This window comes from Phyllobacterium sp. NPDC097923, assembly GCF_044760925.1.
In the GTDB taxonomy this organism is placed as follows: domain Bacteria; phylum Pseudomonadota; class Alphaproteobacteria; order Rhizobiales; family Rhizobiaceae; genus Phyllobacterium; species Phyllobacterium calauticae.
In genome coordinates, this window is the sequence record NZ_JBIWBL010000001.1 from 1,903,544 (window position 1) to 2,015,199 (window position 111,656).

General features: G+C 58.5%; 112 protein-coding genes, 1 tRNA gene and 2 pseudogenes (1 of these 115 cut by a window edge). 66 read left to right on the forward strand and 49 right to left on the reverse strand.

Annotated features, from left to right (window positions below; all coding sequences use genetic code 11):
• Nucleotides 1-4: 4 nt before the first annotated feature.
• The gene (locus ACIQWS_RS09680; RefSeq protein ID WP_403175592.1) at nucleotides 5-1,501 is read right to left on the reverse strand and encodes an ArnT family glycosyltransferase; all 1,497 of its coding nucleotides are present in this window, start codon (nucleotides 1,499-1,501) and stop codon (nucleotides 5-7) included.
• Nucleotides 1,502-2,140: 639 nt separating this feature from the next.
• Here ACIQWS_RS09680 and ACIQWS_RS09685 point away from each other — a divergent pair.
• The 3 genes from ACIQWS_RS09685 to map all read left to right on the forward strand — a co-directional run bounded on the left by ACIQWS_RS09685 (nucleotide 2,141) and on the right by map (nucleotide 3,336).
• Nucleotides 2,141-2,226, forward strand: a tRNA-Leu gene (locus tag ACIQWS_RS09685).
• A 106-nt stretch (nucleotides 2,227-2,332) separates the two neighbouring features.
• Complete coding sequence (locus ACIQWS_RS09690) at nucleotides 2,333-2,545, forward strand: ParD-like family protein (protein WP_403175596.1); 213 nt, start codon at nucleotides 2,333-2,335, stop codon at nucleotides 2,543-2,545.
• Nucleotides 2,542-3,336, forward strand: coding sequence for a type I methionyl aminopeptidase (gene map / locus ACIQWS_RS09695; RefSeq protein WP_403175601.1), 795 nt, complete (start codon nucleotides 2,542-2,544; stop codon nucleotides 3,334-3,336). The genes ACIQWS_RS09690 and map overlap by 4 nt, the downstream gene beginning before the upstream one ends.
• Before the next feature lie 5 nt (nucleotides 3,337-3,341).
• Here map and wrbA read toward each other — a convergent pair whose 3' ends face one another.
• Nucleotides 3,342-3,941, reverse strand: a complete 600-nt coding sequence (gene wrbA / locus ACIQWS_RS09700) for an NAD(P)H:quinone oxidoreductase type IV (RefSeq protein ID WP_223613104.1) — start codon at nucleotides 3,939-3,941, stop codon at nucleotides 3,342-3,344.
• Between the two features lie 174 nt (nucleotides 3,942-4,115).
• Between wrbA and ACIQWS_RS09705 the strand changes: the two genes are divergently transcribed.
• From ACIQWS_RS09705 to ACIQWS_RS09730, 6 genes are all read left to right on the forward strand, one after another.
• A complete protein-coding gene (locus tag ACIQWS_RS09705; protein WP_288193220.1) occupies nucleotides 4,116-4,865 on the forward strand; it encodes a competence/damage-inducible protein A in 750 nt (249 codons plus the stop codon).
• Between the two features lie 126 nt (nucleotides 4,866-4,991).
• A complete protein-coding gene (locus tag ACIQWS_RS09710) occupies nucleotides 4,992-5,834 on the forward strand; it encodes a universal stress protein (protein ID WP_223613102.1) in 843 nt (280 codons plus the stop codon).
• 162 nt (nucleotides 5,835-5,996) lie between these two features.
• Nucleotides 5,997-6,494 (forward strand): xanthine phosphoribosyltransferase, encoded by a 498-nt coding sequence (gene gpt, locus ACIQWS_RS09715; protein ID WP_223613101.1) that lies wholly within the window; start codon nucleotides 5,997-5,999, stop codon nucleotides 6,492-6,494.
• 360 nt (nucleotides 6,495-6,854) lie between these two features.
• Nucleotides 6,855-7,289 carry an NUDIX hydrolase gene (locus ACIQWS_RS09720; protein ID WP_403177661.1) on the forward strand — a complete coding sequence of 145 codons (435 nt, stop codon included), beginning with the start codon at nucleotides 6,855-6,857 and terminating at the stop codon, nucleotides 7,287-7,289.
• A 17-nt stretch (nucleotides 7,290-7,306) separates the two neighbouring features.
• Nucleotides 7,307-7,906 (forward strand): tetratricopeptide repeat protein, encoded by a 600-nt coding sequence (locus tag ACIQWS_RS09725; protein ID WP_403175619.1) that lies wholly within the window; start codon nucleotides 7,307-7,309, stop codon nucleotides 7,904-7,906.
• Between the two features lie 596 nt (nucleotides 7,907-8,502).
• Nucleotides 8,503-12,285, forward strand: a complete 3,783-nt coding sequence (locus tag ACIQWS_RS09730; protein WP_403175622.1) for a vitamin B12-dependent ribonucleotide reductase — start codon at nucleotides 8,503-8,505, stop codon at nucleotides 12,283-12,285.
• Nucleotides 12,286-12,521: 236 nt separating this feature from the next.
• On the opposite strand, the gene ACIQWS_RS09735 is transcribed toward ACIQWS_RS09730, so the two are convergent.
• The 3 genes from ACIQWS_RS09735 to ACIQWS_RS09745 form a co-directional block, all read right to left on the reverse strand.
• Entirely contained in the window at nucleotides 12,522-13,340 is an 819-nt protein-coding gene (locus ACIQWS_RS09735) for a class I SAM-dependent methyltransferase (protein WP_403175627.1), read from the reverse strand.
• 23 nt (nucleotides 13,341-13,363) lie between these two features.
• Nucleotides 13,364-13,546 carry a Chromate resistance protein ChrB gene (locus ACIQWS_RS09740; protein WP_403177665.1) on the reverse strand — a complete coding sequence of 61 codons (183 nt, stop codon included), beginning with the start codon at nucleotides 13,544-13,546 and terminating at the stop codon, nucleotides 13,364-13,366.
• A gap of 80 nt (nucleotides 13,547-13,626) precedes the next feature.
• Complete coding sequence (locus tag ACIQWS_RS09745) at nucleotides 13,627-14,028, reverse strand: helix-turn-helix domain-containing protein (RefSeq protein ID WP_403175630.1); 402 nt, start codon at nucleotides 14,026-14,028, stop codon at nucleotides 13,627-13,629.
• 164 nt (nucleotides 14,029-14,192) lie between these two features.
• Here ACIQWS_RS09745 and ACIQWS_RS09750 point away from each other — a divergent pair, with 164 nt between their 5' ends.
• The 9 genes from ACIQWS_RS09750 to ACIQWS_RS09790 all read left to right on the forward strand — a co-directional run bounded on the left by ACIQWS_RS09750 (nucleotide 14,193) and on the right by ACIQWS_RS09790 (nucleotide 19,773).
• Nucleotides 14,193-14,414: a GDCCVxC domain-containing (seleno)protein gene (locus ACIQWS_RS09750; protein ID WP_403175637.1), complete on the forward strand. Its 222-nt coding sequence runs from the start codon at nucleotides 14,193-14,195 to the stop codon at nucleotides 14,412-14,414.
• Nucleotides 14,415-14,601: 187 nt separating this feature from the next.
• Entirely contained in the window at nucleotides 14,602-14,946 is a 345-nt protein-coding gene (locus tag ACIQWS_RS09755; protein ID WP_346306585.1) for a DUF2282 domain-containing protein, read from the forward strand.
• A 64-nt stretch (nucleotides 14,947-15,010) separates the two neighbouring features.
• Nucleotides 15,011-15,901 (forward strand): DUF692 family multinuclear iron-containing protein, encoded by an 891-nt coding sequence (locus ACIQWS_RS09760; protein WP_403175646.1) that lies wholly within the window; start codon nucleotides 15,011-15,013, stop codon nucleotides 15,899-15,901.
• Nucleotides 15,885-16,688 (forward strand): DUF2063 domain-containing protein, encoded by an 804-nt coding sequence (locus ACIQWS_RS09765; protein ID WP_403175650.1) that lies wholly within the window; start codon nucleotides 15,885-15,887, stop codon nucleotides 16,686-16,688. Before ACIQWS_RS09760 ends, ACIQWS_RS09765 begins: the two co-directional genes overlap by 17 nt.
• 83 nt (nucleotides 16,689-16,771) lie before the next feature.
• Nucleotides 16,772-17,200, forward strand: a complete 429-nt coding sequence (locus ACIQWS_RS09770) for a DoxX family protein (RefSeq protein ID WP_403177669.1) — start codon at nucleotides 16,772-16,774, stop codon at nucleotides 17,198-17,200.
• Between the two features lie 79 nt (nucleotides 17,201-17,279).
• Nucleotides 17,280-17,942 (forward strand): sigma-70 family RNA polymerase sigma factor, encoded by a 663-nt coding sequence (locus tag ACIQWS_RS09775; RefSeq protein ID WP_403175653.1) that lies wholly within the window; start codon nucleotides 17,280-17,282, stop codon nucleotides 17,940-17,942.
• The gene (locus ACIQWS_RS09780; protein WP_403175667.1) at nucleotides 17,939-18,610 is read left to right on the forward strand and encodes an NrsF family protein; all 672 of its coding nucleotides are present in this window, start codon (nucleotides 17,939-17,941) and stop codon (nucleotides 18,608-18,610) included. Before ACIQWS_RS09775 ends, ACIQWS_RS09780 begins: the two co-directional genes overlap by 4 nt.
• Nucleotides 18,611-18,635: 25 nt before the next feature.
• Complete coding sequence (locus ACIQWS_RS09785; protein ID WP_403175672.1) at nucleotides 18,636-19,040, forward strand: thioredoxin domain-containing protein; 405 nt, start codon at nucleotides 18,636-18,638, stop codon at nucleotides 19,038-19,040.
• Between the two features lie 10 nt (nucleotides 19,041-19,050).
• Entirely contained in the window at nucleotides 19,051-19,773 is a 723-nt protein-coding gene (locus ACIQWS_RS09790) for a cytochrome c biogenesis CcdA family protein (protein ID WP_403175677.1), read from the forward strand.
• Between the two features lie 136 nt (nucleotides 19,774-19,909).
• Here ACIQWS_RS09790 and ACIQWS_RS09795 read toward each other — a convergent pair whose 3' ends face one another.
• Entirely contained in the window at nucleotides 19,910-20,347 is a 438-nt protein-coding gene (locus ACIQWS_RS09795; RefSeq protein ID WP_403175681.1) for a VOC family protein, read from the reverse strand.
• A 50-nt stretch (nucleotides 20,348-20,397) separates the two neighbouring features.
• On the opposite strand from ACIQWS_RS09795, the gene ACIQWS_RS09800 reads away from it, so the two are divergent.
• The 4 genes and pseudogenes from ACIQWS_RS09800 to ACIQWS_RS09815 all read left to right on the forward strand — a co-directional run bounded on the left by ACIQWS_RS09800 (nucleotide 20,398) and on the right by ACIQWS_RS09815 (nucleotide 22,135).
• Nucleotides 20,398-20,757, forward strand: coding sequence for a GNAT family N-acetyltransferase (locus ACIQWS_RS09800; protein ID WP_403175687.1), 360 nt, complete (start codon nucleotides 20,398-20,400; stop codon nucleotides 20,755-20,757).
• A 100-nt stretch (nucleotides 20,758-20,857) separates the two neighbouring features.
• Nucleotides 20,858-21,013 (forward strand): annotated as a pseudogene (locus tag ACIQWS_RS09805) (nucleotidyltransferase domain-containing protein); the annotation flags it as partial.
• 16 nt (nucleotides 21,014-21,029) lie between these two features.
• Nucleotides 21,030-21,170, forward strand: a pseudogene (locus tag ACIQWS_RS09810) (IS3 family transposase); the annotation flags it as partial.
• A 470-nt stretch (nucleotides 21,171-21,640) separates the two neighbouring features.
• Complete coding sequence (locus ACIQWS_RS09815; protein WP_403175691.1) at nucleotides 21,641-22,135, forward strand: hypothetical protein; 495 nt, start codon at nucleotides 21,641-21,643, stop codon at nucleotides 22,133-22,135.
• A 229-nt stretch (nucleotides 22,136-22,364) separates the two neighbouring features.
• Here the strand turns inward: ACIQWS_RS09815 and ACIQWS_RS09820 are convergent, their stop codons facing one another.
• The gene (locus tag ACIQWS_RS09820; protein WP_403175694.1) at nucleotides 22,365-23,528 is read right to left on the reverse strand and encodes a helix-turn-helix transcriptional regulator; all 1,164 of its coding nucleotides are present in this window, start codon (nucleotides 23,526-23,528) and stop codon (nucleotides 22,365-22,367) included.
• A gap of 363 nt (nucleotides 23,529-23,891) precedes the next feature.
• Between ACIQWS_RS09820 and ACIQWS_RS09825 the strand changes: the two genes are divergently transcribed.
• Together ACIQWS_RS09825 and ACIQWS_RS09830 are read left to right on the forward strand one after the other, a co-directional pair.
• A complete protein-coding gene (locus ACIQWS_RS09825) occupies nucleotides 23,892-24,689 on the forward strand; it encodes a hypothetical protein (protein WP_403175696.1) in 798 nt (265 codons plus the stop codon).
• A 3-nt stretch (nucleotides 24,690-24,692) separates the two neighbouring features.
• Nucleotides 24,693-25,415: a hypothetical protein gene (locus tag ACIQWS_RS09830; RefSeq protein ID WP_403175699.1), complete on the forward strand. Its 723-nt coding sequence runs from the start codon at nucleotides 24,693-24,695 to the stop codon at nucleotides 25,413-25,415.
• Between the two features lie 343 nt (nucleotides 25,416-25,758).
• Here the strand turns inward: ACIQWS_RS09830 and ACIQWS_RS09835 are convergent, their stop codons facing one another.
• A complete protein-coding gene (locus ACIQWS_RS09835) occupies nucleotides 25,759-26,607 on the reverse strand; it encodes a dienelactone hydrolase family protein (protein ID WP_403175703.1) in 849 nt (282 codons plus the stop codon).
• Nucleotides 26,608-26,655: 48 nt separating this feature from the next.
• Between ACIQWS_RS09835 and ACIQWS_RS09840 the strand changes: the two genes are divergently transcribed.
• Nucleotides 26,656-26,862 carry a hypothetical protein gene (locus ACIQWS_RS09840; RefSeq protein ID WP_403175707.1) on the forward strand — a complete coding sequence of 69 codons (207 nt, stop codon included), beginning with the start codon at nucleotides 26,656-26,658 and terminating at the stop codon, nucleotides 26,860-26,862.
• 39 nt (nucleotides 26,863-26,901) lie between these two features.
• Here the strand turns inward: ACIQWS_RS09840 and ACIQWS_RS09845 are convergent, their stop codons facing one another.
• The 8 genes from ACIQWS_RS09845 to ACIQWS_RS09880 all read right to left on the reverse strand — a co-directional run bounded on the left by ACIQWS_RS09845 (nucleotide 26,902) and on the right by ACIQWS_RS09880 (nucleotide 34,701).
• Nucleotides 26,902-27,174, reverse strand: coding sequence for an aspartate-semialdehyde dehydrogenase (locus tag ACIQWS_RS09845; protein ID WP_346306607.1), 273 nt, complete (start codon nucleotides 27,172-27,174; stop codon nucleotides 26,902-26,904).
• Between the two features lie 415 nt (nucleotides 27,175-27,589).
• Nucleotides 27,590-28,210, reverse strand: coding sequence for a 3'-5' exonuclease (locus ACIQWS_RS09850; RefSeq protein ID WP_346306606.1), 621 nt, complete (start codon nucleotides 28,208-28,210; stop codon nucleotides 27,590-27,592).
• 302 nt (nucleotides 28,211-28,512) lie between these two features.
• The gene (locus ACIQWS_RS09855; RefSeq protein ID WP_403175717.1) at nucleotides 28,513-29,964 is read right to left on the reverse strand and encodes an amidohydrolase family protein; all 1,452 of its coding nucleotides are present in this window, start codon (nucleotides 29,962-29,964) and stop codon (nucleotides 28,513-28,515) included.
• A gap of 185 nt (nucleotides 29,965-30,149) precedes the next feature.
• A complete protein-coding gene (chrA, locus tag ACIQWS_RS09860) occupies nucleotides 30,150-31,559 on the reverse strand; it encodes a chromate efflux transporter (RefSeq protein ID WP_403175723.1) in 1,410 nt (469 codons plus the stop codon).
• Nucleotide 31,560: 1 nt separating this feature from the next.
• Nucleotides 31,561-32,379: a chromate resistance protein ChrB domain-containing protein gene (locus ACIQWS_RS09865; RefSeq protein ID WP_403175727.1), complete on the reverse strand. Its 819-nt coding sequence runs from the start codon at nucleotides 32,377-32,379 to the stop codon at nucleotides 31,561-31,563.
• A gap of 162 nt (nucleotides 32,380-32,541) precedes the next feature.
• Nucleotides 32,542-33,861: an MFS transporter gene (locus ACIQWS_RS09870; RefSeq protein ID WP_403175731.1), complete on the reverse strand. Its 1,320-nt coding sequence runs from the start codon at nucleotides 33,859-33,861 to the stop codon at nucleotides 32,542-32,544.
• 13 nt (nucleotides 33,862-33,874) lie between these two features.
• Entirely contained in the window at nucleotides 33,875-34,153 is a 279-nt protein-coding gene (locus ACIQWS_RS09875) for a metal-sensing transcriptional repressor (protein WP_346306601.1), read from the reverse strand.
• Between the two features lie 32 nt (nucleotides 34,154-34,185).
• Nucleotides 34,186-34,701 carry a hypothetical protein gene (locus ACIQWS_RS09880; RefSeq protein ID WP_403175736.1) on the reverse strand — a complete coding sequence of 172 codons (516 nt, stop codon included), beginning with the start codon at nucleotides 34,699-34,701 and terminating at the stop codon, nucleotides 34,186-34,188.
• 134 nt (nucleotides 34,702-34,835) lie between these two features.
• On the opposite strand from ACIQWS_RS09880, the gene ACIQWS_RS09885 reads away from it, so the two are divergent.
• Entirely contained in the window at nucleotides 34,836-35,765 is a 930-nt protein-coding gene (locus tag ACIQWS_RS09885; RefSeq protein ID WP_403175741.1) for a LysR substrate-binding domain-containing protein, read from the forward strand.
• 80 nt (nucleotides 35,766-35,845) lie between these two features.
• On the opposite strand, the gene ACIQWS_RS09890 is transcribed toward ACIQWS_RS09885, so the two are convergent.
• Entirely contained in the window at nucleotides 35,846-36,583 is a 738-nt protein-coding gene (locus tag ACIQWS_RS09890) for a pentapeptide repeat-containing protein (RefSeq protein WP_403175750.1), read from the reverse strand.
• A gap of 105 nt (nucleotides 36,584-36,688) precedes the next feature.
• Between ACIQWS_RS09890 and ACIQWS_RS09895 the strand changes: the two genes are divergently transcribed.
• The gene (locus tag ACIQWS_RS09895; RefSeq protein ID WP_346306597.1) at nucleotides 36,689-37,162 is read left to right on the forward strand and encodes a VOC family protein; all 474 of its coding nucleotides are present in this window, start codon (nucleotides 36,689-36,691) and stop codon (nucleotides 37,160-37,162) included.
• Between the two features lie 317 nt (nucleotides 37,163-37,479).
• On the opposite strand, the gene ACIQWS_RS09900 is transcribed toward ACIQWS_RS09895, so the two are convergent.
• Nucleotides 37,480-38,118 carry a hypothetical protein gene (locus ACIQWS_RS09900; RefSeq protein WP_403175754.1) on the reverse strand — a complete coding sequence of 213 codons (639 nt, stop codon included), beginning with the start codon at nucleotides 38,116-38,118 and terminating at the stop codon, nucleotides 37,480-37,482.
• A 216-nt stretch (nucleotides 38,119-38,334) separates the two neighbouring features.
• Between ACIQWS_RS09900 and ACIQWS_RS09905 the strand changes: the two genes are divergently transcribed.
• From ACIQWS_RS09905 to ACIQWS_RS09925, 5 genes are all read left to right on the forward strand, one after another.
• Entirely contained in the window at nucleotides 38,335-39,060 is a 726-nt protein-coding gene (locus ACIQWS_RS09905) for a response regulator (RefSeq protein WP_403175761.1), read from the forward strand.
• Nucleotides 39,057-40,316, forward strand: coding sequence for an ATP-binding protein (locus tag ACIQWS_RS09910; RefSeq protein WP_403175766.1), 1,260 nt, complete (start codon nucleotides 39,057-39,059; stop codon nucleotides 40,314-40,316). The genes ACIQWS_RS09905 and ACIQWS_RS09910 overlap by 4 nt, the downstream gene beginning before the upstream one ends.
• Before the next feature lie 199 nt (nucleotides 40,317-40,515).
• On the forward strand, nucleotides 40,516-41,157 hold the full coding sequence (locus ACIQWS_RS09915) for an invasion associated locus B family protein (RefSeq protein WP_403175770.1): 642 nt from the start codon (nucleotides 40,516-40,518) through the stop codon (nucleotides 41,155-41,157).
• 212 nt (nucleotides 41,158-41,369) lie between these two features.
• Nucleotides 41,370-43,748: an outer membrane protein assembly factor BamA gene (gene bamA, locus ACIQWS_RS09920; RefSeq protein WP_403175777.1), complete on the forward strand. Its 2,379-nt coding sequence runs from the start codon at nucleotides 41,370-41,372 to the stop codon at nucleotides 43,746-43,748.
• 120 nt (nucleotides 43,749-43,868) lie between these two features.
• Nucleotides 43,869-44,609 (forward strand): polysaccharide deacetylase family protein, encoded by a 741-nt coding sequence (locus ACIQWS_RS09925; protein ID WP_346306590.1) that lies wholly within the window; start codon nucleotides 43,869-43,871, stop codon nucleotides 44,607-44,609.
• Here ACIQWS_RS09925 and ACIQWS_RS09930 read toward each other — a convergent pair.
• Both ACIQWS_RS09930 and ACIQWS_RS09935 read right to left on the reverse strand, forming a co-directional pair.
• The gene (locus ACIQWS_RS09930) at nucleotides 44,594-45,985 is read right to left on the reverse strand and encodes a sensor histidine kinase (protein WP_403175785.1); all 1,392 of its coding nucleotides are present in this window, start codon (nucleotides 45,983-45,985) and stop codon (nucleotides 44,594-44,596) included. The two genes, ACIQWS_RS09925 and ACIQWS_RS09930, sit on opposite strands and share 16 nt — an antisense overlap.
• Entirely contained in the window at nucleotides 45,972-46,655 is a 684-nt protein-coding gene (locus tag ACIQWS_RS09935; RefSeq protein WP_403175791.1) for a response regulator transcription factor, read from the reverse strand. Before ACIQWS_RS09935 ends, ACIQWS_RS09930 begins: the two co-directional genes overlap by 14 nt.
• 131 nt (nucleotides 46,656-46,786) lie before the next feature.
• On the opposite strand from ACIQWS_RS09935, the gene ACIQWS_RS09940 reads away from it, so the two are divergent.
• The 5 genes from ACIQWS_RS09940 (at nucleotide 46,787) to ACIQWS_RS09960 (ending at nucleotide 53,977) form a co-directional block, all read left to right on the forward strand.
• Complete coding sequence (locus ACIQWS_RS09940) at nucleotides 46,787-47,488, forward strand: response regulator transcription factor (protein WP_403175796.1); 702 nt, start codon at nucleotides 46,787-46,789, stop codon at nucleotides 47,486-47,488.
• A gap of 290 nt (nucleotides 47,489-47,778) precedes the next feature.
• Nucleotides 47,779-49,020 (forward strand): efflux RND transporter periplasmic adaptor subunit, encoded by a 1,242-nt coding sequence (locus tag ACIQWS_RS09945; protein WP_403175800.1) that lies wholly within the window; start codon nucleotides 47,779-47,781, stop codon nucleotides 49,018-49,020.
• Nucleotides 49,017-52,130, forward strand: a complete 3,114-nt coding sequence (locus ACIQWS_RS09950) for an efflux RND transporter permease subunit (RefSeq protein WP_403175806.1) — start codon at nucleotides 49,017-49,019, stop codon at nucleotides 52,128-52,130. The genes ACIQWS_RS09945 and ACIQWS_RS09950 overlap by 4 nt, the downstream gene beginning before the upstream one ends.
• 193 nt (nucleotides 52,131-52,323) lie before the next feature.
• Nucleotides 52,324-52,734, forward strand: coding sequence for a DUF2147 domain-containing protein (locus ACIQWS_RS09955; RefSeq protein WP_223613047.1), 411 nt, complete (start codon nucleotides 52,324-52,326; stop codon nucleotides 52,732-52,734).
• Nucleotides 52,735-52,834: 100 nt separating this feature from the next.
• Nucleotides 52,835-53,977, forward strand: a complete 1,143-nt coding sequence (locus ACIQWS_RS09960; protein WP_403175813.1) for a PQQ-dependent sugar dehydrogenase — start codon at nucleotides 52,835-52,837, stop codon at nucleotides 53,975-53,977.
• 39 nt (nucleotides 53,978-54,016) lie between these two features.
• On the opposite strand, the gene ACIQWS_RS09965 is transcribed toward ACIQWS_RS09960, so the two are convergent.
• The 3 genes from ACIQWS_RS09965 to ACIQWS_RS09975 form a co-directional block, all read right to left on the reverse strand.
• Nucleotides 54,017-54,865: a universal stress protein gene (locus ACIQWS_RS09965; protein ID WP_403175815.1), complete on the reverse strand. Its 849-nt coding sequence runs from the start codon at nucleotides 54,863-54,865 to the stop codon at nucleotides 54,017-54,019.
• 146 nt (nucleotides 54,866-55,011) lie between these two features.
• Nucleotides 55,012-55,854, reverse strand: coding sequence for a DUF1932 domain-containing protein (locus ACIQWS_RS09970; RefSeq protein WP_403175818.1), 843 nt, complete (start codon nucleotides 55,852-55,854; stop codon nucleotides 55,012-55,014).
• Nucleotides 55,855-55,926: 72 nt separating this feature from the next.
• Nucleotides 55,927-56,808, reverse strand: coding sequence for a LysR substrate-binding domain-containing protein (locus tag ACIQWS_RS09975; protein WP_403175823.1), 882 nt, complete (start codon nucleotides 56,806-56,808; stop codon nucleotides 55,927-55,929).
• 63 nt (nucleotides 56,809-56,871) lie between these two features.
• On the opposite strand from ACIQWS_RS09975, the gene ACIQWS_RS09980 reads away from it, so the two are divergent.
• On the forward strand, nucleotides 56,872-57,846 hold the full coding sequence (locus ACIQWS_RS09980; protein WP_403175830.1) for a DMT family transporter: 975 nt from the start codon (nucleotides 56,872-56,874) through the stop codon (nucleotides 57,844-57,846).
• Here ACIQWS_RS09980 and sugE read toward each other — a convergent pair.
• The 4 genes from sugE to ACIQWS_RS10000 all read right to left on the reverse strand — a co-directional run bounded on the left by sugE (nucleotide 57,803) and on the right by ACIQWS_RS10000 (nucleotide 60,332).
• Nucleotides 57,803-58,120, reverse strand: a complete 318-nt coding sequence (gene sugE / locus ACIQWS_RS09985; RefSeq protein ID WP_223613041.1) for a quaternary ammonium compound efflux SMR transporter SugE — start codon at nucleotides 58,118-58,120, stop codon at nucleotides 57,803-57,805. The two genes, ACIQWS_RS09980 and sugE, sit on opposite strands and share 44 nt — an antisense overlap.
• Nucleotides 58,121-58,148: 28 nt before the next feature.
• Nucleotides 58,149-58,898, reverse strand: coding sequence for a F0F1 ATP synthase subunit A (locus ACIQWS_RS09990; protein WP_403175838.1), 750 nt, complete (start codon nucleotides 58,896-58,898; stop codon nucleotides 58,149-58,151).
• A 221-nt stretch (nucleotides 58,899-59,119) separates the two neighbouring features.
• Nucleotides 59,120-59,434 (reverse strand): PepSY domain-containing protein, encoded by a 315-nt coding sequence (locus ACIQWS_RS09995; RefSeq protein WP_223613039.1) that lies wholly within the window; start codon nucleotides 59,432-59,434, stop codon nucleotides 59,120-59,122.
• Between the two features lie 73 nt (nucleotides 59,435-59,507).
• Complete coding sequence (locus ACIQWS_RS10000; protein WP_346305215.1) at nucleotides 59,508-60,332, reverse strand: mechanosensitive ion channel domain-containing protein; 825 nt, start codon at nucleotides 60,330-60,332, stop codon at nucleotides 59,508-59,510.
• Between the two features lie 307 nt (nucleotides 60,333-60,639).
• Here ACIQWS_RS10000 and ftsZ point away from each other — a divergent pair, with 307 nt between their 5' ends.
• Nucleotides 60,640-61,674: a cell division protein FtsZ gene (gene ftsZ / locus ACIQWS_RS10005; RefSeq protein WP_223613037.1), complete on the forward strand. Its 1,035-nt coding sequence runs from the start codon at nucleotides 60,640-60,642 to the stop codon at nucleotides 61,672-61,674.
• A gap of 57 nt (nucleotides 61,675-61,731) precedes the next feature.
• Here ftsZ and ACIQWS_RS10010 read toward each other — a convergent pair whose 3' ends face one another.
• Nucleotides 61,732-62,340, reverse strand: coding sequence for a PadR family transcriptional regulator (locus ACIQWS_RS10010; RefSeq protein ID WP_346305034.1), 609 nt, complete (start codon nucleotides 62,338-62,340; stop codon nucleotides 61,732-61,734).
• A 313-nt stretch (nucleotides 62,341-62,653) separates the two neighbouring features.
• Between ACIQWS_RS10010 and ACIQWS_RS10015 the strand changes: the two genes are divergently transcribed.
• Nucleotides 62,654-63,295 (forward strand): glutathione S-transferase family protein, encoded by a 642-nt coding sequence (locus tag ACIQWS_RS10015; protein WP_403175857.1) that lies wholly within the window; start codon nucleotides 62,654-62,656, stop codon nucleotides 63,293-63,295.
• Nucleotides 63,296-63,369: 74 nt separating this feature from the next.
• Here ACIQWS_RS10015 and ACIQWS_RS10020 read toward each other — a convergent pair whose 3' ends face one another.
• From ACIQWS_RS10020 to ACIQWS_RS10035, 4 genes are all read right to left on the reverse strand, one after another.
• Nucleotides 63,370-63,588: a DUF1127 domain-containing protein gene (locus tag ACIQWS_RS10020; RefSeq protein ID WP_403175863.1), complete on the reverse strand. Its 219-nt coding sequence runs from the start codon at nucleotides 63,586-63,588 to the stop codon at nucleotides 63,370-63,372.
• 10 nt (nucleotides 63,589-63,598) lie between these two features.
• Complete coding sequence (locus ACIQWS_RS10025) at nucleotides 63,599-64,228, reverse strand: TetR family transcriptional regulator C-terminal domain-containing protein (RefSeq protein WP_403175867.1); 630 nt, start codon at nucleotides 64,226-64,228, stop codon at nucleotides 63,599-63,601.
• Between the two features lie 91 nt (nucleotides 64,229-64,319).
• Entirely contained in the window at nucleotides 64,320-64,814 is a 495-nt protein-coding gene (locus ACIQWS_RS10030; protein ID WP_346305038.1) for a hypothetical protein, read from the reverse strand.
• Nucleotides 64,815-64,924: 110 nt separating this feature from the next.
• Entirely contained in the window at nucleotides 64,925-65,299 is a 375-nt protein-coding gene (locus ACIQWS_RS10035; RefSeq protein ID WP_223613031.1) for a hypothetical protein, read from the reverse strand.
• Between the two features lie 189 nt (nucleotides 65,300-65,488).
• Between ACIQWS_RS10035 and ACIQWS_RS10040 the strand changes: the two genes are divergently transcribed.
• The 5 genes from ACIQWS_RS10040 to ACIQWS_RS10060 all read left to right on the forward strand — a co-directional run bounded on the left by ACIQWS_RS10040 (nucleotide 65,489) and on the right by ACIQWS_RS10060 (nucleotide 69,675).
• A complete protein-coding gene (locus ACIQWS_RS10040) occupies nucleotides 65,489-66,136 on the forward strand; it encodes a response regulator transcription factor (protein WP_288193163.1) in 648 nt (215 codons plus the stop codon).
• Nucleotides 66,136-66,792 (forward strand): hypothetical protein, encoded by a 657-nt coding sequence (locus tag ACIQWS_RS10045; protein ID WP_346305040.1) that lies wholly within the window; start codon nucleotides 66,136-66,138, stop codon nucleotides 66,790-66,792. Before ACIQWS_RS10040 ends, ACIQWS_RS10045 begins: the two co-directional genes overlap by 1 nt.
• A 2-nt stretch (nucleotides 66,793-66,794) precedes the next feature.
• Nucleotides 66,795-68,030: a HAMP domain-containing sensor histidine kinase gene (locus tag ACIQWS_RS10050; RefSeq protein ID WP_223613028.1), complete on the forward strand. Its 1,236-nt coding sequence runs from the start codon at nucleotides 66,795-66,797 to the stop codon at nucleotides 68,028-68,030.
• A 111-nt stretch (nucleotides 68,031-68,141) separates the two neighbouring features.
• Nucleotides 68,142-68,885: a GGDEF domain-containing protein gene (locus tag ACIQWS_RS10055; RefSeq protein WP_346305041.1), complete on the forward strand. Its 744-nt coding sequence runs from the start codon at nucleotides 68,142-68,144 to the stop codon at nucleotides 68,883-68,885.
• Nucleotides 68,886-69,369: 484 nt separating this feature from the next.
• Entirely contained in the window at nucleotides 69,370-69,675 is a 306-nt protein-coding gene (locus ACIQWS_RS10060) for a hypothetical protein (RefSeq protein ID WP_403175887.1), read from the forward strand.
• Nucleotides 69,676-69,730: 55 nt separating this feature from the next.
• On the opposite strand, the gene ACIQWS_RS10065 is transcribed toward ACIQWS_RS10060, so the two are convergent.
• A complete protein-coding gene (locus ACIQWS_RS10065) occupies nucleotides 69,731-70,426 on the reverse strand; it encodes an antifreeze protein (protein WP_346307797.1) in 696 nt (231 codons plus the stop codon).
• 453 nt (nucleotides 70,427-70,879) lie between these two features.
• Here ACIQWS_RS10065 and ACIQWS_RS10070 point away from each other — a divergent pair, with 453 nt between their 5' ends.
• From ACIQWS_RS10070 to ACIQWS_RS10095, 6 genes are all read left to right on the forward strand, one after another.
• The gene (locus tag ACIQWS_RS10070) at nucleotides 70,880-71,530 is read left to right on the forward strand and encodes a hemolysin III family protein (RefSeq protein ID WP_403177672.1); all 651 of its coding nucleotides are present in this window, start codon (nucleotides 70,880-70,882) and stop codon (nucleotides 71,528-71,530) included.
• Nucleotides 71,531-71,740: 210 nt separating this feature from the next.
• The gene (locus tag ACIQWS_RS10075) at nucleotides 71,741-72,652 is read left to right on the forward strand and encodes an ABC transporter substrate-binding protein (protein WP_403175892.1); all 912 of its coding nucleotides are present in this window, start codon (nucleotides 71,741-71,743) and stop codon (nucleotides 72,650-72,652) included.
• 71 nt (nucleotides 72,653-72,723) lie between these two features.
• Nucleotides 72,724-73,881, forward strand: coding sequence for an ABC transporter permease (locus ACIQWS_RS10080; RefSeq protein WP_403175897.1), 1,158 nt, complete (start codon nucleotides 72,724-72,726; stop codon nucleotides 73,879-73,881).
• Nucleotides 73,878-74,819, forward strand: a complete 942-nt coding sequence (locus tag ACIQWS_RS10085; protein ID WP_403175904.1) for an ABC transporter ATP-binding protein — start codon at nucleotides 73,878-73,880, stop codon at nucleotides 74,817-74,819. The genes ACIQWS_RS10080 and ACIQWS_RS10085 overlap by 4 nt, the downstream gene beginning before the upstream one ends.
• The gene (locus ACIQWS_RS10090; RefSeq protein ID WP_223613021.1) at nucleotides 74,816-75,568 is read left to right on the forward strand and encodes an ABC transporter permease; all 753 of its coding nucleotides are present in this window, start codon (nucleotides 74,816-74,818) and stop codon (nucleotides 75,566-75,568) included. The genes ACIQWS_RS10085 and ACIQWS_RS10090 overlap by 4 nt, the downstream gene beginning before the upstream one ends.
• A gap of 65 nt (nucleotides 75,569-75,633) precedes the next feature.
• Nucleotides 75,634-76,956, forward strand: coding sequence for an LLM class flavin-dependent oxidoreductase (locus tag ACIQWS_RS10095; RefSeq protein ID WP_403175915.1), 1,323 nt, complete (start codon nucleotides 75,634-75,636; stop codon nucleotides 76,954-76,956).
• Here ACIQWS_RS10095 and ACIQWS_RS10100 read toward each other — a convergent pair.
• From ACIQWS_RS10100 to ACIQWS_RS10110, 3 genes are all read right to left on the reverse strand, one after another.
• Nucleotides 76,953-77,609, reverse strand: coding sequence for a methionine ABC transporter permease (locus ACIQWS_RS10100; protein ID WP_288193150.1), 657 nt, complete (start codon nucleotides 77,607-77,609; stop codon nucleotides 76,953-76,955). The genes ACIQWS_RS10095 and ACIQWS_RS10100 overlap by 4 nt on opposite strands.
• A complete protein-coding gene (locus ACIQWS_RS10105) occupies nucleotides 77,590-78,672 on the reverse strand; it encodes a methionine ABC transporter ATP-binding protein (protein WP_403175927.1) in 1,083 nt (360 codons plus the stop codon). The genes ACIQWS_RS10100 and ACIQWS_RS10105 overlap by 20 nt, the downstream gene beginning before the upstream one ends.
• A gap of 118 nt (nucleotides 78,673-78,790) precedes the next feature.
• A complete protein-coding gene (locus tag ACIQWS_RS10110; protein WP_403175931.1) occupies nucleotides 78,791-79,636 on the reverse strand; it encodes a MetQ/NlpA family lipoprotein in 846 nt (281 codons plus the stop codon).
• Nucleotides 79,637-79,940: 304 nt separating this feature from the next.
• Between ACIQWS_RS10110 and ACIQWS_RS10115 the strand changes: the two genes are divergently transcribed.
• A complete protein-coding gene (locus ACIQWS_RS10115; protein ID WP_346307805.1) occupies nucleotides 79,941-80,462 on the forward strand; it encodes a hypothetical protein in 522 nt (173 codons plus the stop codon).
• 63 nt (nucleotides 80,463-80,525) lie between these two features.
• Here ACIQWS_RS10115 and cml read toward each other — a convergent pair whose 3' ends face one another.
• A complete protein-coding gene (gene cml / locus ACIQWS_RS10120; protein ID WP_403175937.1) occupies nucleotides 80,526-81,731 on the reverse strand; it encodes a CmlA/FloR family chloramphenicol efflux MFS transporter in 1,206 nt (401 codons plus the stop codon).
• Between the two features lie 437 nt (nucleotides 81,732-82,168).
• Between cml and ACIQWS_RS10125 the strand changes: the two genes are divergently transcribed.
• Both ACIQWS_RS10125 and ACIQWS_RS10130 read left to right on the forward strand, forming a co-directional pair.
• Nucleotides 82,169-82,477: a PsiF family protein gene (locus tag ACIQWS_RS10125; protein WP_288193145.1), complete on the forward strand. Its 309-nt coding sequence runs from the start codon at nucleotides 82,169-82,171 to the stop codon at nucleotides 82,475-82,477.
• A 162-nt stretch (nucleotides 82,478-82,639) separates the two neighbouring features.
• Nucleotides 82,640-84,181 carry a malonyl-CoA synthase gene (locus ACIQWS_RS10130; protein ID WP_403175944.1) on the forward strand — a complete coding sequence of 514 codons (1,542 nt, stop codon included), beginning with the start codon at nucleotides 82,640-82,642 and terminating at the stop codon, nucleotides 84,179-84,181.
• Nucleotides 84,182-84,351: 170 nt separating this feature from the next.
• On the opposite strand, the gene ACIQWS_RS10135 is transcribed toward ACIQWS_RS10130, so the two are convergent.
• Nucleotides 84,352-85,023, reverse strand: a complete 672-nt coding sequence (locus ACIQWS_RS10135) for an HAD family hydrolase (protein ID WP_403175949.1) — start codon at nucleotides 85,021-85,023, stop codon at nucleotides 84,352-84,354.
• Between the two features lie 149 nt (nucleotides 85,024-85,172).
• Between ACIQWS_RS10135 and ACIQWS_RS10140 the strand changes: the two genes are divergently transcribed.
• From ACIQWS_RS10140 to ACIQWS_RS10150, 3 genes are read left to right on the forward strand one after another with little or no spacing between them, the layout of a single operon-like run.
• Nucleotides 85,173-85,577, forward strand: a complete 405-nt coding sequence (locus ACIQWS_RS10140; protein ID WP_403175952.1) for a VOC family protein — start codon at nucleotides 85,173-85,175, stop codon at nucleotides 85,575-85,577.
• Complete coding sequence (locus ACIQWS_RS10145; protein WP_346307810.1) at nucleotides 85,574-85,699, forward strand: hypothetical protein; 126 nt, start codon at nucleotides 85,574-85,576, stop codon at nucleotides 85,697-85,699. The genes ACIQWS_RS10140 and ACIQWS_RS10145 overlap by 4 nt, the downstream gene beginning before the upstream one ends.
• A 41-nt stretch (nucleotides 85,700-85,740) precedes the next feature.
• Nucleotides 85,741-87,033, forward strand: a complete 1,293-nt coding sequence (locus ACIQWS_RS10150; protein ID WP_403175957.1) for an MFS transporter — start codon at nucleotides 85,741-85,743, stop codon at nucleotides 87,031-87,033.
• Between the two features lie 3 nt (nucleotides 87,034-87,036).
• On the opposite strand, the gene ACIQWS_RS10155 is transcribed toward ACIQWS_RS10150, so the two are convergent.
• Nucleotides 87,037-87,711 carry a GntR family transcriptional regulator gene (locus ACIQWS_RS10155; RefSeq protein ID WP_223613010.1) on the reverse strand — a complete coding sequence of 225 codons (675 nt, stop codon included), beginning with the start codon at nucleotides 87,709-87,711 and terminating at the stop codon, nucleotides 87,037-87,039.
• A gap of 329 nt (nucleotides 87,712-88,040) precedes the next feature.
• Between ACIQWS_RS10155 and ACIQWS_RS10160 the strand changes: the two genes are divergently transcribed.
• Both ACIQWS_RS10160 and ACIQWS_RS10165 read left to right on the forward strand, forming a co-directional pair.
• Nucleotides 88,041-89,054 carry a TRAP transporter substrate-binding protein gene (locus ACIQWS_RS10160; protein ID WP_346307812.1) on the forward strand — a complete coding sequence of 338 codons (1,014 nt, stop codon included), beginning with the start codon at nucleotides 88,041-88,043 and terminating at the stop codon, nucleotides 89,052-89,054.
• An 8-nt stretch (nucleotides 89,055-89,062) separates the two neighbouring features.
• A complete protein-coding gene (locus ACIQWS_RS10165) occupies nucleotides 89,063-90,940 on the forward strand; it encodes a TRAP transporter large permease subunit (RefSeq protein ID WP_346307813.1) in 1,878 nt (625 codons plus the stop codon).
• 50 nt (nucleotides 90,941-90,990) lie between these two features.
• Here ACIQWS_RS10165 and ACIQWS_RS10170 read toward each other — a convergent pair whose 3' ends face one another.
• Nucleotides 90,991-91,923, reverse strand: coding sequence for a LysR family transcriptional regulator (locus ACIQWS_RS10170; protein WP_346307814.1), 933 nt, complete (start codon nucleotides 91,921-91,923; stop codon nucleotides 90,991-90,993).
• 245 nt (nucleotides 91,924-92,168) lie between these two features.
• Here ACIQWS_RS10170 and ACIQWS_RS10175 point away from each other — a divergent pair, with 245 nt between their 5' ends.
• Together ACIQWS_RS10175 and ACIQWS_RS10180 are read left to right on the forward strand one after the other, a co-directional pair.
• A complete protein-coding gene (locus ACIQWS_RS10175; RefSeq protein ID WP_346307815.1) occupies nucleotides 92,169-93,278 on the forward strand; it encodes an OmpA family protein in 1,110 nt (369 codons plus the stop codon).
• 140 nt (nucleotides 93,279-93,418) lie between these two features.
• Nucleotides 93,419-94,369 carry a hypothetical protein gene (locus ACIQWS_RS10180; RefSeq protein ID WP_346307816.1) on the forward strand — a complete coding sequence of 317 codons (951 nt, stop codon included), beginning with the start codon at nucleotides 93,419-93,421 and terminating at the stop codon, nucleotides 94,367-94,369.
• Between the two features lie 62 nt (nucleotides 94,370-94,431).
• Here ACIQWS_RS10180 and ACIQWS_RS10185 read toward each other — a convergent pair whose 3' ends face one another.
• Nucleotides 94,432-95,808: an aminotransferase gene (locus tag ACIQWS_RS10185; RefSeq protein ID WP_346307817.1), complete on the reverse strand. Its 1,377-nt coding sequence runs from the start codon at nucleotides 95,806-95,808 to the stop codon at nucleotides 94,432-94,434.
• A gap of 339 nt (nucleotides 95,809-96,147) precedes the next feature.
• Complete coding sequence (locus ACIQWS_RS10190) at nucleotides 96,148-97,062, reverse strand: GntR family transcriptional regulator (RefSeq protein WP_403175985.1); 915 nt, start codon at nucleotides 97,060-97,062, stop codon at nucleotides 96,148-96,150.
• Nucleotides 97,063-97,356: 294 nt separating this feature from the next.
• Between ACIQWS_RS10190 and ACIQWS_RS10195 the strand changes: the two genes are divergently transcribed.
• The 4 genes from ACIQWS_RS10195 to ACIQWS_RS10210 all read left to right on the forward strand — a co-directional run bounded on the left by ACIQWS_RS10195 (nucleotide 97,357) and on the right by ACIQWS_RS10210 (nucleotide 102,342).
• Nucleotides 97,357-97,977, forward strand: a complete 621-nt coding sequence (locus ACIQWS_RS10195) for a hypothetical protein (protein ID WP_403175990.1) — start codon at nucleotides 97,357-97,359, stop codon at nucleotides 97,975-97,977.
• 223 nt (nucleotides 97,978-98,200) lie between these two features.
• Nucleotides 98,201-98,503, forward strand: coding sequence for a hypothetical protein (locus ACIQWS_RS10200; protein WP_346307820.1), 303 nt, complete (start codon nucleotides 98,201-98,203; stop codon nucleotides 98,501-98,503).
• 98 nt (nucleotides 98,504-98,601) lie between these two features.
• On the forward strand, nucleotides 98,602-100,395 hold the full coding sequence (locus ACIQWS_RS10205; RefSeq protein ID WP_403175995.1) for a chloride channel protein: 1,794 nt from the start codon (nucleotides 98,602-98,604) through the stop codon (nucleotides 100,393-100,395).
• A 147-nt stretch (nucleotides 100,396-100,542) separates the two neighbouring features.
• Complete coding sequence (locus ACIQWS_RS10210) at nucleotides 100,543-102,342, forward strand: GGDEF domain-containing protein (protein WP_403175998.1); 1,800 nt, start codon at nucleotides 100,543-100,545, stop codon at nucleotides 102,340-102,342.
• On the opposite strand, the gene ACIQWS_RS10215 is transcribed toward ACIQWS_RS10210, so the two are convergent.
• Nucleotides 102,339-103,199, reverse strand: coding sequence for a LysR family transcriptional regulator (locus ACIQWS_RS10215; protein ID WP_403176003.1), 861 nt, complete (start codon nucleotides 103,197-103,199; stop codon nucleotides 102,339-102,341). The two genes, ACIQWS_RS10210 and ACIQWS_RS10215, sit on opposite strands and share 4 nt — an antisense overlap.
• Nucleotides 103,200-103,291: 92 nt before the next feature.
• On the opposite strand from ACIQWS_RS10215, the gene ACIQWS_RS10220 reads away from it, so the two are divergent.
• Nucleotides 103,292-104,317, forward strand: coding sequence for a bile acid:sodium symporter family protein (locus ACIQWS_RS10220; protein WP_403176007.1), 1,026 nt, complete (start codon nucleotides 103,292-103,294; stop codon nucleotides 104,315-104,317).
• On the opposite strand, the gene ACIQWS_RS10225 is transcribed toward ACIQWS_RS10220, so the two are convergent.
• From ACIQWS_RS10225 to ACIQWS_RS10250, 6 genes are all read right to left on the reverse strand, one after another.
• The gene (locus ACIQWS_RS10225; RefSeq protein WP_403176010.1) at nucleotides 104,314-105,477 is read right to left on the reverse strand and encodes a TDT family transporter; all 1,164 of its coding nucleotides are present in this window, start codon (nucleotides 105,475-105,477) and stop codon (nucleotides 104,314-104,316) included. The two genes, ACIQWS_RS10220 and ACIQWS_RS10225, sit on opposite strands and share 4 nt — an antisense overlap.
• Nucleotides 105,478-105,561: 84 nt before the next feature.
• Nucleotides 105,562-106,446 (reverse strand): LysR family transcriptional regulator, encoded by an 885-nt coding sequence (locus ACIQWS_RS10230; protein ID WP_403176012.1) that lies wholly within the window; start codon nucleotides 106,444-106,446, stop codon nucleotides 105,562-105,564.
• A gap of 145 nt (nucleotides 106,447-106,591) precedes the next feature.
• Nucleotides 106,592-107,986, reverse strand: a complete 1,395-nt coding sequence (locus tag ACIQWS_RS10235) for a virulence factor family protein (protein WP_403176014.1) — start codon at nucleotides 107,984-107,986, stop codon at nucleotides 106,592-106,594.
• The gene (gene mprF / locus ACIQWS_RS10240; protein ID WP_403176018.1) at nucleotides 107,983-110,514 is read right to left on the reverse strand and encodes a bifunctional lysylphosphatidylglycerol flippase/synthetase MprF; all 2,532 of its coding nucleotides are present in this window, start codon (nucleotides 110,512-110,514) and stop codon (nucleotides 107,983-107,985) included. Before mprF ends, ACIQWS_RS10235 begins: the two co-directional genes overlap by 4 nt.
• Nucleotides 110,515-110,811: 297 nt before the next feature.
• Nucleotides 110,812-111,294, reverse strand: coding sequence for a hypothetical protein (locus tag ACIQWS_RS10245; protein WP_223612993.1), 483 nt, complete (start codon nucleotides 111,292-111,294; stop codon nucleotides 110,812-110,814).
• A gap of 316 nt (nucleotides 111,295-111,610) precedes the next feature.
• A protein-coding gene (locus ACIQWS_RS10250) for a fumarylacetoacetate hydrolase family protein (protein WP_403176025.1) crosses the window boundary here: on the reverse strand, nucleotides 111,611-111,656 show its 3' portion. 650 nt of this gene lie beyond the right edge of the window; only the last 46 of its 696 coding nucleotides appear in the window; its start codon lies off the right edge, out of view; its stop codon occupies nucleotides 111,611-111,613.

Consider the following 111,656-nt stretch of genomic DNA (forward strand, 5'->3'; position numbering starts at 1 on the left):
CTTATCAACGCGCCGGAACAACCACGTAGCTCACAACCTTGGTCTGATCTGGATAGTATTTGTAATCGAGCGTTATGTGCTTGATGTCCGCGGGCGGGTTGGTCATGCCGGCGCCTTGCATCAGCCCCTGCACCACCGGGTTCGGGGCCTCGCCGAACCAGACAAACAGCGCGGGAAAACGGATACGGGCCGCCGCATTGGGCATTTCCCAATGGATCGGGCTCAAGGACTGATCGTAAAGACGCAGATTGCCCGGCAATTGCGGACCGTCCGAAACCACAGTCACATAATGTCCGTCGGCCCGCGTCGCCGCGTAGAGCTTGCCATAGTCGAGCTGACCGATGGACGGAGCGCCGCCCTCATAGGCATAGAGGATATTGACGGCCAGTATCGGAATGACCGCAAGTCCGCACAGCGCACCGACTATGGCGAAGCGCTTCAGCGGCAGATCCGACGCGATGTAACGGCCAAGCAGCATTGCCAGATAAAGCGGCGACAGAAACAGCACCGGTTGCAGCCAGCGATCCTTCACCTCGGCGGCACCGCTGACGAGCACGCCGACAAAGACCGCCGCCAGGGCGAAAAACAGAACACGGCCGAGAAAGGTTTCGCCGTCGCTCAAACCTGCCTTCGGCGTGACCTGCTGCGCCCGGCTCCGCCACCAGGCGACGGCAAAGAATACCAGCGCGACACCCGAGAAGAGGATGCCATTGAGGAACAGTTTCCATTCGCCATGCAACCGGCTGACAATGAACTGCCCGCCTTCATTGATCTGGAACTTGTGCGAGCGCGCCAGGAGGTTGTCCATGTGGGAGAGCGCCCAAAGGGCAGTCGGGGTGACGGCGGCAAAAAAAGCAACGAGTGTCAGAATGGACTTGGACGACAGAAGAACGGCCCGGTAGGCCGGAACGGAAAGACCGGCCAGGATCAAGCCGACGAGAAAAAAGCCCGCATTGAATTTTCCGAGGAGTCCGGCCGCGATGCCCAGCCCCAGCAAGGCGGCAGACAGCCAGGAGCGCGATTTCATGTGCCAGGCGAAGGCAAGGAATGCCCAGGCGCAACCGGTGGTCGCGCCGACGGAGTGCGTCAGGGTTCGCTGCGATTCCCACGCGATCTGCGGCAGGAGAAACACGCCTACCATGCCGGCCGCTGCAACGGCTTTGCGCATTCCCAGCAGCCGGGCGCCGGCATAAACGCTGACAAAGAGGCTCGCCAGCATGCCGAACTTCACCAGGAAGACGGTCGACATGCGGATGCCGAGGATATCCCCCGCCACACTGTTTATCCAGGTATAAAGCGGCGGCTGCGAACCGCCATAGCCCCATTGCAGCGCGCCGACATAGGCCAGCTGCTCGGCATCGTCGACACCGGCGCCGTTGGAAATAATCGTCAGGAACACCACCTGAAAGGCGAAATACAGCAGAACAAACAGCAGCCCCGGATTCTCCGACGCCAGCTGTCTGACACTGCGCAATGGAGATTGAAGCGGAATAGCGGACATTGTTCTCTCATACTTTTGGATAAGCCGCTTCTAGTCCAACTGGATGTGGAAATCCACCAATACGTGCAGTCGATGATCGGCCGCACATCCCGTCGCATGAAATGCTTTGCGCACATTTGGGCTGTCGCAACGGGCATATTGCAAAAAGGGACAGCAGCGTCCCTTTTCAAGTCAATGCAAGTGGCTAATGTCTCTAACTGTAGTTGCAATGTTCAGGGAGAGATCGAGCATAACGTCTACGATTAATGCGGTCGGCAGCCTGTGAGTGGTGAAACGACAGAGCGCTGAGTACTTGGTGCGCTTGGAATGCAAGATTGACGGCGGCATCTGAACAGCAAATCTCACACGAATATTCAAGCCTCACCAAAACAAGAACAATTCCTGGGGTGGGGTGAAGGGGCGGGATCGGTCAGTATCCCGCCCTTTCCTTTTGCGCTTTCTTGTGAAGACAATAGCGCCAAAAATTAATCTGAACTTTCAACTAAATTTCCGTGCCCTTTATCCGTCTCTGTCATGCCGGTTGCTTCCGGCTTTCGGGGCCCGGTCATTGGACCATGGGCGTGGGAACGTGATCGAGCCCCGATTTTCCGGCAAACGGCTGTTGACGGAATCGTCCGAACCGTTGAAAAGCATAGGCGCGCGGACGTGGCGAAACTGGTAGACGCAAGGGACTTAAAATCCCTCGGCCATAGGTCATGCGGGTTCGACCCCCGCCGTCCGCACCATTTCCCATCCCCGCACGTTTCATCATGCTGCTATGCAACGTTACCCTTGGCCTTTTCATATCCGTATTATATACGATCCATATATGGTTCATATATGGAGATACCCATGGGCATTGTGAGCATAGACGACGATCTGCACGATCAACTGCGCAGGGCGAGCAAAGTATCGTACCGCTCAATCAATGCGCAGGCCGCCTATTGGATTAAAATCGGCATGCTCTGCGAGACCAATCCGACGCTCAGTTTCACCGCGATCATTGAGCGCGAGCTCAGTTCCGCCGGCGTTTCCGCGCAACCGCTGGCCGCGAGTGAAGCATGATGAAGCAGCCCCAGGAACTGGCATTGCTGGCCGAATCCGGCCGGCTGCTGGCGTCTGTGTTCGGGCTGCTGGATCGAACCTCGCTGATCGGCATGTCGACACTTCAGATCAATGAAATGGCCGAGCGTTTCATCGTCCATGATCTTCAGGCCCGCCCTGCGAGCAAAGGCCAGTACGGCTATGGTTTTGTGCTGAATTCTTCGGTGAACGATGTGGTCTGCCATGGCGTCCCGTCCCAATCGGACGTGCTTCGGGACGGCGACATCGTCAATTTCGACATCACGCTTGAGAAGAACGGCTATATCGCGGATTCCAGCAAGACCTATCTCGTTGGCAACGTCAATCCGGCCGCCAGGCGGCTGGTCCACACCGCTTACGAAGCCATGTGGATGGGCATCCGCACCGTTCGCGCGGGTGCACGGCTTGGCGACATCGGCTGGGCAATTGAACGCCACGCCAAGCGCAATGGCTATTCCGTGGTGCGTGAATATTGCGGTCACGGCATCGGCCGGGAGATGCATGAGGAACCGCAGATCCTGCACTTCGGAAAGCCGGGAACCGGCCTCACCCTGCGTGAGGGCATGGTTTTCACCATCGAACCGATGCTCAATCAGGGCCGCCGGACCGTAAAAACACAAGCTGACGGCTGGACTGTCGTGACGAGGGACGGGTTACTTTCCGCACAGTTTGAACACACCGTTGCCGTTACAGCCTCCGGTGTGTCCGTGCTGACGCTGCGTCCTGACGAATTGGCGGCAGGACCGGTCAGACGGCTTGCGCCGGCTGGCTGATTCAATCAGCCGTGCAGCTTGATCGTGATCTCGGCAACGCGCTTGCCCTGGAATTTTGCGCCTTCCAGTTCCTGCGCCGAAGGCTGCCGCGAACCGTCGCCGTCGGCCGTCGTGGTCATGCCATAGGGCGCACCGCCGCGCACGACGTCATTGCCCATCTGCGCCTGATAGGCATAGGAGAGCGGTACGATGATCATGCCATGGTGCTGCATCTGCCACTGGGTTGAAACCAGCGCCAGTTCCTGGCCGCCATGCTGGGTGGCTGAAGACGCCATGACCGAGCCGACCTTGTTGATCAGCGCGCCCTTGACCCAGAGACCGCCGGTCTGGTCGAAAAAATTCTTCATCTGCGCCGACATCGAGCCAAAGCGCGAGGATACGCCGACAATGATCGCGTCATAGGTTTCGAGCTCGTCCACCGTGGCAATCTCTGCCTTCTGGTCGAGCTTGTAGTGATAGGCCTTCGCCACATCGAGCGGAACCAGTTCGGGCACGCGCCGGACAGTGACCTCAGCGCCGGCTTCCCGTGCGCCGTCCGCAGCAGCATAGGCCATCTGCTCCATATGTCCCCAGCTTGAATAATAAAGCACCAACACCTTGGCCATGATCGTCTCCATCGTTGACATCGGTTGGACGGGAAAATGCCGCCATGCCCCGTAGGTTAAGCTTTTCGCTGTTCGTTAAAACAGACATTGTCGCGACAAACTGTTCACCATTTGAAATGGCTTGCGGCGGCTGTTTGCGCCCATTACGGTCGCCCCCGCGATAGGAGAATCCAGATGACGAATGAAGTCGTGAGCGCTGCCATGCTTGCCATTGGCGACGAGTTGCTGTCCGGCCGGACCAAGGACAAGAACATTGGCCATCTCGCCGATATTCTGACGGCGGTCGGCATCGATCTGAAGGAAGTGCGGATTGTTCCGGACGAGGAAGACCGCATTGTCGATGCGTTGAATGCCCTGCGCGGCGCCTATGATTATGTCTTCACCTCAGGCGGCATCGGCCCGACCCACGACGACATTACGGCGGACGCCGTTTCAAAGGCATTTGGCGTTCCTTGCGAGCATGACGCCAAGGCCATGCAGCTGATGGGCGACAATTACGCGGCGCGCGGCATGGAGTTCACCGAAAGCCGCCAGCGCATGGCACGCATGCCGCGCGGTTCCGTGCATATCGACAATCCCGTCTCGACCGCGCCCGGGTTCAACATCGGCAATGTCTACGTGATGGCGGGTGTTCCCTCGATTTTTCAGGCGATGCTCGACAATGTGATTCCGACGCTGAGGGTCGGCAAGCAGCTGCTTTCCCGTTCGGTCAATTGCCCGTTCGGCGAAGGCACGATTGCCATACCGCTGCGCGATATCCAGGCGGCGCACCCCGATACGATCATCGGCTCCTATCCTAAGTACGAAAACAACAGGTTTTCAACGGAATTGGTTGTCCGCGCCCGTGACGAGGACAAGCTTGCCGCTGCAGAACAGGCCGTACGGGCCATGGTGGAACACCTCGCATCGGCCAAGCAAATCTGAGGAACCATAGGCCTGCGGCCAACGTTCCGGTTCGCACCTGCGATAAAATCACACGCGCCGGTCTTGCGTTCGGAGCGTATAATGCTCTGAATAGCAAGATCGACCTGTCAACCGATGGAGGCCCGCATGGCATTTCGCACGATCATCGCTTTTATCCGCAGCGAGCGCGAGGCGCCAAGGGTTATGGGCGCGGCAAAGCTGATCGCCTCTTCAAGCGAACGAACCCACATCATCGGCCTCTACACGATCCCCTCTCCCATCGTTTACGCAGATCCCACCGGTTTTGCCGACACGACCCTGTTCGAGGCGCACGAACAGCGCCACAAGGAAAATTCGGAGGCGATCTCTGCGCTGTTCAACAAGGAAATGGGCAAGGGCAGGATTTCCCACGAATTCCGCATCGTGCGCTCGGAGAGCAGCAGCCCGTCGGCCGGTGTCACCCAAAGCGCCCTGCGTGCGGATATCATCGTGGCCGGGCAACCGGACCCGGATGATCCGGACAGCGTCAACGATGTCACCGACCCGCTTGTCATGGAAAGCGGGCGTCCCGTGCTGTTTGTCCCCTACAAGATCGAACTCCCGACGAAAATCAACCGCGTGCTCGTTGCCTTTAATGGCAAGCGCGAGGCTTCGCGGGCAGCGTTCGATTCCCTGCCCTTTCTGATCAAGGCCGAGCGCACGGATGTCGTCTGGATCGATCCGAAGAAAACCACCGACCCGAACATGGATATTCCGGGCACCCCGCTCTCGGACGCCCTGCGCCGCCACGGCGTCAACGTCAATCCTTTCACGATTGAATCCAATGGCGAGGCCGCCGACAAGATCCTGCGCCGCAAGATTGCCGACGACAAGGTAGATCTGATCGTCATGGGTGCCTATAGCCAGTCGCGCCTCAAGGAATGGGTATTCGGCGGTGTGACGAGCTCGTTCATATCGGACATGCCCTGCCTGACGCTGATGTCACGCTGACGATTGAGCGGATAAAGCCGTAAATCACATGTTTCTGCCCCCTTGCAAAGGACAGGCTGCGCAAGCAGCTTGCCATGGGCAGGCATTTCCCGCTATTGCGAGACGCATTCCCTAGCGGATTATTAGCTCCGCCTGTTTCGTGTTTTCTTGATGGAGTGCGCCATGTCTCTTCCCGATAAAGCTTTTCCGGTGTCCTGGGACCAGTTCCATCGGGATGCCCGTGCCCTTGCCTGGCGTGTCGCGGGCATGCAGCGCGAATGGCGCGCCATGGTCGCCATCACCCGCGGCGGCCTCGTGCCGGCGGCGATCATCTGCCGCGAACTCGGCATCCGCATGATCGAGACCGTCTGCATCGCCTCCTACCACGACTATGAGGAACAGGGCGAACTCAAGGTGCTGAAGGACGTCGATCCGCGCCTTCTGCAAGATGGTGGCGAAGGCATTCTCGTCATCGACGACCTGACCGATACGGGAAAGACCGCTGCGGTCGTGCGCGCCATGATGCCCAAGGCGCATTTTGCCACGGTCTACGCCAAGCCGAAGGGCCGCCCGCTGATCGATACGTTCGTCACGGAAGTCTCGCAGGACACCTGGATCTATTTCCCCTGGGATATGGGCCTGACCTATCAGGAACCGATCACCAAGGGACACCGGGGCTAACCAGCCATTTCCTGCGGGGGTAGCCCGAACCGCCTCCGCCCAAACACGAATGGAACCATGACCTCGCTGGAGGCCATGGCATATCCTGATCGGCGCCGTTCATTCCGGCTGCCTCTCATTCTTCCGTAGAATGGATTCCCTGCCTTTGAAGTGATATTGCCTCTGCGGGGATCCGCTGTGGTTTTTTTGCACTGCTGTTCAAAAAATCGACACAAGTCGCATATAAGCTAGGAACAGTAGCCTGAGAGTGATTGCGATTTGCAAGAATCGGTTCACAATCATTGAAACAAATCGCAAAAAAAGAGCGGAGCATTGAACTTAAATTACGCCAACGAGATCGTGACAGAAAAGCGGATTGAAATGCCGGACGGCAGAATCCGCCAGGTTGCCGCGCTCGTTTACCGGGTCAAAAAACACCAGACAGAGATTCTTCTGATCACCAGTCGCGGCACGGGGCGATGGGTGCTGCCCAAGGGCTGGCCGCAGGTTGGCAAGACCTTCGCCCATTCGGCCAAGACCGAGGCCTATGAGGAAGCCGGTGCGCGCGGTGATATCGCCCCTTTCTCCATCGGCGTTTACCGCTATGAAAAGCACGATATGTCCGAAGGCGAATGCGGCGATTTCGTCGTCGATGTCTTTCCCATGCATTTTTCCCATCAGGAAAAGAACTGGCCCGAACGCGGCGAACGCCGCCTCGAATGGGTCAGCGTCGAAGAATGCGCCCGCCGGGTCGAAGAACCGGAACTGAAGGCCCTCATTGCGAGTTTTGATCCGGCGCTCGTCACCCCACGCTGATGTTCGGGACGAGCGATATGATCCGCCTCAATCTTTCGCTCGCCATTATCGCCATCCTTTCCAGCCCTGCCCTCGCTCTCGACAATACGCAATTGCAGAAGATCGAGCATGGCTGCATCGACGAGACCGCATCGTCATCGCCGGAAGAGCGAATCAGCAACTGCAACAACTGGATTGACAGCGCGCCGGATAAGCTGCGCGCCAAGGCCTATTATGACAGGGGCAACGCCTATCTGGATGTCCAGAAGCTCGATCTTGCGGTTGCCGATTATTCCCATGCCATCACCCTGAAGCCGGACTTCAAGGATGCCTGGTACAGCCGGGGCTACGCCAGGCACGACCAAGGCAATTACGATCAGGCGATCGAGGACTACGACACGGCGCTCAAACTGGCCCCCGAAGACATCGACAGCCTGTATGGCAAAGCCTATGCCTCTCAAAAGAAAGGCGATCTCGACGCGGCGATTGCCGGTTACACCGCCGTTATCCGCCTCAAACCGGACTATCCCACCGCCTTTTACAACCGTGCCATCGCCTACAACGCCAAGGGCGATACGGAGAATGCCACGCGCGACGCCCTCGAATATGAGCGCCTGAAGGACAAGAACCCACAATAGGTTGTGTTGGGCGCCATTGGCGCCACCTTTCCATCCGTAGCCAGCTACCGGAAAAACAAGCGAAAGTTCTCCCCGTTATCCACATATGTGACACACAAGATGTTGCGGTCACAAATATGTAAAAAACTAATTCTTGACGCTCGAGCCCGAGTCACTTTTTATAGGGCAGTCGTTGCGTTTGTGGCGTGACCGGGGAGTAATGTGACCGGTCTTTTTCCCAGTTTATGCAGTGTTTTTCACAGCTTGCACCCTATGGCGCAAGCCGGTGGTGACCTGTGTCTGCAGCCGGAAGAATACCATAGTGCACAGAGAAATATTTGTTGGGTAAATGGTGCTTTAACACAATATTTAGTGTTTACAGGTACGTTTAACACCAGATAATGTGACATTCTCATTTGGGGCGAGTCACAAAACAGGCGTCAAAAAGGGCCGCCGGGCCCAGGACTGAAGCGGTGAAAACCGCATCGAGGACAGGTCGCGGCGACAGCACCGGATTCAGGGACTGAATCCGGATAGGGCGGGTTTGTGTTCTTGATGCGCGCAGCTCTTCACATGGCGCCCAACGAACACTATATATAGAGACAAGGACGAAGCAGATGCGGATCGAACGGCGTTTTACCAAAGAGAATCAATCAGCCTATGCGGACATCGAATTCCGCGTAGCGACGAGCGAGATCAAGAATCCCGACGGCTCTGTTGTGTTCCGTCTGGAGAATATCGATGTGCCGGCCCAGTTCAGTCAGGTCGCGGCCGACATTCTCGCGCAGAAATATTTCCGCAAGGCAGGCGTACCGGCCAAGCTGAAGAAGGTTGAGGAAAATTCCGTCCCTTCATGGCTGTGGCGTTCGGTTGCCGATGAGGAAGCTTTGGCAGCGCTGCCGGCCGACGCACGCTATGGCTCGGAAATGGATGCGCGTCAGGTTTTCGATCGCCTTGCCGGTACCTGGACCTACTGGGGCTGGAAGGGCAAGTATTTTGATTCGGAAAAAGACGCCCTCGCCTTCCGCGATGAGCTCGCCTACATGCTCGCCACCCAGCGCGTCGCCCCCAATTCCCCGCAATGGTTCAACACAGGCCTGCATTGGGCCTATGGCATCGACGGCCCCGGCCAGGGCCACTATTACGTGGACCCGGATACCGGCAAGCTGACGAAGTCAAAATCGTCCTATGAACATCCGCAGCCGCATGCCTGCTTCATCCAGTCCGTCGCCGACGATCTGGTCAATGAAGGCGGCATCATGGACCTGTGGGTTCGCGAAGCCCGCCTGTTCAAGTACGGCTCCGGCACCGGCTCCAATTTCTCGTTCCTGCGCGGCGAAGGCGAAAAGCTTTCCGGCGGCGGACGCTCCTCCGGCCTGATGTCCTTCCTCAAGATCGGTGACCGCGCTGCCGGCGCCATCAAGTCAGGCGGCACGACCCGCCGCGCCGCCAAGATGGTGGTGGTTGATGTCGACCACCCCGATATCGAGGAATATATCGACTGGAAGGTGAAGGAAGAGCAGAAGGTTGCCGCTCTCGTCACCGGTTCCAAGATCGTCAAACAGCATCTGGCTGCCATCATGAAGGCCTGCGTGAATTGCGAGGCCGACAATGGCGATTGCTACGAGCCTGCCAAAAACCCGGCGCTGAAGCGCGAGATCAAGGCGGCCAAGAAGAACCAGGTTCCGGAAAACTACATTTACCGGGTTATCCAGTTCGCCAAGCAGGGCTACACGGATATCGATTTCAAGACCTACGATACCGACTGGGATTCGGAAGCCTATCTCACCGTTGCCGGCCAGAATTCCAACAATTCCGTGTCGCTCAAGGATGAATTCCTGCGCGCCGTCGAGAATGATGGCGACTGGAGCCTGACCGCCCGCAAGGACGGCAAGGTCATGAAGACCCTGAAAGCCCGCGACCTCTGGGAAAAGATCGGTTACGCCGCCTGGGCGTCCGCTGATCCGGGCCTGCATTTCAACACCACGATGAACGACTGGCACACCTGCCCGGCGGCCGGTCCGATCCGCGCCTCCAATCCGTGCTCGGAATACATGTTCCTCGACGACACGGCCTGCAACCTCGCATCGATCAACCTCCTCACCTATCGCGGCAAGGACGGCAAGTTCGACGTGACGGGTTATGAGCACACGGCCCGCCTGTGGACCATCGTCCTCGAAATCTCCGTGATGATGGCGCAGTTCCCGTCCAAGGAAATCGCCCGCCTCTCCTATGAATACCGCACGCTCGGTCTCGGCTACGCCAATATTGGCGGCCTGCTGATGACCTCGGGCATTCCCTATGACAGCGCCGAAGGCCGCGCCATCGGCGGTGCCCTCACCGCCATCATGACCGGCATTTCCTATGCGACCTCGGCCGAAATGGCCAAGGAGCTGGGTGCTTTCAACGGCTATGCTCCGAACGCCGCCAATATGCTGCGCGTCATCCGCAACCATCGCCGCGCTGCCCATGGCGAAACCCAGGGTTATGAGGGCCTCGCCGTCAACCCGGTTGCGCTGATTGCTTCCGACTGTCCGGACCAGGATCTGATCGCCCATGCCCGTTCGGCCTGGGACAAGGCGCTGGAACTCGGCGAAAAGCATGGCTACCGCAATGCGCAGGCCACCGTCATCGCGCCGACCGGCACGATCGGTCTCGTCATGGACTGCGATACCACGGGCATCGAGCCGGATTTCGCTCTGGTCAAGTTCAAGAAGCTCGCCGGTGGCGGTTACTTCAAGATCATCAACCGCGCCGTGCCGGAAGCGCTGCGCACGCTCGGTTATTCCGAAAGCCAGATTGCTGAAATCGAAGCCTATGCCGTCGGTCACGGCAATCTCAACCAGGCACCCGCCATCAATCCGGGTTCGCTGAAGGCCAAGGGCTTTACCGACGAGATCATCGCCACGCTGAACACGGCGTTGAAGTCGGCCTTCGACATCAAGTTTGCAGTCAACAAATGGACGGTCGGCGAAGATTTCGCCAAGAATGTTCTTGGTTTCACCGATGAACAGCTCAACGATTTCTCCTTCGAAATGCTGCCGGCACTCGGCTTCTCCAAGAAGGAAATCGAAGCCGCCAACATCCACATCTGCGGTGCGATGACACTGGAAGGCGCGCCCTTCCTGAAGGAAGAGCATTATCCGGTTTTCGATTGCGCCAATCCGTGCGGCAAGATCGGCAAGCGCTATCTCTCGGTCGACAGCCACATCCGCATGATGGCCGCCGCCCAGCCCTTCATCTCCGGCGCGATCTCCAAGACGATCAACATGGCCAATGAGGCGACCGTCGACGACTGCAAGTCGGCCTACATGCTGTCATGGAAACTGGCACTGAAGGCCAATGCGCTCTACCGCGATGGCTCGAAACTGTCGCAGCCGCTGAACTCCTCGCTGCTCGCCGACGTGGACGACGACGAGGATGATGCCATCGAGGCGCTGATCGAGGCGCCTGCCGCCGCCCGCGCGGTGCAGGTTACCGAGAAGATCGTCGAGCGAATCGTCGAAAAATATATCCACGACCGCGAGAAACTGCCGAACCGCCGCAAGGGGTACACCCAGAAAGCCGTCGTCGGCGGCCACAAGGTCTATCTGCGCACCGGTGAGTTCGATGATGGCCGTCTCGGCGAGATCTTCATCGACATGCACAAGGAAGGCGCTGCCTTCAGGGCGATGATGAACAACTTTGCCATCGCCATCTCGCTCGGCCTGCAATATGGCGTGCCGCTGGAAGAATATGTGGAGGCATTCACCTTCACCAAGTTCGAACCGGCCGGCATGGTTCAGGGCAATGACGCGATCAAGAACGCCACGTCGATCCTCGACTATGTGTTCCGCGAGCTGGCTGTCTCCTATCTCGACCGCCACGACCTTGCCCATGTCGATCAGTCCGACTTCTCCAACACGTCGCTTGGCCGCGGCATTTCAGAAGGCAAGACCGAGCCGGTATCCAAGGGTCTGACCCGCGGCGCCGTCCTGAAGATGGTCAGCCCCGGCGCGCCTGATCCCAAGGGTTTCGGCTCGGGTGCACCGAAGGCCGTCATGGCGTCGAACGTCACGGCCCTTGCGACCCGCTCCGCCGTTGCCATCGCGACCAAGCCGGTTATTGCCCATGCGCAGGACGAGGCCACGGGCTTCAAGCGTGACTATGAGGAACGCGCCAAGGACCAGCTGGAAGAAGACACATCCGCTGCCTCCGCCCTGTTTGGGGATGCCAGCGCCGAAGCCGCGGCGGAAGAAGCCAAGGCCGAAGCAAAGAAGGTGATGTCCGACCGCCGCATCAAGTCGATGATGCAGGGCTATACCGGCGACAGCTGCTCGGAATGCTCAAACTTCACCATGGTGCGCAACGGCACCTGCCTGAAGTGTGATACATGCGGAAGCACATCCGGCTGTAGCTAAACCAGCCCGGTTGTGGTGGGAGACCCAAAGTTCTGTATTTAGGAGCCAATGTTCCGTTCTCCTACCAACGAAGTCAAAGGCTTAGCGGAAAAACTATTTCCTGAGAAAACGGGTTTCCCAAGGGTTGGGGAACCCAAAAATGAAGTGCAGAACGTGGTCACGACCCCCGCGTTTACTTTACAACAAAGGGTGCTTCGGAAGCGGTATGGAGAGCGATCGCCGCGAGACGTGTGCGGTCACTGCGGCTTGGTGGTCCAGGCACCTATCTCGGATCGCCCGATCAGCGTGCCGCCGGTACCGACCTCCGAAAGAATACGGTCCACGAGCGTTGAGGGATCGACCTGCGACGCTGCTGCAATTCCGAGCCTCTCCATGGTCGGCAATTGTGTCTCCACGAGATCGGTAACAAGATGCACAAGGTTTAGCGCCCGTGGTCCCGACGAGATGGCCGCCTCCAACCTAAGGGTCGGCGGAGGCAAACCGGCATCCTCAAACAACGAACCAAGTCGCGCACCAAGGCGCACTTGCGCGCCCGCCGCCTCGATTGTGCGGCTGAGCCACACGCATACTTGATCATATGTGGGCGACGACGGCGACGAACGAGCGCCATCCCAGTCAAGTTCGTGGAATACGACGATACCACCCGGCCGCAAATGCCGGACGATCCCTCGAAGCGACTGTGCCGGATCGGGCATGAATTGCAGAACATAACGACCAACAATCGCATCGAATGGATCGTCAAAATTCAGGTCAGCCGGATCGCCCTGTCTGAAAGAGATTCTGCAGGAACTGGCATTCTTGACGCGTCGTTCTGCCCGCTCGACAGCGGCAAGAGCAAGGTCCGTACCCACAACTTCTCCGGCCGGTCCAACGAGCTCGCCGCAGAGAAGCGCAACATCCCCAGCCCCGCAGCCGATATCGAGGATGCGCATACCTGTTGCGATCCCGGCAGCTTCCAGAAAGCGACGTGTGATCGGATCGATCAACCGAGCCTGAGTACTGAGGCGGCGCAGTTCCGCCTCTGCATGACCCAGTGCGTAGTCGGTATCGCTCATCGAGACATCCATCGTGCCGAATTCTAGCATCGATCGCGATGTCCGCCACGCCCGCTCATTGCGCTTATGCATCGCTTCCGCCCCTTTTGGGGTTGGTAGAAGTCGAGCGCCGTTATCTTGCCAACCAAGGTGCGAAGCTTCTCAAGGTCATCGTCGTTTTCTTCAAGTTCGGCATAGGTGAACGTGTCAAATGCAGTGTAAGGCAGAGCAGATTGGGAGCAGCTGTAATAACTGCGCTCTTATTGCTTGCCAAACTTGTCCTGATAATACGCGCCATAATCGGCATCTAGTTTGTGTGATTAAGCATGTCCAAAACGGGGCAAGTCGGAGACACGCCGCCCGAACATTGATCGACCGTTCGGGCGAGGATGCTTTCCAGTCTGCGGAGATCGGAAATCTTGGCTCGCACATCATCAAGATGGGCCGAGGTCAGTGTTTTGACTGTGGCGCAGGACACCTCGCTCGGTTGCACCAGGGCAAGAAGTGCCTTGATATCTTTGATCCCGAAGCCGAGTTCACGTGCTCGTCGGATGAATGATAGCCGCCGCACATGCTCGGAACCATAGCTGCGATAGCCACCGGCCGTCCGTACAGGCTCAGGCATCAGGCCGATACGCTCGTAATAACGGACCGTTTCCAGATGGACACCTGTTGCTCGTGCGATTTTGCCGATCGTCAGATCACGCATGGCCTCTGTTTCCTCTTGAGCCTGTAGTGGCTACAGGGTTCAGAATATACCTATCTTGCAAGGAAAGCAGCCGTGACTGACGCTCACCTGCCTCAGGGAGGGAGTGAGAAGCTCGGTATGATCCAAGACTGGCGCATCCGATTACTCAAGCTAGGACAATCACCATGACACAGGTCATCTCGACCCTTACCTGCCCGCTTTGTGGACATCGAGCATCCGAGACAATGCCCGCTGATGCTTGCCAATACTTCTACGAATGCACGGGCTGCGGAACGCTGCTCAAACCTAACGAGGGCGATTGCTGCGTCTTCTGCTCCTACGGTGATGTGCCCTGCCCGCCGATTCAAGAGACACGCAGGGCACAAAACACGCCACTTCGCATATGAGGAATGCTGTTGATCGTGTTGGCATCGGCTGAGAGCGCCCGATATCGAACAGTGATAAAAAGACTGTTTGTTTGATTTGGCAGTAACCTTTTTGCCCGCCGCGCGAACTTCCTATCAGACGAGCCGCGATGACCCCGCTGGGCAAAAGCACATCGTCCACCGCCAACCCATAATCGGAGGAACAGAAATGTCCAATCGCATGCTATCCGCTCTGGTCGCCGGCGCGTTCGCTGCGGCCCTCGGTTCGTTTGCCGTCACATCTGCAAGCGCGGAGGAGATGAGGCCAATGAGCAAGGCTGACATGATGAAGATGCGTGACATGACCGCAAAAGAAGTCAAATCCGGCAAGATGGAAAAATGTTTTGGTGTGGCCCTCAAGGGTCATAATGACTGCTACGCCGGTGCTGGCACCACCTGCGCTGGAACGAGCACGATCGACTATCAAGGAAATGCTTTCAAGCTTGAGCCCAAGGGTACGTGCACAACCATGCATACACCGAAGGGCACGGGAAGTCTCACCCCGAAAGTTTGAAACAGGCTGAACCGGACGGGCATTTGCACCGCTCGTCCGGGCAATCGGTTTCGACGAGGTCACCATGTACAATCAGTTGCCGTCCGCCACTCAAGCTTTGATTCCGCCGCGTGCCGGCGTCGGGCTCAAACCCGAGCATTACCGCTTAATCGTTGAGACCGCTCCAGATATTGGCTTTTTCGAAGTCCATGCGGAAAACTATATGGGCGCAGGCGGTCCACCGCACCGCTATCTCTCGGCCATCCGCGAACGCTATCCACTGTCCCTCCACGGCGTCGGTTTGTCGATCGGGGCAGACCGGCCACTTGATCAAGATCACCTCAAACGCGTTAGGGAGCTGATTCAACGTTACCAACCCGGGCTGTTCTCTGAACATCTGGCATGGTCATCGCACGATGCAGGTTTTCTGAGCGATCTGCTGCCGGTGCCTTACACGTTCGAGGCACTCACCCGCGTTTGCGAACACATTGATGAGGTTCAAGAGAACCTTCAGCAACAAATGTTGCTGGAGAACCCGTCGACCTATCTCGCTTTCGCCGAAAGCACCTATTCCGAGATCGACTTCATTGCCGAGATTGTCCGGCGAACAGGCTGCGGTCTCCTCCTTGATGTCAACAACGTGCACGTCGCGTCGACCAATCAGGAATGGGACCCCATCGCCTATATCAATGCCTATCCCCTCGCCCATGTGCAGGAAATCCATCTGGCAGGCTATGCGAAGGAGGCTGACGACAAAGGGCGGCCGCTTCTCATCGATACCCATGACCGTCCCGTCGACGAGATCGTCTGGGGCCTTTTCGAACATACGGTGAAACGTGTCGGTCCTTTACCCACGCTGATCGAATGGGACGCGGATATTCCAGCATGGACCATGCTCAAGGCAGAGGCTGAGCGCGCCGAGGCAATCATGTTCGCCGGGCTGCCAACGGGATTTTACCATGCTGCGGCTGGCTGAACGGCAACAGGAATTCACGGCCGCGTTGCTCGATCCCGAGCGGCCAGCCCCGTTCGGCCTTGTCGGGCCAGACGGCGAGCCCAGTGCGCGGCGGTTTGCGGTCTATCGCAACAATGTCGTGGCTGGTCTGGTCGAAACGTTACAGGCAACATTCCCAGCCATTTGCCGCATCGTTGGTCAGGCATTCTTTCAGGCGATGGCGCGCACTTACGTGGTTGCCGAGCCGCCAGGCTCGCCAATCCTTCTCGACTATGGCGCCAGTTTCCCGGATTTTATAGGTGATTTTGCCCCGGCAGCGACGCTTCCCTATCTAAGCGACGTCGCCCGCATCGAGTATTTCTGGACGCAGGCATATCACGCAGCCGAAGCCTCGCCTCTCGATCCTTTGGTTCTCGCCGCAATAGCACCTGAAGCTCTTCCAGAAATCTGTCTCCTTCCCCATCCTTCGGTGCATTTGGTGCGCTCGCAATTTCCGGCCTTTACGATCTGGCGGATGAACATTGCCGGCGGGGTTCCAGCGCCTGTCAACTTTGCGCTTGGCGAGGATGTACTCATCGTTCGACCGGCGGCCGAGGTCGAAGTCCGGTTGCTGTCAAGCGGCGGCTTTGACTTCCTGCAAGCACTTGCTGATGGGATGTCGGTGCTGGCTGCGCTGAAGATCGCAATGGCTGCCGACCACGGCTTTGATCTGACGGTCAACCTGGAAGAACTTATGAGGACCGGCGTCTTTATCGGCTACAGCCCCTCGACCAATACGACATTGCAAAAATTGGCAGGACGATCATGACCGGGGTCAGCACGTCCTTCCACGGTTTCGATATCGGGCGGACCGTCCGGAATATCACCAGGCGGCTCGTCCAAGTGGCATTGATGACAGCACCGCCGATGCTTCGCATCGCGCTCGCCGTGCCCTTCTTCCGGTCCGGCCTTACCCGATGGGACGGCTTTCTTTCGCTTTCACCAAGTACGCTCTATCTCTTCGAGGAAGAGTTCCAACTTCATATTTTCGGCGGTCTCTATGGTTTTCCAGCGCCGGTCTTGATCGCACATCTGGTCGCGATCGCCGAGATCACATTCCCGATCCTGCTTGTGCTTGGCCTGGCAACGCGATTCAGCGCCCTCTGCCTCCTGATGATGACAGCCGTGATCCAACTCGTTGTACCGGATGGCTGGGCAACCTTCCATCTGCCATGGGCAGCCCTGGCGATCGCCCTCATTGCTCTTGGACCGGGCAAGATTTCGCTCGATTATCTGCTCGACAGCTTCAATCACGCAGGGAAAGTGCGAGGTGCCGGTTAATGTCTCCTCACCGCCTCCGAAGCCCCATCAACCGCATTGGTTTCACTCCAATAGCCGCGTCTTCATGCGAAGCGCAGCGATGACGGAGAAACCGCGCAGCCACTTTCAGCCATTGAAAATCGTCGCCGGACGACAGCACGATGTAGGAAACAGCGATAACGGAATACATGATTTCAGCCACGCTGAGCCGAGTATCCCTGACCTCGATTGGACGATCCTCATGGCGCGCGCCCAGGATGGTGACGCGTCTGCCTATCTTCGGCTGTTGGAGGCAATAACACCGTATCTTCGCTCACTTGCGGCCCGGCGACATCGCGATCAAAGCGACATTGAAGACGCCGTTCAGGATGTTTTGCTCACGGTGCATTCCATTCGCCACACTTATGATCCCGGACGGCCATTTGGACCGTGGCTGGTCGCGATCGCCAATCGCCGTTTTATCGATCGGCTCAGGCGTCAGGGCCGCGTAAAGGCCAACGAAGTATCTCTTACTGCAGCGCACCAAGCCTTGGCCGAGCCCCGAGCAAACATGGACGTAAGGCCGGATCGACATAAATTGGAAAGCGCAATCGGCACTCTCGCCCCAACGCAACAGCAGGCCATCCGGCTGCTCAAGCTCAAGGAAATGTCGCTGAAAGAGGCCGCGATGGTAACGGGCATGTCCATCGCTTCGTTAAAGGTCGCCACGCATCGCGCTCTGAAAAACCTGCGCAAGAAGCTGGCGGATTGGAAGAACATATGATCAAGACTCTGGATCTCATCGCGACACTTGCATCAAACATGGAGCCGGTTCGGCGACTGCGGCCGCCGGCGATCCGTGCGCTCTGCTGGCTTTTGCTCGCCGCTGTGTTGCTTGCGTTGATTGCTGTCAGTCAAGGGATTCGGCCCGATCTCGCTCAACGTCTTCGGGACCCCATCTTTGCGGTCAGTATGGCAGCTTCCCTTTTGACCGGCATATCGGCCGCCATTGCTGCCTTTGAACTGAGCCTGCCGGACCGCTCCCGGCTCTGGCTGCTCCTTCCTTTGCCGGCCGTGGTGTTGTGGCTGTCGAATATTGGATACCAGTGTCTCGTCCAGTGGATCAGCGTCAATCCCGATGGCATCAGCCTTGGGGAAGCGGCCGATTGCCTCGCGACCCTGGTCCTGACCAGTTTGCCTTTGTCGCTGACAATGCTCGTGATGCTCCGCTACGCGGCTCCGCTCCGGCCAACAATCACGACCTTGATGGGCAGCCTTGCGGTGGCTGCGATCACTGCGACAGCTTTGTCGCTGTTTCACGTTATCGATGCCACCATGATGATCCTGATGTGGAACCTGGGCACCGCGGTCCTGCTCATGGGGCTCGGCGGTCTGTTCGGTCGAAGAATGTTCCGATGGGTGGCTCCGCGCACCTTGTCACCACAGGATTGAACCCTGGAAGATGATGGAGATAATCATGAAAAGACGACTGTTTCTTGTTTCCCTGCTCACGGCGTTATTGGCGACATGGGCCGCTGGATCCGTGGCGAGCGCAGTTGATCGAAAGTCCTACGATGCGGCAAGCTTCAAAGCGGCGCAGCAAAGCGGTGCACGCATTCTCGTGGATATTTCGGCCACATGGTGCCCTACCTGCAAGGCCCAGAAGCCGATCATCGACGGGCTTGCAGAGCAGCCGGCGAACACGGACCTCGTGATTTTCGAGGTCGATTTCGACAGCCAGAAATCGGTCGTCCGCCAATTCCATGCGCAGAGCCAGAGCACCTTGATCGCGTACCGAGGAAAGGTGGAGACCGCTCGGTCGGTCGGCGATACGAATCCGGGCTCGATAGAAGCTCTCATTCAGTCAACGGCAATGAAGTGAGGATAGTGCAATGGGAATTGGCAGCTTCTTGTTTGCGTTCCTGGCCGGTATCCTCTCAACATTGTCGCCTTGCGTTCTGCCACTCTTGCCGCTTGTCATTGGCGCAGCTGTCTTCCAGCACAAGTTGGGTCCGGTCGCGCTTGCTGCAGGCCTAGCCATCTCATTCGTTGGCATTGGGCTGTTTGTCGCAACGATCGGTTTCGCAATCGGGTTGGACACCGGAGCCTTTCAGGAGCTTGCCGCCCTGCTCTTGTTGGCAGTCGGGCTGGTCCTCATGGTTCCCAAATTCCAGACTCAACTCGCCGTGTCAGGGGGCCCAATCAGCGGCTGGGCCGATCGCCGCTTTGGTGGATTTTCCGCAACCGGGTTGAAGGGGCAGTTCGCCCTTGGTCTGCTGCTCGGTGCGGTATGGACACCCTGCGTCGGTCCGACGCTTGGTGCTGCATCCGTGCTGGCGGCACAGGGCAAGGATCTCGGACAGGTGGCAAGCGTGATGACAGCCTTTGGTATCGGTGCGGCCCTGCCTTTGCTTCTTCTCGGAGTTGTCTCCCGGGATCGCATGCTCCGGTGGCGCAGCCAGCTGCTGCGCGCCGGTCAACGAGGGAAAGCCATATTGGGCGCTCTGCTCTTCGCCATCGGATTTCTTATCCTGAGTGGCTTGGACAAGAGGATCGAGACCTTGCTGGTCGACGTGTCACCTGTTTGGCTTACCCAACTTACAACCCATTTCTGACCGGCGGACATTCCACTCTGTATCTTGGCCGAAGTTGAGGTGATATCGGTGGAACGCACTCACAGCGCTCCTCAGCGCGAGAAGACCAATGTTCGTGTGATGGCATGGTTCGCGTGCACAATTGCAACGCGCTCGCTCAGTTGAGTTCTTGGGCAAGTCCGATGAGAAGTCCTTCAGGCCCGCGGATGTAGCAGAGCCGATACGCGTCTTTGTACTGGACGACTTCGCCTACAAGCTGCGCGCCGCGCTTGCGGAGCCTTTCAAGCGTGTCGTCGATATCGTCCACGGTGAACATGACGCGGAGGTAGCCTAGAGCGTTGACCGGAGCATTGCGGTGATCCGCGACGACGGGCGGCGTGATGAAGCGGGAGAGCTCAAGGCGGCTGTGGCCGTCCGGTGTACACATCATGGCAATCTCGACCCGCTGATCGCCCAGTCCGGTGACACGTCCGGCCCATTCTCCTTCAATCGTGGCCCGACCTTCGAGGTCGAGGCCAAGCTCGCGAAAGAAATCAATCGCCTCTTCGAGGTCTTCGACGACGATTCCTATGTTGTCCATTCGTTTGAGTGCCATGCACCCAATCTACTGATAACTGCACCCCTTTTGCAAGCGCACACCGGGTTATGCTGGCTCAGTGGCTCATGCGGAAACATACCTGGCTCACCCTGACGGAAGCCCGGCTGAACCTCATTCATCCGCCATCGCGCATGTCGACGTTGGCAATCGGCATCTACGACACGGCCTCTCTTGGGCGTGGATTGGGCAGCCGGGCCATAAGGCTGACACTGGGGCATGCATTTTTGACCATACGCTTGCACCGGATAGGAATTCGGGTCCCCGCCTATAACAGGCGTGCGATCCGGACATATGAAAAGTGCGGGTTTATCGTCGAGGGCCGTGAACGAGAAACTGCGCTCGTTAACGGAACGCGGCATGACGACATAATGATGGGCTTGCTGGAACATGAGTTCCAATCACAATGATCCAGTCAGAAACCTCGTCACAGAAGTTCCACATTCACGAAACGCGGTGACATATTTGGCAAAGCGGCATGAGATTTCAGCATTACTGAGGGAGCAAAACATGGGGATTGGAGTGCAAGAGCAGATCAGTCAAGCACTGGTCATTGCCAATCATGTTTTCGCCGCACGCTTTCAAGGGGCATCTTGTGCGTTTGTGGCAGGCTCCATCATGCGCGGCGAAGGCACTCCCTCTTCGGATATCGACCTCGTTGTTGTCTTTGACCATCTCGATGCGGCACGGTGTTGTGCCAAATTTTCTTCATTGCCGGCGCAGGCTTTTGAGCGAAGGAGGTGCGATGGCCGTGGATTCCGACAAGCCTGTGATCGGCAACTCGGAGATAAAGAAGCTGGAAGATCGGGTCTGGGAAACTGAAAACGCCAGATTACTATATTGTCCTGTGATTACGTCATCGCCTCTGAACAGTCTGTGCCAATTCTGCTGAATTAGGTAGCAAAGACCACCAATGGCCAATTAACCGCCCAATATAGCTAGGAATAATCCGTTCGTTATTAATTCCTGAGTCTCTTCTCAAGGGTTCGAAACCAAAGCTTTAGTTCCTTGCGGGCCGTTCCGAACGTTCCGAGTTGGTAGACCGATGCCCGCGTTCAACGTCCTTGCAGTCGATCTTCCAGCTTCGAGAAAATCGGCATTAAGAAAAACTTTGGTTACTCCAGCCGAGTTCGAGTTCTTCCGTGCCTACGTGTAGCGAACAGTTCTTCCTCCGTTGAACATCTCTCCAATGAACAAGTGGACAGGCGTAAAGCTTGCCTGTCATCACCCATCTTGGGTTCCGGATGAATAATGCTATCATATGGATTGCTCGCGCAGCTAAGGAAAGGTTGAATGAGGAAACTCAGCCCTGCCGTCGTTTTGACGATGGCGCTTGTTTCAACGTTGTCGAGTGCGCTGGCTCAAAACACTGATCCGAGCGCGCCGACGGCTGCGCCTGTCTGCAGCGACCTTATCAAGAGGCTTGAGAGCGCGATCAAGGAATATAAACGGGCGAAGTTTTCCTTGGATAGGGCAACCCAACTCATGGCATCGGCACGTTATTCCAGCAGGATCGGAAAGATGAACATCGATTTGGCAAGCAGACAGGCTGATGTCACCGTTGCCACTGCTTCTTATGTTGAATCTATCGGCCCTGCCTACAGTTCGGTGGCAGCCCTCAACGCCGATTGTGGCCAAGATGCCTTCAAGGAATCCAGTATCAGATTCACGGTAAAGCTCAATCTGGATATTACCAGATTCATCTCCGAGGGAGTCGACAAATTGGCGGATGAACAAATGGCTGACATCAAGAAGGTGTTCGGCGACATGAAGAGTAGGCAAAAATAGCACGGCCGAGCGCTTTGAATTGCGACCTCGCCTCGTAGATGCGAGGTACGGATTCTGTGAACCGAACGCTCAATTTATGTCTGCGATGCTGTCAATCAAATCAATAACTCGGTTACCTGGATCGAGCGTTCTTCACTGGTGTCGTGTGCTTTCTCACGAAGAAATATCTCCTGATCTTCTCGATCAAGGCTACTGCATGCAGGATTTCAAATCTGGTGGCTTTTGCTACCTAATTTCGCAATTCTGCAGGCCTTATCGACTGAGGATGTTTAAGCGTGGCAACCGTATATACATGCTGGTGCATGAGGCGGACCAGTTCAGCTTGGCGATGAGTATGGGTCTTTTCAAAAATCCGGGCGAGATGTGTCCGGCCGGTTGATCTCATAATTCCCAAACGGTCTGCCGCTGCCTGTATACCATGACCATCCAAAAGTTCGACAGCGAATGCGGTCTCCGCAGGGGTCAAGCCAAACTGTCTTTGTATTTTTGAACTGAACGCTTCTGCTTGACGATTCGGATCTGTAACAAAGACCACAGCTACGGCCCGTTCCGCGGCAAAGAACGGAACGTCATCAGAACGGAGCGGAATTACTAATATTGATATCGGACGTTTTCCCGATTCACATGGCAAGTAAAGTTGCCCCCCTGCACCCGCGTCACTTCCGCGAAGCACAGATCTGGTAATGATGGAGTGCAGCAACGCAGTGTCATCGGCCCGATGGGCGCAAAGTATCCCTTCCGATATCTTTAGAGGACCAGAAGACGTGCATAAACGCTCGGCCGGATAATCGGCAAAAACCACACGGGCACTCTTATTTACCAGCAGTGTTCCTCGATCGAGAGCCTCCAAAGACGCCGTACTGCACATTTGCATTTCGGCAATCTTAATGTTCAATTGCACGGCACGTTGTAAGTGCGGCACAAGAAGCCGGTAAAGCTGAACATGCTCCGGCTCAAATTGCTTCCGTCTGTGTAGGGCGATAGCCGTTTGCCGCCCTTCCTCGACTAACGCTACAGCATTTAGCACCGATCCAAGACGCTGCGGAACAAGGAAGTCATTATAAAATTCAGTCCGGATAAAGTCATTTCTGGGCATAATCATATCGTCTGTCTGCACAGTTCCTGCCTGTGAGGATGAGGTCCGAGACCAGATTGGATTGATGCGATGATAATGACGAGCGTAACTTTCATAATATGCTGAATCGCATAATGGTGCGACACTCCATGACTGTCCTGAATTTTCCCCCTGTCGCGTAAGCACAGCGGCACGAGCACCACATGTTTCCGCGATGAGTCTCAACGCATCAGGCCAACGGCCGAAATCTGCCGCAGCATCATAAATCGCGCTGATCAGCGCAGCGATGCCATTCTCTTCGATCCTGAGTTCTCCCATATGTTCCCCGAAGCGCAAACTCGATTACCGACCTGTCTGCGAGGCACTCGTGCAGCGACACGAGAACTTCAATCAAAGAACACAGATGGAAAGACAGCGTCAAATTTTATTGTTCGAGTTTTTTGGTAAAGCGGCCATATCAAGCAGGGTCTCTGATGCGACAATACCTCGGAATTATTGGCAATTATGATTGTAAAATCGCCATCTGTATAGGCCGAACGGCTGATGGATGTTGCAAATTTGGAGTTAAACTACAACTGGCACTTGAGATATGTAAAAAATACTTATCACCAGTGCAAAAAGAATTGAAAAAATGTCCATCGAGTAACGACTGATAGAATTACAGTGGTCGGAGAGTACCTCATGACGATGCAAGTTCTTGACGCCAGAGATCCCACGCAGGTCGAATCGAGTAGTTTTATTAGTGCCGATTTGGGAGTTGCAGGTAGAAACCTTCTGGTACTTTCCGGCATTGCGTTGATCGATTGGCGTTATGACAGCGATGTGCTGTGGCGTGGCGAAACTCAGGTTCGATTGGGAGTGTTTGCTTCCAACCTAGAGCAGTGGAGTTCCTTTGTCGGTTTGGCAAGTATCGGAAATGACGACTCCTCATTCGTTTTTGCCGCAGACACCGCAACGGTAAGTCTTGATAACGTCACCGGGGAATTATTGCTGCACATCAACACCGCTCTGATGGGAGAGTGGTCTTATCTTGGACGAATATCGTATCAAGTCGTAGCGACGGTCGTCCGCGTAAATCCCCATATTGGCGGCGTTATTTCCTGGCCAAAGACACTCTTCAAACCGAAATCCCTGGATTCGTCGCTTGTGGCCGGCTCTCTGATCATTATGGCCAATCGCCTGGAACACATTACGCCGTCCGGCGGCTTTGCATTCGATAAACTCACGCCGCTGACACCGGGGCAAATATTCAAACTCGAAGACAGGGGTGACTCTATTGATGCATATTATCGCATCGATAACCCGCAGATGGCTGTGCTGCTATCGGTCACCGTCGCTGTCGGCGAACTGTTTTGGCAAAATGCTGGCGGTACGGTGGTGGCCGGTCAGACAACCCAACCCAGAGAATTTACATTAACGGCGAGTGCACCCTCAATGGACAACATCGATTTTGCCGTTTCAGTTTTACGGTTAGGATAAGCAATGTCGAATGGTTGGCCAAATCCTCTCGAGCTATACGCAATAGCAGAGTACCAATATCCGCTGGTCGATGAACAGCCGGTCGTGCGCATTCCCATCGTCGGGCCTGAACCGTTCAATACCCTGGTCGTTGTTCGCGGTCAGGTTGGCATCACGAACTGGCGCTATGCCGACGGTAAGCTGCAGCGGCGCAAAATCTCCGTTGGCACCAATTTTCATCTCGTTGGCTTCGATCCACGTGTGCCTGCTCCGGCGAAGCACTCGACAAGCGCGGCTATTCAGATGCTGCAATCAAGCGACGACACATCCTTTGTCAGCGCAATAGACGCGGTTGACGATGGATTTTTCGATGAGGTAGGGCGGTGGACCGTTGTCGTCCGAGTGGCCGACCTTTGGGACAATACTGTTTCCGCGTCTATGGCATACATATCGAGCTGGGTGCTGTGCTACGAGCCTCCCCTCGATCCGCATGCCACGCATGGCGTTACGCCATTTCGGCGTTACGCATCAAATACCCTTTCCCATCTATTGGAGATCGAAGCAAAAGACCCGACTGCTGCAGGAGCGAACATTGACCACTACGTCAAGAGGAGCGCGCGAAATCGGCAACAGTTACCGAATAACGCATGTGCTACAAATAACAGGAGTAGATCGAATACATTGCTACCGATGACATCAAATACGTACCAAGCGCAGACTGATTTGATCTGTCCCCCTAAGAAATGATCCTACATGAGTTATTGGCTACAGCAAGTAACGATCTCAAAAGCCCAGGGCCTCCAAGCATTATCCAACAAGGTATTTTGTGCACGGGGACTCAGTTTAAGCCTTTTATCTGACGAAGGATTAGGCACGCTGCAGGTCAAACGCATGATCGCAGAAGTAGCTGGTGGGAAGTAGGCGTTCGTGCCGCAAGGCGACACCGTTCCACTTCAATTGCTTGCGGAAAATGAGATGGCGCGACACGGTGGGCTATACTTTGCGGGAGACAAGCGCAAGGCTCCCGCTGATGCGCGTTCTTCCACATTTCGGATTGAGACCGTTGGAGATGCAATCTTGTCCGGATGAACTAATTCCCAAAGGCTCCTCGTAAGAAGGCGTGGACGTCGTTTACGGATTGATCGGCGGCAATCGCATTGTATTCGATCCAGTGACCGTAGGCTTCAAAGCCAGTCTTGAATTCCGGAGCGTCAAACGCGTGATGCGCACCCTTATAGACGTTGAGTTGTACGGGGCTTCCCTCGCCGCTGCGTTGTTTCATCATCTTTCGGCATTGCTCCGCGGGACTCCAGTCATCGACGTCGCCGACCAGAACCAGAGTTGGAACCGCCATATCGCCATTGGCTGCCTTGCATATCGGATAATAGGCTACCGCCGCCTTGAATTTGTGCTCCATAAGCCGCTCGGCCCCGCCAAGTTGCACCGCTTCCAGTGCTGCAATCCCGCCAGCCGAGAAACCCATCACAGCAATGCGTTTGGGATCAACGAAACCGGACATTGAGAGAAACTCCAGAGCGCCATAGGCATCATATACACGGTCGACAAGGAGGCTATGACAGGTGTTCTGAATGCCGCGCGTGCTGAAGCTGTCGACAACAAGTACAACGTAGCCCCACGATGCCAGCCGCTCCGGCCAGGTTTCCTTCACACTCAGGTGTATACCCGCACATCCGTGCAGAATGACGATGGCGGGAAACGGCCCTTCCCCCTGTGGTCGTGTCAGGTACCCCTGCAGTGGCGTGCCGGGAACAGCATTCACTGCCTCGCCTCTTGCCCGGGCGTTGCGTTCCTGAAACGCAGTGGGCTTCACAGGCGCACTTTCAAACTGTACGAACTGGTCAGCATCTGCATGGGCAGTAAAAAGATGCCCTGCGAGACAAAGGCAAGCCAGACAGACAACCTTTTTGAGCAGCCTCAACGGGTCTCTCCGCCATTATTGAGGTTCTTCACCGAAGTGGAATGTAACATGGAAACGATCGAAATAACCACGCGAAGCGATTTTGCCCTTTGGGCCATCGAGCGTGCGCGGGAGATTGTCAGGGTCGAGGGATCAGCGCTGGCATTGGCTGCCCGGGATATGGATGAAGCTGGAATTAAAGAATGTGGGACCGCATTGGGCAAGGCGATTGCCGATGCGATGCTCGAAGTATTCGACGGCCTGGTGCCCGGGTAGGCGGCCAAGACCGCTTTGCCAATGAAACCGTCAGGTCACTCAGTTCAACTTGAACTCACCATCCACGTGGCGCCATTCACTGGGGCCAATAAGGCGTCGATGGCAGTAGCGAACGGAATGCAGCGGGCCATCCAGTTTTCTTTGCCAGAAGTCCAGGAATTTCCTCATCTCGGGAAATTCCGGAGCAAGATCGTAGTCCTGCCAGATATAGGTCTGCAGAACGGATTGAAAATGGGGAATGCGGTATAGAATATGAGCAGTTGTGATACCGTAGCCCTTCAGCTGGCGTTCCATTTCTGACGAAAAGTGCATCGCAATCTCCGTTGTTCTCACATTGGAGATATGATGCCGCACTTGTTCGCCGACTTCAATGAAAAATCGATGGAATACACATAATAACCATTAGAATACAATATATTAGCAGCGATCGACCGTGACTGCTAATGTCTCGAGAATGCCACCTGTGTGCCTGTCCGGGTGAATGGCAATTCACTTGTCAAATCTCCACGCCGCGGCCAGGTCTTCACCCTGCCGGGTATCAGGGAGATTGTTGCTATTCACGGTTTGCCTGCAAGGCCAAGCTCTCTTGGTGGCAGCGGCTACAGCGAGGCTCAGGTCTGGGATGCCCAACCAATCCGGTCATTGCTTGGCCGTCCATGACAGATCGCGCTCTTACCTGTCTCTATCGTGAGCTGACCCATGCGATTGGACACCAAACGGCTGACTTTCAGGACTTGCCGTGATCGAAAAAGTCCGGCTGCAATTTCCCGGATTTCAATAAATATTGGAGCGTGTATGCCACGGAAAGGGCATCGTCGAGTGCATCGTGTCCCTGCAGCGGGGGATGTTTCACATGATAGTAATCGGCGAGCCTGTTGCTGGGCGTCTTGGCCAAATCCTCAATTGGCATCCCGGCTGCAATCAGCAGCTTTACCGCATTGTCGAACCGGCCAGCCGGAATGGGCGGCTGAATGCCGGCGACATAGCAACTGATGGCAACCATGTTCAGCTCATCCTTCCCCCACGACCAGAATCGCGCACCATTGGAGAAGCGATCGACGCCCGCCAGTGCGTCCTGCAGCGGTACGCCCTCCGCTTCCATGGTTTCATCGGTGATCCCCGTCAGCTTGGTGAAAAACGGATCGAGTGCATACCTGTTGCCAAATCGGTCGACTGGCTGAACGTGAGATCGGTACGTATCCAAAAGAGGGAAATCTCCCTCCAGCCCCAGCTTCACCGCCCCGATCTGTGCAATAACCGGATCAGGATCATCAGCCGCACACCAGAATCGACGCTGGGACCCTTCGCGGCAAAGAAACTCGCAATCGAAAATGATGGCAGTCTGCATGGTTTGCGCTTCCCGGTTAAAGCAGGTGATTGACTATGATTGTCGCGTCGGCTGACTGCATCCCATTCATCTCCTTGCAGCCGCCGTGAGCATTGGCTGTGTCTTAAAACCGGTACGTCAAGCCCAGAACTGGCCCGGACAACCGCGTGTCATAGACATGGCCGCCACGCTCGCAAACGATATCAAGCACTTTGTAGCCTGCCAAGGCCTGCGGTGAGCGTCACATTGTTGGAGATGTGCCAGAAACGGCCCCTTACATTGATAAAATGGCAATGGCAAATCTGTTCAAGCCCCCTTCACGCTTACAGTGTATTCTTGTGGATGCGCCCCTCCTTCATGATGAGCTGCATCGTCCGCTCAGGATCGGCGATCAAGGCGATGTCTTTGAGCGAATCGCCGTTGACCACCAGAATATCGGCATGGGCACCGGGCTCGATCCGGCCGAGCTTTCCCGGATAGGGATTGCGCGGTCCGGAAAGACCTGCGAGCTCGGCATTGCCGCTGGTCAGAAGCCGCAACACGTCGGCGTTATCATACCACCGGGCGAACTTGGCAAGCTGCTTGCCCTGCGTGGCGGTGCCCTTCGGGTTGAACAATATGTCGGTGCCAAGCGCCATCCGTACGTTGTGCTTGCGTCCCAGTTCGATCGCCCGGGCCGTTCCGTCTGCGATCATCTGCTGCTGCGCGCGCTGTTCAGGTGAGGCGTAGGTGTTGGCATCTTCATCGGCAAGAAAAGGCTGGATGCTCCACCATGCGCCCGCATCTGCAATGCGCCTGACGGTCTCCTCGTCGGCAAGCTGACCGTGCTCGATGGATTTGACACCGCATGCGAGGGCGCGCTGAACGGCGGCGGACGTGTAAGCGTGGATGCACACATAGGTGCCCCAGTCCGTCGCCGCAGACACTGCTGCCTTCATCTCGGCTTCGGTATATTGGAGCGCATCAATCGGGTCGTAGGCAGAAGCAACGCCGCCGCCGCCCATGATCTTGATCTGGCTGGCGCCCAGCATGAGTTGCTCGCGCACCCGGCGCAGCACTTCCGCTTCTCCGTCGGCGATAGCCGAAATGCCCGCCTGCTCGGCAACGCCGAGATCGCTTTGCGCCGTTCGCGGCAGATCCGTGCGCATGCGAAAGTCGCCGTGTCCGGACGTCTGCGAGATCATGGCGCCGGAAGGATAGATACGCGGCCCCGCAATGCGCCCCTCGTCGATGGCGCGTTTCAGGGCGAATGAAGGACCGCCCACGTCGCGGACCGTGGTGAAGCCACGCAGCACCGTGCGCTCTGCCTCTTGTGCGGCGACAAGGTGGACGTAAGGGATATCGGCAGTCATTGCCGCAATCTGTGAAATGCCCGCCAGGATCGAATGCCAGTGCGCGTCGATCATGCCCGGCATCAACGTCCGTCCGCCACAGTCAACGACGTCGGCATCGGCAACCGTGTCTGCGGAGGTGACCAGGGCCTTGATGAATTTACCTTCGACCAGGACACCCTGACCTTCGACAAGTTTTCCGCTTGTCCCGTCGAAAATATTCACATTGGTGAGCAGGATCGGTTTGGCAGGACTCTGCGCGAAGCCAGGGCTGACCATTCCAAGCACAGGAGCGGCAAGGCTCGCTGCGACACCTTTCAGAACGGAGCGGCGCGACAGTCCCTTGTCGACGCGTGCAAATAGCTGCTGTGCTCGCAGGCTGTGGCAGGCGCAGCCGCCTTCATGGCTCAAGTGCTGGTATTTCTGGCCCAGCCAAAACAGCAAGCGTACACTCCCGCCAGTTCCCTGGCTCAAGCCGGTCGATGATAGATAAAGCAGTTAAGCCGATTTGACTTCCTCGAACAAGGAGACCTTTCAGTATTTGGTGGCAAAATACTTTGCTCTGCTGAATGAAAGGCGGCCATTTTGCGATTCAAGCCGACCTTCGTCTTCCATCTTCCTATCAGTACTCAAATATGACCCATGACAAAATACCACCCAATCCCCGCCGCTGACGAAATCAGAAGCGTCGGGATCATTCCAAGCTTGAAGCGGAAGATGGCAACGACGGAAGCAAGCGTTAGCAGCAACGATGGCACATTGATTGAATGCGCCACGGGAACATCCAGATTGATGCCAAATGCCTGCCAGTGGATGATTTCGCTGAACAGAAGGTGAAGCGCAAACCAGATTGCCAAGTTCATGATCACGCCAACAACTGCCGCCGTGATTGCTGACATGGCTCCCGTCAGCGCATTGTTGTTGCGCAAGCCTTCGATGAAGGGGGCTCCGAGAAATATCCAGAGAAAGCACGGAACAAAGGTCACCCAGGTCGTCAGGATCGACGCCAGTGTGGCAGCGGTCAGCGGAGACAGCGTACCCGGATCACGAAATGCGCCGATGAAACCGACAAATTGCACAACCTGTATTAAAGGCCCCGGCGTGGTTTCAGCCATACCAAGGCCGTCGAGCATTTCGCCCGGCTTGAGCCAGCCGTAATTCTGAACAGCTTCCTGTGCCACATAGGACAGCACCGCATAAGCGCCGCCGAAGGTCACCATCGCCATCTTGCTGAAAAAGATACCGATCTGGCTGAACACATTATCCGGCCCGAGGATCAGGAGAAGGGCAGCAACAGGGATGAGCCACAGGAGCAGGAATGCAGCCGATATCTTCAACGACCAGAGAAGGTTTGGACGCGCGTGGGCCGGCGTCTCCTCGCCAAGGGCGGAATCCCGATCCGCAAGTCCGGGACCTGAACGTCCATGTCCGCCCCCCACCTGGAACAATGGCGATCGCGCACGCCCGCCAAAATATCCGATGATTGCAGCGGTCAGAATGATGAGCGGGAACGGCACACGGAATGCAAATATTGCCAAGAACGCCGCGACCGCAATAAGCACCATCACCCTATTCTTGAGCGCTCGTCTGCCGATCCTTGCGACCGCCTGCAACACGACGGCAAGGACAGCTGCCTTCAGGCCGAAGAACAATCCCTCAATGACACCGACAGTGCCAAAGATGACATAGATGTAGCTTAGGGCAAGTATCGACAGGAAACCCGGCAGCACAAATAGAATGCCTGCGACAAGGCCGCCCCTGGTCTTGTGCAGAAGCCATCCGATGTAGATGGCAAGCTGATGGGCTTCAGGCCCGGGCAACAGCATGCAGTAATTGAGCGCATGCAGAAACCGGCCCTCGCCGATCCATCGTTTCTCATCGACAAGGATGCGGTGCATCACCGCTATCTGCCCGGCTGGCCCGCCAAAGCTCAATGCGGCAATACGCACCCAGACACGGACAGCTTCAGCAAAGGCAATATCGTGGTTCCCGGAGGTTGCCGAAGCAACCTCCCTTTCAGCGCCGACAATCTGGACCATCTCACGCTCCCGGCCTTCTGTTGGGCCAGTTATGTGTTTCGTCGGTGGCATCCCGGCACCATCGGTAAAACGCATCGTAGAGTATCATGCCGGCTTCAAGCTGCTCCAGATCGTCGGAATACATGCGCGACAGACCAAGTGATGCTGCCAGCAGCCCCGGTGCTTCCGGTGCAAGATCGGGACGGGCCGTATCGGCACCCCGCACAATGGCCGCCAGCCGCGACAGCGGCTCGGCGTTCAATCCGAATTCTTCGATCATGACATCGAAGGTGCACAGCGCGCCACGATGGCTCCAGAAGACATCCTCGATGTCGAAGGATGCCGCGTTGAACCGGTCGGCAACCGCTTCCACTTCCGCGGGCGTGACGAAAAGGAAAACCGCATCCGGATCAACAAAACGCCGGATTAGCCAGGGGCAGGCAATCCTGTCCACCTTCGGCCGTGCCCGTGTCACCCATACCGTCCTTCCCTTCGGGTCGAGAGCAGGCAGTTTTGCCACGGGAACCAGAGGAAGCCCGGCATTGCTCCAGGCTTCATGGCCGCCGACCAGATTTTCCGCAGCGACACCATGATACCGCAACAGGGCAGCGGTGCCCTCGCTCAGTTTCTTGCCCTGCTGGCAGATGATGATTGACCGCTTGCCCTCAAGCTCATTTGCCCAGGTGTTGACGTTCCTGTGGGATCGCCGGCGCGCGCCGGGGATCAATCGCGGGTCAAGGTCAAAGTCCTCATCGATCCGCACGTCAATGAGAACCGGGCTGCCGGGTGTTCCGATCAGCCGTGCCAGTTTATCGTGTGTAATAGTTGTGGTCGAAGACATGTCGCGTCCTTCCGTCAAATCGGGTTTATTGGACGCGATACTTGGGCTGACGCCTCGTGGGGAGATCGCAATCCCCATGCGTATTAATTTGGCACGAACCGGAATTATGTCAAGTATAACCGAGCGGACATATGTTTCGGGGATAGGCACTTTGTGGCAAGTTCAGAAGTCACGCGGCCACACATCATGATAACGGTCTATAACAAAGGCATGGGCGTGTTTGAAACCCCTTCTGCCAGTTCCCTCCTCCCAGTGCGGATGATCATGTGCAAGTCCAGCATGACTGTGCTCAACCACATCATGATCGCCTGCGGGCCAAACCAAGGCAGCTAACAGGAGAGAGAAGCCGGCGATGCCTGCCAGTACGACGAACGTGAATGACAGCCCGAATTCCGCTCCAAGCCATCCTGCCAGGGGATAAGTGATCAACCAGCAGGCGTGGGAAAGAGCAAACTGCGCTGCAAACAGTGCTGGCCTGTCCTCGGCGTGCGCGGAACGCCTGAGCAGGCGGCCCGATGGGGTCTGCGCAACCGAGTAACCAAGACCGAGCAAAAACCACAATACCAATAGTGGCACAAATGACGGCACTCCCACTCCGGCAAGCAGGCCGGCGAACAGGACGACCACTCCTGCCAGCATCGCCCTGCGATCCGGAACTGTCTCAAGCAGACGAGGCAGAAGAAGCGCGGCAAGCATGGAACCGCCGCCAAAGGCTGCAAGCGCCAGTGCAGTCGACCGCTGTGTCAGGCCAAACTCGGATTGGATGATGACAACCGTGTTGACAATGACCATCGCCCCGGCAGCAGCAACACCCAGATTAATGGCAAGCAGTCCACGCAAGCGTGGTGTCGCCATGTAAATGCGCATCCCGCGTGTTGTACGGTCATAGATGCCACGCCGTTCAGATGGTTTCGGGCTGGGCAGCGTGACGGAGACAACAAGTGCAGCCGAAAACAGAAATCCGATAACCGTGCCGGCAAACAGGCTATGGAAACTGATGACCGTCAGAAGCGCCGCCGCCAGCATCGGACTGACAAGACTTTCCATGTCATAGGCGAGCCGCGACAGCGAAAGTGCCCGTGTGTAGTCCTTCTCTTCGGGCAGAACATCGGGGATCGTTGCCTGAAATGTCGGCGTGAAGGCGGCCGATGCCGACTGAAGCACGAAAATCAGGACATAGACCTGCCAAATCTCGCTGACAAACGGCAAGGCCATCGCTACGGCGGCGCGGACCAGGTCAAGACTGACAAGCATGGCACGTCTTGGCAACCGCTCGGCAAATGCGGCAGCAATCGGCGCAACCCCCACATAGGCAATCATCTTGATGGCCAGGGCGGTACCAAGAACGGCGCCCGCGTCTTTTCCAGCAAGGTCATAAGCGAGCAGTCCGAGGGCAACCGTCGCCAGCCCCGTACCGATAAGGGCAATGACCTGTGCCGCAAACAAATGGCGGTATGTCCGGTTATAGAGAACGAAAAGCATCGTCGATCACGCCTTACAGATATTTGGTGATGGTCTTGAACTCATCAATCGAACCGCGCTGCTCAGTCGAAATCGAACTGACGGCATCTTCCAGGCAATGATCGATGTGGTCCTGAATCAGTGTTTTCTTGGCCTGACTGATGGCCTTTTCGACAGCGTGCAACTGCTGAGCGATGTCGACACAGGCTCGGCCGGTCTCGATCATCTCGATGACTTTCTTCAAATGGCCATCCGCCCGCTTCAGGCGAAGAGCTATTTCTCTGTGGTGGGAATGCTTTTGATCAATGTTCATCAGGCGTTCATATCCCCCCAGGGGGGATATGGTCAAGTGCGGGGCTCAGGATATCCGACGAGGTGGAGCGGAGAACGCATCAGCAAATACAATGCGGCGACGTGTGTGATCATCAGCAGGGGGACATAGATGATCGGAATCCAGTACGCGCCGGCCAACTGCCCTGCGAGCGCGGGAAGACCGAGCTGGATGCCGTGATAATAATCAATGAGGATGTCAGCCGCCCCCACCAGATTGAATGCAACGACAAACAGCTGGAAGAGCGGGCGCGTTCTGACGCTGAGAAGAGCCAGCATGGCCAACAGGCCGGTGGTAAAGTCGCCATAGGCGGCGACTGTCGCGAAGTCGGAGGGCAGATTGGGACCAACAACGCCCGGAATCATGAAGACGAGACCGAAGAAGCGAAAACTGTGCAGCGTGGCGATGGCACGTTGCGCCTCGGCTTGGTCCATGGACTTGAGCCTGGGCCAGACATAGGCGCCAAAGCAAAGCAGCCACGGGATGTAACCGAGAACCAGATGCACATTGAAGATGAATGCCGGGGACATTTTGGGTTCCTATCCATTCTGCCGGATGTCAGATGACATGGCGGCCATGACCGGCCGCCGCGTGATGCCCTGACTTGCATACCGGTATAGGACTGCTTCCCGCGATCGACTATTCGCGATAATGTTGACGGGTTATGAAACGCAACTTCACAGTCAGGCAGGGCGCACTCGACGGCGTCGAGGCGTTCCTGAGCGTCGCGCAGCACCGCAATTTCCGCAAGGCGGCTGCGGATCTTGCGGTGACGCCGTCTGCGATCAGCCAGGCGGTACGCACGCTTGAGTCCCGTCTTGGCGCGGCACTCTTCATCCGCACGACGCGCAGTGTCGGCTTGACCGAAGTCGGCGAACGGTTCCTTTCGCGCGCAAAACCCGCCTTCGAAGAACTTGTTGCGGCAAGCGAGATTGCACGCGATCTTGGGCGGCGACCGGCCGGACTGCTGCGGCTTGCGGCCCCCCGGGCCGTGGTGCCGATCCTGCTGGAGCCGCTGATCGCTTCCTTCTGCCAAGCCTATCCCGATGTCGAGGTGGAGATCGCCACGGGCGCGGAGCTGGTCGACATCGCTGCGGAGGGATTTGACGCCGGCATCCGGCTCGGCCAGTTCATCCAGGCCGATATGATCGCGGTGCAGCTGACGCCGTCGCTCCCGCTGGCCGTGGTCGGCAGCCCCGACTATCTGTACCGGCGGGGACGGCCGGAGCGCATCGACGATCTGCGCTATCATGCCTGCATCCGCATGCGCCGCTCGAACGGGTCGATCGCTCCCTGGTCCTTTGTCAGCGGCAACGAACCGGTGGACGTCGTGGTTTCCGGGCCTTTTATCGCCAACGACATGCCGACGGTGATTGGTGCGGCGGTGGAAGGATTGGGGCTCGCGCAGGTGCCCGGGCCCGTCGCCTCCAGCGCGGTGAAAGCGGACAAGCTCATCGGGGTGCTCGAACAGTTCGCGCCGATGATGCCGGGTGTCTATCTCTATTATCCCAGCCGCCATCAAATGCTGCCGAAACTGCGCGCTTTCATCGATCACGTGAAGAGCCGCCCGGGTGCCGGCAACAAGCCGCAGTGATAAGGACGACAAGCCCAACACGCGAGATGACAATGCGCAGACATGGGGGCCGGTTTCCCGAGGAAGCGGCAATCCCGGGGTCAGTTGAGCGTCACGATGCCAATCGACGCCAGAATATTCTCGTGCTGGTCGCGGCTCACCACCATTGCCTTATAGGAAAACATCGACGCCAGGTCGATCTCATCGAAAGTTGCATTTGCGAGAACCGCATTGTCGAGCGTGGCCCCCGACAGATCGATATTGTTGATGCTGGAACCGATAAAACTTGTTCGGGTCAGATTGCTTCCCGCGAGGGAGACATCGCGGAGATCGCAATGTTCAAACCTGCTCTCCTCGTAGTTTCCAGGGACAAAAACGGCATATTGCATTTTGCAATCGGAAAAGCGCACGCCCCCGGTCAGGATCCGTTTGCCGACCTCTCGATGGACCCCAACTTCCAATGACATACCGCTGGCTGCGCATTCCATGCACTCGAGGAGATAAGCATCACATTTATCAAGTTTGTTCAGGCTTAAATTGCTGCGTGAAAATTTGGCTTCGGTCAGATTGCAAAACGACCATTGGGATCCCGTTTGCTCGATCTCATCGTAGAATGAACAGTTTTGAAATTCGGCCTCGCGAAATGAGCAATGAACAAAACGGCAATTGATAAATTCGGACGAATGGATTTTACTCAGGTCGAAGTTGCAATTCTTGAAATGACAATTGCGGAATTGCACTTCCACGATGTGATATTCACTCACGTCATCGCCATTGAAGCTCAGATTTTCGATCAAACCGGCTGATTGCAACGCGGTCTCTAAAGCTTCATTGGTCATTTTATTCGCCCCTTGGCTCCGCGTTACGAAATCTGCTTCTGTTTTATGCGCATGGAAGGCTCAAACAAGACGGAAAACTTAGTTCCACAGCGAAAGGATCACGCAATGGCAAAGAATACGATTTGTCTCTGGTTCGATAAGGATGCCGAGGAAGCCGCCCGCTTCTACGCCGGGGTGTTTCCTGACAGCACGGTGCGTGCCGTGTTTCGTTCACCCAGCGACTACCCATCCGGCAAACAGGGCGACGTGTTGACGGTCGATTTCACGGTTGCCGGCATTCCTTGTCTCGGTCTCAACGGGGGCCCTGTGTTCAAGCATAACGAAGCTTTCTCGTTCCAGATCGCCACCGACGATCAGGAGGAGACCGACCGCTACTGGAATGCCATCGTTGGCAATGGCGGCGAGGAAAGCGCCTGTGGCTGGTGCAAAGACAAGTGGGGGATTTCCTGGCAGATTACGCCGCGCGTGCTGACCGACGCGCTGGTGGCTGGCGGCGGCGAAGCAAAGCGCGCGTTCGATGCAATGATGGGCATGAAGAAAATCGACGTCGCCGCGATCGAGGCAGCCCGGCGTGGTTGACGCTGCAACGCGACCGCCAAGGACGACCATGTCCCGGCGCCGCTTTGCCGTCATCCGCTTGTCGCCATGCCCAACAATCTACTGCACCCGACAAGACTAAAGCGTCCTGGCTTTGGCTGTCCCGGTGCCGGGCTCCGCATCCGCACGCTTGCTGCGGATGCGCAAGACACCCAGCCCCGACCGGACATAGGGCGCGCACGCCGCTTTGAGAAACACAATCGCCAGACTGCAAGCCGTTAAAACCAGATTAGCGTCCATCTGTGCCGCCTATTTGCAAACCATCCCATGAAAATCGGGCGCTGCCCCGGGAAAACGGCTCATTGCGCCCGCGGCGGCACACGATGCGGCACCCACGGGTGTTTCCGCTCGGAATCGAGAAACATCGCCTGCTGATCCGGCGTCAACACCTCAAGCAATGCCGTTCTGGCTTGCTTGAACGTTTGCGCTTTCGCACCGCGCTCTATCGCAAGGTCCGCCATGCGATCCGCCGTCAATGGTGGCCTTTCATGCGGCTTGCCGGGTTCGTCTCTTGGTTTTTCCGGCAAGGATTCAGTGCCGGGACCAGACGCCGACCGATCGACAAACGCCAGGAGCGTCGACGTATAGCGTCTCCAGGCATCCAGTTGCGCACTCTGGATGCCGACGATGGTCTCCTGGGCCGACAGCCAGCTTGCCAGGGGAAAGGCGCCATCCTTCGGCGGCCCCACATGCCGCTCGCGACTATGCTCAGGGACAGCGGACTTGTCTGCCGGCTCCCCGCCACACGCATTCTCGCCGTTGTAATCGTCATCGTCACCGAGAATGGATCGGGCGAGCTGGGTGAAGGAGATGCGGGCAACGGTTTTATCCGGGATCACATTATCCGCGCGAGCCATCGGACCCGCCCCGCTCGAGCCCGTTGAAAGGCCAAGTACCATCGCTGCGGCCAATCCCGCCGTCAGAACCGTATGTGTCATTCGTCACCTCGCATCAGGGGAAGTCTTGCTGCTGGAACATGAAACGTGCGGGCGTCGGAAATCCGTCTCAATCATTTCGGAAACTTGCTCGCGGCCTTATTTTTGTAACTGAACGTAAACGAGCGCATATCCGGCAATGTTTCGTTACAAAATTGTTCTGCCGGGCCTTTGGAAAAACCGTTAGGAACGGCGATGCGATTAGAAATGCGTTGAGCGATGCAAACTGCAGCCCATATCATGGTCGTCGATGACGATGCCGAAATCCGTTCGCTTCTCGGGCGCTATCTGAGGGAGCAGGGTTTCCGCGTCTCAGTGGCCGCCAACCGGCGCGAGTTCGATGCGCTCTTCGCCGAGCGCAACCCGGACCTGCTTGTGCTCGACGTCCTGCTGCCGGATGGGTCCGGTCTCGATATCTGCCGGGTCATGCGCAGCCAGAGGCAGCAGGTTCCGATCATCCTGCTGACCGCGCTCAAGGAAGACGTCGATCGGATCATTGGCCTCGAAATCGGTGCCGATGATTATATGAGCAAACCATTCAACCCGCGTGAGCTGACCGCCCGGATCAAGGCAGTGCTGCGCCGGTCAAACGGTGACAAGCCGGCTGCGGAAGAAATCAGCACGTTCGAATTTGCCGGCTTTGTCGTCGAGCCGCGATTGCGCCGGGTGCTCGGTCCGTCGGATAGTGCGGTCGATCTGACCGGCGCGGAATTCGACCTCTTGAAGGTTTTCCTGGAACGAGCGGGAAAGCTGCTGTCCCGCGACCAGCTGCTTGATCTGACACAGGGGCGTGACCGCGATCCGCTCGACCGGTCCATTGATGTCCTGATGAGCCGCCTGCGCAAGAAACTCGGCGACTGCGAGCAGCGTCCTTTGTTCAAAACCGTGCGCAATGGCGGTTATCAACTGACTGTTCCCGTCAAACTCATTGCTGCCGAACCATGAACTCCCTGCGCAACCGGATCGCTCTTCTGCTGTTTCTGGCGATTGTCACCGTGGTGCTTCTGGCCACGCTGACCGCCGTGACCGTGCTGCGCGGGCCTCCGCCCGAAGCCGTGCTGTCGCCGGTCATCCAGAAGATCAGTCCCGTCATCCGCATGATCGAGGCAAATCCGGCCAGCGCGGCGTCACAGGAATTTGCAATACAACCCATGCAGGCCCCCGGCTTTGACGACAGGCGGTTGTCCGGCATGTTCATGCGCGAGCTTGCGCAAACCGGACTTACCCGGACAGTCATCGTCACCCGCAATGCCGGGCAGCAGGGCCTTGCCGCTTCGGTCAGGCTGCGGACAGGCATGTGGCTGGTTGTCGACGTTCCGGATATGACACCGCGCATGTGGTGGATACTGACGGCATGGATAACCCTCATCACGCTGGGCAGCACTGCCGTATCCATCTTTGCCGCATCGAAAATCACCAAGCCGCTCCTGCTCCTGGACAATGCGGTGACGGCGGTCAGCGCTGAAGGGACCCTGCCCCATGTTCCGGAAACCGGTTCGCAGGAAGTCCGCGCCACGGCACAGACGATCAACCGGTTGTCGGAGAGGCTGAAAACCGCCACGGAAAGCCGCATGAGGCTGATTGCGGCCGCCGGTCACGACATGCGCACCCCGATGACCCGCATGCGGCTGCGCGCCGAATTCCTGCCGGATGATCCCGATCGCCAGAAATGGCTGAATGATCTGGAGGAACTCAGCAATATCGCCGACAGCGCGATCAGTCTTGTTCGCGAGGAAACAGTCCGGGATACATTCGCAAGCACGCGGCTCGATCTGACCCTGCGGGAGATAGCCGACGAACTTTCCGGTCTGGACATGAAGGTGAATGTCCAGAACCTTGCGCCACTGTCGATTGCGGCGAGCCCGCTGGCGCTGAAGCGGGCCTTGCGCAATCTCATCATCAATGGCGCGACCCATGGCAATGGTGCTGACATCGTCATGGAACAACGGCAGCAAGCGGCTGTGATCACCATCACCGACAATGGGCCCGGTATTCCGTCCGAACTCCTGGACAAGGTGTTTGAACCATTTTTCCGTGCGGACCGTTCGCGGCGCAAGACCGTGCTTGGCGCCGGTCTCGGACTGGCAATCGCCAAGGAGATCATCGAGCGTTTCGGCGGTACGGTCACCATTGCCAACCGCGAACCGTCGGGCCTTCTCCAGACCATCCTGTTCACCGTCGAAACGCGGCCGCAAGCTTAGTTTGGCCGGCGGCACGGGAAACACTGGTTAACGAAACCACGACCGCCAGAAATCTTCTGAAACCGGCGGAACGCATTCTCAACATCGTGTCCTGCAACTTTTGACCGACAGGCCACCGTTGGACCGACAGGGTCCAGCCGTTGCCCGTACAGGTTAAACGGGCCGCTCGAATGCGGCGCAAAGCGATTTGCGGAACGCCATGACGCCAGATCACCCATGCCGGAGCAGTGCGAAGTTCATGCGCGGCGCCTGCCTCGTCTTCGCCCTTGCCGGACTGTTGCCAATGTCCGCTCAAGCGGGTGTCGACAACAAACCCCTGCTTGATCAGGTGCTCAGCGAGCGCAGGCAGGCATCGGGACCCAGACAGGCCCACGCGAGCCCGCAGGATCCGCTTACCGTGAAATTGTTGTCGCCGTCGCAGGAGGAAACATTCCAGAACTGGTCGCTGCTTTGCCAGGAAATGGAGGCCGGGAATGATTGTTTCCTGTCGCAGACACTTGTGGACAATCGGGTTCCCGACGGCAAAATACTGTTGCAGATCAACGGCATTGATGAAAACGGCGTGCGCGGACATGTGATGCTGCCATCCGGCTTCCTGCTGCAGGAAGGCATTACCATCCGCATCGGCACCTCATCCCTGCAATTTCCCCTGATGTCGTGCATACCGGAGGGGTGCGTTGCCGATATCCGTTTCAATCAGCAGCAATTGGCATTGCTGCAAACCAGCACGCAGGTCGATATCGCAATCATACTCAGGTCCGGCGAAGCCATGCATTTCCCGTTCGCACTGCAGGGGTTTCAATCGGCATTCCAGAAGATGAGCGCGGCCATCCGTCCATAGGACCTTCGCTGCACCGTGCCAAAACTGTTTCCGGTGCTGCCCACCCACCAGCAACGTTCGATTACAAAACGGCCGCCTGCAGCAAAAGTTCGAGACAATACGGACTGATTTTGGACATCGCCCGCAGGGAATGTCGAGCCCAACGCGCGCATCCGGTTGCCGCAATTCTTGAGTGCCCTTCCCGGAATGACAAGACAGAGTTTGGATAGTTGATGGCGGCAAGTTCAAAATTCACTGGTGCAGCGTCGGCGCTCGCCATTTCAGCGGTTCTGATAAATTCGGCAGCGATCGTTGCGACGGTCGCAGGGACGACGGCGGCGCAGGCGGCAACCGTCAGCCGCATCGACGTGCGCGGGAATGCCCAGGTGGATGCTCAAACGGTCAAGGACAATCTCGGCATCACGCCCGACAAACCATTCTCCAGCGCCGATATCGATGCGGCAACCAAACGGCTGTTCAATACCGGCCTGTTCAGCGATGTGCGCATCACCCAGTCCGGCGGTGCGCTGATTGTGACGGTGTCTGAACACCAGATTGTCAATCAGGTCATTTTTCAGGGCAACAAGAAGATCAAGGATACGCAGCTTGCCCAGGCGGTAAAGTTGAAGCCGCGCAGCCCGTTTGATCAGCAGACGCTCGATGCCGACACCGAGGCTGTCCGCGCTGCTTATCACAATACTGGCCGTAATGACGCGACGGTTAGTTCGCGCCTCATGAATCTGGATGGCGGCCGCGTCAACGTTGTCTTCGACATCAACGAAGGCGACCGTACCAAGATCGCCAACATCGTGTTTGTCGGCAACCGCGCTTTCAACACGCGCCGGCTGCGCGATTTGATGACGACACGCCGATCCAATTTCCTGTCCTGGCTGACGCGCAATGACGTCTACAGCGAAGAGCGCATGCGGGCGGATGAAGAAATCCTGCAGCGGTTCTACTACGAGCACGGCTACGCAGATTTCCGCGTGATTTCATCGACGGCCAATCTCGATGCGGCAACCAATGAATATACGATCACCGTTACGGTCGACGAAGGCGAAAAGTACACGTTCGGCGGCGTCGATATCCAGAGTTCGGTCGACGGTGTCGATACATCGAAACTTGGCGGTTTGGTACACACAAAGGAGGGTACGACCTACAACGCCAGGGAAGTCGAAGATTCCGTCAGCAAGCTGTCGGAGCAGGTTGCCGGCCAAGGATATGCCTTTGCCAAGATCGACCCGCGCGGCGACCGCAATTTCCAGAACCATACGATTTCGGTCGTCTACAACATCGACCAGGGTCCGCGCGCCTATCTCGAACGCATTGAAATCCGCGGTAACGCGAAAACCCGGGATTACGTCATCCGCCGTGAATTCGATGTGAGCGAAGGCGACGCATTCAATCAGGTTCTGATCCAGCGCGCCAAGAAGCGCCTGGAGCGGCTCGACTTTTTCCAGAGCGTCAATATCTCGACGACACCCGGCTCACAGCCCGATCAGGTCGTGCTCATCGTCGATGTCGTCGAAAAATCATCCGGCGATTTTTCGATCGGCGGCGGCTACACCACCAGCGGGGATCAGTCCGGTCCCTCAGTCGAAGGCTCGATTACCGAGAAGAACTTTCTTGGGCGCGGTCAGTATCTGCGTCTGTCGGCTGGCACAACGCTCTTCAACAGCCAGAATTATCAGTCCTATGCCCTGTCCTTCACGGAGCCCTATTTCCTCGGCCAGCGCATTTCAGCCGGCTTTGATATCTACAAGCGGCAATCGGGCGTAACCGACAAATACCTGACGGACACGACGGGCGGATCGATCCGGTTCGGCCTGCCGATCAGCACGGATCTCACCGCCGGCGTGGCATACAACCTGTCGCAACAGAAAATAACGATTGACGATGCGGCCCTGACCGCAAGCGGCGTTCCTGACCCGACACTGGTGTCGCAGGCCTATATCGATGCCGCCAGTCAGGGAACGTGGATCAAGTCGTCGGTCAGCTGGTCACTTGTCTACAACACCATCGATGATGGAAAGAACCCGCACGACGGCCTCTACGCGAAATTCGAACAGGAGGCGGCCGGGCTTGGCGGCGATGCCAGCTTTCTCAAAACCACCTTCAAAAGCAGCTTCTACAAGACGCTGTCGGCACAGCAGGATATTGTCGGTCTCGTTCGCGTCGGCGGCGGTTACATCAAGGAGCTCGACAACAACGGGCTGAGCGTCTTTGACACGTTCCAGAGCAGCAGCGACATGATCCGCGGCTTCAGCTATGCCGGAATCGGCCCCCGCGACTCCCGCGTTACCGATGCGGATGGCAGTTTCGTCGGCGGCACGACCTACGTCAATGCAACCGCCGAAACCCAATTCCCCGTGCCTTTGATACCCGAAAGCGTTGGAATCAGGGGCGCTGTCTTTTCCGATGTCGCCACCCTGTTCGGCAGCGACAATGCCTACGCCACCAACACAGACATGCAATGGCGCGCTTCCGTTGGCGCCGGCATCATGTGGGCATCGCCATTCGGCCCCCTCCGGTTTGACTACGCCATTCCCGTGCTGAAAGTCGATGGAGACCAGGTGCAGAACTTCAGCTTCAACATGTCGAGCAAGTTCTGACGGTTGGTTTGATATGCGCCAGTGTCTCGCTTGACAGTCTCCCGCCCCGCATGAAACAAATCCGCGTACCAATTGCTGAAAGCAATCACATTGTACTTTGCTGCCGTTTCAGAGAAACCCATGCGGACCGTATTTCTGTGCCTGATCCTATGCATATTCTCGTCCGCTGCTTTCGCACAACGAACGATATACCTTACCTTCGACGATGGCCCGCTTGAGGGAACGTCGAACATCCTGGACGTCATTCAAGCGCAAAACGTTCCGGCCACGATGTTCATGGTGGGCTTGCATGCCGACGCGAGCAGCGAACGGGCAGCACTGGTGACAAAGGCCAAGTCGATACCCTTCATCACGGTGGGCAACCACAGCTACACCCATGCGAACAATCACTATCGCCTTTTCTATTCCTCCGTTGAGGAGTTGCTGGCCGACCTGGCGCGCGCCAACACGTCGCTGGGGCTGACCGGCAACCCAATCCATGCGCGTCTGCCGGGACGCAATGTCTTCCGCCTTCCCGACCTGTCATCGGACGATCTGTCGATTGGCAAGCCGGAAGACCGGCGTGAAGAACCGGACTTCGAATTTGTCGCGGCGAGCGGTTATTTTCTCTACGGTTGGGATCACGAATGGGTCCATGAGAACAGCGGCAAACCCGTCCAGACCGTCGATCATTTGCTCGGCGAGATCGATCATCTCTTCGGCTTCGGCAAACTGGCCCAGCCCAACAAGCTGATACTTCTAATGCATGACGAGATGTTTCAGGACATGTTCAACGGTGCGGACAATCTGAAAGCGCTGATCACAGGACTGAAGGCCCGGGGTTATACCTTTGGCCGGATCAAGGATTATGACGCCGGCTGAACCTGCCCTGGCGTGCGCCCCTGCTCATGGCTGTTGAACTCCAGTATCACGTTGCAGCCGGTTTTCTGCTCCCCAAGGCTCAAGTCGATGCCATGCAGGCGCGCGATCGCCGCCACGAGGCTCAAGCCAAGCCCATTGCCCGGTTCATGGCGGCTTCTTTCACCCCGGTGAAACCGCTGCAGCACCAGTTCCTTTTCCTGTGGGGGAATGCCGGGGCCCGTGTCTTCCACTGAAAGCCGCGGCCGCTTCAGATGCCCGTCCAGGCTGACTTTGACGGCGCCGCCTCGCGGCGTGAACTTGATGGCGTTGTCGACAAGATTGCCGACGGCTTCAAACAGCAGGCTAGGATCGCCGAGAATGCTGAGGGGAACCGCACCGAAATCAACGGACAGTTCGACCCCGCGCTCCTCGGCAAGCGGCTCGTACAGGTCCACCGCATCCGATACCACGGTTTTCATATCCACCGGCACAAACCCTGCCCGGCGCGCACCGTCTTCAATCTCCGAAATACGCAGGAGCGCGCTGAACGTCTTCAACATTGATTGCGTTTCCACAATCGCACCATCGACATACTCGGCATATTCATCTGCAGTCACCGCCCTGCGGCGGGCACGCTCCAGCCCCGCCAGCATGCGCGTCAGCGGGGTCCGCATATCGTGCGCGATATTGTCACAAACCCCTTTCACTTCGTGCATCAGCCGCTCGATCTCATCGAGCATCGAATTGACGACCTTCACCAGCCGGCGCACATCGCCGCTGCCGCCCAGGGCGGGCAGCCGCTGTGTCAGATCTCCGCTCATGATGTTGCGGGTCGCATCTGAAATCGTGTGGATCTGCCTGACGGAACCGGCACCGATAAACGCCGCACCGAGCAAGCCCAGGGCTGCCGTTACGGCAGCGCCCAGGATCATGGCGTTGGTGAGGACATCATTGAATTCGCGCAGCTCCCCGACATCCTGCGCAATGAGAAGCGTGTTGCCGGATGGCAATGACCTCATAACCCCGCGGAAATGCGCACGTTTGCCAGCCCTCAATGTCGCGAAATTGTGGGGATCTGGCTTGGTCTTATCCGCTGCAGGCAAAGTCATCGGGCTGCCTGCAAGAAGCACACCGTGCGGGTCGAACAAGGAAATCGGGCGTTCCTTGACGGCGTTCACGGATTCCCTCGTCGCCAATCGCGACGTGATGGCCTGATCGTCAAGCGGGGAAAAGGTAGTGACCTCCCGCAGCAGCCACTCATCCGTGCGGTCTGTCAGAAAGTCGCGGGTTTCCCATGAAAGAAAGGCAAACAGCGCCCCTGATGCGACTGCAAAGAGAACCAGAAAAGCGATAGCCAGCCGGAAACTTGTTGTGTGTACGAGTTCAATCAGGCGCATCAAGCACATATCCCGAGCCGCGGACTGTTCTGATCACCGCCGCTGCTCCGGTGGCTTCGATCTTCTTGCGAAGCTTGCTGACATGAACGTCGATGACATTCGTCGGCTCGTCATAACGATAGTGCCAGACTTCCTCAAACAGCATTGTACGGGTCACGATCTGGCCCGCATGGCGCATCATGTATTCCAGCAACCGGTACTCTCGTGGCAGGAGATCGATGAGTTTTCCGGCCCGCTTCACGGTATGGGTCAGGAGATCGGCTTCCAGATCACCGGCGCGAAGCGACGTTTCCGGCATGGCGACCGACCGCCGCCGTGCCAGCACGTCGATGCGTGCCGTCAACTCCAGGAACTCGAACGGCTTGGTCAGGTAGTCATCGCCCCCTGCCTTCAATCCCCTGACCCGCTCGTCCACGGCGGAAAGCGCACTCAGGATCAGCACCGGCGTGTGGATGCCGGCAGCTCTCAGGGTCGACAGGACGCCCAGCCCATCCAGTTCTCCCGGCAGCATGCGGTCAAGAACGATGGCATCATACTTGCCCGTCACGGCTTCGAGCAGCCCCGCTCGGCCATCGGCGGCTATTTTGACGGCACAGCCATTGTCGATCAGCGCCGCTTCGATTTCGGACGCTGTCCGGACATCATCCTCGATTACAAGAATTGTCGACACGTCACCTCCATGAAAACGCCCAATTGAGATTGAATCTGAGAGGCGGGCCTTTGCTATACACCATAATTGGTGCGACCCTGATGCGACTTCGCCAAAACATTAAATGCATTTTATAAATGGAAACGTCATCCATGCGAATATTGATCGTCGAAGATGACAAAAAGACGGCGCGCTTCCTGACGCGCGGCCTGAACGAAAGCGGCCACGTGGCCGATCATGCAGCGGGCGGCGAACTCGGGCTGACCCTCGCAATGGAGGGCATCTATGACGTGGCCATCATCGACCGCATCCTTCCGGGCCTGGACGGTCTGGCCGTCGTTGCGGAACTGCGCCGGCAGAAGATCAACCTGCCGGTGCTGATGCTCAGCGGCATCGCCACCGCCAAGGACAGGATTGAGGGATTGCGCAGCGGTTGCGATGACTATCTCGGCAAGCCCTATGCATTTTCGGAAATTCTTGCCCGTGTCCAGGCATTGCAGCGACGAAACGACCGGACGGCTGGAGCCGATATACTGAGCGTTGGAGATTTGACGCTTGACGTGAAGAAGCGTCAGGCCGCGCGCGCCGGTTCCGCCATTGACCTGCAGAACCGCGAATTTCTTCTTCTGCGCACGCTCATGCAGCATGCCAATGCGGTCGTTACCCGGTCCATGCTGCTCGAGGCGGCGTGGGATTATGATTTCGAGCCGAAGGGCAACATCGTCGACATGCATATTCACCGGTTGCGGAAGAAGCTGAACTCCGGTTTCGAAGAGTCCATTCTGCATACCATCGCCGGTGCCGGTTATCTCATCGGGCGGATGCCGGAAGACCAGGCGCTTGGCGGCGATTGACCTCACACCGTGCCCGGCGCGCACTTTCTAAAATACATTTCATGTTCGCGCGAAGTCGAGAGCATGACCAGGCATCCATTATCGGGGCAGCAGCAAAATTGATTGCCGCATTTTCTTGCCTCGGTGGTGCCAAAGATGGAATTAGACGCTGTTGTTTCTGTACAGAACCCCCGCCGGTTCTGGCCTATCGGGCACGTTGGCCGAAAACGACCCAATGGGCCGTCATGTGCTGCTCACGCGGCACGCTCGCCATCGGTTGATTGCGCCGTTGCCTATCTTGGTGCGTGCCCATGCTGAACCGCGGCCCCAATGAATTCCGTCAGGACGATGGTCATCTGAACGAGCCCGCCGAGCCGAGGCCGGGTGGCCGCAGCCGCCGCCGGTTTTTTGTGATCGGCGGCCTTGTCATGCTGGCCGCAGCCGGTTTCGCCGGACAGCACTATTGGTCGTCTCTGAACGGTCTCCCGGTAAAATCGGCTTCCGCGCCGACTGCTATCCCCGTCACCACCGGGAAAACCGACATTCGGGATCTATCGATTGAACGTTCCGCCCTCGGCACCGTGACAGCGCTGTCCACCGTGACGGTGCGAACCAAGGTCGATGGCCAGCTGCTCAATCTGGCCGTTCAGGAAGGTCAGGATGTCAAGGCCGGCGACGTCCTGGCCCGGATTGATCCGCGCCCTTATGAAGCCGAACTCGCCCGTGCCCAATCCACGCTGGCCAAGGACAGTGCCCAGCTGATTGTTGCAAAGGCCGATTATGACCGCGCGTCCAAGCTATCGAGTTCGGGCTATGGTGCAGTCCAGATCGCCGATACCGCCAAAGGTCAGGTGGCTATTCTGGAAGCAACGATTGCCGGCGATCAGGCCGCTATCGATGCCGCCAAGCTCAATCTGGAATTTGCGACGATCACTGCGCCGGTGAGCGGCCGCACCGGCCTGAAGCTGGTCGACGAAGGCTCGATGCTTCATGTATCGGACGCCGCGGGTCTCGTGACCATCACCAAGATGAAACCGATTGCAGTCCAGTTCTCGCTGCAGCAGGACGACCTTCCCGATCTCCTGGCCAGCCAGAACAGCGGCGAGCTGACGGTCGCCGTCGACAGCCGTGATGGACGGCAGCATCTTGCTGACGGCAAGATCACCGCCATTGACAGCCAGGTGGACCAGAATACCGGCATGATCAAGCTGAAGGCCACCTTTCCCAATGAAAACATGAGCCTGTGGCCCGGCGAGCTGGTGACGGCGCGGGTGGTAACACGAACGGACCGCAACGTCATCGCCGCACCCGCCTCGGCGATCCAGAACGGGCAGAGCGGACCGTACGTCTTCGTTGTGAAGCCCGATAACAAGGTGGCGACCGTTTCCGTCGAAGCGGGTGTCACTGCGGGCGGATTTACCGCCTTGAAATCCGGTCTCGGGCCGGAACAGGACATCGTCGTCAGCGGACAATCCCGCCTGAGCGACGGCGCTTTGATTTCGGCAAAGAACGCCAAACCGAATGTTGCAAGCGCTGCGGAGACAAAGCCATGAGCATCTCCGAGGTCTTCATCCGCCGCCGCGTCGGAACATGTCTGCTTGCACTGGGAATGATGCTTCTTGGCGCGGTCGCCTATTTCATGCTTCCCGTCGCCTCGCTGCCCCAGGTGGACTTTCCAACCATTCAGGTGGAAGCCACCCTTCCCGGCGCCAGTGCCAACACCATGGCAACATCGGTCGCCACGCCGCTGGAAAATCAGCTCTCCAATGTTTCCGGGGTCAATCAGATGACCTCGACCAGTTCTTCGGGCCGGACCAACATCACGATTGAATTCGATCTGTCGCGGGACATCAACGCCGCAGCGCAGGATATCCAGGCGGCCATCGGCGCGGCGGCGGGCAGCTTGCCCAAGAGCCTGCCAAGCCCTCCCACCTATCATAAATCCAACCCCGCCGAAGCCACCGTGCTGACGCTGGCCTTGACCTCCGACCGCCTTCCGCTCACCGAACTCGACCACTACGCTGAAGACATCGTTGCACAGCAGGTATCGCAGATGAACGGTGTGGGGCTCGTGGATTTTCACGGACCGCAGCGTCCCTCCGTGCGCATTCAGATCGACCCGGACAGACTGGCCGCACGCGGGCTCACTCTGGAGGATGTCCGCAGCATCGTTGGCAGCCAGACAGTGAATACACCCAAAGGCTCGATCAGCGGCGACGGCCGCACCACCGTCCTCGACGCCACGGACCAGATCGTCGATGTTCCGACCTACCGCAACACCATCATCGCCTACCGCAACGGCGCGCCGATCTACCTCAAGGATGTGGGCAAGGTTATCGCAGGGCCTGAAGACAACAAGCAGGCTGCGTGGCTGCAGACGAAACGCTCGGTCATGATCGACGTTCACAAAATGGCCGGATCGAACATTCTCGAAACAATCAGCAACATAAAGGCCAGGTTGCCCGCACTGGAAGCCGGGCTTCCAGCTGGCGTCAAACTGTCAGTCGTCGGCGACCGCACGCAGATCATCGACGCATCGGTGTTCGACGTGCAGATCACGATGCTGATCACCGTCGCGCTCGTGGTCATGGTCATCTTTTCATTTCTGCGAAACTTTTGGGCCACGCTCATTCCGAGCATAACCATCCCGCTGTCGCTGCTCGGCACGTTTTGCGTCATGTACCTTCTCGGCTACAGTCTGGATAATCTGTCGCTGATGGGACTGACGATTGCCGTCGGCTTTGTCGTGGACGATGCCATCGTCGTCATCGAGAACATTGTGCGCCACCTCGAAAACGGAAAATCCAAGCTGCAGGCCGCCATCGAAGGCGCGCGTGAAGTCAATTTCACGATCATTTCGATGACCATATCGCTTGTTGCCGTTTTCATCCCCATCCTGCTGATGGGCGGCATTGTCGGGCGCCTGTTCCGCGAATTTGCCGTTACCGTCAGCGTCGCGATCCTGATGTCCGGCCTGATATCCCTGACCGTCACGCCGATGTTGTGCGCCTGGCTGATCCGCGACGAGAAACACACATCGCACGGGCGCATCTTCAACTGGTCCGAGCGGCTGTTCAATTCGATCACGCGCGCCTATGGTCGCGGACTGGATTTCGTTCTCCGGCATCACAACATCACGCTCGTCGTCACCTGCATCACCCTCGTATTGACGGTGTGGCTCTACGTCATCGTCCCCAAGGGATTCCTGCCCGAACAGGATACGGGTTTCATCCAGGCGCAGGCACAGGCAGCAACAGATATTTCCTTCGATGCGATGTCTGTCAAAATGCAGAACCTTGGCGACATCATCATGCGGGATCCGGCCGTCGACAACGTGGCTTACTGGATCAACCCCAGCCCTTCCACCGCCGTGGGACAGGTCCAGATCAATCTGAAGCCGTTCGGCCAGCGCAGCACCGCCCAGGCGGTCATAGCGCGCCTGAAGAAAGCCGTCGCGGGCATGGAGGGACTGACCCTCGGCATGCGGATACGTCAGGATATTCAGGTCGGCGGCCGCTCATCGGCATCGCAATACCAGTACACGCTTCAGGCCCAGGATACGGACGAACTGACCAAATGGGCTGCGGTCATGTCCAAGGCCCTCAGTTCATTGCCCGAGGTCCAGGACGTGATCTCCGACAAGCAGAACGAAGCCACGAGCGCGACATTGAACATCGACCGTGCCACCGCATCGCGTCTCGGCGTGAGTGTTCAGGCCATCGATGACACGCTCTACGATGCCTTCGGACAACGTCAGGTCGCAACCCAGTTCACGCAGGTCAGTCAGAACCACATCGTGCTCGAGGTTGACCCGCGCTACAGCCTGTCCACCGATGCACTCAATCATCTGTTCGTGCGCTCGTCGACGCTGAACCAGCTCGTTCCGCTGAGCCTGCTGGCATCGGTGAAAACAACCGTCTCGCCGGTGACGATCAATCATCAGGGATCGATGCCCGCAACGACACTCTCCTTCAATCTAAAGCCCAACATAGCCCTCGGCGACGCGGTGACGGCCATCCACACCGCGGAGTTGAAGGCAGGGCTCCCGATCACCGTCACCGGCACGTTCCAGGGTACGGCACAGGCCTTCCAGAGTTCCCTGAGCACCCAGCCATGGCTCATCCTGGCGGCGGTCATAGCGGTCTACATCGTGCTCGGCGTTCTCTATGAAAGTGCCATTCATCCTCTGACGATCATATCCACCCTGCCCTCGGCCGGTCTCGGCGCCTTGCTGGCCCTGCTGCTGTTCGGCCAGGACCTGTCCATCGTCGGGATGATCGGCATCATTCTCCTGATCGGGATCGTGAAGAAGAACGCGATCATGATGATCGACTTTGCCCTGGAAGCCGAGCGCCATCAGGGTCTGGCCCCGGCCGAGGCGATCCATCAGGCCTGCCTGCTGCGCTTCCGGCCGATCATGATGACGACCATGGCCGCTCTCCTCGGCGCATTGCCCCTGGCGCTCGGCACAGGCCCCGGCGCGGAACTGCGCACGCCGCTTGGCATTGCCATCGTCGGCGGACTTGTGGTCTCGCAGATCCTCACGCTCTTTACGACGCCGGTCATATATCTGGCGCTCGGCGGTTCGGGCAAAAAGGATTATGCGCTGGACGATACAACGCCTGACATGCTTCCCAGCAAAGGAACAGTTCTAACCCATTGATACAGAATATATTTTCAGGCGTCGCTCTCGGGATGACCGGAGAGCACGCCTGATTGTTTTGTTCTCCTCGTGGCGGCGGCCGCGCGCCCTGTGTGCACAGGAATGCCATACTTGTCCTGTAAGGGTGCGCAGGATACGGTTGTTAACCGGCTTGCAAACCCAACGGCCCGTGATGGCCAGGAGATACCCATTGATGACTGTGCGAAACGCTATTTTCTCGTGTCTTTTCCTTGCGGCGCTGACTGGCCAGTCCGTCGCCGAGACACAGGATATCGCCGGAACCTATGTCAATGATACCGGTCGCACGAAGGTTCGGCTGAGTGACTGCGGCGCCGGGATTTGCGGCACGGTCGTCTGGATGAGCGCGCCCGTCAACGATGTGAAAAATCCCGATGCGTCCAAGCGCAACCGGCCTGTTGTCGGCATTCAGGCCGTAACATTGAAGCCAAACGGCGAAGGAACCTATTCCGGAACCCTCTACAACACAGAAAATGGCCAGACCTATACGGGCAAGGCAAAGGTTTCGGACCAGGGCATAGAACTGTCCGGCTGCGTCCTTGGCGGATTGATCTGCAAGGTCTCGGTCTGGCGCCGCGCCGACTGAGTCACCGCCAACCTCTATCCGCTGGCCAGCGCTTGCATGCCGCCGACAGCACACCTATGTGCAACGTGAGGCATTAACCGGCATTCACTGGAGGGCTTTCATGAGTCGTCGTGCTGCAGCTGTCGTCCTTGCAATCCTTGGCATTGCCGGTTCAAGCCCGATTGCATGGGCTGCCCCATCCGTCAATGCGGGCAGGAATGCACCGAGCACCACCACCCCTTTCACGGCAACGACCGTTGCACGTTTTGATACGCCGTGGGCCATAGCCTTCCTCCCCGACAGCCGCATGCTTGTTACGGAAAAGCCGGGCCGGCTTTTTCTCGTTACCCGCGAGGGAAGCAAGACGGAGATTGGCGGCGTTCCCAAGGTGGCCTATAGTGGCCAGAACGGCCTGCTCGACGTGGCGGTCGCGCCGGATTTTGCAAAGAAACCCGTCATTTACCTGACCTACGTGGAACCGGGGGCTGGCGGCAGCAGTCTCGCCCTCGCCCGCGCCGAACTCTCGCTGACCGGAAAGACCGCCGCATTGAAGGGGCTGGAAGTCATCTGGCGGCAGATGCCGAAGGGCAGCGGCGGCCAGCCCGGCGGAATTATCGCGTTCTCCCCTGACGGTCGGCACCTGTTCCTCACATCGGGGGATCGCATGCGGCCAGACACCGCCCAAGACCCCGATCAGGCGCTGGGAAAAGTGCTGCGGCTCAATCTCGACGGATCGACCCCTCCCGACAATCCCTGGGCCAAGCAAGGCGGCATCAGGGCACAGATCTGGACCCTCGGGCATCGCAACCCCTACGGCCTTGCCTTTGATGCCAAGGGCAGGCTCTGGCTGGATGAAATGGGTCCGAAGGGCGGCGATGAACTCAACCTCCTGAAGCCGGGACGGAATTACGGCTGGCCGATTGTCTCCAACGGCGACAATTACAATGGGACACCCATTCCGCGCCATGATACCCGTCCGGAATTCGAAGCGCCTCTTGTCTACTGGACGCCGGTCATCGCTCCCGCCGGTCTTGCATTTTACCAGGGCGACCTCTTCCCGCAATGGAAAGGCTCGGCCTTTATCGGCGGATTGGTCGAGAAGGGCTTCGTGCGGATCAGCTTCGATGCCAATGGCGGTGCCAGGGAAGCGGACCGATGGGTGCTTGGCCATCGCATCCGCGATGTCGCCGTGGCACCGGATGGCGCGCTTTGGCTGATCGAAGACGAAAGCAACGGCCGCCTGCTGCGGCTGACGCCGAAATAGGAGCATGGCATCGTCAGTGCCGTTGCTTTGACGCAATGCTCACCGCGATATGAGCATCGGCAGTTCGGTGTTGGACAACAGCGAACGCGTCACGCCGCCAAACAGGATTTCGGTGGAGCGCGGGTGACTATAGGCGCCGATGACCAGCAGATTTGCCCCTACCCCACGGGCTTCCCGCACAATCGCGTGAGCAACCGGTTCATTTGACGAAACGACGAGAACGGTCGCCGGCACATCGTGCTTAGCCAGATGGCTCAGGAGATCCGCGCCCGGCTCATGATTGCAATCGGCCGCAGCGCGACCGTTTTCGATGACCAGTATCGTGACCTGCTTTGCCGTCACGATAAACGGCATGGCATCGTAAACCGCCCGGCGCGCCTCCCGGCTGCCATTCCAGGCGATGACCACCTTGTCACCGATACTCCCTCCATCCCACTCCCGCGGAACAACCAGAACGGGAATTCCCGTTGCAAGGAGCAATTGTTCGGCCGACCAGCTCATCGGAAGATCACCCAGCGGCGGTTGTGCGGCAACGATGAGGTCCGCATTCAGGCCTCGGACCATGTTCTGGTCATCAAGCCTGTCCTGCCATGCAACACGAAACTCGGAACCGACGCCCTCGGCTTCGGTTATCCGGGCGAAGTGCCGGCCCGACCTGATCAGTTTGTTCTCGTCAGCGCTTCTTTGGCGAACGATCACCTGTCGGATTGCTTCCGACCCGCGCGCAAAATTTTCGGATGCCGAGCCGTAGGCGGCCCGCGTCAAACCGTAAACACCGACGAGATAAGCCCCATGCTTCTTGGCGAGGCGCGCCGCGTGCGCACCAACTTTCTCGCCGGGGAGAGAGGCATCCAGGAAAACGACGATATCACGCCACACGGAAAGCATCGGAATACTCCTTGAACCATGTCCTTCTCAAGATATGGTATCGGGATTTCCATTTGTCACCCATCATGGGGCGTGCGGCGTGTTAAATTGTCGATATGGTTGAAATGCTTGACCACCTGCCTGTCAGGTGTCATTCGCCTTGCGGCTTACTTCCCGGCAAGCACACCATCCAGTGTTGAAGCGAGACGTCCATCGCCGTTCTGATCACCGGCCATCCTGGTAAAAACCTCAGCCATGGCGTGGAAAAGCGCTGCGCCGGGATCGTCAGGTCCAAGGAACTCGGCAATCTCTTCCATCTCGGCAACCCATCGATAGGCCTTAGGGTACATATCGGGTATTGAGCGTTGAAAACGGGCGAGAAGCTCCGGCATGCTCTCCGCCATCTCGGCGTGCAGGCTTGCCGCGGAACCCGATCCGGCTGCGGCCAGCAGCATGGTCGTTCCAAGCCCGACCAGTCCCTTGTTGATGCCGGCATAGACCATCTTCAGGGCGGAGGCTGCACCGATCGAACCGTCGACGCGGTGGGTCCGCAAGCCGAGCGCCTTGAGACGGTTGACAATCCCCTCGTCACCGCCGCTCACATAGAATTTCGGTCCTGCATTATCGGGTTTCGGCGGCAGGCCGATAATAGCGCCATCGAGTATATCCCACCCTGTCCCGGACAGAACTGATGCGACTTCGCGCATCGAAAGCGGATTGATCGCGTTGAAATCGATGAACGTGCCTTTGGCACCCGCTGCCGACAAAACCGTTGCGAACCCGTGCGCGACGCCGACCGCTTCCGCCGGAGGAACAATGGAAAATATCAGGTCGGCCCTTGCGATATCGGCGATGGCTGCCGGTTCAATGCCCGCCGCCCGGACGCGGTCCAGTGTCCGCTGGCTTCGCCCTTCGGTAAAGGAAAGGACGCGGGCTCCGCCCTGTATCAGGCGTTGCCCGACGGCGCTGCCCATGGCCCCGGCTCCGATGATGGCGATGGTTGTCGGCATGAGTTCATCCTCAAATGATCTGAACACTCCGACCAAGCCTCGCCAAGCGCCGTTCGATTGTCAACGGCTCAATCAAGAGGCCGAAAGCCCTCGGATGCGCTCCAGCAGTGTGCGGACGGCACGCCGTTGGCTCCCCCGTTCTGTGATGGCATGGAATTTCAATTGGCTGGCTAACGGAGCGCTGGAAATCGGCACAAGGCTGCCGTTTTGGACAAATATCTCGCCATAGGGCGCGCGCAGGAGGGCCACACCGCTTCCCGCAGCCGCCGCATGCAAACCCAGATCATAGTCCGGATAGCGGCGGTCCTGCGGACGCGGGCGATACCGGTGCCCGCGCTCGGCCAGCCAGATACGCCACGCATCGGGATAAGCGTCGTGAATAAGAGGATGGCGGAGAATATCGCCCGGCTCAGGTTCATCTCCCAAGACGAGGGCCAGCTCGGGCGATGCGACGGGAAGGAGGACTTCGTCGAAAAGCGGCATGGCCACACCATCGCTCCAGTCACCGCGGCCATAGCGCATTGCCACGTCAACCTCGCCGAGCGGGGCATAGCGGCGGTCAAGCTCCAGTTCGATCCGCAGATCGGGTGGAGAGCCCTCCAGTTTGGCAAGGTTCGGCAAAATCCACAGCCGCGCGAAGGACGGCAGGACGCTGATCCTGACGGTTTCGGGCTGGCGGTTCTCCCGCCATTCAGCCGCCCCGCTATCGATCAGGTCAAGCGCCTGCTCGAACAACCGCACAAGCCGTTGCCCTTCGATCGTCAGGCGAACCCCGCGCCCGTGCCGTTCGAACAATGCCGTCCCGGCCCAGGCCTCGACAATGGCGACGCGCCGGCTGATAGCTCCATGCGTCAAATCGAGTTCATCGGCAGCGCCGGAGAACGAGCCGGTGCGATTGGACGACAGAACCGCCTGTATGGCATCGAAGGACGGGAGATCCGAGCTGTGCTTCATTCTCACAGCTCACGCCATATCAGCACTCTATGTCAAGTCTGGAACGTGTTTTACAGTCTCCGCATGACCTCATCCCGCCCCACACTTTTACCGATCCTGGCTATCTCCACGACCATTCTCGTCTGGGCGACAGCTTTTCCCGCAATCAAGCTTGCGCTCACACAACTGGAGCCCTTGCCACTCGCATCGATCCGCTATGCCATCGCCGCACTGCTGGCCGCGATATGGCTGGTCTGGAAGCGCCCTGCCCGCATGCCGCTGCCTCATTTCCTGCTCTGTGCCGGCTGTGGCATTGTGGGCGGCGCCGGTTACAGCGTTCTGCTGAATATCGGACAGCAAACCGTAGCGGCGGGCGCAGCAAGTTTCCTCATCAAGACTGAATCGCTCTGGATGGCGACATTCGCCGTCGTGCTCCTGAAGGAGCGGTTTCCGCCCATTGCCTGGGGCGGAACCCTGTTGTGTATTATCGGCATTGGCTTGATAGCCAGCGCACAGGCTGGCGGGCTGACCCTGAACTCAGGTGCCGCCGTTGTACTCGGCGCTGCCTTGTGCTCGGCAACGGGCTTCACGGTGCAGCGCCAGCTGGTTTCGCGCTATGGTGCCCTGCATGTGGCGGCCATCATGTTTATATCAGCTGCGCTCGCGCTTTCGCCATGGCTGTCGCAGGCCATAGCGCAAACCGGCAATGCATCGCTGGCCGTGCGAGGCTGGATCGGCTTCCTCGGCATTTTTCCCACCGCAATCGGCCTGGTTTGCTGGGCCTATGCGCTCGGCACGTTTGGCGTCGCCCGGGCCGGAAACTTTCTCTACCTCATTGCCCCCATCGCCATGCTGATCGCCTGGCTCATTGCCGGCGAACCACCGAAAATGAGCACGGTCCTTGGCGGCATGCTCATCCTGGCCGGGGTTGTGATCGTGAACATGCGCGGCAAGACTGTGCAGACACCGGTTGACGTCCGCACCGAAACGCCGGCGACCGATACCGCACCATTGCCTACAGCGTCGATAGTTTCAGACCAATCAGTCCCGCAACGATGAAGCCGACGCTTGCAAGCCGGAAAAGCGTGACCGCTTCACCGAGGAAGAATATGCCGACGAGGAATGCGCCAACCGCTCCGATACCCGTCCAGATGGCGTAGGCGGTGCCGAGCGGCAGGGATTTCATCGCCACGGCGAGCAAGCCAAAGCTGATGATCATCGTGACGATGGTGATCACACTCGGCACAAGCCGCGTGAAACCGTCGGACTGTTTCATTGTGGAAGCCCAAATCACCTCAAACAGGCCAGCAAGAGCAAGATAGATCCATGCCATGATCGTTCCTTTCACAGGGGTATTGGTTTCAGTGGCCGGGATGAAGCGCATCGTTCAGATACATGCATGTCAGCATGGCGAAGACGTAGGCCTGAATGAAAGACATCAGCAGTTCAAGTCCGGTCAGGGCGACGGCCATGGCCAGCGGCAGAACGGCGGCCAGAAGTCCGACGCCGCCCGCATCAACCAGATCAGCCACAAAGCCGGAAAATACTTTCAGGGTGATGTGCCCTGCCAGCATCACCGCAAACAGGCGCACCGAATGACTGAGCGGGCGTGACAGGTATGAGATGATCTCGATGGGGATAATCACCGGTGCGAGCACAACCGGCACGCCGGCCGGCATGAACAGCCGCAGGAATTTCAAGCCGTGCCGCCGGAAGCCGTAAATGGTGACCGTGAGGAAAACGAGAATTGCCAGGGCAAAGGTGACAATGATCTGGCTGGTCACCGTAAAGGCATAGGGAACCATGCCGATCAGGTTTGCCACGAGGATGAAGATGAACAGCGAGAAGACAAACGGAAAGAACCGCATCCCCTGTTCACCGGCATTTTGCCGGAGCAGGCCGGCGACGAACTCGTACAGCATCTCCGCCGTGGACTGCAGACGCCCCGGATTGAGCCTGCGTTTGCGCATGGAAATCATCAGGAACGCACTGGAAACAGCAACGGTCAGGACCATATAGGCGGACGCGTTGGTGAAGCTGATCTCATGGCCCGCGATCTCGGCCAGGCGGACGAGCGGCTTGATTTCGAATTGTTCGATAGGGCCAGCCATCACAGACCTCGCCCGGTCTGACGATGAGAGCTGGCTGGAACGGCGACAGTCAAACAGGAAAAATTCAGTGCGGTGTGGGACACCATCATCTCCTTCAATCGAGATAACGGGGCCGTCCCCATGCGCAACCATGACACAGGTCGTCCTGTGCATGGCTGTCCTAGCCGCCAATCCGCAGCAATTCAAGTCAACAAATCGTCAGATACAGATCGAAGGGCCGGCTAGTCGACGGAAATCACTTCGCCCGTGCGCCTGTCGACGCTGACGCGAACATCATTGCCGCGCCGGTCTGTCCCCTCCACGATGAAACGGGACCTCGTCCGGTCTATATTGTCCACGTTGCGCAAACCTTCGGCGCGGGCGATCCGCACTGCTTCACGCTCGCTGATATCCATGCCGCGCCGCATGGGCCGCTCGGCACCCGGTTCGACAAGACGCACACCGCCCGGCCCGATTTCGAGTGATTGAGCGAAAGACGGGGCCGCCGACAGGACTGTCACCGCCGCAATGGCTGCAATAGCAAAATGTTTAAACATGATAGCCTCCCAAAGAACATTGTTAAAATGCATGGTCACCAAGGGAAACGCCAAGCGAGGGATGTTGTTCCGTTCAAATGCCCGAGGCTTGCTGATCTGCCGGCTTCTTGTCGTAGAAGAGTTCTCCCGTTCCCATGGTCAAATCGGCTTTCACCGCAGCGAAGTCGCTGGCCGATGTCCAGTATCGCAGGGTGATGGCGATGGATTCATCCGTGAGATCCGAGGCGAAGACCTGCGGGGCCGGATCCCGCAAAATGCGCTTGTCATTGGCGGTCAGCGCCACCAGGTTCTTGCGTATCCGGTCGATATCCTCGCCATGATCGGCCCCGAGTGTAATGTCATTGCGGCGGACACCGTTGCGCGTGTAGTTTTTGACGGGCTGGGTCCAAAGGGTTGAATTGGGCGCAAGGACATAGACGCCGTCCGCAGCCCGCAAGCGCGTGGCAAACAGCCCGATTTCCTCCACCGTGCCGGAAATGCTGCCGACTTCGACATATTCCCCGATACGCAGCGGCCGCAAGGCCAGGAGCATGATGCCGGCCGCGATATTCTGCAGGGTCCCCTGCAGGGCAAGGCCAATGGCCAGGCCGACAGCGCCGATGGCGGCAATGACCGACGCGGTCTGAATGCCGAACTGGCCGAGCACCATGACCGCCACCAGTCCCAAAACCGCATAGCGGGCGATTTTTGAAAAGAAGCGGCGCAGTGTCAGGTCGAAGCCGCCGACCTTCCCCAATCCGGCATAAAGCCAGCGTTCCACCAGTCCGGCAACGATGTAGCCGATCACCAGCAGCAATATGGCGCCAAGGACCGAGAATGAATAGGTGACAACAAGCGCGCTTGCCTGATGAATACCGGTCTGTATGGCGGTGACAGCGTTTTGGGGATCAAGTTCCATAGGCCAATTCTCCTGATCAGAAACTGTGGGTGGGAAATATCAGAGTGTTGGGACGGTTCCTTCGTGAACTATTGCGTCAATCTCAAGGACATTGCATCCGCGATGTCCTTTCGCCCGTCGTTCCGGACATACTTTTGACAACCCATCCGGGCGATATGCCATTTCAGGGCTTGCGCCGAAACCCGCTGTCTGATTCTTTGCCGGACATTGGGGTACGGAGAGGCTTTGATTCTCCGAGTGAGCTCCGTCATAACATTACGTACCTGCACGCCGATACAGACCATCGGCCGGGAATAAGGATTGCACGATGTCAATTAACCTCAAGAAGCCGGAAATTTCCGAGATGAAGCCGAATATCACCGTGTTCGGTGTCGGCGGCGGCGGCGGCAATGCGGTTAACAACATGATCCGTGAAAACCTGCAGGGCACGCAGTTCATTGTGGCCAATACGGATGCCCAGGCACTGGCCATGTCCAAGGCAAGCCGGCTGATCCAGCTCGGCGCCAATGTGACGCAGGGGCTTGGCGCAGGCTCCCATCCGGAAATCGGACGGGCCGCTGCGGAAGAAAGCATCGACGAAATCATGGATCATCTTGCCGGCACACACATGTGCTTCGTGACGGCAGGCATGGGCGGCGGCACCGGCACCGGCGCAGCGCCGGTCATTGCCCGCGCAGCCCGCTCGGCCGGCATCCTGACGGTTGGCGTCGTGACAAAGCCATTCTCGTTCGAAGGCACGCGCCGCATGCGCATGGCTGAAGAAGGTCTGGAAGAACTGCGCGACAGCGCCGATACGCTGATCGTCATCCCCAACCAGAACCTTTTCCGCGTCGCCAATGCATCCACGACCTTTGCCGATGCCTTTGCCACCGCCGACCGCGTTCTCTATTCCGGTGTTGCCTGCATCACGGATCTGATGGTCCGCGAAGGCCTGATCAATCTGGATTTTGCCGACGTGCGCTCGGTCATGCGCGACATGGGCCGCGCCATGATGGGAACGGGCGAAGGCACCGGCGAAGGCCGCGCACAGGCGGCCGCCGAAGCTGCAATCGCCAATCCGCTTCTCGACGTGGAATCGATGAAGGGTGCCAAGGGCGTCCTGGTATCGATTTCCGGCGGACGCGACATGACCCTGTTCGAGGTCGATGAAGCCGCAACCCGTATCCGCGAAGAAGTCGACGATCAGGCCAACATCATTCTTGGCGCGACCTTTGACGATGCGCTGGAAGGCGTATTCCGGGTATCGGTGGTTGCAACCGGCATCGATGTTGCCCGCGCTGCCGCACTGTCTGACGCAGGCACACCCGGCTCCGTCCTGTCGATGACAAGACGCCAGGCCTGAATTCCCTTGCATGAATTCCCATACGGCGCCGCTTCCGGCGCCGTATGGGTTTAGACATCAGTCTTTTTTCTTGCCTGATTCTATATCCAGCGCCGCCTGCTCGAGGATCTTGCGAACCCGGTCCGCCTCTTCCGCATCCCAGCCGTGACTGTGCAGGTGGAGCGCGGTGCGCAGCGTGTCCATCGCGTGGGCAATGGCCTCCGGTGCGCGCTGTCCGGCCATGGAACGGGCAACCATGCCCATCCGCGTGCGGACCGCATCCACCAGGTTCTTGTTTTCGGCGAGATAGGCAAGCCCCTCCGCCGTGATGGTATAGAGCTTTTTCGAGCCTTCGCTCGCCGCTGCCGTTACCTGCCCGATTTCCTCGAGGAAAGTCAGGGACGGATAGACAGAACCGGGGCTCGGCGCATAGGCGCCGCCGAACAACTCTTCGATGTCCTTGATCAGCTCATAGCCATGGCGTGGCCGCTCGGCGACCAGGGCCAGCAGAACCAGACGCAGGTCGCCCGATGCGAACACCCTGCCTCCGCCGCCCCTGCGGCCGAAACGTCCGCCGCCGCCGGGGCCATCGTGACCGCCGCCGTGGCGGCCAAAACCGCGTCCCATGCCGTATATGACAAAACGCTCATCGCGTTCGTGCCGTTCGTGATGACAATTTCCAAACATTGCAAATTCTCCTTTCATGCATAAACGATATATCTTTTGAGTCTATCTGTAAATACAAACTTCAATATGCATCGGGTGTTTGCTCCGTTGGAAGAGCTACGTGCATGATTGTGCTGAGGAAAAAATTGCAATGCGAACCGGCAAAATGGCCCGGAAACTGCGAAAACAGGCTCGGTCGTGAATGGAGGACCGGCGCCGCCTGATGCCGCCTATGTGACGCGCCTTGCGCATATCGTGGCCGGGCGATAGCAGTATATGCGGAAATTTCGCTCCTGCGAATGAAGCACGTAAGCCAATGTAAGGACGCTCAAGCATGCTCACCGTCTATGGCGAAGGTCGTGGGTTCCGTGTCGTTTGGCTGCTCGAGGAATTGGGAGTGGCGTATCGGCTGCGCCCGGTCGATCTGCTCGCTGTCGGGAATGATCCCGATTTTCTTGCGATCAACCCCGCCGGCTTTATCCCGGCGCTACAGGACGGCGAGACGATCATGGTCGAATCGATCGCGATCCTCGAATACCTGCTCGCCCGCTATGGCCCGAGCCCGCTCGCCGTTGCCCCGGATGATCCGGCCTTTGCCGCCTATCTGCAATTCCTCCATCTGGGAGAGGCTGGGCTCGCTGAACCAATGAATGCCGTTTTCGTTGGTCGTGCGCTCGCACCCGAAGCAGAGCGAAATGCCAGGGTTACACGCTGGGCACTGGAGACCTTTCATAGCCGGCTGGGATTGGTCATCCGGCGTCTCGCAGATCATCCGTTTCTCGCCGGAGATCAATTCACCGCTGCTGACATTTCAGTGAGCTACGCTCTTTTGTTTGGTCTGCGTACCGGCAACTATACCCCGGGTTCAGTCGAGCGTGCCTATCTCGCCCGCACGACGGCACGCCCCGCATACGCCCGAGCGATGAATATCTGCCAAGCGACCAAAGCTTGGGCGGAGCGATCACCGACGTTGTAGAGCCAAGTCGTGAATCCATGGAAGGGATTCGCGCGGGCGGTGTACCGCGTGTCGATGTCGAGGCTACGGTCCAATCAGCGGCGGCGGCGATCAATTTCCCGGGCTTCCTCCCGCGTTATCCCGATATCATCGAGCAGATGATCACTGAGCTTGCTGACCCTCGGATCGCCCGCCCGTTCTCCGCGATAACGCAGATAGATGTTCCAGATTACCATCGCAGCGGTTTTGACGAATGCCGCAAACCCTCCACCGCTACGCTCTTGTAGTAGACCAGTCGTCTCTATTTGGGACATGATGAATCTCCTATGGATGGTTTGTGAGCAAGCAATCGAGCGTCATGGTCGTGAACCGCTTGAGCGGTGCGATGCTGCCTTCCGTCTTCATGCGGATCAGCGCCCCTTCATAGGCATCGATCAGAAAGGCTGCCGTCTCGTCGGGATCGAGATGCGCGGGCAATTCGCCCTGCGCGCGCGCCTGCCGCAGAACCGTCTGGAAATCGCGTTGCCACGCGGCGAAGGCCCGGTGCAGTTCCTGCCTGAGGACGTCGCTGTGGGCGGCAATCGATTGGGCGAGATTGCCGAGCAGGCAGCCGCCGATCGGATTCTCCCGGGCGAATTCCTGCTCGTAATATTCGAAATAGGCACGCAGGCGTTTAAGCGGCGTCTGGCTTTCATCGCCCAGGATCCGCGTCCGGACGATCTGGTTGCCCTCGGTGTAAAAGCCGAGGACTGCGGAGGCAAATTCCTCCTTGCTGGCAAAGAAATGGTAAAACGAGCCCTTCGGCACGCCAGCCGATTTGAGCACGGGGCCGATGCCCGCCCCTTCATAGCCATGTGAAAGCAGGGCTTTCAGCCCTTCCTCAATCAGTACGGTGCGTGTGTCGATCTTTCCCATGCTGGCAGAATAGACCAGTCGTCTAGTAAAGTCAAACACCCGGACGATTCCCGGCCGCGCGATGCGCATAAAAGCAAAAAGGCCCGCCGGACGGCAGGCCTTGTGCACTCTCTGAACGACAAGACGAAAATTATCGATGCCGGCCCGCGGCGGCCGCCCGAAGGAATCGCCGGTCGACCGGCTCGTTGTGCGTCACCATATCGGGCGAAGCATCTGCCAATCTGCGCAGGTTGCGCTCGCTTTCAAATTGCATCACCGACAATGCAATGCCGACAGATGGCTTGCAGCGCCCATGCAGGGATGCCACCAGAATTTCGCGGCAGGAGAAAAAAGTGCTTAGATCACAGTTGGCGAGATAGGCGTCGACGGCGGCACGCGCATTCAGGAACGCCGATTTCCAAACCTCCATGATCTCGCTGTGCAGGACGACCGCCAGCCGCCATCGCTCGAGACGCTCAGCCGCATTGGCGGCACTGTGGTACGAATCCAGACGCAGGCGCAACGCGTCGCAGAGCGCGGCCAGCGGGCCGATCTCCTGTTGAATGACCGCTTCCGCACCCTGGATCAGTTTTGCGGTTTCCGGATGGGCATCTATAGGTTGGGATTTATCCCAATTGCTCGGCATAGTGGTCGATTCCCTCGAAAATGGAGGCACTTGAGGAGGCGCTTTCCTATGCGATGCGAAGTCCTGTCAGGCGTGCAGGACCAGAATTTCACCGCATGTACCGGTTCGATTTACTGGCATTCCGACTGTGGTTGTGCGATCAGCCTCTGCAGGATTGAAAACAGTTCGTACTTGTCCAAACTGTCATCGTCCTCCAGCAGAAGAGAACAGATATGCTGTGCCTTCGCCGCAAATTCTTCCAGCGTTTTTGCCGGATACCTCAACATGGCAACGCGCGCACGATGTTCCGCGTCGGTTGCCGCCGCCAGGCGCCGGTCTGACGATGCGTTGTCCTGTTCGGAGTCCGCACGATCGGTGCATGTCCGGACAATCCATTGCAATTCGCGTCTGGAATGCCTGTGCCATTCAAGCACAGTTGCAATCGAAGCAACGCGTTCGGTCGGATCAACCCGGACACCATCGATGGTAATGATAGCCAAAGTCACGCCGCATACCCTCTCAATGCAACTCAATGCACCGTTTCGCGTTTCGGTCGGAACACTATGCGGTTATGTCCAGAAAAATAGGGACAACCCTGTCCCTATTTTGCGCTTTGCATAAATCGCACTACTCTGTAGACGCAACTCCTGTAATTTGAACAGAGTGGCGCGCAACTGTTGGTACGCGTGAGAGCGATGTCGGAACAAACGTCCAAGCATACACATGTGCTGGTCATTGAAGATCAACACCTCATGAGGCTGGCCCTGATCCATGAATTGCAGGCAGCATTGCCGGCATCCATTGTTCACGGCGCGGCCAATGTCACCATTGCGCTGGATCTGCTGGAGTCGCATCAGTTCGACCTTGTGGTCATTGACCCCGGCATGCCCGGCTATGACCCCAAATCGCAGGACGACCGCTTGGACGTTGTACAAGTCATCCTCGATCTTTCACCGGACGCAATCCATTTTGTCGTCACGGGTTCCGATACGGATGAAGAATGGGAGCATTGTCAGAAACTTGGCGTGGTTGGCTACCTGGCCAAGAACAATATAAGGCCAGGAGCCCTCGTCGACGTTCTGCAGGAGGTTGCAGAACGGGGCTACAGCGTGAGGTTGTCCAACGAAACAACGGCTCCACCGGAATTTTACCATTCCGGCCTCACGCCGCGTGAACAGGAAATACTCGGCTGGATGCGACAAAGACCGTCGGGGATCAGCCGCAAGGAAATATATGAACAGCTTGGGGAACGCTTTGATATAGACGCGGCATCGGCAGAAAAATACTACAAGCGAGCACGCGCAAAGCTTTTAAAAACCGGGCTCCTACCAAAGGGGTTATAATGGGGTTGGCTCTGGACATTAAAAAAACTGAAGAATCGATGGCAAAGGCAGTGTCGGAAGAACCCTTCCCTGCCGCCATCTCCAACGAAGACAAAGGCGCATCGCGCGCCTGGAAATATCTTGCATTCTTTTTCGCGGCACTGTGGATCGGTTCGCCGCTCTGGTACGGCACGGCATTCGCAAATGACGACCCTGCGGTCATTCAAATGCAGGACACGGCAGGCAAGCCTCTGGGGACCTTTACCCAGGAGCAACTGAGACAGCAGTTTCCCATGCATGATCTGGTCACGGAAACGCCTTGGACCAACGGGGCAAAGGTGCATTTTCGCGGCCCTTCCCTGCAGGAAATGATTGCGAAATACAAAATCGGCGACAAAGCCAATCTCGAAGTTGCCGCATTCGACAATTTCATTGTAAAAGTCACGATGGAAGAAGTTGTTGAATTTGCGCCCATCATCGCAATTGAGAGAGCTTGTACCGATGCCGACAAGCAAAGCGGGGCCTGTACCAAGGATCAGAATTTCAGACCGTTGTCGCTCGATGATGGCGGCCCGTTCTACATTGTCTGGCCACTCTCCAAGCTTCCGAAAGCTTACGTCCCCGCACGCAACACGATATGGGTTTGGTTTGTTACCTCGATCCGTCCGGTTGACTGAACATGAAGCTGGATAAATACCTCGATCCGCTCTTCTACATCATTCTGATCAGCGCAGCTTTGGTGTGTTGCTGGTCATTCATCCGGGCGGACACGTATCGTATCCAGTCAAACGAAATCATGAGCCAGAGCTTCGAGGTCCAGGTCCGGGCTTCGCAGGCGCGCGAAAAGATTGCCAGCATCAAGGGTTACCTGACGCTGGCAACCCGGACAGGTGAAGTCGAGCCGCGCCTGCTGTCGGAGGTCACGCTCATGAACTTCAACCTCAAATCGCTGCAGCAGTTGGACTATGCCGACCGGTTCCTCGATGCACCCGATATTGCGGCCCTGCAAAAAACGATCTCGACGGTGGATACCGTACTGGTTCCGCAGATCAAGGCGGGAAACCAGTTCGACAAGGCGCTGAAAACCATACAGACAATCGAAACGGACATTTTTCGCACTGCCGGTTCAACGCTGGCTCACAGCATCACCCTTCAGGGAACCGCGACAATTGCCGCGGATGTCGCCAGAAACAAGCTCTTGGGCGCCGCCGGCGCACTTATCCTGGTGGGATTGCTCATGCATCAGCGCAGCCTTCTGGCACGGCGCAAGGATCAGCACATCCGCTCTTTCTCCACCCTGTTTGCCCACATGACCCGGACGCGGATTGCCGCCCTGCGTCTTTTTCTCGGCTATGTCGGCAACAACGCCATTCCGTCCTCTGAAATGACCGCGGCGGCCCGCAACACCATTGCCGAGCTTGAAAGCATCAATGAGGGATTGATGATGATCGGGCACTCCAAGACGCAGTTCCGCAAGGTGCCATTGGGCGAATTGCTTGCGGACATCGTGTCGAAGAGCGCGGTCAACCTGCAGCTGGACATCGATCAGGCCGCGCGCAATTCGCTTATTCCGGCATCGCAATTCCACCTGATTATCGATGAACTTGTCCGCAATGCGATCAATGCCGTCGCCACCCGCGCCACCCCCGTCATTGCCATCAAGGCCAGTATCCACCGGCGCTTTCTGCAGCGCCCGCGGCTGATACTGGTCGTTGCCGACAACGGCATCGGCATGAGCCCGTCGACGCTTGCCAAGGCCAAGGAGCCGTTCTTTTCAACCAAGGCAGGCGTTCATCTTGGTCTCGGACTGACCAACTGCATGGAACTGGTGAAAACCATGGCCGGCAAGTTCAAGATCACCTCGACGCCCGATGTCGGAACCACCGTGCGCATCAGTTACGCCCTGGACAGTTAGGGTGCCGGCCATTTCCGAACAGAATAATTCGAATTAAACACAAGCGGGCATGGCTTTCTTCATTTGTTTCGGGCTTGAATACCGCTGCTTTCAACCGGCCCGGCAAATGAGATGAATATCTACGCTCTATGGATGACCAAATTCGGCGCGCTCTCGCCCTTGAGACAGGTCGCGATCATGGTTGGCATGGCCACCATATCGTCAGATATTCTGGCTGCTCTGGCCTTTTACGTGATTGGCCTGCAGACGCCCTATCGCGTTGTCGGCGTCACCACCGTCATCGTTGTGCTGGTCAGCCTCCCCCTGGGTGCATTCCTCATCGGCCTGAACTTCAAGCTGAAGCAGCTGGCCGCCCAGCTTGATCTGGAATCCCGCCGTGACGATCTGACCGGGCTTCTCAACCGGGCGGAATTCTATCTGCAGACGCAGCGCCTGTTTCTCGCGTCAAGGCCCATGGACAGTGCCGGGGCCCTCCTCTACATCGACGCCGATCATTTCAAGGCAATCAACGACCGGTTTGGCCATGCCACCGGCGACGAGGTCATCCATGAGATCGGCCAGGTGATCAAGGCGAACATCGGCGCACGGGATTTGGCGGCGCGGATCGGCGGCGAGGAGTTTACCGTATTTCTGACCGATGCGGATCTTGGCCGGGCCAACTGGATCTCGCATAAAATCCTCATTGCAGCCCGCACCATCGGCCGGGAACTGGAACTCGACAGAACACCAATCACCGTCAGCATCGGCATTGCCTTGCATGAACCCGGACAATCGCTCGAGGAAACCTTGGCGGTGGCCGACAAATATCTCTATTCAGCCAAGCATCAGGGCCGCAACCGCGTGGTTTACGGCTAGGGCATTTTCGTCCGGTGCAGGTTTTGGTGCGTGGTTCGTGGCCCGGCAAGCTCACCATGAGGGAGTTGGGTGGGCTGCAATGCTCATCGCAAAGGTTGCGGAATTAACGCCCTGCAATTCTCACTCTCCCCATGGTGAGCTTCCTGAGCTCGTCGAAGGGCGAACCACGCGCCAGAGGTTTTGCAGCCATCAATATACAAACTCGCGCCCTAACCCCTTCCGCCCGCAGAACTTTCCCACTATGGTCCGCGATGAGACTGGTCGAAACGGATCGGTCTTGGGGCGTAGAAACTCCTTCCAAGAGCGGTCGGTGTCGACCGCAAAGGCACCTCCTCAGCCTATGGCCGGGGGGGGCCCCGGCGTATGTCCAGAGCTTCGGCTTAAAGGCCGTGGCGGTCGTCTTGCGGCGGCTTACGAACCTCCCGGTCACCAGAGGCTAAACCTCGGGTGACCGCTTTCCTCTGGATGGACAAGGGAGTGCGGCATGAACGATTACAATTTCTGGCAGGATTTGTTCGATACGTACCAGTCGCTATCCGACTGGCTCAAAATTCTGTGGCTGATCGTCCCACCGGCCTTCGTGCTGGCGCTCGTAGCGCTGACCATGCGCTTTCGCATCGAGAGCAGGAAGGTGGAAAGACGTTTTGACGGTGAACTGGTCTATTCCATTCACCGCGATGCGGATAACCGCGTCCACATTCTCCGGCATGGTCCGGGCGTGGGGGAAAGTCCCGCACTGCTCCTGCCCGATCCGGCAGGCACGGAAAAAGCGAAAGACTTCAGCCGATAGGCTCAAAAGGAAAAAGCGGGACATTCATCCCGCTTTCTGTTTTGATTTGCCGTGATCAGCCCTTCAGGCGGGAATTGCAGAGGCTGTAATAGCCGCCGCCCTTCTGAATCCACTTGAGGCCGCCAAGCGTGTTGTTCTGCTTGTTGGCGTAATACTGCTCAAGGCACGTCTGCATACGGGCCTTGCCGGCGCTTTCGGTGGAATATTTGCTGGAAACGGCGCTCGGGAAAACAACGCCCTTTGGAGCAGCGGTCGTGGCTGCCGGCGGCTCATCCTTGTAGGTCGCCGTCTGCGGTGTCGGTGCCGTCTCATCGGCAGCAGCAGGAGCAGCGGCAGCTGTTGCACCGGCGGCACACTGGGTCTTACGGAAGTCATTCCACTTCACGTTGCCGAGTGTACCGGCTGTTTTTGCAGCCTGATACTTGGCACTGCACTCTTTCATGCTCAGGCCCGTTGCAGCCGGTGCGGCTGCAGCGGCTGGAGCAGCGGCCTTGGGTGCTGCGGCTGTCGCTTTGGCAGCGGGCTTGGTCGTGGCAGCAGGAGCCGCCGGCGCTGCTGCAGCGGCCGGTGAAGCATCGGCGCACTGGGTCTTACGGAAGTCGTTCCACTTCACGTTGCCGAGCGTACCGGCTGTTTTGGCAGCCTGATATTTGACACTGCATTCCTTCGCGGTCAGTGCATAGGCTGGCACAACCGTAAATGATGCCGCGCCAATAATTCCGGCGAGTATGAGATTCCGAGTGATGGTCATTTTTGAACTCCCTCAATTTCAACAGTGCAGATTCAGAAACTGTCACCAACTACAGGTTTCCCCAGAACCCATAGTCTTCCCATGTGATGAAATGATTATGGCTTAAATTTGAGAAGTAACCAACCAGAATCGTTCGGGGAAAATATTCACCAAACATGACAAATTATTACAAGATTTCAAATGATTACGAACGAGTTTTGTTAAAATACTACTTTATCAAACATGTCCGGCAAATAACAAGAAAATGGCGGGAGAAAAAGCAATCGGACCAGATCGAAAGAATCGCCTGCGAATAACCGTCTGCAGGTGCGCAGATCAATCTGCAGTTGCTGAATGGATCCTTGCCGCCAAGACACACTTATGCGCCATTTACGCAGCACGGTCTTTCGTTGTTATATGGGATAAACGCCTAATCTCCGGAAAAACTGTTTTATCAAGGACGCCGCATTGCCCATCTCCTCGCCCCGCCCGCTGCCGGTATTCGCCTTCCGCAACTATAGCGTGGCAGAATTGTGGGCCGATGGTGTCGTCCACATAGCGGGTGTCACGCTGGCAATCATCGGATCGATTCTGCTTCTTGCCATTGTTCCGGAGGAAACAACCGCCGGCGCCTATGCGGCAACCGCAATCTATCTGGCGACCCTCGTTCTCTCCATGGCCCTGTCGGCGATGTACAACATATGGCCGATTTCCCCGACCAAGGGGTTTCTGCGGCGCTTTGACCATTCGGCCATCTATCTGCTGATCGCCGGTACCTACACCCCCCTCATGGCCAAGAGCGGCACGTGGTGGCTCCTGTCCATCGTCTGGTCGATTGCCATAGCCGGCGTCCTGTTGAAGCTGTTGATGCCCAACAGGTTCGACAGGCTTTCCATTGTTCTCTATCTTGCCCTGGGATGGAGTGGCGTTGCCGCCTATCAGGAACTGACGATTGCCCTGTCCGCCACGGTCTTGTGGCTGATCCTCGCCGGCGGCCTCGTCTACTCCTTCGGCGTCATCTTTCATGTGCTGGAACGGCTGCCCTTTCACAATGCGATATGGCACGGCTTCGTTCTGACGGCGGCAAGCATTCACTTTGCCGCCATATGCACGGCGGTCGCCTGAGTCCGCCCGGCACACTCCTGCCATTCCGGTGATAAATGCTGACATATCAGGCTTGAGACATCGCCTGAAATAGGACAAGCTCACGGGCGAACGAAAAGCTGCAAATTTTTCGTTGCATGATCTTTTCGCGAAAATAAATGCCCGGACCGATCACTGTAATCGTGATTAAAAGGTCGCCTCAACTCGGGATATGCAAAGGGAACGAAAAGAATGTCTACCAGCAAAACCTTTCTCGGCGTGGCGCTTGCTCTGGCGCTTTCTCTCGGATCTGCCAGTGCGCAGGTCGTTGTTTCTTCCAAGATCGATACCGAAGGCGGTGTCCTCGGCAACATTATCCTGGCCGTTCTCAACGCGAATAAGATTCCAACCACCGATCGCATCCAACTGGGCGCCACCCCGATCGTGCGCAAGGCGATCGCGGCCAAGGAAATCGACATCTATCCCGAATATACCGGCAATGCCGCGTTCTTCTTCGAGAAGGCCGATGATCCCGCATGGAAAGACGCGGCCAAGGCCTATCAGACCGCCAAGAAACTCGACTACGATGCCAACAAGATCGTCTGGCTGACACCCTCGCCCGCCAACAATACCTGGGCCATTGCCCTGCGCAAGGAAGTGGCGGACGCGGAAAAGCTGGCAACCCTTTCCGACTTCGGCAAATATGTCACCAAGGGCGGAACGGTGGTGCTTGCCGCCTCCTCCGAATTCGTCAATTCGGCTGCCGCCCTGCCGGCGTTCCAGACAACCTATGGCTTCAAGCTGAAGCCCGAACAATTGATCACCCTCTCAGGCGGCGATACCGCCGCGACCATTGCCGCTGCGGCCAACAAGACCAACGGTGCCAATGCAGCCATGGTTTACGGCACCGATGGCGGCATTGCGCCGTCCGGGCTGGTGGTTCTTCAGGATGACAAGGGTGTTCAACCGGTCTACCAGCCGGCGCCGATCATTCGCGAAGCGGTTCTGAAGGAACATCCGCAGATCGAAGCCCTGCTGAAGCCGGTGTTCGAAAAGCTCGATCTCGTCACGCTGCAGGAACTCAACGGCCGCGTACAGGTTGGCGGTGAACCGGCAAAGGCCGTTGCGGAAGACTTTCTGAAGAAAAACGGCTTCCTCAAGTAAATCCGCTCTTTGCCGGAATTGGGTGCGCCAATCGGAATCTCACCCTGTTCCGGCGAAAAGGAGGCCATGCCGTGCGTCTGGACAAACTCGGTGTCGCGATTGCCCTGATCGCCGGATATGCCGTGGCGGCGGCGCCCTTCGCCACGTTCCGTGCCAACCGGATCGTCGCCGGTGAACCGCAAACGCTGTTGGCGGCCTTGCCCTCCTGGGCGGGCCCCACGCTTCTGGCGGTCATTGCAGCAGCCGTTCTCATTGGACTGTTCCGCACGCCCTCGACACTGCGGCTGGCAGCCAGCTTTGCCGCCTTGGCCGCCCTGCTGCTGCTGATCGGCACGGCGGCCGACCATCTGACACCGCCGGGCAACACCTATGCGCGCGTGTCTCCCGCATCGGGCTTCTGGCTGCTGCTCTTTGCCTTCGCCCTGCTTGCGGCGGATGCCCTGACGCGTCTGCGCCCGACACCGCCGTTCCGCATCCTCGTCCTGGTCCTGGCCGGGGCCTTCCTCGGTTTTGTCCTGTTCACCGGAAGCTGGGACAAGTTGTCGATTCTCAAGGAATACAGCGCCCGCGCCGACAGTTTCTGGGCGGAGGCCAGCAAGCACGTGACGCTGGCACTCGGCTCGCTCGCCGCTGCGGTGATCGTCGGCATACCGCTTGGCATTCTGTGTCACCGGGTGCAGAAGCTGCGCGCTGTCGTTTTGAACGTTCTCAATATCGTCCAGACGATCCCGTCCATCGCTCTGTTCGGCATTTTGATCGCCCCGCTCGGCTGGATCGCGGCACACGTGCCGGGTGCTGCGGAAATCGGCATCAAGGGCATCGGCATGGCACCCGCCTTCGTCGCGCTGTTTCTCTATTCCCTGCTGCCGGTGGTGGCCAATACGGTGGTCGGGCTTGCCGGTGTCCCGCCGCAGGCCAACGATGCCGCCCGCGGTGTCGGCATGACGGAATGGCAGCGCCTGTTCCGGGTGGAATTTCCCCTGGCCTTTCCCGTGATCCTGACCGGCGTGCGCATCGTCCTTGTGCAGAATATCGGCCTTGCCACCATCGCCGCGCTGATTGGCGGCGGCGGTTTCGGCGTCTTCGTGTTTCAGGGCATCGGCCAGACCGCCATGGACCTGGTTCTGCTGGGGGCCGTTCCCACCGTGCTTCTCGCCTTTGCCGCGGCGATCATTCTCGACGCGGCGGTCGAACTCAGCTCCCCCTTTCACTCGAGGACATCCGCATGATTGAAATCGAGAACATCACCAAGCGCTATGGTGCTGCAACCGTCGTCAACGACGTCTCGCTGGTCGTCCAGCCGCGAACGATCACCGTCATCGTCGGCACGTCGGGCTCTGGCAAGACAACGCTGATGCGCATGATCAACCGGCTGGTCGAACCGACAGCGGGCGTGATCAAGCTCGATGGCGAGGACAACCGCACCCTCCCCGGATACGAACTGCGCCGCCGCATCGGTTACGCCATTCAGGGGCATGGCCTTTTCCCGCATCGCACCGTGGCGCAGAATATCGCCGTCGTTCCCGAGCTTCTCGGCTGGGACAAGGCCAGGATCGATGCCCGCGTGCGTGAACTGCTTGCCCTGTTCCAGCTCGACCCGGAAACATTCGGCCCGCGCTATCCGCATGAACTCTCCGGCGGCCAGCAGCAGCGCATCGGCGTTGCCCGGGCGCTGGCAGCCGAACCCAATGTGCTGCTGATGGACGAACCCTTCGGCGCGCTCGATCCCGTCATACGCTCGAAGGCGCAGGAGGACCTGCTTGCCATCCAGAAACGGTTCGGCACCACGATCATTCTCGTCACGCATGACATGGAGGAAGCGATCCATCTCGGCCACAAGATCGCGGTGATGGATGGCGGCAACCTGCTGCAATATGCGACGCCGGCAGAAATTCTCGCCAATCCCGCAACCGATTTCGTCGCGACGCTGGTCGGCACCGGTGACCGGCCGTTCCGCTTCCTGTCCCTCAGTCCCGCAGGTGATGCGGTGGAACCCGGCACAGCCGAGGGCGAAGCCATTCCGGCCTCTGCCACCCAGCGCGACGCGCTGGCCGAGCTTCTCTGGTCGGGCCGCCCCGCTTTGCCTGTCGTCAACGAGGCCGGAAAAGCCATCGGCCGGGTCACCGTCGATGGCCTGGTCAAGCGGGCATCGAGGCCCGCCGCATGAAACTGCGCCTGCCCACCATTCTGCGCATCGGCATTCTGGCGCTGCTGATCGTGTTTCTCCTGCGGCCCGATTGGTTTGAACCCATCTTTCGCCCGCTGACGCAGAACAACGCTCCGGTGATCTACAATCAGGGCAGCCTGCTGACCCTGACGCTGCTCCACCTGCGCACCGTTGCCATTGCAACGGCGGGCGCGACCATTGTGGCCGTCGCGCTGGCCATTCTGGTCACGCGCCCCTTCGGCGCGGAGTTTCTGCCGCTGTCCCGCAGTCTGGTGAACATCGGCCAGACATTTCCGCCCGTGGCCGTGCTCGCCCTTGCTGTCCCTGCCGTCGGCTTTGGTGAAAAGCCCACGCTGATCGCGCTGTTTCTCTACGGATTGCTGCCGATCTTCGAAAATTCGCTGACCGGCCTGACCACCCTGCCGCCGACCGTCACCGATGCGGCGCGGGGCGTCGGCATGACCGGCTGGCAGCGGCTTGTCAAAGTCGAGCTGCCGTTGGCGATGCCGATCATTCTTGCCGGCATACGCCTCTCCGTGACGATCAATCTGGCGACGGCCACCATCGGCTCCACGGTTGCCGCCAAAACGCTGGGCGAAGTGATCATTGCCGGGCTGCAATCCAACAACCTCTCCTTTGTCCTGCAGGGTGGTCTGATCGTCGGTGTTCTCGCCGTCATGATCTATGACGGTCTGTCGGCGATGGAACGTTTCATTTCGCGGCGCATGGGCCTTCTCCAGCAAAGCTGACCACCCCATATGCAAACGAGCCACAGACTGTTTCCCATACAGCCCCCATTGTAAAAGGACATGCGATGAGCACGACACGCAAGCTGCATCTTGGCGCCTTCATGCGGCCCGTCAGCATCCATACCGGCGCATGGCGCTATCCCGGTGCCTATGCCGATGCAAACTTCAATTTCACCCACCTCAAGCGTTTCGCCCAGACCTTGGAGCGCGGCAAGTTCGATGCCTTCTTCATGGCCGACCATCTGGCCGTCTTGAACATGCCGGTGGAAGCGCTGAAGCGCAGCCACACCGTGACATCCTTCGAACCGTTCACCCTGCTTTCCGCCCTGGCCGGCGCGACGGAGCATATCGGGCTGATCGCCACCGCTTCGACGACCTTTGACGAGCCCTATCACATCGCCCGCCGCTTCGCCTCGCTCGACCATATCAGCGGCGGACGTGCGGGCTGGAATATCGTCACCACTTCCAACCCGGACGCCGCGCTCAATTTCGGGCTGGAGGATCACATGGAGCATGATGAGCGCTACCGTCGCGCCCGGGAATTCTTCGATGTGGTTACGGGGCTGTGGGACAGTTTTGCCGACGACGCCTTTATTCGCGATGCGGAGAGCGGCATCTATTTCGACCCGGAGCGCATGCATGTGCTCGACCACAAGGGCGAATTCCTCTCGGTGCGCGGCCCGCTCAACATCGTCCGTCCTGTACAGGGCTGGCCGGTCATCGTGCAGGCGGGCTCATCGGAGCCGGGTCGCCAGCTTGCGGCCGAAACCGCCGAACTGGTCTTTGCCGCGCCAGGCCGTCTTGCCGATGGTCAAAGTCTCTATGCGGATATCAGGGCCCGCATGGATAAAATCGGGCGCCCGCGCGATCATTTGAAAATTCTCCCCGCTGCCTTTGCCGTGGTGGGCGATACGGTTGAGGAAGCCAAGGCAAAGCGCGCGCATCTCGACAGCCTTGTGCATTATGCCAACGCCGTCGGCTCCCTGTCGATTGCGCTTGGCCATGATGCCTCCGGTTTCGATCCCGATGGGCCTTTGCCCGAGATCACCGACACCAATGCCAGCAAGAGCAGTCTTGAACGCGCGGTCGATCTGGCGCGGCGGGAGAACCTGACGGTGCGCCAATTGGCGCAGCGCCTCGGCGGCTATGCCGGTCTCGCCTTCGTCGGGACGCCGGAAACCATCGCCGACGAGATGCAGCAATGGCTTGAGGAGGAAGGCTCCGACGGGTTCAACGTCATGTTCCCCTATCTGCCGGAAGGCCTTGATGATTTTGTCGAAAAGGTCGTGCCGGAACTGCAGCGGCGCGGCATTTTTCGCACCGAGTATGAAGGCAGGACGTTGCGCGACAATCTGGGCCTGCAGCGCCCCACCAACCGCTTTTTCTAAATGCGGTGATCGAGCCGCTTGACCAGCCTGTCGCCCACCCACTGGATGCCGCAGACAAGGACAATCAGCACGATCACCACGGCAATCATGATCGAGGTTTCAAAGCGCTGGTAGCCATAGCGGATGGCCAGATCACCGAGCCCGCCGGCGCCGATGGCACCGGCCATGGCCGATGCGCCGATCAGGGTGACCAGCGTTACCGTGAAACCGGCAACGATGCCCGGCAGCGCTTCGGGCACCAGCACTTCGCGGATGATCGTCCAGCGGTTGCCGCCCATGGCGCGTGCCGCCTCGATCAACCCGCGATCGACTTCCCGCAGCGAGACCTCGGCAATCCGGGCATAATAGGGCGTCGCGCCGATGGACAGCGGCACAATGGCCGCCCACGTGCCGATGGATGTTCCGACAATGAGCCGCGTCACCGGGATCAGCGCCACCAGCAGGATGATGAAGGGCACGGACCGAAAGGCATTGATGACCGCACCGAGCACACTGTTGACCCATGGATTGGGCGCAATACCGCCACGGTCCGTCGCCACCAGAGCAAGGCCCAGCGGCAAACCGGCGGCCAGCGAGATCAGACCCGAGGCGCCGGTCATGACAAGCGTTTCCCAGATGGATTGAACGAGAAGATCAAGCATGACCGGTGACATAGCCGAGCACCTCCACACGGGCCGAACGGGCCTCGAGAAATTGAATGAATGTTTGGACGGCACCGGCAGGCACAGCCGGAACTGCAAGATAAAGCCGGGCGACCGCCTGGTCCTGCACATGATCGACACCGCCATGCAGCAGGCGGAACGGCCGTGGCAGCTCGGCCAGCAGGGTGCCCTGCGCCGCCGCACCGGCGAGATCGACGCCCAGCACGGCTTCGCCGCCGGGTTCCGCCGATAGGGCATTGGCGATATGCGCCGGAAGCTGCGGGCGAATACCCGCCAGCAGGCTTTTGGTAATATCCGTCTGCGGATCGGCGAACACCGACCAGACAGGTCCCTCTTCGACGATCTTTCCGGCGTCGATAACCGCCACGCGGTCCCCGATGGAGCGAACCACCTCCATCTCATGCGTAATCAGCAGAATGGTGAGGCCAAGCTTGCGGTTGATATCCTTCAGCAGCGCAAGAATCGAACGGGTTGTCTCAGGATCAAGCGCGGATGTCGCTTCGTCCGAAAGCAGCAGCGCCGGGCGCGCCGCCAGCGCCCGCGCAATGCCGACGCGCTGCTTTTGCCCGCCGGACAGGGAGGACGGATAGGCCCTTGCCTTGTCGGAAAGGCCGACAAGATCGAGCAGTTCGCGCGCGCGTTGGAGCCGTTCGGCCCTCGGACGGCCCTCGATCTTCAGCGGCAGCGCCACATTCTCTTCCACCGTCTTGGCCGACAGCAGGTTGAAGTGCTGGAAGATCATGCCGATACGGCGGCGAAAAGGTTGCAATTCCCGCTCGCTGAGCCCGGTGATCTGCCTGCCTTCGACGAAAATGGCGCCGGATTCCGGCCGTTCCAGCCCGTTGAGGCAGCGGATCAGCGTCGACTTTCCCGCGCCGCTGCGGCCGATGATGCCGAGGATTTCACCCTTGCGGACCGTCAGGGACACACCATCCAAAGCCGGCGTTTCCCCAAAATGCCGTTTGACATTCTCAAGCCGCACGACAGCGTCGGCAAGCGGCGTATCGGCTATGATTGCACCCGTCTGGCCGGGAACGGAGACATGCGAGTTCATATGTTTTCCTCTTGGAGGGATGCCGCAACGGCACCCGCCTCGACCGGGAAAGCGGCCCGCGGCATATATCGATGCTGCGAGCCGCTTTGTCGTGATTGCTTGTAAGATCAACCGGTTATCAGTAAGCGCTGATACCTGTTCCCTTGTACACCTTGTCGAATTCCGCCTTGACCTTGTCGTTCTGATAGGAGGACACGAGGGTTTTCACCCACGATTCCTTCTCCTGCCCGGCCTTCACGGCAATGAAGTTGCGGTAAGGATTGTCGGCAATCTTTTCCTGGGCGATACGGTTTGCCGGTGTCAGGCCGCTCTTCAGCGCCCAATCCGTATTGACCACGGCTGCGTCGAGATCTTCGACCGAACGGCCGACGATACCCGCGTCGAGTTCCTTGATCTTCACCTTCTTCGGGTTCTCGGCAATGTCGGCAATGGTGGCGAGAATGCCCGTGCCGGGCTTGAGCTTGATGACGCCCTGGTCTTCCAGCACGCGCAGCGCACGGCCCTCGTTCGACGGATCGTTGGGAACACCGATCACGGCGCCCTGCGGCAGTTCGGTAATCTTGCTGAACTTCTTGGAATAAAGGCCGATGGGCCAGACGCCGGTGTAGCCGACCGGAACAATGTGGTAGCCCTGCGTCTTGATCTGGTTGTCGAGATAAGGCTTGTGCTGGAATGCATTGGCGTCGAGATCGCCACGTTCCAGCGCTTCGTTCGGCTGGGTATAGTCATTGAAAACGACCGTCTGGATTTTCAGGCCGTTCTTGGCCGCTTCCGCCGTCACGACTTTCCAGACATCTTCGTCCTCACCGCTGATGATGCCGACCTTGATGGCCTTGTCAGCCGCCAGGGATGGCTGTGGCGCGGTGAAGCTGGCAATGGCGATGGCCGAAGCCACCAGCGCAAACAGGCCGGCGCGCCGCGTGATTTTCCCGTTTTTTCCGAGATTTTCTATGGTTTTTGTCATGTGCTGGCCCCCGTAGGCAGTGTGAATAGCGAAAAGAGAAACGTCTTGTTTCGTCCCGGATATTCGCGAATGCACACGGATTGAGCGAGGGATGGCTATCTTTTGTGCAGAGCAGCAGGCGAAAAACCTTTCAACAATTGCCGCAACCGGAGCTAGAATTTTCCACAATGTGGAATACAGCCGGGTTTTGCCGCGAAATGAATCTGCCAGCGGGTTTTCCATGGCGCGCCGCCGCCAGAAAATATATGCCTTTGAGCATCCTGCCCCGCTACCTCCGCAAACCTGTCACAGAGGGATATTTCCCATGAGCCGCATTTCCCCGATTGTTTATGAAGACGCAGCACCGGATGTTCGCGCCGAGCATGACCGGGAGCTGCAGTTGCGCGGCCGCATGACCAACATGAAGCGCATCATGCTGCATTCACCCGTCGCCCACCGCATCTATGCCGAATGGTTCACCTTGCGCGATCTGCTGCGCCCGGCCCTGCCGGATCGCGCCATCTGGCTTCTGTCGCTCGCCATCGCGCAGGCAAGCCATGCGGATGTGCCCGTTACCTTTTTCCGCCGCGCGCTGATCGATTCTGGCCTGCAGCCCGAGACCATCATCCCGGATGCGGATGAAACGGTGCTGATGGACTTCGGCAAGGCCATCGTTGCCGATGCCAATGCGGTACCCCAGAGGCTGTGGAACAAATTGGCCGCGCGTTATGACGAGCCGACGCTCGTCAACCTTGTCGCCTTTGCCGGTATCATGATCGCCACGGCGGTCTTCACCAATGTGGTGGAGGTGGAGCTCGATCCGGAGCTGCATTCCTACAGGGCATGAGCCGATTGCCATATCCGCGACCCCGGCCGCCATCTGGTCGGGATCGCAAATGATGCAGTGCGATTAAAGGGTTACAGGCTTTTCATCAGGTCCGCACAGGCCTGCCAGGCCAAGCGTGGCAACGGCCGCAACGGCTGCAAACACCGCAACAGGCCAAAAGCTCGCCTCGGGAAGCAGGACCACAGCCAGCGTTCCAGCAGCCCCGACAATCACACTTTGGATGAAATAGTAGATGGCTGTCGCCGTTCCCGCGATATCGCCAAAGTCGCGCAAAGCCCCGTTTGCCGCAACGGCAGATGTCAATGATATGGCGCACGCCATGATCCACATCGGCACCATGAACGTTGCAATGGAGATTGGCAGGATTATCTGCCCCGCAATTAGCAACACCGCGCCGGCCAGGAACAATGCCATGCCCCTGACCAGACATCCCTGTTGGCCCCAGCGCCTGACGAATACACCACCGAAGCGGCTGCACAAGATCATGACAAGGGCAACGGTTGCAAAGACGAGGCTGAACATGGTCGAGGACAAGCCAAGCGCCTGCATGAGAATGCGCGGCGCCGTCGAGAAATAGGTGAAGAATGTCCCCATGGCCGTGCTGAAACCCATTGTGTAGGTCCAGAACGTGACGCTGGAGAACACCCTGCCAAAACTGCCTTGGAGTGTCGCGGGATGTGTCTGTACCGGACATGTTTCGGGCCAACGCAGAAACGCATGCAGCCCGGACAAAGCAGCAAGGCCGGCAAGCAACCAGAAAACGGCCCGCCAACCGAACATATGGTCAACCAGCGCGCCGATCATGGGTGCGAAAGCCGGGACGAAGGCCAGCATGGAGCCGAACAGGCCATAGATGATGGCGCCTTCCGGCCGTGCTGCATAGACGTCGCGGACAGTGGCAAAGGTTGCCACCAGGGCCGCCGCCCCGCCCGCCGACTGGAGAACACGCAGCGCGATGAAAACGCCGGCCGAACTTGTCATGGCCAATCCGGCGGAGGCAAGCGCGAACAGGAATGCCCCGCCGAGCAGGACGGGCCTGCGCCCGATTCGGTCGGCCAGCGGGCCGAACAGCAGCTGCCCGCAACCAAGAACGATCATGTACAGGCTGAGTGTCAGCTGGATTGTTGCCGGTGTGGTTTGGAGAACCGCGGGCATGCGGACGACGACGGGCAGATAGATATCCATGCCCAGCGAAGCGAGCAGGTCAAAGGGAGCCATCAGCAGCAAGGCCGCCGGCAGCGAATAAGTCCAAATTTTGGGGTAAAGCATAACAAAAAATCCCACGCGAACAGGAAGGTTCGGCGGCGATCATTGATCCCAACGCAAGAAGCATGGTGAGAACTTTGAATGCCGCAACAACGGTTGAAAACGGTTGTTGCGGCCTAGCGGGTTGCGAGCGTGGTGGCTTTCATCGTAGGTGCAGCTCTCGGTTGAAGCGCCGATATAGAGCTGTGATGTGCGAGCGTCAAGCAACTGCAAACATGGCCGTTTCATGGAAAAAAATTAATGTGGATGCACACAAAGAAAACACGGTCGATCAATATTCTGTGACTCGAGCAATGTTGGCATGACGTATAGCGCCGCGCATCTCATTGATTTGCAAGGGCTTGGCGAAATGCAAGCAGTGCTCAGGTGCAACCGTAGCGCGAGAAAACTTCGCGTCATGACGCGCTACAAAACGGGTTTGTAACTCAAAGGAAACGACCATGAGACTAGTTGCCACCCTTACCGCCACCGCGATCCTTGCCTTTGTCGGCACAAGCGCGATGGCACAGACTGCAGCCCCCGCAACGACAGCGCCAGCGACCACAACCGCACCGGCAACCACGATGAAGCCGGCGGCCAATTCCATGGCCAAGAAACCCGCTACTGCCCCGGCTGCCACCGCAACAACCACTCCGGCCAAGACAGCCATCTCCAAGGCTTGCTCGGCTCAGGCTGATGCCAAGGGCCTGCATGGCAAGGAACGCCACAAGTTCCGCGCCGAATGCAAGAAGAACGGCGGCAAGAGCTAACGCCCGATCTGTCTGCTGGCGGGAGCGGCAAATCCGCCTCCCGCCAATTTATACCCGCCTGTCAGGCTTTCAGCCCGATATCGCTTGGGCGGTATCGTTTCTGTTCTGCTACAGTCGTTTGTACCGCGGCAAAAACAGAGCAGACGACGAGGAACTGAATTCATGAGTAACCACCTGTTTGACGCCATCCGGCATGCCATTCCAGCCGGTAACACGGTGTTCATTGAAACAGGCAACGGCCGCACATGGACCTATGGCGATATGCTGCGCTGCTCCGGCCAGATCGCGAGCACCCTTGGCGACCTGGGCGTTGTGCCCGGCGACCGTGTGGCCGTTCAGGTGGAAAAAAGCGCCGAAGCCTTGATGCTCTATCTCGCCTGCATCCGCTGCGGTGCGGTCTATCTGCCGTTGAACACCGCCTACACCCTCGCTGAACTTGACTACTTCATCGGTGATGCCGAACCGCGTCTCGTCGTGGCAACTCCGCAGGCAGCCGATGGCATCAAGGCCGTGGCATCGAAATATGGAGCATCGGTTGAGACGCTCGATGACCACGGCGGCGGCTCGCTCATGCATATCGCAAGCGGTCAACCGGCGGATTTTCCCGACAGTCCAAGAGCACCGGACGATCTCGCCGCCATCCTCTACACATCGGGCACGACAGGCCGTTCCAAAGGCGCGATGCTGACCCATGACAATCTCCTGTCGAATGCCCTGACGTTGCGGGCCTACTGGCAGTTCACAGCCAAGGATCGCCTGATCCATGCTCTGCCGATCTTTCACACCCACGGGCTTTTCGTCGCCACCAACGTCATCCTGATGTCCGGCGCATCAATGTTCCTCTTGCCGAAGTTCGACCCGGCGGAAATCCTGTCGCTGATGCCGCGCGCCACCACCATGATGGGCGTTCCCACCTTTTATGTCAGGCTTTTGCAGAATGAGGGATTGACCCGCGATGCCGTCCAGGGAATGCGGCTGTTCATCTCCGGCTCGGCGCCTCTGCTTGCCGATACGCACCGCGCATTCCAGCAGCGCACCGGCCATGCCATTCTGGAACGCTACGGCATGACGGAAACCAATATGAACACCTCCAATCCCTATGACGGCGAGCGGATTGCCGGAACGGTCGGCTTCCCGCTTCCAGGCATTGCCGTGCGTATCACCCATCCAGAAACCGGCGCGATGCTCCCGGCCGATGCAACCGGCATGATCGAGGTCAAGGGGCCGAATGTGTTCAAGGGGTACTGGCGCATGCCGGAGAAGACCAAGGCGGAGTTCCGCGATGACGGCTTCTTCATCACCGGCGATCTCGGCAAGATCGATGCGGGTGGCTATGTGCACATTGTCGGCCGCGGCAAGGATCTGGTGATATCGGGCGGCTACAACATCTATCCCAAGGAAGTGGAAACCGAAATCGACCAACTGCCGGGCGTCGTGGAAAGCGCGGTGATCGGCCTTGCCCATCCGGATTTCGGCGAGGGCGTGACCGCCGTCGTGGTCAGGCACCCCGGCGCCGATATCGATGAGAAAGCCATTCTTGACGCGCTGCAGGATCGCCTTGCGCGCTACAAGCAGCCCAAACGGATCATTTTCGTCGATGACCTGCCGCGCAACACCATGGGCAAGGTGCAGAAGAATGTGCTGCGCGAACAGTACGGCAATCTCTATGCAAGTGGTCCGATTCTGACATTTGCATCCCGTTGACACAGCCCGTTCAGGCAAATGTCAGAATCAAAGGACCACTAGCAGCGATAAGATTCTAGTGGAACTTTGAATTCGACATTCGCATGCTGCGCGTCATGTGAAATGGGATGCGAATGTCAAATTCGTTCCACTAGCCGGGCGAACGCCTGAACGCCCAGTCCCGTTTCGCCCTACCGGCTGACGATGGAGATTTTCCCGTCAGTGCCGACACTGGCGGCGATGGTGTCGTAGCTGGCGATTGTCGGGTGAGCGGTCGCAATCGCGTGCACCTGCGTCGCCGTCACCACGATGACCTCGGCACCTGCCGCCTCACCCGCTTGAATACCGGCTGGCGCGTCTTCAAAAACCAGACAATCCGCAATATCCACCCCGAGTTTTTCGGCACCGAGCAGATAGCATTCCGGATTCGGCTTGCCGACTGACACATCCTCGGCCGTCACCATCGTTTGGGGAACAGGAATACCCGCAGCTTCCAGCCGCCGCTGTGCCAATGCAAGGGGCGCTGAGGTCACGATCGCCCAGCTGTGCGGCGGCAGGGAATTCAGAAAAGCCACCGCTCCGACAATCGCGACGATACCTTCAACATCGTCGATTTCCTCCCGCTCGATCTCCGCTGCCTCCGCTTCCGGGTCCACCCCCGGCAGAGCCAGCCGGCGGATCGTGTCGACACCGCGAACGCCGTGCATGGTTGGCAGGAACGCTTCCACATCAAGGCCCCGGCGGCGTGCCCAGTTGCCCCATATGCGCTCGGCGGAAGCCAGCGAATTGAGGATCGTGCCATCCATGTCGAAAAGCAGTGCCGCAAACGGCTTGCTGAAAACGGCGGAAGTGGTTGGAGACAATTTGAATTTCCTTTCATGGGCAAAACCACCGATACACAATTGCAGCGCTTGCCCGCAACGCCCGCCGTGCTAATTTCCGGCGCAAATCCGAATCCGGCAGCGCTGTGCAGCCCCACAACCGGAGCGCAGGGCGACCAAGGGGGACATCCATGTTTTCGCATGTTTACGTCGGCACCAATGATTTCGCGCGCGCGGTCGCCTTCTACACCCCGATCATGGAGATATTGGGCAATCGGCTGCGCTTTTCCGACCCGCAGAAACCGTGGGCCGGCTGGCAGCCGCGGAATGGCGGGCGCCCGCTCTTTCTCCTCGGAACGCCTTTTGACGGGGAACCGGCCCGATCCGGCAACGGACAGATGATTGCGTTCCTGGCGCCGGACCGGGCAAGTGTCGACAGCATCCATGCCCTGGCTCTGGCCAGCGGCGGCCGTTGCGAGGGCCCGCCCGGCCTTCGGCCGCATTACCACGCGCATTATTACGGCGCCTATTTCCGCGATCCGGACGGCAACAAGATCTGTGTTTGCCACCACGACGCGCCAGCGCTGCCCGCATGAGCATCACGCGTCTGACGCAGTTCTGGATCGGTGATCCTAACAATGGCCGGATCGGGATCTTTTCTGATATCAATGAGATGATTCTGCAGGAATTGAAGAACAAGACGATCGATCTGGCCTGACAAAGAAGCGGCAGATCATGACAGTGGGTTGGGAGGCACGCATGTCACTGAACGAAACGGTAGATCCGTACCGTAAAATAAGCCTGCGCATCATTCCTTTCATGATGGTGCTCTATCTCGTCGCATTTCTCGACCGGGTGAATATCAGCTTTGCGGCCCTCACCATGAATGACGATGTCGGCCTGACACCCTATGTCTATGGATGGGGTGCGGGCATCTTCTTTCTCGGCTATTTCCTGTTTGAAGTGCCCAGCAACGTCATTCTCGAGAAGGTCGGGGCGCGGCTGTGGATCGCCCGGATCATGATCACCTGGGGGCTTGTCTCCGCCGCGATGGCCTTTGTACAGGGGCCATGGAGTTTCTTCATCCTGCGCTTTCTGCTCGGCCTTGCCGAGGCGGGTTTCCTGCCAGGGATGATCCTTTACCTCACCTACTGGTTTCCGGCGGCGCAGCGGGCGAAATTCATCGGCCTGTTCATGGCGGCGGTGCCGCTGGCCAGCGCCATCGGCGCACCGCTTTCCAGCCTGATCATCGGGATCGAGCATGCCTGGGGGCTGAAAGGCTGGCAGTGGCTGTTCATCATCGAGGGCATCCCGTCCTGCCTGCTCGGCCTTGCGGTGCTGCGCCTGCTGCCCAATGGCCCGGCGCAGGCACCCTGGCTGACACTGACCGAACGCCGCATCGTCCAGGAGAGACTGGACAAGGATCACCTCGCCCATTCCGGCCGCGCCCAGCACAGGCTCTGGCCTGCCCTGGTCGACAGGCGGGTGCTGCTCCTCGGCCTTGTCTATTTCGGCATCGTGATCGGGCTCTACGGCATCGGCCTGTGGCTGCCGCAAATGATCAAGGCGATGGGTTTTTCCAACACGCAGGTCGGCTTCATCACCGCGCTCCCCTATCTCGTCAGCGCTATCGCAATGCTGCTCTGGGGCAGGCACAGCGACAAAACCGGCGAACGGGTCTGGCATGTCGCCATTGCCGCGGCGGTCAGCGCCATCGGCTTCATCGGCAGCGTCTATCTCCAGTCCAATCTGGTGGCCCTGCTCTGTCTCGGCATCGCTTCCATCGGCATCTATGCGAGCCTCGGACCCTTCTGGGCTATGCCACCGGTCTTCCTGCAGGGAACGGCGGCGGCCGGCGGCATCGCGCTGATCAATTCTGTCGGCAATCTCGGCGGTTTCGTCGGTCCCTATCTCGTCGGCTGGATCAAACAGAGTACCGGCAGTTTCCAGATCGGTATGGGCGTGCTTGCCTGCTGCCTTGCGGCAGCAGCAGTCATGGTCCTGTTTCTCGGCCGGGAGCTGAAGTCGAGCCGGCATGATGCGATAAGCTGACCCTTATTCGAACAGATCCGGATGGTTTTTCTCGACCTCCGGCAGAGCCCGCAATATTTCGGTGAGGTGGTGGCGCATCGCCGCTTCCGCCGCTTCGGGATCGGCTGCATCGATGGCGGTGACAATTGCCTGATGCTGCTGGATGAGAAGCTGCATGGCTGCCGCATTCAGCAGGGTAAGCTGGCAGGCCCGATCCATATGGGCCTTGAGGTTGCCGACGACCGACCACGCCATGGGGCAGCCCGCGCCTTCCGCAAGCGCAATGTGGAACTGCTCGTCGAATCTCTGGAAAGCGCTGTGGTCGGTTCGCGCGGCGGCACGCGCCTGCGCTTCAAGCGCCTCATCGATCTTTTCCCGGCTTGCCGGATCAAATGCTTCACAGGCACGGCGCACAACGGCACTTTCGATGACCTCGCGCAGAAACCGTGCCTCGCGCATCTTGGCAATGGAAATCTTGACCACCATCGTGCCCCGCTGCGGTAGCACTTCGACAAACTGCTGTTTGCTGAGTGCGATCAGGGCTTCGCGCACGGGCTGGCGCGACACGCCGTAGCGCTCGGCAATCTCCTGCTCCGACAAGCGCACGCCCGGATATAATTCCAGCGAAACAATGGCCCTGAGCAGCTCCTTTTCGAGCCGGTGCGCCGTTGAGCCACCACGGCTGAGATCAATCGTCAAACCTGCTCCTCCAATCCGCTTGCATTGCATCGATTACCATATCATACTACCATACTAGTATATGCCGTGCCAGCCGCGGTCAAGCGACGGCCTGTTTGTGAATCTGAATCCGGTGCCGGATAAACATGGCACCCATGCTGTTTCGCACAGGAATCCGCCTGAACCAAGCAAAGCGTGCATAGAGCCAGCAACACGGCGGGCGGATTGAGGAGTCCGCCATCGTGTCCGAAGCCGTCCTGAGGAAGAACGGCAGCATGGGGTGACGCCGATCATGTCTGGCGTCGGGAACAATCAAGGCCACGGGGAGTGGCCGATGTGGAGGAGAGACTATGAAGGATTTTCGCCTGACACGCCGTGCATTTGGCTTTGGCCTTGCCGGTGCCGGAACATTTGCCATTCTTGGCCGCGCGACACGCGCCGAAGCCGCCCCGGTGACCCTGCGCATGTCGTCGTCCCTGCCCGCCGATCCGAACTCGGCGCACTGGTTGTGGTATGACCGCTTCCAGAGCAGCCTGAAGAACAAGGCCGGCGATGCCGTCGAGATCAAATATTTCCCCGACAATCAGCTTGGCAAGGAAGCCGACATTGTCGGCCAGGTGAAGCTCGGCATTGTCGACATGATGATTTCCGGCTCCTCCATCTGGGGCACGCTTGCGCCGGAAATCGGTGTTCTCGATCTCGGCTATCTCTTCAATTCGATGGATGCGGCCGGACCGGTGCTCGATGGCAGCGCGGGCAAGGTGCTGAACGGCATTTTTGCCGACAAGATTGGCGTCGAGGTGGTCAGCTGGGCCTATAGTCTTGGCGGACGCAATGTGACGGCGCGCCAGCCCGCCAACACGCCCGAACTGCTGAAGGGACAGAAGATTCGCGTTCTGCCGGTTGCCAATTTCGTCGCGACGCTGAAGGCGATGGGGGCTTCGCCCACGCCGATGTCGCTGGGCGAAGTCTACACCGCCCTGCAAACGGGCGTCATTGACGGGCTGGAACATGATGCACCGACTGTCCTGGCGCTGAAGTGCTACGAGGTGGCCAAGCACATTTCCCTCACCCAGCATATCTGCAATCCGCAGACCATCGTCATCGGCAGGCGCGCACTGTCCAAAATACCGGCGGAACACCTGCCCGCCTTCCGCGAGGCCGCGGCGGAAGCCTCCGCCTTCCAGCGCAGCAAGGCAAACGAGATCGAAGCCAGCGCGCTGGCAAAACTGCGCGGCAATGGCGTGACGACGCACGAGGTCGACCGTGCCGCCTTCAAGCAGCTTGTCATGCCGCTCTGGGACGAGTTCGCCAAGGCCTACCCGAGCACCAAGCCCGTGCTTGAATCCATCACCAAGGCCTGAGGTCGCCCATGTCAGTCGAGGCCGCCTTGCCCACCGCCCATGCACCAGCTGTCAGGGGGGCGCCGTTTGTCGGCGCTCTCCTGCGCATCGTCGAAATTCTTGCTGCCATCGCCCTGGCCGCCGATCTCGCGCTGGTCATCATCGCCGTCCTCTGGCGCTTTGTCTTCAACGACACCATTCTGTGGGCCGATGAAGTCGCACGCATGCTGCTTATCACCGTCGCCTTCCTGGGTGGTGCTGCAGCGGTCGCCAAGGGCAATCATGTCGGTATCCGTATCCTGCGGGACAAGCTGGCGCCGCAGCATGCATCCCGCGTGGAAGCGGCCGGTTTGTGGATCGAACTCGGTGTGACACTCGCCGTGGCGGTTTTCGCCATTGAATATTGCGAGTCTGCCTCCACGCAGGTCACCTCCACCGGCCTGCCGCAAAACCTCTTCATGTATCCGCTTATTGTCGGCGGCTTCTGCATGGCCATTTTCACCGCGGCACGGCTGCTGGCCTATCCCAGGGCGGATATCGCAATGGGCCTGGCCGGGCTTCTTGTTCTGGCAGGTGTGGTGACACTCTGGTCAACACTTCTGCCTGATCATGCGCCCAGCCCGCTGGTTCTCATGCTCGGCGGGTTTGCCATTTGCCTGTCCAGCGGCATTCCCATTGCCTTTTCACTGTGCGTCGGCGCCTTGCTCTACATTCTCGGCGATGGCTTCATTCCATTCGCGGTGTTTGCCCAGCAGGCATCCAGCGGTATCGACAATTTCGTGCTGCTTGCCGTACCGTTCTTTGTCCTGACTGGCCTTGCCATGGAAGTGAACGGCATGTCGGTGCGGCTGATTGAGTTGCTGCGCCGGGGTGTCGGCGAGCGCAAGGGCGGGCTCAACATCGTCACCATTCTCAGCATGGTGCTGTTTTCAGGCATTTCCGGCTCGAAGCTGGCGGATGTGACCGCCGTCGGTACGGTCATGATCCCGGCCATGCGGAGGTCGGGCCATGATCCCTCCGAAGGCGTGGCCCTTCTGGCGGCCAGTGCCGTCATGGCGGAAACCATCCCGCCCTGCATCAACCTCATCATTCTCGGCTATGTGGCGAACCTGTCCATCGGCGGCCTGTTTGCGGCAGGCATTTATCCGGCAATCCTGATGGCTGGAGCCCTCATCCTTGGCGTCATCATCTTCTCCAAGAAAGCGCCGCCCGCCCCGGTGGAAACATCGGGCCGTAGTCTCAACAATCTCCTATGGAGCGGTGCAGTCAGCCTTGGTGTCATCGTCATCATTTTTGGCGGCTACCGCTCCGGCTTTGCAACGGCGACTGAAATCGGTGCCTTCGCCGTGGCCTATGCGCTCCTGGTCGGGCGCCTCGTGTTCCGGGAGCTGACATGGCGCAGCACAGTACACCTGTTCATCCGCTCCGCGACGCTTGCCGGTATGATCCTGTTCGTGGTGGCGGCGTCCCAGACCGTTGCCTTCTCGCTGACCATCGACCAGGTGCCGCACATGCTGGCGGAAGCCATGATCAACCTCAGCCACGGTGCTGGCTCCTGGGCATTCATCGTCGCCTCCATCCTGATCCTCATCGTCATGGGGGCGGCACTGGAAGGCGCACCGGCCCTGATCATCTTCGGCCCGCTGCTCATTCCGGTGGCGCAGAGCTTTGGCATCCATCCCCTGCACTACGGCATTGTGCTCATCGTCGCGATGGGGCTCGGCCTGTTCGCACCGCCATTGGGGCTCGGGCTCTACACGAGTTGTGCCGTGGGCGGCGTATCCCTGGAAGCGACGGTCAAGCCAATCGCCAAATATCTGGCGATCCTGTTCATATGCCTCTTGCTGATCGCGTTCATCCCGGACATCACATTGTCGCTGCCGCGCCATATGGGCTTTGTGCACTAGCGGGGAACCACAGCAATCTCGATCCCTTGCGGGAGGGATCGAGCCCCGCGTCAGGCCGTCTTTTCCTCGATTCTGGTATCGTCCTGAATTGCTTCGTCAGGTAAACAAAAAGCAAAGCTACATGAAGCACGCCTGAACGCATCAGCCACCGCCCGGGCAGACGAGTTCAGGCTGGCATCGCCGTGCATCAGAAACAGTTTCCGGGAAAATGGCGGATCAAGCGGACGCACGACACAGCCATCGACAATAGCCGGCAGCGCCAGTTCAGGCACCATGGCCAAGCCGACATGGGACCGGACCATCGAAAACAGCGTTTCCTTTTCCCTCACGCGCACGACAACATCGATTGCAACACCGGCCTCCTCAAGCATCGCGTCGATCTGCGGTCCGCACCCCGTTGCCGATACGACAAAGCGGGCATCCTGCAATTCGGCCAGGAATACGGTCTCGTGCCCGGCCAGGACATGATCGTGCGGAACGAGGAGAAGCAGTTTGTCCTCCATGAAGTGCTCGGCATTCAGACCATCGCATATACCGGCTATGCCGATGTCGATCAGGCCATTTCTGACCCATTCATGCACTTCCTGGTCAGTTCCATCCCAGATATCGAGCCGGATATCGGGAAAATTGCGGCGCAGGTCGCGCAAAGCCGCCGGCGTAATCCGCGACGCGATGCTGGCGACAACGCCGACGCGCACCGTGCCGCAGACATTCCGGTTCTGGCCGAGTTTCCGCAGCCGCTCAATGGCCTGCAGCACGCCGCGTGCTTCTTCGGCAACTTTCTGGCCCATCGCCGTCAGCTCCATATTGCCCCGCTGCCGCTCGATCAGCGGTGCGCCTATCGCGAGTTCCAGGCCGCGGATGGCGTGGCTGACGGCAGACTGGCTTACGCCGATCCGGTCGGCGCCGCGGGAAAACCCGCCTTCTTCCACGATAGCAATCAAAGCCTTCAGCATGGTCAGGTTGATATGAATCTTGCTCATGATGCGCGTCCAGAAGTTTTCATTTTACATGTTTCGATGGCCTATCTATCAGCTCCCCTTGTTTCCGGGCAAGTCAATTTTTTGTATTATAACCCGGTAAAATGCAAAATGAGGCGGCGCCATCCCTAACAGTCTCCCAGGAATCGCGGATTGCACCCCACATCGCCAAGCCACCGATGAACACCCGGCGGCACAGGCTCATACCCTGGCGAATGCAACTCAACTGACCATTGACAGGAAAAATCATGTTCAACCACTTCACGAAATTATGTGTCCGCACCAGCCTGATCGTGGCCATGATGGCAACAGCCGCATGGGCGCAGGAAACAGCGCTGCCCAAGAAGGACATTGCGGGCGCATCGGACAGCCCGGCACTGAAGCGCTATGAAGGCTCGCTCATCCTGAGCCATCTTCACCAGAAATTCACCGACTTCACCTTTCCGCTGTCTCCGCTCGTCGACACGGGCGAGAAGACCGAACAGAGCTATATGGAGATATTCAAGCCCAAGCAGAAGCAGACGGTCGAAGGCGAGCTGACCCGGCTCATTTATCTCACCCCCGAAGGCCGCTCCACGCTCGAGGTCACGCGGAACTATCAGGATGAAATCGCAGCGAAGGGCGGCAAGGTTCTCTATTCCTGCAAGGGCGAAGAATGCGGCGGCAGCGCCGATCTGTCGGCCCGCGTCCCCACGGGCGGCAATGAAGACACCAGCCTGATGATGTACTTCATCGACGAAAGCAAGCTGCAGGCAAAATTCGATGATGCATTGGGCTGCTCGGCCCTGCCGTACAAGATCGATGACCAGCGCTTTTTTGCAGCCAGCTTTCCGCAGGGCGGCGCGGACGCCTATGCGACGGTCCATACCTATCGCATTGCCAAGAGCTTCACCGACGATTGCGCCCGTTTCACCGACCGGACGATCGCCCTCGTCAACGTGGTGGAACCGGAAAAGCGTGAACAGAAAATGGTCACCGTCAATGCCCGCGAAATGGCAACGGCCCTCGATACCAGCGGCCGCGTTGCGCTCTATGGCATTTTCTTCGACACAGACCGGACCGATATCAAGCCGGAATCCGACGCCGCATTGGCGGAGATCGCCAACATGATGAAATCGAACCAGGACCTCAATGTTCTGATCGTTGGCCACACGGATGACGTCGGCAATTTCGACTACAATGTCGACCTGTCCAAGCGCCGGGCTGCATCGGTGACCAGAACGCTGGCGGATCGCTACGGTATCGCGATCGGGCGGCTGCGCTCCTTCGGTGCGGGCATGTCTGCCCCTACTGCAAGCAATGCAACCGAGGAAAACCGCTCAAAGAACCGGCGCGTTGAACTCGTCAAAATGCGCTAACACGCACAATCCGTTGGCGGCGCAAATGCCGCCAACGCGATGTGTTTCAGAGCTTTTAATCTCCGCAGGCGGTTGAATGGCCGACATGGCAATCAGGCACGCCAGCAGGTGTACATTCTCAAAGATCAAGCAGGACACTCATGTGGAACTTCAGTATCAGCCGTTCACTCGGCCTCATGGCGCGCACGGCCCCGTTCATCGCGCTTAGAATTGCGATCTATTTCGGCATGGTCATCGCCTATGTGCTTGTCACATCAACCGGCGCCGGTATCGGATGGGGTATCGGCGGCCTCGGCGACGAAAATTTCCGAGCCAATTCCATCTTCATCGGCGGGCTGTTGGGCTTCTGTATGACCGCAGGAGCACTCTATCTCATGCGGGAATATATCCTCTACGTCGTCAAGGCAGGGCATATTGCCGTGCTGGTGGAGCTCCTCGATGGCAGGCCATTGCCGGACAATCAGGGGCAGATCCAGTACGCCAGAGGCATCGTCGCAAACCGGTTTGCCGAGGCAAGCGTCCTTTTTGCCGTTGACCAGTTGATCAAGGGTGTGCTGACGGCCATCACCGGACTGGTGCAGGGTATCGCAGCCTTTCTGCCCCTTCCCGGCCTCGACCAGCTCATGTCGCTGATCCGGGCATTCCTGCGCATCGCCGTCGGCTTCATCGACGAGGTCATGCTTGCCTACATCATCCGGACCCGCAGCCCCAATCCCTGGCAATCGGCACAGTCGGCACTGGTGCTCTACGGCCAGAATGCGGGAACGATGCTGCGCAACGCCGCGTTCCTGACCGTCATCGTCTACGGCCTGTCGATCGCCGTGTTCCTGGTGATGCTGGCGCCGGCAGCGGCCCTGCTCTACTGGATTCCAGGCGGTTGGACATCAGGCGGTTTCCTTCTCGCCCTCATCTTTGCCTGGGCCGTCAAGGCGGCCCTCATCGAACCGTTTGCCATCACATGCATGATGCAGGTGTTTTTCCGGACGATCGAAGGCCAGTCGCCCAATCCCGAATGGGAAGCCAAGCTGTCGCAACTGTCCGGCAAATTCAGAAAACTCAAGGAAAATGCCGGTCTGGCGGCAACGGCATAAACCGCCAGGACACAAGACGGCCTGCACCCGGAGAGGAATGCCCGGGAGCAGGCCGCAATATCTCACGCGTGATGCCTGCTCACATCCGCATGAACATCGTCCAGAATCTGCTTCAGGACATCCAGCAACTGCCCGATCTGGTCAAGCGTGGCAATGAATGGCGGCGCCAGAACCACGGAGGCGCCGAGCGGACGAATGATGAAGCCGAGATCGCGCGCCGCCTTGGCGATCCGGTCCCCGACGCGATACTCCCCCGCATAGGCGGTCTTGGTTTTCTTGTCCGCCACCATCTCCAGCGCACCCATCAGGCCAAGGCCGCGCGCCTCGCCAACCATGGGGTGTTCGGCCAGCGTGCGCAATCCGGCCTGGAAAACCGGGCCGACCGTGCGAATGTTGTCGAGAATGCCCTCTTCCGTGATGATGCGGATCGCTTCCAGCGAAATGGCGCATCCAACGGGATGACCGCCGGTGGTATAACCATGCGGAAACTCTTCCCAGCGTTCGCAGGCGGCGGTCGCCCGCTTGTCCATGTCGGCCGACAGCATCACGGCGCCCATCGGGAAATAACCCGCCGACATGCTCTTTGATGCCACGATGATATCCGGCCGCAGGCCGACCGCCTGCGCCCCCCACAGATGCCCCGTCCGGCCGAAGCCGCAGATCACCTCATCGGCGACGAGCGGGATGCCATAACGCTGCAGAACCGGCTGGATCATGCGGAAATACCCATCCGGCGGCACGATGACACCGCCCGCCCCCATCACGGGCTCGGCGAACATGCCGGCGATGGTCTCCGGGCCTTCCGCCAAAATCTGCTGTTCGAGCCGGGCGGCAAGCCGGGCGCAATAGTCCTCATCGCTTTCACCCGGCAGCGCAAAACGCCAGCTATGCGGACAGTCAAGGGTAACGATCTCGGCATTGGGCAGACCGAAGGCCCGCACGTAATCCTTGCCCGTCAACGCCGAGGCCATGACGGTGGCGCCATGATAGGCGTTCTTGCGTGTCAGCAGCTTGCGCCGTCTGGGCTGGCCTTCCGCCGCCCACATCATCCACAGGAGCTTGATGACGGATTCATTGGCATCCGAGCCCGAGTTTGTGAAAAAGACACGGCTCATCGGCACCGGCGCCAGTTCAAGCATGCGCTCGGCCAGAGCAACGGTGGGCTTCGAGTTCCGGCCAAAGAAGGTGTGATAACCGGGAAACTGCGCATATTGCCGGGCGGCAACGTCGGCCAGGCGCGTTTCGGAAAATCCCAGCGTCATGTTCCAAAGGCCGGAGTTGCCCTCGAAATAGCGCTTGCCTGCGGTGTCGAAGATATAGGCGCCATCGCCTTTCTCGACGATGGCCGGTCCATCCTCCCGCAGCGATGCCAGATCCGAGAATGTATGAAAGAAGCTGCCAAGTTCCCGGCGCTCCCAAGACTGTACTGTTGCGTCCATGAATCCCTCCAGAAGTAACGATGCGTTGATCGCATCTGCACTTCATGAGAATTCACATATTGCATTTTGTCAATATAAAATGCTTTTTGTTATTGCGAGTATCGCCACCTCGACGAACCAGATATCGCAACAACATCTCGCGGTTCGGCATAAACACGTCCGCTTTCCGGTGTATTCACTACGATGTTTCTTGAAATGGGGATTTAGCCCGGCATCAGGCGATACCAGTGTGAAAATTCTCTATTGCACTATACTTTAGATAAATACGGAAGCGACCCAAGCAGAACACCGGTGTCCTGTCTGCGGATCAGCACGGTGCCGCGACCGGCGGGTGACGTATCAGTCCTTTTCCAGGGAAAGATGCAAATCCCCCGCCCGGACCCGCTCAAGATCGTCCTCGATGTACTTGAATGTCTCATCCCTAGAGATTTGCAGATGCAGCCGCATCAGGGCCGCAGCCACCTGCCTCTCGCCGCGCAGCAGGGCTGCGATGATGTTGCGGTGCTCACCGAGGGAGTCGCGGATGCGGTCGAGCCGGACAAACCCGATATATTCGTTGACCCGCCGGATATTGTTCTGGCGCTCGATGGCGTCAACCAGATGCGCAGACTTGGCGCCGAGCGCGATCAGCCGGTGAAATTTGGCATCCAGATCGAAAAGCCGGCGCTGATCAACTTTTTCGATATTGGCGATTGTATTGGCATGGTCGCGGTCAATCGCCTGAAAGGCCTCGACGTCAACGAAGTAGGGATCGGCCAGAATGGTGGCCGGTTCAAGAATCTGGCGGAACTTGTATCCGCTCTCCAGGGCAGTGGCACTGACGTCGGCAAAAATCCATCCGTGACCGACGGACGGTTCGACCAGCTGGTCGCGCATCAGCCGACGCAGGGTCGACATGAGAATGCCGTGCGGAACCGTATATTTCTGCATCAGCGCCCGCTCGCTGATCACGCTGCCGAGCTGGCCGAGCGCCATGTCGCGCATCACCCTTTCATCCAGCAGCTCATTCTTCTCGGCATCCGTATCAAACACGTCGGCGCTTGCATCCGCGAGGCGAAACCCGCGGTGCTGCTCGTAGCTGACGACACCTTCATTCTGCAGCTGCCAGAGCACCTTGCGCACGGGCGTGCGCGAAATCCCCAGGGCATCGGCAATTTCCGCCTCATTCACCCGGTCGCCGACATGCAGGTCCTCGCCGAACCGTCGTTGCAATTGATCGCGAATCCGTGTCTGAAGTGGTGTGTGCTTGGTCAAGTTCCAATACCCCTTGTAATATTAATTGTACTTTTTCCCAACAAAGAACTTTTATCAATCCTTATACGGTCATTTCCAACATAAAAACGCACTTTTCTGCTTCAAATCATCACATTTGTTCGTTTGCGGACCGCAATGGGGATATCTCCAGGCTGGCGCGACGGCATTCATCCGTCCAGATCATGGCATTGGTCCATGTCCATGCCTGCATGCCCTGACGGGTTGCCGCTCGAAGAATCCTGTAGCGCTTCCATGTTAGCCGGAATAGGAATTGGCAAAAGGAAGGAATCAACCATGGCTCTACGCTTATTCGGATCACTCACCGCAATTGCCATGCTGGCTTTGACCGCCGGCACGGCGCCCGCCTGGAGCAGCGACAGCGTCCAGACGATTGCCTTTATCAGGCATGGTGAAAAGCCGGAAAAAGGCCTGGGCCAGCTCAATTGCCAGGGATTGAATCGCGCCCTCGCCCTTCCCCCGGTGATTGCCAGGACACTGGGCAAGCCCGATTATATTTTCGCACCGAACCCCTCCGATCAGAAGGAAGACGGCGGCGAGAACTATGACTACATCCGCCCTCTGGCCACGATCGAGCCGACGGCCATCTCATTCGACCTGCCGGTCAACGCAAGCATCGGCGTGTCCGAGCGCAAGGACCTTACCAAGGCCCTGAGCAAGCAAAAATTGCGCAATGCCCGCATTCTGGTCGCCTGGGAACACAAGAAAATCGACAATATCGTCAGCGACCTTCTCGAAGCCAACAATGGCGACGCCGGAGCCGTGCCGAAATGGCAGAAAGATGATTTTGACAGCATCTATGTCGTCACGATCACACGAAACGGCGAAACGTCAAAATCGACGTTCGAAATCAAGCATCAGGGCTTGAACGGACAGCCGCAGACCTGCCCGCACTGACGGGACAGGCGTCGAATTCACGCCACCGCATCAGCCCATCAACGGTCGTTGCAATGGGCTGCATGTCTCCGCGCAATTTCCAGTTGTTCTCCGCGCCTATTACCAATAGTTTGGTGACGGGCTGATTGGGTTGTGACGGCATGTTTTGCGTGCCGTTTCGGGGGTAAAAATGATTTTTTGCGATTCAGCGGGACCGGTCTACTCGCCGCAAGACCTGGCAATCATGCGAAAGGCTTATGCTGAAGCTTTCCGCATGCTGGATCTTGGCCCGCGCTCAAAGGTCTATGCGCAGGAAATCTCCCTCATCGTCCTGCAGATCTATACATCAGGCGTATCGGATGTGACGCGGCTTGCTGCGCTTTCGCTTGACCGTGCGGTCCGCAAGAATTTTGAACTGCGCCTGACGCTCGATGCTGCGCGAGCCCATCAGCTACGCCGCGAACAGGCCGAAGCGGCAGCACGCAAGGCTGCCCTGGTGAAGCCAGGGCCCAGCGCGCCGTACCGGCCCGGTTACACACGCGGCTGAAGCCAAAATCCGGTCGCTTGGCGTGCCTCTTGTTTTGACGTGGCAGCGCCTTGGGTATAAACCTGCACGGGCAACTTTCCTCGTCCCTGCAGTCTAAAATGCTCCGAAAATTCAACATTCGCCGCCTCGGTGTCCTTTCCATTCTTCTGGCACCCAGCCGGCTCCGGGCCTTTGCGCGCGGCAGCGAGCTCGGGCTTGTTCTGGCCGCTGCACTGATCGGTCTGGTTGCGGGTGTCGTGGTCACGGGCATGAGCCTGATCACCCAGGAAATGCATCAGCTCATTTTCAAGATCGAAGAAGGCGAACGCCTGAGTTCCATGAGCGCGCTGGATCAGATGATCGTTTTTTCCGCTCCGCTCGCCGGTGGCATTCTGCTCGGAATTCTGGTGCTGATCCTGGCCCGCTGGCGCAAGCGCCCCATGGTCGATCCCATCGAAGCCAACGCCTTGCATGGCGGCCGTCTTTCCCTCAACGACAGCATCATTGTCGCGGTGCAGAATGTCATATCCAATGGTTTTGGCGCATCCGTGGGATTGGAAGCCGGCTATACCCAGCTGGCATCGGGCCTGGCCTCGAAACTTGGCCTGTCGCTGCAGCTGCGCCGGGCTGAACTGCGCATTCTCGTTGGATGCGGCGCAGCGGGCGCCATTTCCGCGGCGTTCAACGCGCCGCTCACCGGATCGTTCTACGCCTTCGAGCTGATCATCGGCTCCTACACCATCACCAGCCTCGCGCCGGTTGTCGTGTCCGCCCTTGTCTCCACCATTGTCGCGCGCGCTCTTGTCGGCAGCGATTTCATGATTGACGTCGGCAGTTTCGGCACTGTCGTTACCGCCGATTATGTGCCCGCCCTGCTGCTCGGCATTCTCTGCGCCGGTGCAGGCATCCTGCTGATGAAGGGCGTCTCCTTTGTCGAGGAACTCGCCCGCAAAAGCTCGGTTCCATCATCGATCCGTCCGGCGATCGGCGGAGCTGTCGTGGGTGCGCTCGCACTGGTTTCGCCGCAGGTGCTGTCCGGCGGTCATGGTGCCCTGCACCTCAATCTCGATCATACCGCAACCATTGCCTCGCTGCTTGGCATCCTCCTGCTCAAATCGACGGCCTCGGCAGTGTCCATCGGCTCTGGCTTTCGCGGCGGTCTGTTTTTCGCGTCGCTGTTCATGGGGGCGTTGCTCGGCAAGATATTCGCTTACTCCGCGCCCTTCATTTTTGCGCATGCCACGCTGACACCGGTAATCTACGCCGTGGTCGGTATGAGTTCCCTTGCGGTCGCCGTCATTGGCGGACCACTGACCATGACCTTCCTGGCTCTGGAAATCACCGGGGATTTTCCGATCACCGCGCTGGTTCTGGCCGCCGTCATCACCGCGTCGCTGACCGTGCGCAACACCTTTGGCTATTCCTTCGCCACGTGGCGCTTTCATCTGCGTGGGGAAAGCATCCGCAGCGCCCACGATGTCGGCTGGATCCGCAATCTCACCGTCGACCGTCTGATGCGCCGGGATGTGCGCACCGCATCGACGCATATGACCATCGCCGATTTCCGCCACGATTTTCCCCTTGGCTCCACCCAGCGCGTCGTGGTTCTCGACGATGCGGGCAAATATGCCGGTATTGTTCTCGTACCCGAAGCCCATTCGGAAATTGTCGATGAATCGGCGTGTACCCAGGAAATCGGCAGCCTGATGAAATACCAGAGCGATTATCTGCACCCGCAGATGAATGCCAAGCAGGCGGTCGGCATCTTCGACAAGACGGAAAGCGAAGCGCTGGCCGTCATCGACAACCTCATCGAGCGCAACGTCGTCGGGCTTCTCACCGAAAGCCATACGCTGCGCCGCTACAGCGAAGAACTCGACCAGCGGCGGCGGGAGATTTCGGGTGAACTGTGAGGCCGGAAACGCGCTGAAACCACCACCGGCACGCCCCGGCCCGATACCTGCGGCAAACTTCATAAAACTGTCATCTGGCAGAAACGGAATATTCAAGGATAGGCGGAAATTATCCGGCTGCAATTTGCATCCATGCCGGAGTACCCCATGTCCTTCCAACCTGCCGAAATGCTGGTCCTGCGCCGTTTTGGTGACGATCAGCTCGTGACCCTCGCCAAGCTGGCCATAGAAACCGCTTTCCAGCCCATCGTCGAGGCGGCAACGGGGGCGACCTTCGGCTATGAATCGCTTATGCGCGGGTTTGACCGGCTGGGTTTCGGTTCGCCGCCCGAACTGCTCGACAAGGCGCATGATGTCGGCCAGCTGGCCGAACTGGAACAGATGATCAATGGCCGGGCCTTTGCCGGGTTTTCCGGCCTGCCCGGCTTCACCCACCGCATGCTGTTCATCAATATCGATGCACGCCTGATCAGCCTGGGCACCAATTTCATCGAGCGCCTGACCCAGCAGCTGATCAAGGCCGGCATCCGCCCCTCCTCCATTTGTTTCGAACTGTCCGAGCGCTTCGACAACACCAAGGATGCGGCGTTCACCGCACTGATCAACAAGCTGCGCCATGGCGGCTTCAAGCTTGCCATCGATGATTTCGGCGTTGGGTTCAACGGGCTGAAACTGCTTTGCGATTATCCGACAGACTATGTGAAGATCGACCGCCACTTCATCTCTGGCCTCGATGCCAGCCCGCGCAAACGCCACATCGTCAAGCAGATTGTGCAGATGGGGCATATGCTTGGTGCACGCGTCATCGCTGAAGGCGTGGAGACCGAAGCCGAATATATTGTCTGCCGCGATCTCGGCTGCGATCTCGTCCAGGGATATTACATCGCGCGCCCCACCACCAATGTCGGGGAGCTGCAGGATATTTATCCCCATCTGGAACAGGCCGGTAGCGGGCGCCGCCAAACCACGACGCTCGACAGCATTCTCATCCGGGCGCAGGTGCAGCGCCTGCCCGCCGTGCGCGAGAATGACGATCTCGACAATGTCTTCGAGCTTTTCCGCAAAAACCCGCAGCAGAGCTTTTTTCCGGTGCTCAGCGCCAATGACGAGCCGCGCGGTGTTTTGCACGAATACCACGTCAAGGCGATGATCTATCATCCGTTCGGCCGCGATCTCCTGAAGAACCGCATTTATCAGCGCGGCATCTCGCATTTCGTCACCGGCACCCCGATCGCCGATCTCGATACGCCCGCCGAGCAGATGCTCAAGATTTTCGCCGGGATCGACGGCAGCGACTGCGTGATCCTTACCGAGAACCTGCGCTATGCCGGTGTGCTCTCCGCCTCGTCCCTGCTGAAAATCATCAACGAAAAGCAGCTGAAGACGGCACAGGACCAGAACCCGCTGACCGGCCTGCCGGGCAACCGGTCCATCCGCGACTACGTGCAGGATATCATGCGGGACAGTTCGGTGACCCGCTTCTTCTGCTATTGCGACTTCGACAATTTCAAGCCGTTCAACGACCATTACGGCTTCCAGAAGGGCGATCTGGCCATTGGCCTGTTTGCCTCGCTGCTCCGCCATCATTTTGTCGGGGAAGACAAGTTCCTCGGCCATGTCGGTGGTGACGACTTCTTCATCGGCATGAGCGGCGGCAGCCGGACGGAAATCGAGGAACGGCTGACCGCGCTCTTGGGCGATTTCCAGACCAATGTGCTCGATCTCTATACGCCGGAAGACCGCGCCGCCGGTGCGATCCGCGCCCACGACCGATCCGGCGGCGAGCGCCACTTCCCGCTCATGCGCTGCAGCATCGCCGTGCTGGAGATCGCCGAAGGCCTCATGCATGCGGATGTCAATCGGGTCAGCGCATCCATCGCGGCGATCAAGGCTTCAGCCAAGGCCAATCCGTCGGGACTGGTGTTCAGCAATCTGACGGAAGTTTAACCGGCATTCTGGAAATTGCGGACATTCGACAGGATTTCCTTCGACAGCGCCGCGATCAGTTCGCCGTCGGCGCCCTTGCGTGGAACCAGCACGAATTCCACGTCCTCGAGTGTGGGCAGCCGGCCAGCGGGAAGCTCCTGCAAGCCTGCCGGAACCATGCTGCGCGGTTGCACCAGAACACCCATGCCGGCTCTCGCTGCCGCAATCAGCCCGCTGAGGCTGCCGCAGGTGCAGACGATGCGCCAGGGAATCTGGTGCTTTTCCAGCGTCTCCAGCGCAACCCGTCGGGTGATGCTCGGCGGCGGAAAGGCGATCAGCGGCAGCGCCTTCTGCTTTCCAACCAGACGCGCCGGATCGCGCGCCAGCCAGACCAGCGGCTCGCGATAAACCAGTTCGCCGCGCGGATCGCCAAGGCGGCGCTTGGCCAGGACCAGGTCGATCTCGCCCCGGTCGAGCATCTCGTAAAGGACGCCGCTCAGAGACACAGTGAGTTCCAGGTCGACGGACGGGTGCGCCCGGCCGAAATCCTCCAGCACATCAGGCAAACGGCTGGTGACGAAATCCTCGGAAACGCCAAGGCGCAGATGGCCGCGCAAGCTGTTCTCGGCGAAAAGCGCCTGCACTTCGCCATTGATCGTCAGCATGGTCCGCGCATGGGCAAGCAGCGCCTCGCCATCCGGCGTCAGGGCAAGACGATGCGTATCGCGCTGCACCAGACTGCGGCCAAGCTGCGTCTCCAACCTTTGGATGTGCTGACTGACCGTGGACTGCCCAAGCCCCAGCTTTTTCGCCGCCATGGAAAAGCTGCCCATCTGCTCCAGGGCGACGAAACTGCGCAATTGCATGAGATCAAGCATATGAAATCCTGAATCATGATAAGTGTTATTCCTTGCATCCTATATCATGATAGTGGATGCTGCCGCAAATCTATCGTACCGGAATGACCACCATGTCCCGTTTTTTGCCTGACAATTTCACCCTGATGCTTATTGCGACCGTCGTGCTGGCATCGTTTTTTCCTGTCAGCGGCGTCGCCGCCGGTTATTTCGGTCTGGCGACGAAAGTGGCCATCGGGCTTCTGTTCTTCCTGCATGGCGCACGCCTGTCGCGGGATGTGGTCATTGCCGGGTTCCTGCACTGGAAGCTGCATCTGACGATTCTCGCGGCCACCTTCGTGCTGTTCCCGATTTTCGGCCTGGCTGCCGGTGTGCTTGTGCCGACAATCCTGCCGCCTGCCTTCTATACGGGCATCCTGTTTCTGTGCGTGCTGCCTTCAACGGTGCAGTCGTCCATCGCCTTTACATCGATTGCCGGCGGCAATGTACCGGCCGCCATCTGCTCGGCATCCGCCTCGAATATTTTCGGCATGTTCCTGACGCCGCTTCTGGCGGGCGTGCTGTTTTCCGCCAGCGGTCACGCCGGGTTTTCGCTGGATGCGCTGCAATCCATTCTGCTGCAATTGCTGGCGCCCTTCATCCTCGGACAGGTGCTGCAGCCATGGATCGGCGATTTCATCCGCAGCAAGAAGAAAATCCTGATGCCGGTGGATCGCGGCTCCATTCTGATGGTGGTCTATCTCGCCTTCAGCGAGTCGGTGAATGAAGGCCTATGGAAGACCATGTCGCTGCGCGATCTCGGCGTGGTCATTGCCGTCAACATCGTGCTTCTGGCACTTGTGCTGCTCACGACCATGTATGGCAGCCGCTGGCTGGGTTTCTCCAAGGAGGACGAGATCGCCATCACCTTCTGCGGTTCGAAGAAGAGCCTTGCCAGCGGCGTGCCCATCGCCACGGTGATCTTCGCCGGACAGAACATCGGCAGCATCGTGCTGCCGCTGATGCTCTTTCACCAGATCCAGCTGATGGCATGTGCCGTCATTGCTCAGCGCTATGCGGATGCCCGCAAGAAACAGGCATCCGCGGCATTGGTCCAATCCGCCGGGGATAAAAAGGCTGCAACAAGCGCTGCCGGTTAGGTGGCGCGGGTTTCCAGGCTCGGATCGACAAAGACCTGACCGAGCCAGACACCGCGAAGCGTGCGCGCGCTGACCACGAGCCAGACCATGGCAAGGGCGATCACCAGCACTTCCGCAAACAGGCCAATGCTGGCAACCGGGAAAATATGGCTCAGACGCAGGGTCGCCACGGCATAGACGCCCAGCGGGAATGTATAGCCCCACCAGCCCATGTTGAACGGAATGCCGTCGCGGAAATACCGGATGGTGATCATCACGGCCATGGCCAGCCACCACAGGCCGTAGCCCCAGAGGATTACGCCGGCAAGCAGGCTCGCGCCGGAGACAGCACTGGCGACAGCGCCCAATCCATGGGCGGTGAGGATGTCGGGCGCATTGGCGCTGAGCACGAACATGCCGAGTGCGCCGGTCCCGATCGGTCCGAGGGCAAGCCAGATCGACGCGGCCATATTCGGCGCCGGCAGCTTGTGCAGCGCCATGCGCAGGAACAGCACAACGAGAATGCACATCGCCAGCGGCACGGACAAGGCCCAGAGCACATAGCTGGCAAGAAGGACGGAGAGCTTCGTGGATGCATCGGTAATGTGCGGCAGGAGCAGGCCGCCACTGACCGCCGCAACTTCGCAGGCAACCACCGGCAGAAGCCAGACGGACGTCATCTGTTCCATCGCGTGGGATTGCCGGGTGAACATCATGAACGGTATGGCAAGGCCGATTCCGACGGAAAGGACCACGTCCAGCCACCAGAGCGCATAGGCGATGGCAATGGCGCTCTCGCCCAGCCGGGCAATACCGAACACCAGGAAACCGTTGATGATGGTCGCAAGCCCCATGGGAATGCAGCCGAAGAACATCGACATGACGGGATGATCGAACACCCGCTTCGCCTCTTGGCGATAGCGGAGCCAACGGGTGACATAGGCCAGGCTGCAGGCGGCGAAGAGCATCATATTACCCAGCCACAGCGCCTCGCCCAGGGCGAACACCGCGGCTTGGCCGGGGAATTGCCCCAAGGCAACGGAAAGAATGCCCGTCCCCATCGTCGTTGCAAACCAGTTGGGCGTGAACTGACGGACAATACCCAGTCTTTTGGGCGCAATCGAACGGGGAACGGAGCGTGTCGAGGTGTCAAGCGTGGTCATGATGAATCTCTGCGTCATTGGCAGAGCATCCTTAGCAAGCGCCAACCCATCAATTCCAACGCATTAAACTTGTCAAACCAATCGACTAAATCGAATGATCGCCTATACCCGCTCTTCCGCAAGGGAAACAAAGGCATCCGCCGCCTTGCTGCGATAGCGCTCGCGGTGATGCAGAAGATAGAACGGCCGTGGCATGGTCGGATAGGCAACTTCCCGCAACAATCTAGCGCGAAGCTTGGATGAGGCAACACTGCGTGATATCAGCGTCGCGCCCACGCCGGCCTCGACAGCTCCGATCACCGCCTCATTGCCCGGCAGCACCATGGCGATATCAAGCATGGTCACGTCCATGTTCACTGCGCCAAGCAACTGTTCAAAAGCCGAGCGGGTGCCGGAGCCCTTTTCGCGCAGGACCCAGGCGACGTCCCGCAAATCCTTCGCATCAATGGTGCGGTGCAGTGCCCAGGGCTGACCGGCAGCAACCACGATCACCATGTCATCCGTCGCCACGACCCTGGTCGACAGCAGCGCATGCTCGACCCTGCCCTCCACCAGCCCCAGTTCCGCCTCGCCCGCTTCCACAGCCGCCGCAACCTGCCGGGTGTTGCCGATGCGGATATCGAGCGTAATGCCGGGATAACGTTTCCTGTAGGCGGCAAGCATGTCCGGCAGCCAATAGCCGGCAATCGTCTGGCTTGCCATGATCGAGAGCTCACCGCGCATCAGACCGGCCAGATCGGTCAATGCGGTTTCGGCGGCCTTGGCCCGCGCGACCACGACGACAGCTTCCTTCAGAAACACGCGCCCGGTCTGGTTGAGAACGATGGAACGTCCGATCCGGTCGAACAGGGTGACGCCATGTCTGGTCTCAAGCGCGGTGATGGCTGCACTCACCGCCGACTGCGTCATGTTGAGAGCCGCCGCCGCATGGGTGATGTGCTCGCGCTCGGCAACCGCGATGAAGATGCGCAACTGGTCCAGCGTCATAAACAGTCTCTCAGCAAGGATTCGGCAACAGCTTCGCCAGATTACACATATTGCCGAGCCGCGCGGGGCCTAAATTTCCGGTTGCAGACAAAACAAAGGGGCCGCACACCGTGCAGCCCCTGTTTCGTCCAGCCCGGCCCGCCTATTACTGCGCCGCCGGCTGTGCCTGCACCCGGGACGCAATGGCTTCCATCAGCTTGGCAGCCAGGGTGTCATATTTTTCATCGTAATGATGATCGCCCTGCAGCTGTATCTTTTGCACCGTGCTGAGCGACGGGTCGTTGCAGGCGGTGTCATCCTCCTGCGTACCATAGACGCACAGCACCTTTGCCGGCGGCAGTTTGGCAACGGCGGGTGCCACCTCGTTGTCGCCGCCAAGACCGAGCCACGCGCCGACCGAAACCTGGAACGGCGTGGTTTCCTCCGTGCCGATCAGACCGACCATGGCGATGCGCTGCTGCAGGTGCTCGGGAATGAAGGGCCAGGCGAAGGGTACCGTGTTGGCCCCGAAGGAATAGCCGAGAAGAACCACGGGCAGCTTGCCTGTCGGATCGGCTTTCTTGATGATGCGGCCGATATCCTTGGCGATGTCTTCCGGCTTGCGCACCGACCAGTAATAGCGCAGGGAATCGACGCCGACGACATGCACACCCTCCTTGGCGATGATATCGCCGACGGATTTGTCGATATCGCGCCAGCCGCCATCGCCCGAGAAGAACACGGCGAGATATTTCGCCGGGCCGTTGCTGCTCGGAATATCGACGATCGGCAGGGTATCGGCGGAGGCATCTTCCTTGGCAATTTCCACTGCCGCGTCGGCCGCCATCTGCATGCGCTCAGGCTTAGCCGCAGCCAGCTTCTCCTGCGCCTTGAAATAACCGGGGGTCGGCGGGCCGGACGGTGCCGGATCGGCCTTTTCCCGCACGATCACCGCCGGATTGGGCAGGTCAGCATCATAGGAATAGCTGTAGCCCTGTCCGGCCACCGGCTCGAAATCCGCCCCTTCACAGGATGGCAGCTTGGTGTTGAGCGCAACGGTCGGGTCGAGCGCGACAGCCCCCGCAAGGGTTGCCGCCGGTGAATTGGCGACCGAGGCATAGGACATCACGCCGCCTTCACCAATGCCGATCATCACAGGATGCATATAGGTATCAAGAGAAATCATGCGCTGAGCTTCCTTCGCAAGGCCCTCAAGATCGGAGACGAAATAGGTGCATTCGCCCGTATCCTGATTGAGTTGCTGACGCCATCTTTCCAGATCGACCGTCAGGACGAGGAAACCGCGATCAAGCAGCAGCTTGGACAGCACCTCGTCGTCAGCACGGATACCGCCGGTCTGCGACACGAGGATGGCAATACCGGTTGGTTTCATGCTCGGCTGCAGCAGCGGGACTTCGCTCAGGCGTTCGGACGTGACCAGAATGCGCCCGGATGTCCAGAAAGCAAGCCTTGGCACATAGCGATAGGTGACGGAAAGAATGATGCTGATAATCACAAGCGCAGCAACAAGATACAGATAAGGCCTGCGTAGAAATTTCATCGTTTAAAGACCTCGAAGGGGCTGCCGCTCACCAGATTCGTTGCATCGATCAGGGAACGTGGTGTGGCAAGGCCTGGGGGGCAAATCAGATAATAGGGTGTCCATTTCGGACCGAACTTATCCTTGAACGCGCGCAATCCGTCAAATCGATAAAATTCAGCACCACGCCGGTAGATGAACGAACCGATGCGGTTCCAGCGGGACGCGAGATGACTGTCGGAAAGGCCGGACAAGGGAGCCGCACCAAGATTGAACCACTCATAGCCCTCTGCCTTCGCCGCCATCAGCAGATTGGCAAACAGGCCATCCATGATCACGCTCGACGCATCCGGCCGGTGCCGCATCAGATCAACAGCAATTTCCTTCTGCCCCGCGCCGCGCCAGACATTGGCAAAGGCGACGATCGCGCCGTCCTTGCGCAGGACCGCGATGTCGAAATGCGAGAGGTAAGCCACTTCGAACGAGCCGAGCGAAAAACGCTTTTCGGAGCCTGATTTCATTTCCAGCCAGGCATCGGACACCTCGCGCAATTCGTCCATGACCGCCGGCGTCTGCTCCTTGGGCAGGATTTCAAAGGAAATGCCTTCCTTTTCCAGCCGCCTCGCCGCATAGCGCAGCGGCTGGCGTTTTGAACCCTCCAGCGAAAAATCGCGCAGTTCGACGCGCGCAACTTCGCCCAGCTTGAGCGCCGTCAGACCCATGTCGAGGAACAATGGCAGGCGTTCCGGTCCAACGCCATAGAAGACGGTACGCGCGCCGGTGCGGTCCGCCATGTCGCGAAATGCCCAGGCAAGCCCCCCGACGACCCCGTCATCCCCGCCGACCGGTTCGCCCATCGATACCAGGCTGCCACCGGAGCGGGCGAACATCACAAAGCCACGCCCCTTGCCGTCCATCAAAAACCGTTTGTCGCCCAGAAGCGCCAGCGCATCGGAGGCGCGCGGTGACTGCGCCACCAGATCCGGCACGTCTTCCGGAATGGGTTGGGCACGCAATTTGCCGCGCCCGACACCATTGATCACGGTGTTGATGGTGATCGCCGCCAGCAGGGTCAGCAACAGCACGCTGCCGCGCAGGAAGCGGGATGCCTGCGCATCCCAGGCAAATTCCCACCAGAGCTGGTTGGCATATTCCACATGGCGATAGGCGAAGAAGCCAAGCCACAGCACGGCAAAGGCCGTGGTGCCGATACTGGCGAGCCAGCCCCAGGTCAGCTTGAAGCTTTCCCCCATCGGCTTGCGGTAAAAGGAATCGCCGAACAGCAGGAGGACGCCTGCCATCAGGGTCAAGGCCAGTGCTTCTTCCCAGTCGAGCCCCTTTGCCAGGGAGAAGACCGCTCCAAGGCTGAAGAGAACAACGGCCATCACCCAGGCGCGCCACAGCCGCCGCGCCAGTCCCCGCGCCACGATAAGCAGCGCCAGACCGACGAAGCTCGCGCCGAGATGCGACATTTCCAGGAACGGCATCGGTACGAAATCGGAGAGGACCTCCAGGCGGCGGGTGAAGTCCGGCGTGACCGAAGAAATCAGAAGGACAATACCGCCGAGAAAGGCGATACCGGCGGAAAGCGGCGGTATCAGCGTTTCGAACACCCGCACGGCCAGCATGGTCGGCCCGGCGATAAGATGACGGCGGCGCAGTATTTCCGAGATGACGAAGCCGATGATGGCGACAAGGAACGGAATGAGGGTATAGATCGCCCGGTACGCCAGCAACGCAGCAATCGCGTCGGGATTTGTGCCAATCCCCAGACCGGCAATCATCGTGGCTTCAAACGCGCCGATACCGCCCGGCGCATGGCTGATGATGCCGAGGGCCACGGCCACCACGTAGATCAGCGCAAAGGCGGCGATACTGGGCACGGCCCCGTGGGGCATAAGGACATAGAGGGTTGCCGCCGCTGCGGCCACGTCGATCAATCCCGCAATGATCTGCAGCATGGCGCCCTGCGACGACGGCAGGCGCACCGACACGCGGCCGATACGCAGCGTGCGCTCGCGGCGTGACAGCCAGTAAAGCAGGACCGCGACCGCAAGCAGAATGGATGCACCAATCATCTGGTCGATCGCCGGACCGAACGACACAATCCAGGGAATGCGCGTGGGATCGATCACCAGCGCAACGGCAATCATGATGGTGAAGGCAAACCAGATCGCCAGCCATGACGTGCCGATGATCCGGCCGATATCGGCCACGTTGATGCCTTCGGCGGCATAGACCCGGTAACGCAGCGCGCCGCCGGTCAGCAGCGAGAATCCGAGCGCATTGGAAATGGCATATCCGGCACCGCCGGCCATGGCGGAGATATAATAGGGCACACGCTTGGGCGCGATGGTTTCCACCGCCACCACGTCATAGAGCGCGACCGCGGCAAAACTGACAAAGGTAAAGAACAGCGCCAGCAACAATGTGCTGTTCGGTATCGCGTGGATCGAATGCTTGACGGCCTTGAACGAAATCTCGCTGGACAAATGCGTCAGGACCAGCAGGCTGAGGACAGCCACGCCGACGCCGAAGAAGGCGAACATCGCCGATTTCGTGCGTTTTCCCCACGGCAATTTGAGCTGCGAGCGCGCGTTAATTCGCTGCAGCGCTTTCTCGTTGCTATGAACCGGAGACGTGGCGGGGTCAGAAATCAATGCGTCGTCTTTCCAATGGCGCCAAAATCCCCATGACTTTGGCCAGGCGTGATAAGCTATGTAATAATGGCGGCAGTATGCCACAACACAAACGCTCGATTTTGGCCGGGCCAAAATCGAGTGCACTATTGTGTGCTAGTTATTGCATTCTGATGAATTGCGCTACTGGGAGTAGGATTTGCTGCGCTAGGCCGCCTGATCCAGTGCAAGGTGGCGGTACGACCCCGGAGCCCGTACTCTTCCGACAGCTGCGGATGGCGGAGCAAGCCCCATCCCTTCGGCAATGGCCGTTGCCACCGAGTTGCTGTTCTGGATCAGGAACGAATAGCCCAGACCGGATGCGCGGATGCGCGACGCCACATCCACCGCTGCACGCCATTTTGTGGCGATGGCCGTATAATTTCCTTCGAGCAACAGTGTGGTGCGCGATGTCGGGCGCACATAGAACTCGGGACAGTAGATCAGGTCGCGCTTGGAATAGTCGGTTACAACCGCCGTCAGCCGGCCGCGAATGGCGCAGTAGTTGAAACTGCCGTCCGCATTGGCTGCACCGCCGTTGATCTCATAAAGCGGCCTGCCCGTCTCGTCGGTCCACACCACAAAATTATGGCTCGCAATCCCGGCAAAGCGCGGGATCGGATAGGAGCCAAAGAGAATGCGGTGGTTCATAAACGGGTGCTCTGGAGTTCTGGTTCGAGGAAATCAGAATCTTCAATAGACCATTTGATTTCAAAGACAACAGGGACGTTTCTAACAAAAATGTTATACGGATTTGCTTAGCCGGAACACCATCAACCTACAGACACAAAACTGTCAAACTTGAGCGCCTGCCGGTCCATTTTGGACCGGTTTGGCGCTGACCCGCATAAAACTGATCGAGATATCCCCGCAGATCAGCGCCAAAATTTATTTTGCATGTTTTCGCTGCTGACACCGCGAAAACACTTCCCTTCGCTGGCAAAATTCAGCGCAACGGGTCTTGAGATCAGACGACCCGCGCCCGAATCTCGCCGATGCCATCGACGCCGCCA

Bases quoted from the DNA above. Each gene is read 5' to 3' on its own strand.
- ACIQWS_RS09680 (WP_403175592.1), bottom strand. From the start codon at position 1,501: ATGTCCGCTATTCCGCTTCAATCTCCATTGCGCAGTGTCAGACAGCTG.
- ACIQWS_RS09690 (WP_403175596.1), top strand. From the start codon at position 2,333: ATGGGCATTGTGAGCATAGACGACGATCTGCACGATCAACTGCGCAGG.
- map (WP_403175601.1), top strand. From the start codon at position 2,542: ATGATGAAGCAGCCCCAGGAACTGGCATTGCTGGCCGAATCCGGCCGG.
- wrbA (WP_223613104.1), bottom strand. From the start codon at position 3,941: ATGGCCAAGGTGTTGGTGCTTTATTATTCAAGCTGGGGACATATGGAG.
- ACIQWS_RS09705 (WP_288193220.1), top strand. From the start codon at position 4,116: ATGACGAATGAAGTCGTGAGCGCTGCCATGCTTGCCATTGGCGACGAG.
- ACIQWS_RS09710 (WP_223613102.1), top strand. From the start codon at position 4,992: ATGGCATTTCGCACGATCATCGCTTTTATCCGCAGCGAGCGCGAGGCG.
- gpt (WP_223613101.1), top strand. From the start codon at position 5,997: ATGTCTCTTCCCGATAAAGCTTTTCCGGTGTCCTGGGACCAGTTCCAT.
- ACIQWS_RS09720 (WP_403177661.1), top strand. From the start codon at position 6,855: ATGCCGGACGGCAGAATCCGCCAGGTTGCCGCGCTCGTTTACCGGGTC.
- ACIQWS_RS09725 (WP_403175619.1), top strand. From the start codon at position 7,307: ATGATCCGCCTCAATCTTTCGCTCGCCATTATCGCCATCCTTTCCAGC.
- ACIQWS_RS09730 (WP_403175622.1), top strand. From the start codon at position 8,503: ATGCGGATCGAACGGCGTTTTACCAAAGAGAATCAATCAGCCTATGCG.
- ACIQWS_RS09735 (WP_403175627.1), bottom strand. From the start codon at position 13,340: ATGAGCGATACCGACTACGCACTGGGTCATGCAGAGGCGGAACTGCGC.
- ACIQWS_RS09745 (WP_403175630.1), bottom strand. From the start codon at position 14,028: ATGCGTGATCTGACGATCGGCAAAATCGCACGAGCAACAGGTGTCCAT.
- ACIQWS_RS09750 (WP_403175637.1), top strand. From the start codon at position 14,193: ATGACACAGGTCATCTCGACCCTTACCTGCCCGCTTTGTGGACATCGA.
- ACIQWS_RS09755 (WP_346306585.1), top strand. From the start codon at position 14,602: ATGTCCAATCGCATGCTATCCGCTCTGGTCGCCGGCGCGTTCGCTGCG.
- ACIQWS_RS09760 (WP_403175646.1), top strand. From the start codon at position 15,011: ATGTACAATCAGTTGCCGTCCGCCACTCAAGCTTTGATTCCGCCGCGT.
- ACIQWS_RS09765 (WP_403175650.1), top strand. From the start codon at position 15,885: ATGCTGCGGCTGGCTGAACGGCAACAGGAATTCACGGCCGCGTTGCTC.
- ACIQWS_RS09770 (WP_403177669.1), top strand. From the start codon at position 16,772: ATGACAGCACCGCCGATGCTTCGCATCGCGCTCGCCGTGCCCTTCTTC.
- ACIQWS_RS09775 (WP_403175653.1), top strand. From the start codon at position 17,280: ATGACGGAGAAACCGCGCAGCCACTTTCAGCCATTGAAAATCGTCGCC.
- ACIQWS_RS09780 (WP_403175667.1), top strand. From the start codon at position 17,939: ATGATCAAGACTCTGGATCTCATCGCGACACTTGCATCAAACATGGAG.
- ACIQWS_RS09785 (WP_403175672.1), top strand. From the start codon at position 18,636: ATGAAAAGACGACTGTTTCTTGTTTCCCTGCTCACGGCGTTATTGGCG.
- ACIQWS_RS09790 (WP_403175677.1), top strand. From the start codon at position 19,051: ATGGGAATTGGCAGCTTCTTGTTTGCGTTCCTGGCCGGTATCCTCTCA.
- ACIQWS_RS09795 (WP_403175681.1), bottom strand. From the start codon at position 20,347: ATGGCACTCAAACGAATGGACAACATAGGAATCGTCGTCGAAGACCTC.
- ACIQWS_RS09800 (WP_403175687.1), top strand. From the start codon at position 20,398: ATGCTGGCTCAGTGGCTCATGCGGAAACATACCTGGCTCACCCTGACG.
- ACIQWS_RS09815 (WP_403175691.1), top strand. From the start codon at position 21,641: ATGAGGAAACTCAGCCCTGCCGTCGTTTTGACGATGGCGCTTGTTTCA.
- ACIQWS_RS09820 (WP_403175694.1), bottom strand. From the start codon at position 23,528: ATGGGAGAACTCAGGATCGAAGAGAATGGCATCGCTGCGCTGATCAGC.
- ACIQWS_RS09825 (WP_403175696.1), top strand. From the start codon at position 23,892: ATGACGATGCAAGTTCTTGACGCCAGAGATCCCACGCAGGTCGAATCG.
- ACIQWS_RS09830 (WP_403175699.1), top strand. From the start codon at position 24,693: ATGTCGAATGGTTGGCCAAATCCTCTCGAGCTATACGCAATAGCAGAG.
- ACIQWS_RS09840 (WP_403175707.1), top strand. From the start codon at position 26,656: ATGGAAACGATCGAAATAACCACGCGAAGCGATTTTGCCCTTTGGGCC.
- ACIQWS_RS09845 (WP_346306607.1), bottom strand. From the start codon at position 27,174: ATGCACTTTTCGTCAGAAATGGAACGCCAGCTGAAGGGCTACGGTATC.
- ACIQWS_RS09850 (WP_346306606.1), bottom strand. From the start codon at position 28,210: ATGCAGACTGCCATCATTTTCGATTGCGAGTTTCTTTGCCGCGAAGGG.
- chrA (WP_403175723.1), bottom strand. From the start codon at position 31,559: ATGGTCCAGATTGTCGGCGCTGAAAGGGAGGTTGCTTCGGCAACCTCC.
- ACIQWS_RS09865 (WP_403175727.1), bottom strand. From the start codon at position 32,379: ATGTCTTCGACCACAACTATTACACACGATAAACTGGCACGGCTGATC.
- ACIQWS_RS09870 (WP_403175731.1), bottom strand. From the start codon at position 33,861: ATGCTTTTCGTTCTCTATAACCGGACATACCGCCATTTGTTTGCGGCA.
- ACIQWS_RS09875 (WP_346306601.1), bottom strand. From the start codon at position 34,153: ATGAACATTGATCAAAAGCATTCCCACCACAGAGAAATAGCTCTTCGC.
- ACIQWS_RS09880 (WP_403175736.1), bottom strand. From the start codon at position 34,701: ATGTCCCCGGCATTCATCTTCAATGTGCATCTGGTTCTCGGTTACATC.
- ACIQWS_RS09885 (WP_403175741.1), top strand. From the start codon at position 34,836: ATGAAACGCAACTTCACAGTCAGGCAGGGCGCACTCGACGGCGTCGAG.
- ACIQWS_RS09890 (WP_403175750.1), bottom strand. From the start codon at position 36,583: ATGACCAATGAAGCTTTAGAGACCGCGTTGCAATCAGCCGGTTTGATC.
- ACIQWS_RS09895 (WP_346306597.1), top strand. From the start codon at position 36,689: ATGGCAAAGAATACGATTTGTCTCTGGTTCGATAAGGATGCCGAGGAA.
- ACIQWS_RS09900 (WP_403175754.1), bottom strand. From the start codon at position 38,118: ATGACACATACGGTTCTGACGGCGGGATTGGCCGCAGCGATGGTACTT.
- ACIQWS_RS09905 (WP_403175761.1), top strand. From the start codon at position 38,335: ATGCAAACTGCAGCCCATATCATGGTCGTCGATGACGATGCCGAAATC.
- ACIQWS_RS09910 (WP_403175766.1), top strand. From the start codon at position 39,057: ATGAACTCCCTGCGCAACCGGATCGCTCTTCTGCTGTTTCTGGCGATT.
- ACIQWS_RS09915 (WP_403175770.1), top strand. From the start codon at position 40,516: ATGACGCCAGATCACCCATGCCGGAGCAGTGCGAAGTTCATGCGCGGC.
- bamA (WP_403175777.1), top strand. From the start codon at position 41,370: ATGGCGGCAAGTTCAAAATTCACTGGTGCAGCGTCGGCGCTCGCCATT.
- ACIQWS_RS09925 (WP_346306590.1), top strand. From the start codon at position 43,869: ATGCGGACCGTATTTCTGTGCCTGATCCTATGCATATTCTCGTCCGCT.
- ACIQWS_RS09930 (WP_403175785.1), bottom strand. From the start codon at position 45,985: ATGCGCCTGATTGAACTCGTACACACAACAAGTTTCCGGCTGGCTATC.
- ACIQWS_RS09940 (WP_403175796.1), top strand. From the start codon at position 46,787: ATGCGAATATTGATCGTCGAAGATGACAAAAAGACGGCGCGCTTCCTG.
- ACIQWS_RS09945 (WP_403175800.1), top strand. From the start codon at position 47,779: ATGCTGAACCGCGGCCCCAATGAATTCCGTCAGGACGATGGTCATCTG.
- ACIQWS_RS09950 (WP_403175806.1), top strand. From the start codon at position 49,017: ATGAGCATCTCCGAGGTCTTCATCCGCCGCCGCGTCGGAACATGTCTG.
- ACIQWS_RS09955 (WP_223613047.1), top strand. From the start codon at position 52,324: ATGACTGTGCGAAACGCTATTTTCTCGTGTCTTTTCCTTGCGGCGCTG.
- ACIQWS_RS09960 (WP_403175813.1), top strand. From the start codon at position 52,835: ATGAGTCGTCGTGCTGCAGCTGTCGTCCTTGCAATCCTTGGCATTGCC.
- ACIQWS_RS09965 (WP_403175815.1), bottom strand. From the start codon at position 54,865: ATGCTTTCCGTGTGGCGTGATATCGTCGTTTTCCTGGATGCCTCTCTC.
- ACIQWS_RS09970 (WP_403175818.1), bottom strand. From the start codon at position 55,854: ATGCCGACAACCATCGCCATCATCGGAGCCGGGGCCATGGGCAGCGCC.
- ACIQWS_RS09975 (WP_403175823.1), bottom strand. From the start codon at position 56,808: ATGAAGCACAGCTCGGATCTCCCGTCCTTCGATGCCATACAGGCGGTT.
- ACIQWS_RS09980 (WP_403175830.1), top strand. From the start codon at position 56,872: ATGACCTCATCCCGCCCCACACTTTTACCGATCCTGGCTATCTCCACG.
- sugE (WP_223613041.1), bottom strand. From the start codon at position 58,120: ATGGCATGGATCTATCTTGCTCTTGCTGGCCTGTTTGAGGTGATTTGG.
- ACIQWS_RS09990 (WP_403175838.1), bottom strand. From the start codon at position 58,898: ATGGCTGGCCCTATCGAACAATTCGAAATCAAGCCGCTCGTCCGCCTG.
- ACIQWS_RS09995 (WP_223613039.1), bottom strand. From the start codon at position 59,434: ATGTTTAAACATTTTGCTATTGCAGCCATTGCGGCGGTGACAGTCCTG.
- ACIQWS_RS10000 (WP_346305215.1), bottom strand. From the start codon at position 60,332: ATGGAACTTGATCCCCAAAACGCTGTCACCGCCATACAGACCGGTATT.
- ftsZ (WP_223613037.1), top strand. From the start codon at position 60,640: ATGTCAATTAACCTCAAGAAGCCGGAAATTTCCGAGATGAAGCCGAAT.
- ACIQWS_RS10010 (WP_346305034.1), bottom strand. From the start codon at position 62,340: ATGTTTGGAAATTGTCATCACGAACGGCACGAACGCGATGAGCGTTTT.
- ACIQWS_RS10015 (WP_403175857.1), top strand. From the start codon at position 62,654: ATGCTCACCGTCTATGGCGAAGGTCGTGGGTTCCGTGTCGTTTGGCTG.
- ACIQWS_RS10020 (WP_403175863.1), bottom strand. From the start codon at position 63,588: ATGTCCCAAATAGAGACGACTGGTCTACTACAAGAGCGTAGCGGTGGA.
- ACIQWS_RS10030 (WP_346305038.1), bottom strand. From the start codon at position 64,814: ATGCCGAGCAATTGGGATAAATCCCAACCTATAGATGCCCATCCGGAA.
- ACIQWS_RS10040 (WP_288193163.1), top strand. From the start codon at position 65,489: ATGTCGGAACAAACGTCCAAGCATACACATGTGCTGGTCATTGAAGAT.
- ACIQWS_RS10045 (WP_346305040.1), top strand. From the start codon at position 66,136: ATGGGGTTGGCTCTGGACATTAAAAAAACTGAAGAATCGATGGCAAAG.
- ACIQWS_RS10050 (WP_223613028.1), top strand. From the start codon at position 66,795: ATGAAGCTGGATAAATACCTCGATCCGCTCTTCTACATCATTCTGATC.
- ACIQWS_RS10055 (WP_346305041.1), top strand. From the start codon at position 68,142: ATGAATATCTACGCTCTATGGATGACCAAATTCGGCGCGCTCTCGCCC.
- ACIQWS_RS10060 (WP_403175887.1), top strand. From the start codon at position 69,370: ATGAACGATTACAATTTCTGGCAGGATTTGTTCGATACGTACCAGTCG.
- ACIQWS_RS10065 (WP_346307797.1), bottom strand. From the start codon at position 70,426: ATGACCATCACTCGGAATCTCATACTCGCCGGAATTATTGGCGCGGCA.
- ACIQWS_RS10075 (WP_403175892.1), top strand. From the start codon at position 71,741: ATGTCTACCAGCAAAACCTTTCTCGGCGTGGCGCTTGCTCTGGCGCTT.
- ACIQWS_RS10085 (WP_403175904.1), top strand. From the start codon at position 73,878: ATGATTGAAATCGAGAACATCACCAAGCGCTATGGTGCTGCAACCGTC.
- ACIQWS_RS10090 (WP_223613021.1), top strand. From the start codon at position 74,816: ATGAAACTGCGCCTGCCCACCATTCTGCGCATCGGCATTCTGGCGCTG.
- ACIQWS_RS10095 (WP_403175915.1), top strand. From the start codon at position 75,634: ATGAGCACGACACGCAAGCTGCATCTTGGCGCCTTCATGCGGCCCGTC.
- ACIQWS_RS10100 (WP_288193150.1), bottom strand. From the start codon at position 77,609: ATGTCACCGGTCATGCTTGATCTTCTCGTTCAATCCATCTGGGAAACG.
- ACIQWS_RS10105 (WP_403175927.1), bottom strand. From the start codon at position 78,672: ATGAACTCGCATGTCTCCGTTCCCGGCCAGACGGGTGCAATCATAGCC.
- ACIQWS_RS10110 (WP_403175931.1), bottom strand. From the start codon at position 79,636: ATGACAAAAACCATAGAAAATCTCGGAAAAAACGGGAAAATCACGCGG.
- ACIQWS_RS10115 (WP_346307805.1), top strand. From the start codon at position 79,941: ATGAGCCGCATTTCCCCGATTGTTTATGAAGACGCAGCACCGGATGTT.
- cml (WP_403175937.1), bottom strand. From the start codon at position 81,731: ATGCTTTACCCCAAAATTTGGACTTATTCGCTGCCGGCGGCCTTGCTG.
- ACIQWS_RS10125 (WP_288193145.1), top strand. From the start codon at position 82,169: ATGAGACTAGTTGCCACCCTTACCGCCACCGCGATCCTTGCCTTTGTC.
- ACIQWS_RS10130 (WP_403175944.1), top strand. From the start codon at position 82,640: ATGAGTAACCACCTGTTTGACGCCATCCGGCATGCCATTCCAGCCGGT.
- ACIQWS_RS10140 (WP_403175952.1), top strand. From the start codon at position 85,173: ATGTTTTCGCATGTTTACGTCGGCACCAATGATTTCGCGCGCGCGGTC.
- ACIQWS_RS10145 (WP_346307810.1), top strand. From the start codon at position 85,574: ATGAGCATCACGCGTCTGACGCAGTTCTGGATCGGTGATCCTAACAAT.
- ACIQWS_RS10150 (WP_403175957.1), top strand. From the start codon at position 85,741: ATGTCACTGAACGAAACGGTAGATCCGTACCGTAAAATAAGCCTGCGC.
- ACIQWS_RS10160 (WP_346307812.1), top strand. From the start codon at position 88,041: ATGAAGGATTTTCGCCTGACACGCCGTGCATTTGGCTTTGGCCTTGCC.
- ACIQWS_RS10165 (WP_346307813.1), top strand. From the start codon at position 89,063: ATGTCAGTCGAGGCCGCCTTGCCCACCGCCCATGCACCAGCTGTCAGG.
- ACIQWS_RS10170 (WP_346307814.1), bottom strand. From the start codon at position 91,923: ATGAGCAAGATTCATATCAACCTGACCATGCTGAAGGCTTTGATTGCT.
- ACIQWS_RS10175 (WP_346307815.1), top strand. From the start codon at position 92,169: ATGTTCAACCACTTCACGAAATTATGTGTCCGCACCAGCCTGATCGTG.
- ACIQWS_RS10180 (WP_346307816.1), top strand. From the start codon at position 93,419: ATGTGGAACTTCAGTATCAGCCGTTCACTCGGCCTCATGGCGCGCACG.
- ACIQWS_RS10185 (WP_346307817.1), bottom strand. From the start codon at position 95,808: ATGGACGCAACAGTACAGTCTTGGGAGCGCCGGGAACTTGGCAGCTTC.
- ACIQWS_RS10195 (WP_403175990.1), top strand. From the start codon at position 97,357: ATGGCTCTACGCTTATTCGGATCACTCACCGCAATTGCCATGCTGGCT.
- ACIQWS_RS10200 (WP_346307820.1), top strand. From the start codon at position 98,201: ATGCGAAAGGCTTATGCTGAAGCTTTCCGCATGCTGGATCTTGGCCCG.
- ACIQWS_RS10205 (WP_403175995.1), top strand. From the start codon at position 98,602: ATGCTCCGAAAATTCAACATTCGCCGCCTCGGTGTCCTTTCCATTCTT.
- ACIQWS_RS10210 (WP_403175998.1), top strand. From the start codon at position 100,543: ATGTCCTTCCAACCTGCCGAAATGCTGGTCCTGCGCCGTTTTGGTGAC.
- ACIQWS_RS10215 (WP_403176003.1), bottom strand. From the start codon at position 103,199: ATGCTTGATCTCATGCAATTGCGCAGTTTCGTCGCCCTGGAGCAGATG.
- ACIQWS_RS10220 (WP_403176007.1), top strand. From the start codon at position 103,292: ATGTCCCGTTTTTTGCCTGACAATTTCACCCTGATGCTTATTGCGACC.
- ACIQWS_RS10225 (WP_403176010.1), bottom strand. From the start codon at position 105,477: ATGACGCAGAGATTCATCATGACCACGCTTGACACCTCGACACGCTCC.
- ACIQWS_RS10230 (WP_403176012.1), bottom strand. From the start codon at position 106,446: ATGACGCTGGACCAGTTGCGCATCTTCATCGCGGTTGCCGAGCGCGAG.
- ACIQWS_RS10235 (WP_403176014.1), bottom strand. From the start codon at position 107,986: ATGAAATTTCTACGCAGGCCTTATCTGTATCTTGTTGCTGCGCTTGTG.
- mprF (WP_403176018.1), bottom strand. From the start codon at position 110,514: ATGTTCGCCTTCTTCGGCGTCGGCGTGGCTGTCCTCAGCCTGCTGGTC.
- ACIQWS_RS10245 (WP_223612993.1), bottom strand. From the start codon at position 111,294: ATGAACCACCGCATTCTCTTTGGCTCCTATCCGATCCCGCGCTTTGCC.